Origin of the sequence: Venatorbacter sp. C2-1, assembly GCF_022832715.1 — a bacterium.
GTDB lineage: Bacteria > Pseudomonadota > Gammaproteobacteria > Pseudomonadales > Oceanobacteraceae > Venatoribacter > Venatoribacter alkanivorans.
Map to the genome: position 1 here is coordinate 1,954,389 of NZ_CP094879.1, position 115,343 is coordinate 2,069,731.

The window sequence follows — 115,343 nt, forward strand, 5'->3', positions numbered from 1 at the left end:
TGGTAATGAAATCGCCGCGTTCAAACATGCCGCGGGTCGCCTCGCTGAAGGCGCCCTCGTCATGATCAAACAGCAGATACCCATTGAGGTTGGCAAAGAAAAACCCCACCAGAACCAGCAGCAGCCACAGTGGCATCTGCAGGACTGGCAGGTGGTAATGCAACTTAGCTGGCATGCTGATCGTCACCACCTGAGGGGTTGGCCTCTGTTGGGGTAGTGGTTGCAGCGGTTGCTGTGTTTCGTTCCTGATTCCAGCCAGGTTCGCCTTTGTCGGCATCGGCCGCAGGATGGTAGATCACATACTGCTGGCGCTGGGATGATTCAAAGTAAGTACGTGAAATCAGCTCAGACAATACGCCGGTGGTGAGAAATTGCAGGGCGGCAATCACACAGACTACAGCAATTAAAAACAGCGGGCGGTTGCCGATGTCTTCTCCCAGAATAAATTTCACAAAGGCCAGGTAGGTCATCATCAGACCACCCATCGAGCCCAGCGCCAGACCGATTGAGCCAAAAAAGTGGCCCGGACGGGCGCGGTAACGCATAAAGAAGTACACCGACAGCAGGTCGAGGATCACGCGGAAAGTGCGCGAAATACCGTACTTGGACTCACCGGCAACCCGTGCATTGTGGGTTACCACAATTTCGCCGATACGGCTCGGCGGCACAACCGCAGCCACCCATGCCGGAATAAAGCGGTGCATTTCACCATACAGACGAACCTGTTTGATGACCGAAGACTTGTAAATTTTCAGCGAGCAGCCGTAATCGTTGATGCGCACACCAGTGATTTTACCAATCAGACGATTGGCGATACGCGATGGAATCTTACGCAGCACCAGATCGTCCTTGCGGTTTTTACGCCAGCCGGTGAGCAGATCCAGATCATTCTCCAGCAGATGGTCGACCATGCGCGGAATATCGGCCGGGTCGTTCTGCAGATCGCCATCGAGGGTTGCGATCAGATAGCCACGGGCTTCATCAATACCGGCCTGCATTGCGGCGGTCTGGCCGAAGTTACGGCGCAGCTCAACCACGCGCACGTGGCTGCCGTATTTTTCGGATTCTTTTTTCAGAGCCTGAGGCGTGCCGTCGGTACTGCCATCATCAACGACCAGAAGCTCCCAGTCGCCGTTATAGCTGGCAAGTCCTTCATGCACGCGCGCGACCATAGGGCCAACGTTTTCGATCTCGTTGTACATGGGGATCACTACAGACAGTGAAGGCTTCTTGTTTGCCGCGGATGTATTTGCCTCAGTCAAGGTCATTACCACTCTGTAAAAAGGAATTGCGGGCGCCATGAGCCGGTTTGATAACGCCAAAACCGGTACAGCCACAGCGCGCGATGTAAAAAGAACCGCGATCATACCCAAAAGGGGATGACAGGAAAATAACGAGCACTGCTGCTGGCAAAAACTCAGTGTGCCATCCCACAGTGCTATAGCTGCCGAACTTTATGTCGGCTGGAGCTTTATCCGTTGTTGTTATCCGTTGCCGGCCTCTTCAGACGCTGGGTCAGAAGCGTAATCAGAGCGGTTAGCAGCAGCGTGCTGCCGAGTACAAACAGGTGCAGGTTCACCGCGGCGGCCAGTGCTTTGGCGTGATCAATACCCCAGGGTAAGAGGCCCGCGAGTACACCGGCTTCGTAGGTGCCGGCGCCGGCCACACCATGAATCGGTAAAACACTGCTCAGCTCGCCGGTGGTCGCGCCCATCCAGCTCTGGCTGTAAGGCAGATCCAGAAACTGCGCCAAAAGCCAGGCATAGACCGCCAGCTTCAGCGCCCAGTTGATCAGGGTCCAGAACAGCGCGCGGGCGAAGCTCCAGGGCGATTTGGGCAGGGCGTGCATCAGCTCGGCGCCACGGTTGGCCAGTTTGCTGGGGTGCGCCAGCAGAAAATGGTTGAGAGCATTCTGCAGTGGCAGTATCAGCAGCGGTGCGGTCAGCAGGGCAGCAGCCAGCAGCAGTTTGACGCTGTTGCCGACGTCCAGCTGGGTGTGCAGTGACAGCGCAGCGAGCACCAGCAGGGCGTACAGATCGAGCAGACGCAGCCACAATAATGCCGGGCCGCTGTGACGATAGGGCACATCGAAGTGCTGTTTCATCAGCAGAGGGAAGGCCGTTTCGCCGCTGCGCATTGGCAGCATATTATTGAAGAAGTTATGCAGCACGGTGATGCGTGTCAGGCGGATAAACTGGCCGCGGCATTGCTGCCAGAAAAAATCGTAGAAGCGCAGTGCGCGCAGCAGATAACTCAGCAGCATCAGCAGCATGGCGATGGCAACCTGTTGCGGGGCGATGCTCTGCCAGCTCTGCACAACGGCGCTCCAGCCATAGCTGCGCTCAACCAGCCAGATCAGGGCCAGTAATAAGGTCAGCCCCAGCCAGAATTTCCACGATTTGAACACAGTGCAGCCTCGCGCTTGGTAAAGGCCGGCATGGTTGCCGTCGCCCGGTGTATTGTCAAGCAAGGAGGGCGGGGTTTTGCTGTGCGGTCGTTTGAATCACCGCTGGCTTGGTATAAAGTGCGCTCCCGAAAAAGAATAAGCCCGGGGCCCTGGCCGGGCAGTCGTTTCTGTGATGGAGAATTGCCGTGAAAGTCCTGCTGATTAAAACCTCATCGCTGGGGGATGTGTTCCATACCCTGCCGGCGCTGGAAGATGCCTGGCAGGCGATTCCCGGACTGGAAGTCGACTGGGTGGTGGAAGAAGCTTTTGCTGCAATTCCGACCTGGCATCCGGCGGTCAAAAAAGTCATCCCGGTGGCCTGGCGGCGCTGGCGCAAGAATCTGCGCGATAAAGCCAATCGCGCCGAAATGAAAGCCTTCTGGCGTGATCTGCGTGCAACCGAATACGACGTGGTGCTGGATGCTCAGGGCCTGATTAAAAGTGCGGTATTTACCCGTATGGCCCGTGGCCCGCGCTTTGGTCTGGATAAGCACAGTTGCCGTGAGCCGCTGGCGGCGCTGGCCTATCAGCATCCGCAGGCGGTGGCGAAAGGGCAGCATGCGATTCCTCGGGTGCGCCAGCTGTTTGCCCAGGTGCTGGGTTATGAAGTGCCGGATGGGCTGAGTTACGGCGTTGACCGCACACGCTGGCAGCGGCCGGCGGTTGACGGTGATTACTGGTTGTTTCTGCATGGCACGACCTGGATCACCAAACTCTGGCCGGAAGCTTACTGGCGTGAGCTGGCAGCCATGGTAGCGGCCAGTGGGCGTAAAGTCGTTCTGCCCTGGGGGAATGATGAAGAGCAGCAGCGCGCAGAACGTATTGCCACCGGACTGGATGGTGTTGAGGTGCTGCCGAAAATGGGCCTCAATGCGCTCAATGCTTATCTGGCCCATGCGCAGGCCGTGGTTGGCGTGGATACCGGTTTATCCCATGTGGTTGCCGCGCTGGAAGTGCCTTCCGTGGCGATTTATGGCGCCACCGATTCAACCCTGACCGGCGTATTAGGCCCACAGGTTGAAGTCATGCGCAGCGGTTACAGCGATTGTGCTCCCTGTCTGTCGAAAACCTGCCTGAAAAATGAGCCCGGCGATATTCAGCCGCCTTGTTATCGTGAAATCAGCCCGCAACGGGTGTTTGATTATTTGCTTGGGCATATTTCCGGCAAGTAATTTTCTATGAGGAGGGCTGCCGGTGCGGCCTCTTCTTATACGGTCCTGACCAGTTTCCTTTTATCCGTATCTGAATATTTTATTCTGCGCTGAAAGTGTCTTGCAGAAGTTTCGCGCGCAGGTGACTTTGAGTTGTTTGCTAACAGGCGATACTGAGGGCGGGTATGGTTCGGGGAATATTATTTGCACGCTGGTATTAATACTGATCGACTGGTCAGCTTTTGTTTTTTATAATATTTCGCTCACATTTTCACTGTTAAAAATATTAATAGGTAATAATAAGCGGATGATTAAGCCTCTCCTTGCGTTGGTGATAAGTTTATTTTTAGTTTCTTGTGGTGGTTCCGGCGGTAGTGGTAGTGCTGGTTCTGGTAAGACTGATGAGCAAGAATCCTCCATAAAAACCAACCGACCAGCACTGATTATTAATGATGTTAATGTTAATTATGTGTCCGGTGCCGAAGTTGATGTTGTTGTTAATAATCGGTTTGGAGATGTTGGCTTTTCGTTGACTAATGAGTCAGTAGTTGATGTTGTTGCTATCACTAACAATAAAATTCTGATCCTGAATCCTGGCCGTGCCGAGATTATCGCGACGGATGTCAGTGATGAATATCAGACCTCCGAAGCCCGTTTTTATATTGATGTTGCCGCCGCGACGAATAATGAGTTGAACGCTGATCCGGTTAAATTTGCTCTGGGCCAGGCAGATATTCCACGGATTTCTGTACGGGGACAGCGTGGGAATCTGAGTTATGAGGTTGAAGAGGGCAGCCGGCATTTGCTGGATGTAAGTGCCACTGGAGAATTAACCCCGCAGGGTCAGCCCGGGCGGGCTTATGTGCTGGTACGTGATGCCGGGACCCGCCGTTATCTTCCTGCGTCTGTGCGGGTTTCCGTGGATATAGAACCGATTCCGGTCGCCGGGTTAAGTTATGACGATCTGTCACTGGCCTTTGTTGAGGGGAAGACATTGCTTCCGCAGCGTCTCAGTGGTGACCGTCAGGCAAATTATCATTTTGCTGTTAATCCATCAGCTGAGCAGGGTGTGATTGAGCTGAATCCACAGACAGGTGAGATTACTCTGCTTAATGTGGGTTATGCCGCGGTGGATGTTACCGCTGATTATGGTCCGGCCTTCAGTCAGTCCCGGCAGACTGCCAGCTTTAGCGTCAATGTTGCTCAGGGGGTGCGTAAGGCGCCGCTGGCCGTTGCTGACCTGCAGGCAGTATATGCAGATGGGCGTTTGTTGCAGCCGGATGTTGAGCATGCATTGGCTGCGATTACCTATCAGGTGGCGCAGGGAAATTCGATAACCATTGATAGGGTCAGCGGTTTGCCTGCTGTGCAGGGAGTCGGTAGCAGTGTTGTTGAGGCGCTAGATTTTAGGGATGAGCGCTTTCCCGCGGCGACTGCCCGTTTTACGGTAGATGTCAGTCGGGCCCCTCATCCGGGGCTGGCAGCTGAAGATATAACCCTTGATTACCGCCCCGGTTTATCTTTGTTGCCATCGTTCAGTGGAGTGCAGGGAGGGCTTGTATTCAGTTCGGATGATGACGCTGTCGCTAAGGTAACCAGTGGTCGTGTTTATATTCAGGGAACTGGCGTTGCACATATCAGTGCTGCCGATGATGGAGGCGAATTGTATGGCGCTGCTCAGCAACAGCTACTGCTGACCGTCAGGCCGGGTGAGCATCCGCTGATGCAGGTAACCCCTCTTGTTATGGAATATGCGGATTCCTGCATCAGTCTTGCCGGTCAGATTCAGGGGAATCGCGGAGCGCTGCAGTTGTTGGGCAGCAGTAATGAAGCGATAGCCCGGGTGGATAGCGCGCGTCAGTGTCTGCAGATTCTTGCTGTGGGCAGTACGCAAGTGAGTGTGAAGGCGTCAGCCAGTGCTCTGTATCGGGAATCGTCGCCGATCACCGTTCCTGTGCGTATTGAGAATGCCGGTTCCCGTCTTAAGGTTGCCGGAACTGTAGAGGCAACTTATGGGGGAGCTGTTTTACAGCCTCCTGCTGTGAGCGGTACTGTTGGTGTGGTGCGTTACCGGATTGCGGATGGTGCTGCCCGGCAGGTTGTCAGTATTGATGAACAAAGCGGTGCGATGACTATTCTGGGGGCCGGATTTACCCGGATTCTGGTGACTGACAGTGGTTCGGACAGTGTCAGTCCGGGAGAAGCAGAATTTGATGTGCAAATAGCCCCGGCGGCCAATACCTCGGCGGTAAGCTACGCGTCGGCGGTTTATCAGGAAAATCTGTCTTTATACCCGCTTATTTCCGGTGTGGATGAAATGAATTACCACTTTGAACTGCGCTCGGGGAGCCAGGTGGTTCAGCTTCTGGATAACAGTACTGGCGAACTTAAAGTGCTGGCGGCGGGTGCGTTCCAGTTGGATATTACGGCGTCATCGGCTAACTATCAGTCTCGTGTGTTGGAGGTTAGTGGCAATGTTGAGCGGGCTCCGCATCCTGGGCTGCCAGAGTCGTTGATTGAATTTAATTATGTGCCTGGACAGATTGTTGCATTGCCGCTGCCAGCGGCAATTGGTGAGCGTAATATCAGTCTGTTGGGCGGGCAGAGCGGTGGTGTGCTTCGGGTGACAGAGCAGGGCGATCTTGAATTGCTGGGTTACGCCACTACTTCTGTATCGCTGGTGGTGCAGGAAAGTGGAAATGCTAACTATTTGCCGCTTGATCCGACAACGGTTCGGGTGCGCATCAATGCCCCGCTGGCGGGGCATTCCGATTTGGATATGACACTGGATAAAGCAACAACGTTAATCAGCAGTAGCCTGAACAGTGCGGATAATCTCTACCTGAAGGATTCGCGGATGGTGATTGCCGGTTATGATCGTGAATTGATTCCTTCCAGCGAAGATATTACGGCTTACGGTGAAGGACGTAAGCTGGTTGTCTGGATGCTGCGTGAAGGCGACGGTCTGCGCCGCCCGGTGATTGTGTACGTTTCCCGCCTCGATGGTTGCTCTGCGGAATACAATTTGTCCGGTTTGGCTGATGCGACTCCTGTAGCGGCAGATGCTGCGGGTTATTGTATTGGTGGTGAAACGGGTCGTTATACCATTATCCGGATTATTGATGAGCACAACCTAAGTACCGGTGTCTGGAATGCAGAGCAGCCTCTGACGATTGATCGCCGTGCTGAGCGGTATTTTGTGCCGAGTACTTCTGGTGGTGTATATGTCAGCGATCCGGCAACCACCTATGTATCCGACGCCACCGGTCCGGCGCGTAAAATATACGAATGGAACCGGATCGGAATACAAAGAACGGTTGAATAAATAAAAAAGCCCGGATCATTCCGGGCTTTTTTATTTACGATTGATTAGCCAGTATATTCCGGACATCCTGCTCCAGCGAAATGGCCTTAATGTTGTCCGGTGCCTGTGGCTGGCCAACGGTTAAGCCCACCCGTGACCAGAAGCGGCGTGGCGTTTTGGTGAGTGCCAGCCCATCTTTATGGCTGAAAAAACTGCCCCATAAACCGTCCAGTGCCATCGGAATAACCGGTACGGGCGTTTCTGCAATAATACGTTCGATGCCAGCGCGGAAGGTGTCGATTTCTCCGGTTTGCGTCAGTTTTCCTTCCGGAAAAATGCACACCACCTGGCCATCGGCTAATTCTTCTTTAATGCGGCGGAACGCGGTTTCATAGACCTCGTTGTTGGCTTTGGGCGAACAGATGGGAATGGTTTTGGCGAGACGGAAAAACCATTTCAGACCAGGCATTTCTGAAATGCTGCGATCCATCACAAAGCGGATAGGGCGCGGACAGGCGCCGGCAATCAGTAATGCATCGACATAGCTGACGTGATTGCAGACTAATACGACCGGGCCTTCTTCTGGAATATTCTGAATGCCTTTATGGCTTACGCGGTACATAGTGTGCGACAGCATCCAGATAACAAAGCGCAGGGCAAATTCGGGTACCTGTGAGTAGACGTAGCCGACTACAACAATATTCATGATGGCAATCACGCAGAAATATTCGGCGATGGATAACTTCATAACCACCAGGCTGATGATGCCGAAAGCGGCACTGCCAACCATAAAAAGTGCGTTCATCACGTTGTTGGCTGCAATGGTCTGGGCGCGCATTTTTTCGTCACTGCGCTGCTGAATTAAAGCCTGCAGTGGTACAACATATAAACCGCCAAACAAACTGATCAGTGCGATATCCGCCATCATGCGCCAGTGGTCAGCATTCTGTACGAACGCCAGAGCGCTGAGGTCGGAACTGATATTCAGACTGCTGATGGCAAAGTACAGGTCAACACCAAAAATACTCATGCCCAGTGAGCCGATCGGTACTATACCAAGCTCGATTTTATGGCCGGATAGTTTTTCGCACAGCAGCGAGCCTGCGGCCACGCCGACGGAGAACAGAGTTAACAGCAGGGTAACGATTTGCGGGTTGCCGCCTAAGTGGTCACGGGCCAGATTCGGAAACTGGGTCAGGTAACTGGCGCCTAAAAACCAGAACCAGCTGATGGCCATAATGGATAAATATACGGCGCGTTGCTGGCGGGCATTACGTAACGTATTTACCAGCTCGGTAAGCGGATTCCAGTTGATGGTCAGCTGTGGATCACCGGCTTCAGCGGTTGGAATAAAGCGACTGCTGAAATAACCCAGCACGGCAAAAAAGATAACACCCGCAGCAATCCAGTATTTGGCAGCGCTTAAATCGAATAATAAACCGGCGGTGATGGTGCCGCCTAAAATGGCCAGAAAAGTGCCCATTTCGACCAGTGCATTACCTCCCACCAGTTCGTCTTTGTGCAGCTGTTGCGGCAGTAAGGCGAATTTTACCGGGCCAAACAATGCCGATTGCAGACCCATCAAAAACAGCAGGGTCATCATCAGCAGCATATTGTTGGTAATAATGCCGGCAGCAGCAATCAGCATGATGGCGACTTCGAGTAATTTAACGCTGCGGATTAAACGCGATTTTTCCATTTTATCGGCGATCTGGCCGGCGATGGGCGAGAACAGAAAAAACGGCAGGATAAACAGCCCGGCGGCAAGGTTGGTGTACAGTGCGGAATCTTCTTCGGCAATAATGCCGCTGAAAGCGATCAGCAATAACAGCGCATTTTTGTATAAGTTATCGTTAAACGCGCCCAGTGCCTGGGTAATAAAATACGGCAGAAAGCGGCGTTTGCCGAGCAGGGTAAACTGACTGTGCTGACTCATGGCTGATTTCCTTGTATGGCCTGTTGGTTATGCATGACGGTCTTCCTTATCGTTAATCCAGCCGGGTAAATAATGGTGCAGCAGAGAGAGAATCATGCTGTGGCCATTGATATTGCCCGGAGTAAATAATTTATCATCCAGTGCCAGCACGCAGATGCCGTGAACGCTTGCCCAGATCGTCCGTGCGCTTTGAGCGCAGTCGGCTGCCGTGGTGCCGGGTTTGAGTATGGCGAGCTGCTGTTGCAGCAGGGTGAATACGTTATCGATGCGTTGTTGCTGCCAGTCGGGCAGGTTTTCCTGTTCCGGTAGTTGATGCTCAAACAGCAGTCGCCACTGATGCGGGTGTTGGCTGGCGAAGTTGAAATAACTCATGGCACAGGCTTCCAGCGCTTGTTGTGGTGAGTCTGCCTGCTCTATAGCGGCGCATAATTCACGGTATATCTGATCCAGAGTGCGGGCGTTAGCGGCCAGCAGCAACAAACCATAACTGCCGAATTGGTTAATCAGCGTGCCGGGGGAATAGCCGACCTCGCGTGCAATCTGGCGCAGGCTGAGGCTGCTGGCCGGCTGCTGCTGCAGCAGATTGAGCACCGTTTCCATGGTCAGTTGTTGCAGCTGTACGGGGGTGTGATCCTGGCGGCGGGCCATGATGAGTCACCTGAATGATTTTGAACGGCGTTCAATATAAGACTGTTCTGAACGCTGTTCAATAGATTTTTTACGTCAGGAATGGGAAGGGTGGCCGGGGGTTATTTGCCCCGGTACTCGCCTGGGGTCATGCCTGTCCAGGCCTTGAAGCGGCGGTGGAACGAGCGGGCCTCGCTGAAGCCCAGACGGGCGGCGATATCGTTCACCGGAATATTGGTGGTACGCAGCCAGTTGGTTGCCACTTCGCGACGTAAGTCATCGAGCAGTTGCTGGTAGCCGGTACCGGCCTCCTGTAAGCGGCGCTGCAGTGTGCGCTCGGTCATGCCGAGTTCGGCGGCGACTTTGTCGCGCCGCGGCAGGTCTTCCTCCATCAGGCTGCGCAGCAGTGAACGGGTCTGCATCACAATCGGGTGCTTTTCCTGCAGTTCGGCCATAACGGCGGCAGCCTGCTGCTCCAGCGTAGCCAGTAATGTCGGGTCGGGCTGGCGCAGAGGTGTATCAAGAATGGGTTCCGGGAAAATCAGCGCACTGCGGTCGCTGCCAAATTCCAGTGGAGCCTGAAAAATGTCTTCATAAACAGCCAGCAGGGCGGGGGCTGGCTTGTTACGCTCGAACAGGACGCATTCGGGTTTGCCGTCCTGCATATCGGCCAGCCAGCGGGCAAACACCAGCCAGCTGCCAAGCACGTTGTCGATCATGTGTGGGCGTACAATGGGGTCGTCGTATTGGCAGACCCAGCGCATCGCCAGGTGCGGGCCGTATTTTTCGATTTTGGTAACACCCATGTCGCCAACGATGGCTTCGTATTCCGGTGTGATGTGCAGCGCCTCGCGCGCGGTGCGGCAGTTCATCGCCATGTAGCCAACCAGGCTGTAAGAGCCGGGCTGCACATAACGTGAGCTTTTTAAGCCGAACAACGGGTCGCGGGTCTGCTCGATCAGCCAGCGGATCAGGCTCTGGAAGGCACGGCCGTGGGTGCGGCTGATGCTGTTATCCATTATGCCATGGGGCATATTGACGGCATCCAGAGCCTGTACGGGTTCTATACCGTAGTCCTGCGCTGCGCGCAGATACTGGCGGATGGCTGCAGATGAAGCGGTACCTAATAAATCTTGAGAGTTCATCCGATGTGCATCATGTTGTTGTTATAACCGCGTGGAGTCTGGCATTGGGTTTGTCGTTGCGCTGGCTGAATATACTACGTCTCTGTCTCAAACTGTCAGTGCCAGCGTTCAGCCTTCGCTGTATCTTAGCGCTCTCTGCGAATTGGGTCTAACGGACATTTGAGGATTACAACATGGGTCGTCGCTGGAATGGTTGGGGTGATGAGAGTTATATCAAAGAGGTGCCGGCACACGGCGAGCGCCTGATTCATTCCGTCATCGGAGAAACCAAGGCTCTGACCGATGCCACACTGGAGTCGGTGATGGCGCAGGTTCCTGCTTCCCGTCTGGCGCCCCATCCTCTGGTGGTAACGGCGGCTGAAGACCGTGTACGCCATGCCCGTGGACAAAGTTTTCCGGATTGGCTGGCCATGCGCAGTGGGGACTTCGGGGTTTTTCCTGACGGGGTTGCCTATCCGGAAACCAGCTCTCAGGTACGTGAACTGCTGGATTATGCCGTTGAGCACGATGTGGAAGTTATTCCCTATGGTGGCGGTACCTCAGTGGCCGGGCATATTACGCCGCTGGCCAGCCAGCGCGCGATCCTGACCATCGATCTGGGGCGTATGAACCAGTTGATGGAGCTGAACGAAGAAAGCCAGATCGCCACTTTTGGTGCCGGTACGCCGGGGCCACTGGTTGAAAGCCAGCTGCGTGCCCGTGGTTACACGCTGGGGCACTTTCCTCAATCCTGGGAGCTTTCAACCATTGGTGGCTGGATTGCTTCCCGCTCCAGTGGTCAGCAGTCGCTGCGTTACGGTCGTATCGAGCAAATGTTCGCTGGTGGACGCATGGAAACTCTGCTGGGAACTATGGATATTCCGACCATTCCGGCATCGTCCGCCGGTCCGGATATGCGTGAAATTACCATGGGCATGGAAGGGCGCATGGGCATCTTTACCGAAGTGAAGGTGCGTGTGACGCGGATGGCGGAAGAGGAAAAATTCTTCGTGGTCTTTATGCCTAACTGGCAGGCTGCGAAAACGGCAGTGCGTGAACTGGTGCAGAATAAAGTACCGATGTCGATGATGCGCGTGAGTAATGCCAAAGAAGCCAAAGCGCATCTGCATCTGGGCACTCAGGAAAAACAGTTTAAATTGCTGGACCGTTTCCTGCGTTTTATGGGAATGGGAGATGAGCGCTGCATGCTGACCTATGGTGTCACCGGCACTAAATATCAGAACAAAACGTCGCTGAAACAGATCCGTAAAGTATTAAAAGCTCACGGTGGTGTTGGTGGACCTCTGGCTAATATTATGGGCAGCATCTGGTCTCATGGCCGTTTTAAATTTCCGTATCTGCGTGAAACGACCTGGACGCGCGGTATTGCTGTAGACACGCTGGAAACTTCGACCGACTGGGATAATATCGATCAGTTAATGGCCGATGTGGAAAGCGCACTGGAAACTGCGCTGCGCAGCGATGGTGAAGAAGTGATGGTGTTTACCCACCTGTCGCACATGTACACTCAGGGCTCCAGTATTTACACCACGTACTTCTTCCGCTGCGCTGACAGCTACGAAGAAACCCTGGAGCGCTGGCGCAAGCTGAAGCACAAAGCATCTTCGGTGATTGCCCGTGGCCGTGCGACGATTTCGCATCAGCATGGTGTCGGTAAAGATCATGCGCCGTATCTGCCAGCGGAAAAAGGTGCGCTGGGTATGCGCGTGCTGAATACGCTGGTACAGGATTTTGACCCGCAACAGCGACTTAATCCGGGCACTTTACTGGAAAAAAATAATAGCGGAAATGCGGCAGGAAGTGCCGTAAAAAAGACACAACAGGAGCAGGCTGAACCGCTACTGGAACAGCAGTCTTCCTGATCAGTGTAAAAACTTAATAACTACATTCTCATCAAAACGATAATCAGCAACCGCCGGACAGGATAAAAGAGCAGTATGTGGCAGACAGCATGGGTACCAGGGCAGCGTGAGCATCAGCTGGAGCAGTTAAAGAGTGCTCCGCAGCACTGGGATGTGATCGTTGCCGGTGGCGGCATCACGGGTGCGGGAATAGCCCGCGAAGCGGCGCGCCGTGGTCTGAAAGTACTGCTGCTTGAACGTCAGGATTTTGCCTGGGGTACGTCCAGCCGGTCATCCAAAATGGTGCATGGCGGTCTGCGCTATATCGCCGCCGGTGATGTGAAAACCACCATGCATTCGGTGCAGGAACGCGAGCGTCTAATGACGGAAGCACCGGGACTGGTCGATCAGATGGGCTACCTTATGGCGCATTATAAGGGCGGTTTTCCCGGACCTTTTGTATTTAATACGCTGCTGCGCATCTATGATTTTTTTGCTGGCAAACGCTACCGTCATTATTTCAAACGCGACGACTTCGAATACCTGAGTCCACTGCTGAATGAGCACGAATTAATTGGCGGTACTCAGTTTGCGGATGCGGTCACCGATGATGCCCGTCTGGTGGTCCGCGTGTTGCGCGAAGCGCAGAAAGACGGTGCTGTGGTGCTTAACTACGTTGGCGTTAAACAACTGCTGAAAGACGGTGAGCAGGTTGTGGGTGCCCGTGTGGAAGATGTGCTCACAGGCGAAGCTTATGACGTTAAGGCCGATGTCGTGATTAATGCCACCGGTGCCTGGGCGGATGAATTGCGTGGCCAGATGACTGACGAGAAAAAAATCCGTCCGGCGCGTGGCAGTCATATTGTTGTACCGGCCTGGCGTTTGCCGGTTGCGCAGTCATTTACGGCGATGCACCCGGATGATAAACGCCCGATTTTTATTTTCCCGTGGGAAGGCCGTACCGTGATTGGTACCACTGATCTGGACAATAACGGCATCGATAACAGCGAAGCCAGTATGACCCGGGCTGAGTTGGATTATTTATTAAAAGTCGCCCGTCATCAGTTTCCGAAAGCCGATCTTGCCGAAAAAGATATTATTTCCAGCTGGGCCGGCGTGCGCCCACTGGTGTCTTCCGGTGCTTTAAATCCATCGAAAGAAAAGCGTGATCACAGCGTCTGGGATGATAAAGGTCTGGTCAGTGTCAGTGGTGGTAAATTAACCACTTTCCGTCTGATTGCTCTGGATGCACTCGAAGCGGCACGTAAATACATTAAGCGTTTTCCCTCCGGTGAATTCGGTGCTCAGATTTTTACGCCGGCAGTTTCTGAGCATAAAAAATATCAGGCTCTGCCAGGATATCTGCAGAAACGTCTGAGTGGCCATTTTGGTATGGATCTGGATGCGCTGTTAAATCTGGCCAAAGAAGGTGAACTGGATGTGATTCCCGGCAGCCGTACTCTTTGGGCTGAGCTGCGCTGGTCGGCGGCGAACGAGTCGGTTAAACATCTGGATGATTTACTGCTGCGCCGTACCCGTCTCGGTTTGCTGCTGGAGCAGGGAGGACTTGGATTTACCGATAAAATCCGTGCGGTGTGTGCCGAAGAGCTGGGTTGGGATAATGCTCACTTTCAGGAAGAGCTTGAGCGTTATAAAGCAATCTGGAATAAGCATTACAGCGTTCCTAAATAATATAAGCGCCATAACCGACTGCCTTTGCGGGCAGGCTGTTATGGCGTTTTATCACAACGATAAAAAGAATCAGGCAGCTCAGCAGTATGGCAAATGCGGAATATTTACTGGCAATTGATAATGGCACCCAAAGTGTACGCGTGCTGGTATTTGATCAGCAGGGTAATGAGGTTGCCAAAAGCAAAGTTACCATTGAACCGTACTTTTCCCGTCATCCGGGCTGGGCTGAACAGGATGCTGGTTACTATTGGGAAAACCTTCAGGAAGCCTTCCGGCGCTTATGGGCGCAGGGTAAGGTAACTCCGGATCAGATTCGCGGCGTGTCACTGACAACGCAGCGCTACACCATGATCAATCTTGATGAGAATTACCAGCCTTTACGTCCGGCCATTGTCTGGATGGACCAGCGCCAGGCTGCGGTAGAAACACCGGTTGGTGGTATCTGGGGTGTGCTGATTAAAACTCTCGGTCTGAGTCATTTAATCCGTGAGATGCGTGCAAAAGCACGGGATAACTGGATTGCCCAGCACGAACCGGATGTTTGGGCAAAAACCCGTTATTACGTGAATTTATCCGCCTGGCTGACGTATTGCCTGAGTGGTGAATTAAAAGATTCGACCGGTTCCATCGTTGGTTATCTACCCTACGACTATAAGCGGCAGCAATGGGCAAAGCCTTCCGACCTGAAATGGAAACTGCTGTCTGCTACCCGCGGGATGATGCCGGATCTGGTGTCTCCGGGGGAGCAATTGGGACAGGTTTCTGCGGCCGCAGCGGCGCTGACCGGGTTGCCGGCCGGGTTGCCGATGATTGCGGCAGCCTCGGATAAAGCCTGTGAAGTAATGGGTGCTGGTGGGCTTGATGCGCATATCGGTTGTCTGAGTTATGGCACGACCGCCACCATTAATACGACAACGGCAAAGTACATCGAAACCATTCCGTTTATTCCGCCTTATACCGCTGCCGTTCCGGGTCATTACAATACCGAAATGATGATTTACCGCGGTTTCTGGATGGTGAGCTGGTTCAAGGAAGAGCTGGCACATAACGAGCAGCGACTGGCGGCCGAACGTGGTGTAGAGCCTGAGCAGTTATTTGATGAGCTGGTTAATCAGGTACCTGCGGGTTCTATGGGGCTGATGATGCAGCCTTATTGGTCGCCGGGGGTGCGTCAGCCAGGGCCGGAAGGCAAGGGCGCCTTAATTGGCTTTGGCGATGTGCATAAGCGCGCCCATATTTACCGCGCCATTCTCGAAGGTCTGGCGTATGAATTGCGTCAGGGTAAAGAGCAGATTGAAAAACGCAGCCGGGTACCGATTACCCGTTTGCGGGTATCTGGGGGAGGCTCGCAGAGTGATGCGGCGATGCAGCTGACGGCGGATATTTTTGGTATGACTGCCGAGCGTCCGCATACCAGTGAAACCTCAGGGCTGGGCGCTGCCATTAACTGTGCCGTGGGCTTGGGGATCTATCCTGATTACCGTACGGCCATCATGAAAATGACCCGTGTCGGGCAGGTATTTGAGCCCGAATTCAAAACGGTAAGACTGTATGATCGTTTATACAAAGAGGTTTACCGTAAAATGTATAAACGTATGAAGCCTTTGTATCAGAGTATTCGTGAAATAACAGGCTATCCGCAGTAAGCAGTCAGACAGACTGCATGAGCGTATTCGCTGTTTGCAGGGCATTCAGATAATGCAACTCCGTTTGTGCAGGGCTGATCCCCAGTCCCTGCAACACGTTCCAGTCGATAGATTCCCAGCGCCCCTGTTCCATGCATATTGTCGTTGAAAGAATAAAACCATAATCGCCGGAGTGGTCTGTCAGGGCTGATGTCAGGTCTGCAGGCAGGCGGAGGCGCTGGCAGATTTCTGCCAGTGGCCGGTCAAGGAATGCATCCAGCAGGGAAAACAGACCCAGGGTAAACGCGGTTTCATCATCCAGATTGGGCCAGGCAAAGACCAGGGCTTTGCACAGCAGAGCCCTTACGACTGCCTGCTCCCGTAATACCGCAGGCTTTTCCTGCAGACGGCCAAGGGCAATCAGATTAGACCAGGCCCGCAGGCGATCGAGGCCAACGATGACAATAGCGCGGGAAATTGAAGTGATTTCACGGGCAAAACCAACGGCAGCGGAGTTAACCATCTGCAGCAGTTTATAACTGAGTTGCGGGTCGGTCTGAAGGATGGTGGAGACGTCTTCAATTTTGCTGTCAGGGTCGTTAAGGATCTGCAGAAGTTGCAATACGGCCATCTGACTGTCCGGCAGCCGTTTGCCATAGACATTATCGGGATGACTGAAAAAGTATCCCTGAAACAGGGTGCAGCCTGCATCCCGGCACAGCCGGTACTCTTCTCTGGTTTCTACTTTTTCAGCCAGCCATTGCAGGTTGTGGTGCTTATATTTGTCAATCAGCGCTGGCAGTTGCCTGATATCCGGCAGGCGGCGTATGTCAACTTTCACAATGTCAATCAACGGAAAAAGGGCTGCCTGGGCTTCGTCTCCCTGATAGTCGTCCAGTGCAATCCGGTAGCGCAGTTTTTTCAGCTTACGCAGGGCTGTCAGGTTCTCTTCGCTTGCCGGAATGTACTCCAGCAGCTCAGCCACAAGGCTGTTGGCCGGCATAATGGGAGGGTTATGCAGCCAGTGACTGGTGAAGTTGATAAACGCAGGCAGCCCGCCTGTGACCAGATCGATACCGATATCATTGAATGCACTGATCAGGACTTCACTGGTTGCCCGGTCACCATGCTCATTCTGCCAGGCCAGAGTGTCTTCCGGCAGAGGCCGGCACAGAAGCTCATAACCAACCACATTCAGGCTGGTGTCCAGAATCGGCTGTCGCGCCAGCAGTGGTGGGTCTGTTTTGTCCATATATTTTCCCTGATTCATCCCCTCCAGTGTAGACAGTATTTTCATGCGTTTTTGCGGCTCTTGGCTACACTTTGGTAAAGAACGGTTATTGGAGTGTTATATGAGCGGGGTTCTGAGCAGTGTTGATGCCCGTACCAAGTTGGTGGGCCAAAACCGCCTGGAGTTGTTGTTGTTTAATCTGGGTGGCAGCCAACAGTTTGCTATCAACGTGTTCAAGGTACAGGAAGTCATGCGGATGCCGCACCTGACCCGTATTCCTGACCGTCACCCGGTGGTGCGCGGCGTAACGCATTTGCGTGGTCAGACGGTACCTGTTGTCGATCTGCGTCATGCCATTCAGATGGGGCCGCTGAAGCTGAACGAAGAAGATGCCACCATTATTGTGACTGAGTACAACATGACGGTGCAGGCATTTCTGGTCGGAGGGGTTGACCGGATCGTCAATATGAACTGGAGCGAAATTTTGCCACCTCCGGGCGGAGCCGGGAGGCAGCATTATCTGACGGCCATTACCCGCATCGATGACCGTATTGTCGAAATTATCGATGTGGAAAAGGTTCTCGCCGAAATTGCACCTTACAACTCTGTGTTGTCGGCCGATGCTTACGATGATGAGCTGCTGGAAAAAGTGCGGGGCAAAGACATTCTGATCGTTGATGATTCACATGTGGCTATTCAGCAGATGCGTCAGGTTCTGGAACCTATGGGGCTGAACATTATTGAGGCGAATAATGGCCTTGAAGCTTATCAGTTATTGATGCACTGGAAAGAAGAAGGGCGGGACGTCAGTAATAATCTGGTGATGATTATTACTGACGCAGAAATGCCGGAAATGGACGGTTATATGCTGACCACCGAAATTCGCCGTGATACTGAATTGAAAGATACCTTTATTATTCTGCATACGTCGTTATCGGGGAATTTCAATAAGGCCATGGTTGAAAAAGTCGGGTGTAATGGTTTTCTGTCAAAATTTGCACCGGAAGCAATGGCAAAAGAGGTTCAGCGTCTGATGCGGGAAAAAATGAAAATGCCGCCCAGAGCTGATTGATATTTACTCTGCTAACAGGAAGCGCCTTACGGCGCTTTTTTATTTTTGGTTGTCTGTCTGACCGGTCTGTATGTTGTATTGAGTATGTTGTTTGTTGTCGGGCTATCTATTAGAGTGCCCTGAACAAGGAGGGCGTATGCCGCACATTTCCCGTTTATTTATTTACCCGATTAAATCCTGTGCACCGGTAGAGGTTGAACGGCTTGTATTTGATCGTCATGGCCCGGTTGGTGATCGCCGTTTTTTATTGGTGGATGAGCAGGGTGGTTTTATCACGCAGCGTCAGCAGCCGAAGATGGCCCGCATTCGTCCTGTGCTGGAAGAAACCGTATTGCGGGTGGATGTGGACGGCCAGGCGACATTACGGGTACCGCTGGCCGAGCAGGGTGCTTTGCGCAAAACAGTGACCGTCTGGAATGATTCTCTGTCGGCAGAGGATTGTGGTGATGATGCTGCGGCCTGGTTTTCTTCTGCTTTGGGTATCGACTGCCGTCTGGTTCGTTTGCCGGCTGACAGTCAGCGTCAGGTGGATCTGCGTTATGCTGAGCCCGGACAGTGGGTCAGCTTTGCGGATGGATTTCCTGTATTGGTTACCACGGAAAGCAGTCTCGGAGCACTGTCTGAGCGGGTCGGGCGTGACATTCAGATGGAGCGTTTCCGGCCAAATGTGGTGGTGAATGGCAGTGCTGTTTTTGCTGAGCGTCGCTGGCAGATGCTGAAACATAAAGACGGTCAGCTGGCTATTTGTAAGCCTTGTCAGCGCTGCGTTATACCAACCCGGAGTATGGATACTCTGGAGCGTGAAGCTGATGTGCTGGATGCATTAAAAGAGCTGTGTCGTATCGATGGGAAAATACTCTTTGGTCAGAATGCCCTGGTGTCTGACATTCATCAGCTTTGTGTCGGAGATGAGTTAACCGAGCACTTTGTTGAATAAGTGCCGGGTGTTACTGGATCTGTTACCGGATCAGAAAAATTCGATATCGTCGTTAGTGCCGAAAGTATCCTGAGCCTGTTTGTCAAAATGGTGACGATAGATTTCAAGTGCTTCGGCAACGGAATGGCCAGCCATGATGTGTTCAAACATAATGCGCTCGGCTTCCATCGTGTAATTGCTTTTTATGTGCTGCTGTAAGCTGTTCCAGGCACCGGCTTTATAGCGTTGTTCGGCATTGCCGATTAAATGTCCCATCCGTTCAAGACTGTCGCCTACATGCTCAAGACGTTGGGTCAGGCGGTCATAAAACTGGAAGGCAATGATGGCCTGCTGAATTTCCTGTTGCAGCTCACTGGCAATTTCACCGGTCTTTTGTGGCAGGTCATCTCTATGAGCAGCGGCCAGTTGTACCAGTTTCTGTGAGTTATCCGCCATGGCGGTAAAGCTGCTGGTCAGCTTATTGATAGACTGATTTCCCTCATGCAGTGAGGTGTCTATCTGAGCGATAGCAAGAGCCAGCATGGTCAGGGTTTCACCTACCTGGCTCCAGTCAACTTCATGGTCAGCGGTTTTTCCGTACCCGCCCAGAGTGTGGCGTTGTTGTTGGCTCATTCAGATTCTCATTGCAGCGACTGCTTCAAGCATAGATGAGAATCTGAAGGTTGCCTGCGGATCAGTTTTCGTCTTTATTCTGCAGTCGCAGCAGCAGGGCCGAGGTATCGAGCCTGCCGGCTCCCATTGACTGCAGTTCCCGGTAATAGTCATTTACCAGTCTGGTTACAGGAAGGTCGGTGTTGTTGCGCAGGGCTTCTTCGAGGCAGATATCCAGATCTTTACGCATCCAGTCGATGGCAAAGCCATGCTGGTACTCGCCTGCAATCATTGTTTGATGACGGTTGCTCATCTGCCAGCTGCCGGCAGCGCCCTGAGAAATCACACCCATTACTTTGTCACGATCTAAACCCGCTTTTTCGGCGAAATGCAGTCCTTCGGCAAGCGCTTGTATCAGTCCGGCAACGCAGATCTGATTGACCATTTTGGTTTTCTGGCCGCTGCCAATCTCTCCCATGCGCTCAATGGCACGGGTATATGGTGTGGTAATGGTCCGAATGTCGCTGAAATCACTGACCTCGCAGCCGACCATCAGACTCAGCTGACCATTGATGGCACCTTGCTGACCGCCGGATACCGGCGCATCGCAGAAGCGCAGTCCTGCGTTTTTGGTGGCTGATGCCATCTCTTCCGCCAGAAGGGCTGAGGTGGTGGTGTGATCAATGATTAATGTGCCGGGATTCATCGCCGCGATGGCGTTGTGCTGGCCGGTCAGAATGTCGCGTACATCATCATCGCGGCCGACGCAGAGAATGACGGCGTCGCAATGGCGGACGGCATTGCTGATGTTATCAAAGCCCTCGCCGTTGTATTTGCTCAGCCATTGCGCTGTGCGGGCAGAGGTGCGGTTGTACACCCTGACGGAGTGGCCATTGTTGGCAAGATGGCCAGCCATTGGATAACCCATGTTGCCAAGTCCGATAAATGCCAGTGTTGCCATTGAAGTCTCCTGTAACAGAAATAAAAAAGCCGCTCAGTGAGCGGCTTTTTATACAACTAACCGGTTAGCCCGGGTAGTCGCGTTTTGGGTGGCCAGTGTACAGCTGACGTGGACGACCAATGCGGTAATCGCTGCTGATCATCTCGTTCCAGTGTGCAATCCAGCCTGGGGTGCGGCCGGTGGCGAAGATTACGGTGAACATCTCGGTTGGGATGCCAATCGCTTTCAGGATGATACCAGAGTAGAAATCTACGTTCGGGTACAGGCCACGCTTCACGAAGTATTCGTCTTCGGTTGCGATTTTCTCCAGCTTCATGGCGATTTTCAGCAGAGGATCATCTTCCATACCCAGTTCAGCCAGAACTTCATCACAGGTCTGTTTCATAACCTTGGCGCGTGGATCGAAGTTCTTGTAAACGCGGTGACCGAAGCCCATCAGACGGAATGGATCTTCTTTATCTTTCGCTTTGGCGATGAACTTATCGATGTTGGACTCGTCACCGATTTCAGTCAGCATGTTCAGTACAGCTTCGTTGGCGCCACCGTGAGCAGGGCCCCACAGTGCCGCGATGCCGGATGCGATACAGGCGAATGGGTTGGCACCGGTAGAACCGGCCAGACGTACAGTAGAAGTCGAGGCATTCTGTTCATGGTCGGCGTGCAGCAGGAAGATGCGGTCCATAGCCTTGGCAAGAACAGGGCTGATTTTCTTCTCGTCACACGGAGTGTTGAACATCATGTGCAGGAAGTTTTCGGAGTAGCTCAGTTCATTACGTGGGTACATGAATGGCTGACCGATGGAATATTTGTAAACCATAGCTGCCAAAGTTGGCATTTTCGCAATCAGACGGTGCGCAGAAACTTCGCGGTGGTGCTGATCATGGATGTCCAGTGAGTCATGGTAGAAGGCTGACAGGGCGCCAACAACACCACACATTACCGCCATCGGGTGAGCGTCGCGGCGGAAACCATTAAAGAAGTGGCTCAGCTGCTCGTGCACCATGGTGTGGTTCTTAATGGTGTTAACGAAGGTTTCTTTTTCCTGCGCGTTTGGCAGTTCGCCGTGCAGCAACAGGTAGCAGGTTTCTAAATAATCAGATTTTTCCGCCAGTTGATCGATCGGGTAGCCACGGTGCAGCAGAACACCGGCAGCGCCGTCGATATAGGTAATTTTTGACTCAGTTGCGGCGGTCGACATGAAACCCGGATCGTAGGTAAACAGGCCTTTGCCAGAGAGGCTGCGAACGTCGACAACATCAGGTCCCATAGAGCCTTCGTAAACCGGAAGTTCCAGAGTTTCTTCTATGCCGTCAACTTTCAGTGTTGCTTTTTTGTCAGCCATGGATAGGCCTCCTGCTGTTCAAAATTTAGCCTTAAATATAAGGCGGACCTAAAAAGAAAGGGCACAACTATAGGTTCTGAACTCCGTTTGTCAATTACCCAGCGGTCGAGCAGCCATAAGCAGCCGCGTCTAGTATAGTCCTGCTGCGGTAATGTCACCTGATCTGCTGCATTTGTGTACTGCCTGTGCGATAGCGGCGCAGACTGTTTGTAAATCAACGGGTGGGTGACTATAATTTGTCGCGACCTGAAACTTGTGCAAATCTTGTACAAGGAATCAGGTATCTTCTTGAGCCTGCGCTTAACGCCCGCTTCGTGCGGAGTTGTTAAGCCCATATGAGAGTGTAAGAGCCGTGAATAGCAATAGACCTACAAATTTAGATCTGACTACTATTGAGCTCCCACTTCCCGGCAAAGCCTCCATCATTCATCGTATCTCCGGTTTTATTCTGTTCTTCGCTGTGGCTTTTATGCTGTGCGCGCTGGCGGCATCCCTGGAGTCAGCAGAAAGCTTTGCTGAACTGAAATCGGTGTTTGATAACGGTTTGGTTAAATTCATCACCTGGGGCATTTTGTCTGCATTGGGTTACCACTTGGTGGCGGGTGTTAAGCACCTGTTGATGGATATGGGAATTGGTGAAACCAAAGAAGGCGGTCGTACCGGTGCCATCATTACCTTGGTATGTGGCGTGATCGTAATCATTCTGGCGGGAGTTTGGGTATGGTAACAAGTGTCACCAATTTGGGCCGCAGTGGTCTGTACGACTGGGTTGTTCAGCGCGTTACCGCTGTTATCCTGGCGCTCTACACTCTGTTCCTGCTGGGCTTTGTGGTTGCCTCTCCGGATATGCAATACGGACAATGGCAGGGCCTGTTTGCCTGCATCTGGATGAAAGTATTCAGTCTGGCCGCCCTGATCTCAATCTGTGCACATGCCTGGGTAGGTATGTGGACCATTTCAACTGACTATCTCAAAGCCGCCGCAATCCGTTTTGCGTTCCAGCTGGTATGCGCAGGATTCCTGTTCGTTTACCTGGTTTGGGGTATCGACATTCTCTGGAGTGTGTAAGTCATGTCTAAAATCAGAACCATGTCCTTCGATGCTATCGTAATCGGTGGTGGTGGCGCGGGTATGCGTGCTGCGCTGCAGTTGACCGAAGCCGGCATCAAGACCGCATGTGTGACCAAGGTTTTCCCAACCCGTTCGCACACCGTTTCAGCGCAGGGTGGTATCACCTGTGCGATTGCGTCAGCGGATCCTAATGATGATTGGCGCTGGCACATGTATGACACCGTTAAAGGTTCAGACTATATCGGTGACCAGGATGCTATTGAATATATGTGTTCAGTAGGTCCGCAGGCTGTTTTCGAACTGGAGCATATGGGTCTGCCATTCTCCCGTACTGAAGAAGGCCGTATTTATCAGCGCCCGTTCGGTGGCCAGTCCAAAGGTCCGGATAATCCGACTCAGGCAGCCCGTACCTGTGCGGCGGCTGACCGTACTGGTCATGCTCTGTTGCATGCTCTGTATCAGGGTAACCTCAAGGGCGGTACTACCTTCCTTAATGAATGGTATGCCGTTGACCTGGTGAAAAATGCCAAAGGTCAGGTTGCTGGTGTTATCGCGATTGATATCGAAAGCGGTGAAACCCTGTACCTGAAAGCCAAGGCAACTGTTCTTGCTACCGGCGGTGCCGGTCGTATTTATCAGTCCACAACCAATGCTCTGATCAATACCGGTGACGGTGTTGGTATGGCAATCCGTGCCGGTGTGCCGATGCAGGATATGGAAATGTGGCAGTTCCACCCAACCGGTATTGCCGGCGCGGGCGTTCTGGTAACAGAAGGCTGTCGTGGTGAGGGTGGCTACCTGGTAAACAAAGACGGCGAGCGCTTCATGGAACGTTATGCCCCTAACGCCAAAGACCTTGCAGGTCGTGACGTTGTTGCCCGTTCTATGGTTCTGGAAATTCTGGAAGGCCGTGGTTGTGGTGAAGATGGTGATCACGTATTCCTGAAGCTGGATCATCTGGGTGAAGAAACCCTGAATGCCAAGCTGCCAGGTATTCTTGAACTGTCCCGTACCTTTGCACATGCTGACCCGGTAAAAGAGCCGATTCCGGTTGTTCCAACCTGTCACTATATGATGGGCGGTATTCCAACCAATATCGGTGGTCAGGCATTGACCCAGGACGAAAACGGCAACGATGTTGTTGTTGAAGGTCTGTATGCTGCCGGCGAAATCGCTTGTGTATCCGTGCATGGTGCCAACCGTCTGGGTGGTAACTCACTGCTTGACCTGGTGGTATTCGGTCGTGCTGTGGGTCTGCAGGTTGAGAAGAGCTTTAAGGATGGCTTTGAGGCAGTTGATGCTTCTGAAGAAGATATCGAACGTGCCATGGCCCGTCTGAATCGTCTGAATAACTCGACTACCGGTGAGTCTGTGGCTGCTGTTCGTGCAGATCTGCAGAAAACCATGCAGCTGTACTTCGGTGTATTCCGTGAAGGCCCAAGCATGGAAAAAGGTCTGGCGATGCTCGACGAAATTGGTGAGCGCGTTAAGAACACCATGCTCGAAGATAAGAGCGGTCCATTCAACACTGCCCGTATCGAAGCTCTGGAACTAGATAACCTGTTCGAGACCGCTTATGCCACAGCAGTTGCTGCAATTGAGCGTAAAGAGTCACGTGGTGCTCATGCCCGTAACGACTTTACTGAGCGTGACGATGAGAACTGGCTGTGCCACTCATTGTACTTCCCGCAAACCAAGACCATCGGCAAGCGTGCTGTGAACTTTGCTCCTAAAACTGTGGCAGCGTTCCCTCCGAAAGTCCGTACTTATTAATAGGGGAGTATTGAAATGTTAGTGAGTGTATATCGCTACAATCCGGAGAAAGATCAGGCTCCTTACATGCAGGATTACGAAATTAACGTACCTGGCAATAAGGACGTGATGATTCTGGATGTGCTGGCTCTGGTTAAAGAGCAGGACCCGACTCTGGCTTACCGCCGCTCATGCCGTGAAGGCGTGTGTGGTTCTGATGGTATGAACATCAACGGTAAAAACGGTCTGGCCTGTATCACACCGATTTCTGAAGCAACCAAAGGCAAAATGGATAAGCTGGTGCTGCGTCCTCTGCCAGGTATGCCTGTGATCCGTGACCTGGTCATCGACATGGCGCTGTTCTACAAGCAGTACGAAAAGATCAAGCCTTACCTGGTGAACAACACACCAGCTCCGGCTATCGAACGTCTGCAGAGCCCTGAAGAGCGTGAAAAACTGGATGGTCTGTACGAGTGTATTCTCTGTGCATGCTGTTCTACTTCCTGCCCGTCTTTCTGGTGGAATCCGGACAAATTCGTTGGTCCGGCAGGTCTGTTGCAGGCTTACCGCTTCCTGGCGGATAGTCGCGATACCATGACACAGGAACGATTGGCGGAATTGAGTGATCCATTCAGCGTATTCCGTTGCCGTGGCATCATGAATTGTGTCAATGTGTGCCCGAAAGGATTGAATCCAACGCGCGCCATTGGGCACATCCGTAATATGCTGTTATCCCAGCAATTATAGGAAAAGCACCACTGACGACCGGTGGTATTAGACGTAAGTGGGCTGGACACACAGCCCGCTTACGTTGACAATTTTTCAAAAATAGACCTCACAAAGTTCTATTTTTAACTAAGCTGAATTTTTAGTTGAGGGAGCGGGGAATCCCCGGTTCACCTCAGAGGCCTTGCGATCTATCCGGTCGGCCCTCTATCCTGCCTAGCGCTAGAGTCGGTGCGTACACTCTGTGGGTGATTTCCCTCGTTTATTCAAAAACAGGGTGGTCGTACATGCACGAGCAGACAATGGAGCAACTTTGGAGCACCTCTCAATTAGCGGGAGGTAATGTTGCTTATATGGAGGAGCTCTTCGAAACCTACCTCAGAGACCCCAATGAGGTTCCCGAAGAGTGGCGCAATTATTTTGATCAGTTACCACGCGTCGACGAAAACACTTCCGTAGATACTCCCCATAAGCCCATTCGGGAACAGTTTCTTCTTCTTTCCAAAAATCAGCGCCGTTCCCGTCCTGTATCCCAGGGAGCTGTCAGCTCTGATCATGAACGTAAGCAGGTTCAGGTATTGCAGTTAATCAATGCCTACCGCGGTCGTGGTCATCAGCATGCCAAGCTGGATCCGCTTGATCTGATGGAACGTCAGAAAGTCCCGGATCTTGATCTTGCATTTCATGGTTTATCCCGGGCCGATCTGGATACTGTTTTCCAGACCGGCTCTTTGTTTATTGGTCAGGATGAAGCCTCGCTGAACGATATTCTTGCGGCGCTGGATATGACCTATTGCGGTACCGTCGGTGCCGAATATATGCACATCGTAAACACCGCAGAACAGCGCTGGTTTCAGCAGCGACTGGAAAGTGTTCGCGCCCATCCTAAATTCGGCAGTGAAGTTAAACTCCATCTGCTCGAGCGTTTAACGGCTGCCGAAGGTCTGGAAAAATATCTGGGTTCCCGTTATCCGGGGGTTAAGCGTTTTGGTCTGGAAGGTGGTGAAAGTCTTATTCCGCTGATGGACGAACTGATCCAGCGCAGTGGTACCTACGGCGCCAAAGAAATTGTTATCGGTATGGCACACCGTGGCCGACTGAATACGCTGATTAATACCCTGGGTAAAAAGACGTCCGATCTGTTTGATGAATTCGACGGTAAAGTGCATTACGAATCCCACGGTGACGTGAAGTATCACCAGGGTTTCTCATCCAACGTAATGACATCTGGTGGTGAAGTTCACCTCGCGCTTGCTTTCAACCCATCTCACCTTGAGATTGTTTCTCCGGTGGTTGAAGGTTCGGTACGTGCCCGTCAGGATCGCCGCAACGACGAGACCGGTGAAAAAGTTGTCCCTGTGATTATGCACGGTGACTCAGCGTTCGCTGGTCAGGGTGTTGTAATGGAAACGTTCCAGATGTCACAGACCCGCGCTTACAAAACCGGCGGCACCATTCATATTGTGATTAACAACCAGGTTGGTTTCACCACGTCCAAGCGTGAAGACGTGCGCTCGACCGAATACTGCACCGATGTTGCCAAGATTGTTGAAGCGCCGATTCTGCATGTTAATGGTGATGATCCGGAAGCCGTATTGTTCGTTACTCAGCTGGCCGTTGATTACCGCAATGAATTCAAGAAAGACGTGGTGATCGACCTCGTGTGTTACCGCCGTCGTGGTCATAACGAAGCGGATGAGCCATCCGGCACTCAGCCTTTGATGTATGCAAAAATCAAAGCGCAGAAAACCACCCGTGAACTCTATTCCGATAAGCTGATTGCCGCAGGCGTTCTGACCGCAGAAAGCAGTAAAGAGCTGGAAGAAGACTACCGTAAGGCGCTGGATAACGGTCATCACGTTGCCAAGAGTCTGGTAAAAGAGCCGAATACCGAATTGTTCGTTGACTGGACTCCGTACCTCGGACATGAGTGGACCGCGCGTGCGGATACCCGCTTTGATCTGAAACAGCTGCAGGAACTGGCGAACAAACTGCTGGAAGTACCGGAAGGTTTCTCGGTGCAGCGTCAGGTCGGCAAAATTCTTGAAGACCGTGGTCGTATGGCTGCGGGCGCTATGCCAATTAATTGGGGCTTTGCGGAAACCATGGCTTATGCAACCTTGTTGCATGAAGGTCATCAGATCCGTATCACTGGTCAGGACGTAGGGCGCGGAACCTTCTCTCACCGTCATGCGGTTCTGCATAACCAGAAAGACGGCTCCAGCTACATTCCACTTAAGCATGTTAAAGAAGGGCAGCCAGCCTTTGATCTGTACGACTCTCTGTTGTCAGAAGAGGCGGTACTGGCGTTTGAATATGGCTACGCCACGACCACTCCGGGAGCACTGGTTATCTGGGAAGCCCAGTTCGGTGATTTCGCCAACGGTGCGCAGGTGGTATTCGATCAGTTTATTTCTTCCGGCGAACATAAGTGGGGTCGTCTGTGCGGTCTGACTATGCTGCTGCCGCATGGCTATGAAGGTCAGGGACCAGAGCACTCTTCAGCCCGTCTGGAGCGTTATCTGCAGCTCTGTGCTGAACACAACGTACAGATCTGTGTGCCGTCCACCCCGGCTCAGGTTTACCACATGTTGCGTCGTCAGGTGATTCGTCCGCTGCGTAAGCCGCTGGTGGTTATGTCACCGAAGAGTCTGCTGCGTCATAAACTGGCTATCAGTACTCTGGAAGAGCTGGCAGGCGGTCGCTTCTATACAGTGATTGATGAGGTTGATGAGCTGGAAGCAGCGGCAGTACGCCGGGTGCTTCTGTGTTCAGGTAAGGTTTATTACGACCTGCTGGAACGTCGCCGTGCGGAAGAAATCAAGGATGTTGCCATTGTTCGTATAGAACAGTTGTATCCGTTCCCGGCCAAACAGCTTGCCAAAGTGCTGTCTAAATACAGCAATGTTGAAGAAGTTGTCTGGACTCAGGAGGAGCCAATGAACATGGGCGCCTGGTACAGCAGTCAGCACCATATGCGCCGTGCGTTGTCGCAGCTGAATCCGGATCTGCATCTGCAGTATGCCGGCCGTGCCGCTTCCGCTTCTCCGGCTGCAGGCTATATGGCACTGCACCTTGAACAGCAAGAAAAATTAATTCGTGACGCTCTGGGACTCCAGGGCTAGGTAACCGCAGGAATATTAAGGAAAACATAATGAGCATTGAAATTAAGGCACCCACTTTTCCTGAGTCTGTCGCTGACGGCACGGTTGCTACCTGGCATAAAAAGCCTGGTGAACCTGTGCAGCGTGATGAGCTGTTGGTGGATATTGAAACCGATAAAGTCGTGCTGGAGGTTGTTGCTCCGGCAGATGGCACACTGAAAAATGTGCTCAAAGAAGAGGGTGATGTTGTACTGAGTGACGAAGTTCTTGCGGTCTTCGTTGCTGGTGAAGTTGCGGCTGCTCCTGCGGCAGAAGCTTCAGCACCTGCGGCAGCTGAGCCTGCTGCTGCCGGCGACGTAATTATGAGCCCTGCGGCCCGTAAAATTGCGGAAGAAAACGGCGTAGCTGCTTCGGCGATTGCTGCGACCGGTAAAGATGGTCGTGTGACCAAAGAAGATGTGGTTAACCATCTGAAATCTGCTCCGAAATCAGCACCAGCCGCGGCTCCGGCCAAAGCGGCTGCACCAGCGGCCAAAGCGCCGGTGATTCCGGAAGGCGACCGTATTGAGAAGCGCGTGCCTATGACCCGTCTGCGTGCCACTATTGCCCGCCGCCTGGTTGAAGCACAACAGAATGCTGCAATGCTGACGACCTATAACGAAGTCAACATGAAGCCGGTCATGGATCTGCGTGCCAAGTACAAAGATCAGTTTGAGAAAGTACACGGCGTTAAACTGGGCTTTATGTCGTTCTTTGTGAAGGCGGCAACAGAAGCACTGAAACGCTTCCCGGCAGTGAATGCCTCTATTGATGGCAATGACATGGTTTACCATGGCTATCAGGATATCGGTGTTGCGGTTTCTACCGAGCGTGGTCTGGTTGTACCTATTCTGCGTGATACCGATGGTATGGGTCTGGCTGAAATTGAAAGCACCATCGGCGATTACGCCGGCCGTGCCCGTGACGGCAAGCTGGGCATTGATGAAATGCAGGGTGGTACTTTCACTATTACCAATGGCGGTACTTTCGGTTCTCTGATGTCCACACCAATTCTGAATCCACCGCAAACGGCCATTATGGGCATGCACAAGATTCAGGAACGCCCGATGGCTGTGAACGGTCAGGTTGTGATTCTGCCAATGATGTACCTCGCACTGTCATACGATCATCGTATGATCGATGGTAAAGAGGCCGTGCAGTTCCTGGTGGCGATCAAAGATCTTCTGGAAGATCCTGCCCGTCTGCTGTTAGACATTTAATCGGATAGTTAAGGAAATAAAGATGAGTAAGAAGTTTGATGTCGTCGTTATCGGTGGTGGTCCTGCCGGTTATGTCGCAGCTATCCGTTGTGCACAACTGGGCCTGAACACTGCCTGTATCGATAAATGGCTGAGCAAAGATGGTAAGGCGGTGTTTGGCGGAACCTGCCTGAATGTGGGCTGTATTCCTTCCAAAGCCTTGCTGGATACTTCGCACAAGTACGAAGAAGCTAAAGAGAAACTGTCTCTGCATGGCATCAGTGTTGGCGAAGTCAATATCGATATCGCCGCGATGCTGAAGCGTAAAGATCAGATCGTTAAAAACCTGACAATGGGTGTTGCGACACTGTTCAAAGCCAACGGTGTAACGCCATTTGAAGGTACCGGTAAATTGCTGGCTGGTAAAAAGGTCGAATTTACCAGTCACGCCGGAACTGCTGAAATCCTCGAAGCTGAGCATGTGATCATTGCCACAGGTTCTGTGCCGGTGATTATTCCGCCAGCACCACTGACCGAAGGCGTTATTGTCGATTCCACCGGCGCGCTGGAATTCAGCGAAGTGCCAAAACGTCTGGGCGTTATTGGCGCAGGTGTCATTGGTCTGGAGCTGGGTAGTGTCTGGGGCCGTCTGGGTGCGGAAGTGGTTGTACTGGAAGCGCAGGACAAATTCCTGCATCTGGTTGACCAGACCGTTGCCAAAGAAGCGCAGAAACTGTTCACCAAGCAGGGTATGACCATCCGTCTGGGTGCCCGTGTAACCGGTACTGAGGTAAAAGGTAAGCAGGTAACTGTGACCTATCAGGATGCCGAAGGTGAGAAGAAAGAAGTCTTCGACAAACTGATCGTTGCGGTTGGCCGTCGTCCTTACACCGAAGGCCTGATGAGTGGCGACTGCGGTGTGAATATGGACGAGCGTGGTTTCATTCACGTCGACGAAACCTGCAGCACTGATGCTCCTGGCGTTTGGGCTGTTGGTGATGTGGTGCGTGGTCCTATGCTGGCACACAAAGCATCTGAGGAAGGTGTGATGGTTGCCGAGCGTATCGCCGGTCATAAAGCACAGCTGAATTACGATGTGATTCCTTCTGTCATTTACACCCACCCGGAAATTGCCTGGGTTGGTAAAACAGAAGAGCAGATTAAAGCAGATGGTGAACCATACAACGTTGGTATGTTCCCGTTTGCAGCTAATGGCCGTGCAATGGCCGCTGCTGATACCGATGGTTTTGTGAAAATCATCGCCCATGCAGAAACTGACCGTATTCTTGGTGCCAGTGTGATTGGCCCGAATGCCGGTGATCTGTGTCAGCAGATTGTTGTGGCAATGGAGTTTGGTTCAAGCGCTGAAGATGTGGGCATGATGGTGTTTGCACACCCAACCGTTTCTGAAGCGGTGCATGAAGCAGCTTTGGCCGTTAACAATAATGCGATTCACAAAGCGAATCGTAAGACCAAAGCGAAAAAGTAATACGTTGGCCCGGAGTTCCGGGCCTCGCTTTATGGCCGGGCGAGAGTGCTGAATAAGTACTGCCGACACGATTGGCTGCCCGGTTAACACAGGCTGTTGGGTAACCCCCGACTCAATAAGAGAAACAGGACGAAAGCGATGAACCTTCACGAATATCAGGGTAAACAGCTTTTTGCTCAGTATGGTCTGCCAGTATCGAACGGTGTGGCAGCCAAAACTGCAGAAGAAGCTGCAGCAGCGGCCGACACCATTGGCGGTGACCGCTGGGTTGTTAAAGCTCAGGTACATGCCGGTGGCCGTGGTAAGGCCGGTGGTGTGAAGCTGGTTTCTTCCAAAGAAGAAATCTCTGAGTTTGCCAACAAGTGGCTGGGTAAAAACCTGGTAACTTACCAGACTGATGAAAAGGGTCAGCCGGTCAGCCGTATTCTGGTTGAGAGCTGCACCGATATCGCTCAGGAACTGTATCTGGGTGCGGTCGTCGACCGTTCTTCACGCCGTGTGGTATTTATGGCCTCAACTGAGGGCGGTGTGGAAATTGAAAAAGTAGCGGAAGAAACTCCGGAAAAAATTCTGAAAGCCACGATTGATCCACTGGTAGGCGCGCAGCCATATCAGGGTCGTGAACTGGCATTCCAGCTGGGTCTGAAAGGTGATCAGGTGAAGCAGTTCACCAATATTTTCCTGGGCCTGGCCAAACTGTTTGTTGATAAAGATCTGGCGCTGCTGGAAATCAACCCGCTGGTTATCACCACCGAAGGCAATCTGCACTGCCTGGATGCCAAGATCAACATCGACAGCAACGCGGTTTACCGTCATAAAGATCTGCAGGAAATGCATGATCCTTCCCAGGAAGATGCACGTGAAGCTCACGCTGCTGAGTGGGAACTGAACTACGTAGCACTGGATGGCAACATCGGCTGCATGGTGAACGGTGCCGGTCTGGCGATGGGTACTATGGATATCGTGAAACTGCACGGTGGTCAGCCAGCTAACTTCCTCGACGTAGGTGGCGGTGCAACCAAAGAACGTGTGGTTGAAGCATTCAAAATTATTCTGTCTGACGAAAAAGTAAAAGCCGTATTCATCAATATTTTTGGTGGTATCGTGCGTTGTGACATGATTGCTGAAGGCGTGATCGGCGCTGTAAAAGAAGTCGGTGTTAAGGTTCCTGTGGTTGTTCGCCTGCAAGGTAACAACGCTGAAGTGGGCGCCAAGGTTCTGACTGAAAGCGGCCTGAACATTATCGCGGATACCGACCTGACTGGCGCAGCCCAGAAAGTGGTCGCAGCTGCAGCTGGCAATTAAGGGGTAATCATGAGCATTTTAATCAATAAAGACACCAAAGTGATCTGCCAGGGCTTTACCGGTGCTCAGGGTACTTTCCACTCTGAACAGGCGATTGCATACGGCACCAAAATGGTTGGTGGTGTAACTCCGGGTAAAGGTGGTACTGAACACCTGGGTCTGCCGGTATTCAATACCGTTAAAGACGCGGTTGCTGCAACCGGTGCTGAAGCTTCTGTTATTTACGTACCAGCTCCTTTCTGTAAAGACTCTATCCTTGAAGCCGCTAATGCCGGCATCAAGCTGATCGTTTGTATTACTGAAGGTATTCCTACACTGGATATGCTGGATGCGAAAGTTAAGTGTGACGAGCTGGGCGTTCGCCTGATCGGACCTAACTGTCCGGGTGTTATCACTCCGGGAGAATGTAAGATCGGTATTATGCCGGGTCACATTCACCTGCCAGGTAAAGTCGGTATTGTTTCCCGTTCCGGTACTCTGACCTATGAGGCGGTTAAGCAGACCACTGATTACGGCTTTGGCCAGTCTACCTGTGTTGGTATTGGTGGCGACCCGATTCCGGGCTCCAACTTTATCGACATCCTGAAAATGTTCCAGGAAGATCCGTCAACTGAAGCCATCGTCATGATCGGTGAAATCGGCGGTACTGCAGAAGAGGAAGCAGCGGCTTTCATTAAAGCTAATGTGACCAAGCCTGTTGTTTCTTACATCGCTGGTGTTACTGCACCTCCGGGTAAGCGTATGGGTCATGCCGGCGCGATCATCTCCGGTGGTAAAGGTACTGCGGCCGATAAATTTGCGGCACTGCAGGACGCTGGTGTTGCTACCTGCCAGAGTCTGGCCGATATCGGTAAGACGCTGAAAGAAGTAACCGGCTGGTAAGTGTTACCGCTATAAAAAAGAACCCGCTGCGGCGGGTTTTTTTGTGCCTGACTACCAGTGCGCATGAAGGTTCGGGCCGGCGCCGGCTAGACCTTGGTGTTATGACCCTTGGTCGAATAGTCGCGGTAACCACACATCCCCTAAGGTGTATTCATTCACACAGGAGGAATTTTTTATGGGTTACCAACAGGAATATCAGGCTTCGATCGAACAGCCTGAAGCCTTCTGGCAAAAACAGTCACAACGGATTCAATGGTTTAAAGAACCCAAGGCCATTCTCAGCAAAGATGAACATGGTATTGATCGCTGGTTTGCTGACGGACAGCTCAATACCGCTTATCTGGCGCTGGATTATCACGTTCTGCAGGGACGTGGAGACCAGCTTGCTCTTATCTATGATTCCCCGGTGACCGGAAATAAACGTACCTATACCTACAGCCAGCTGACCGAAGCCGTCGCGCGCTGTGCCGGTATGCTGGTCAGTCAGGGCGTTGGTAAAGGCGATTGCGTGATCGTGTATATGCCGATGATTCCGGAGGCTGCGATCGCCATGCTGGCCTGTGCCCGCATTGGTGCTGTGCATTCGGTGGTGTTTGGTGGCTTTGCTCCGAATGAGCTGGCGGTGCGTATTGATGATGCCGTACCTAAGGTCATTATGTCAGCGTCCTGTGGTATCGAAGTTGACCGTATTATTGAATACAAACCGATTCTGGATGCTGCCATTGATATGGCGGCGCATAAGCCTGAGCGCTGTGTCATTTTTCAGCGTGAACAACAGCGCTGTGAGCTGACTGCAGGGCGTGATATTGACTGGCAACAGGCCGTGGCTGCCGCTCAGCCTGCTGATTGTATGCCAGTGTCGGCGCTTGATCCTCTGTACATTCTTTATACCTCCGGTACCACCGGAAAGCCTAAGGGGGTTGTGCGCGACAATGGCGGTCATGCGGTGGCTATGAGCTACAGCATGAGTGTTGTTTACGATATGCATCCGGGGGATGTGTTCTGGGCCGCTTCCGATGTCGGCTGGGTGGTTGGCCATTCTTATATTGTTTATGCGCCGTTAATTGCAGGCTGCACCACGGTCTTTTATGAAGGCAAGCCGGTACGTACACCGGATGCCGGTGCTTTCTGGCGGGTCTGTGCCGAGTACGGTGTCAAAGGATTGTTTGCTGCACCGACAGCGTTCCGCGCGATCCGCAAAGAAGATCCGCAATGCCTGCAGGCGGAAAAATACGACCTCAGTAAGCTTACAACCATTTTTATGGCCGGTGAGCGTTTAGATCCTCCGACTTATGAGTGGGTGGATCAGCATATTAAACGTCCGATTGTGGATCACTGGTGGCAGACCGAAACCGGCTGGGCGATTGCCGGCAATCATATGGGGCTTGAGCCAGCCAAAGTGAAGGCGGGTTCTGTTACACGCCCGTCACCCGGATTTAATGTGCAGATTTTAGATCCGAAGGGGCGTCCGGTTGCTGCCAATGAGCAGGGCAGTATTGCGATCAAATTGCCATTGCCGCCCGGATGCCTGCCGACTATCTGGGGCAATCACGAGCGTTTTGTCGCCGGTTATCTGGGTACTTACAAAGGGTATTACATTACCGGTGATGGCGGTTATCTGGATGATGATAACTATCTGTTTGTGCTTGGGCGTACTGACGACATCATCAATGTTGCCGGTCATCGTCTGTCGACCGGTGAGATGGAAGAAGTGGTTGCCGGGCATGCGGCGGTTGCTGAATGTGCGGTCATCGGCCGTCACAGTGATCTTAAAGGTGAAGAGCCTCTGGGGCTGGTGCTGCTGAAAGACGGTGTTGATATTGATGAAGAAACGCTGAAGCTTGAGCTGGTGCAGCGCGTCCGTGACCGGATTGGTGCGGTGGCCAGTTTCCGTGATGCGGTTGTGGTGCAGCGTTTGCCTAAAACCCGTTCCGGCAAAATTTTGCGTAAAGTACTGCGCAATATCGCTAATAACGAGGAATACCAGACACCGTCAACCATCGATGATCCGGCCTGTCTGGGAGAGATTGAGCAGATTCTTCTGAAAAAAGGACTGCGGCCGGAGAACTAATGTCAGGTCGCTCAGTCATAGAATGAGCAGGCGAAAGCCAGTTTGCTCTCTCTGATTATTATGGTGTTTACCGGGCCGATTCCAGCCCGGTTTTTTTTGCCCGCTGTTTGTGCCCGTTTCCTTCGTTCTGTCCTTGTGCCGTTATTACGTGCGGCTTCCTCTCGGCGATATCCGTTCCTGGTTTTTATCTGCCGGCTACAGAGGAATCTATAACTGTTGCCAATTGTTACCATTTGCATGTGTCGAGTTGTAACTTCACCTGCTAACCTTTGTGGTTATCTGGGAATCGTCTGTTTAATAAATCATTGTTCTTGAGGGGTGGGGTTAGCTTTTGCTGAATATCTTAAATTTCCGCGCCTCTGGCTGGGTTTTACCCCTGGCAATTTTTGTTCTGACGTTGTTGTTGCTGACTTTTGCCGTGCAGAGCTGGTTTGTCAGCCGCAGTGTGTTTGACAACGAAATTGCGCACATTAATCGTGTTGCTCTGCAGAATGCACGCTCCGTTATGATCGCCCGACGTGAATCCTTTAATCTTCTGGGGCAGGAGTTGCTGGCTCTGAATGCGCTGCAGCAACCTGATGCCGGGCGCGATACGCTGGAAAAAGTCGCTTTTTTTATGCCTGGTGTCGTCAGTCTTGGTTTGGCCCGCAGTGATGGTCAAATGGTTCTGTACACAACGCCGCGCGAATCTCACGCCAATCCTGTAACTCTGCCCAATCTGCAACAGCAGTCTTCCCGTTTATTCCGTAAAGCGCTGGATTCCGAAGATGTTGTTACCGGCCCGCCAGTCTGGCAAAACAGCAGTCGCGAATGGATGTTGCCGCTGTTTTATGCTGTTCGCGACAGTTATCACGGCGAGGTTTTAGCCGTACTGACAGGGCTTGTTCGCCTGCAAGACCGGTTGGCTCGTTGGGATGGAGTCGATCTGGGAACGGATACATCGGTTGTTATCGTCAGTTCTGATGGTGTGCCGCGTTATGCGGTGCCGGTCTTTAATGCTTATGACAGTCATGCCGGGCGTGCATTCATGCAGGAGCTTATGCAACAGATCACAGACTCGAAGTCTGATGAAGGCTGGCTGGTTCATGACTGGAAGCAGGATCGCAGTCGTCTGACCTATCGTGTCCATTATTCCCGTATCGGGGATGACCTTTTTAATCTTGTGGTGCGGCCGCAGTCTTCGCTCTGGCAAGCCTGGCGTGACCGTATTGAGCCTGCGCTGCTCGCTTTTCTTGCTTTGCTGTTAGGCAGTATTGGCGTGCACCGCATTGTGCTTCGTCAGCAGCAACTTTATCAGCATAATCTTCTGTTTCAGGCTCATCATGATCCGTTGACCGGGTTATTGAACCGTGCGCGTCTGCTTTATCTGATGAAAGAAAGCATGCTCGACGATCCGGAAGTCGCGTTTTCTCTGTTAATTATCGATCTCGATTATTTTAATCGCATTAATGATCAGCATGGTCATGCCATCGGCGATGCATTGTTAAAACTGGTTCCTCAGCGTTTGCAGAGTATTTTGTCTCCGGGAGACTGGTTGGCACGGCAGGGGGGCGATGAATTTTTGGTTGTATTCCGTAATGAACTGAGCTTCCGTGGCCGGGATGTTCTGACGCAGGCGATCAAGGCCGCGCTGGAAGAGGAATTCGAAATTCATAACCGGGTTATTTCGGTTTCTGCCAGTATCGGCGTGGCCAATTTCCCCCGGGATGCTATCGATCCTAATGATCTGCTGGGTAAAGCCAATGCCGCTTTATATCAGGCGAAAGGTGATGGGCGTAACTGTATTGTTCATTATTCTGACGATATTGCTGCGTTAAGCCGGCGCAGCAAAGAACTGGAACGTCAGCTGGATGGTTGCTGGCAGCGCAACGAAATGCAGGTGCACTACCAGCCTCAGGTTGATTGTCGTACCGGGGCATTAATCGGTGCTGAGGCTCTGGTACGCTGGAAGAATAAATCTCTGGGCAATGTCAGTCCGGCTGAATTTATCCCTGTCGCGGAAGCTATCGGGGCGGTACGCCAGATAGATCGCTTTGTAATGGCAGAAGCCTGTGCGTTTATTCATCAGATTTCCCAGCAGTTTTCCCGGCCATTGCGCATATCCATTAATTTATCTCCGGAGCACCTGCTTGATCCTGCGATGATTACTGAGGTGACTGAATTAATCCGGCGCTATGATCTGGCGCCACAGCAATTAGTGCTGGAAATAACCGAAACCGCCGTCCTTAATGATTTTGAGCGGGCAGCTCAGCAGGTTTCACAGTTGCGTGCGCTGGGTGTCGGTGTGTCGGTTGATGATTTCGGTACCGGTTATTCGTCGCTGTCCTATATCCATAAATTACCGGTCACGGAAATTAAAATAGACCGCTCTTTTGTCGATCAGATTGCCACCGATCTGCATGACCGTGCGCTGACCAGTGCGGTTATCGCAATGGGGAAACGATTACATCTGGAGGTCGTTGCGGAAGGGGTGGAGACGGCCAGTCAGTGGCAGATTCTGCTGGAACAGCATTGCGATACCTTGCAGGGTTTTTATATTTCCAAGCCGATGGCTGCCAGTGACTTTATTGCTTTTATGGATAACTACAGCGAAGAACCTCAGGCTTTTGCTTTGCGCTAATAACTCCTCAGATTATTCCGCTGTCGAGCCCGGCGGCTATGGCGGCGCATAACTCCTCACACTGTTGTAAAAAGTCTTCCTGCCAGTCACCGCGTAAAATCAGTGGCTCCTGGACCCAGCGCCAGCGCAGGCCGGTAGTGATACTTTCCAGTGCGCGTTTTGTTCCTGTGCCATCATGCCCCGCGCGGATAATGGCTGCGCAGGGTGTCCCCTGTGTTTTTTCCAGACAAGGATAATAAATACGATCAAAATAATCCTTTAATGCGCCGCTCATATAGCCGAGATTTTCCGGCGTTATCAGAAGAACAGCGTCGGCCTGCAGAGTGTCGGGCGCGTTGGCTTTAAAAGCTGTTCTTATGATTAACTGGCTGTTCTCAGTTTCTGCTGATTTAAAGCCGGTCTTGCAGGCCTGCAATAATCGCTCAGTATTGGGGGATGGTGTGTGGGCAACAATCAAAAGTGTTTTCATCGTATAAAACCTGTTGAGTTGCCCGGCAGTATAGCGATAGCGCTATACCAATGGCAGGGCGGCTGCCTGTGCCAGCGCACAGGATAAAAGGCGGCCGGCCATTTTCTCTGCACGGCTGGTCAGCATAATAGGCACACGTGCTCCCATTAATATTCCGGCTGCCTGAGCATTGCCTAAATAAATTAATTGCTTGGCCAGAATGTTGCCGGACTCCAGGTCTGGTGCAATTAAAATATCGGCATCGCCAGCAACGGGTGAGTCAATGCCCTTGCTGTTGGCAGCCTCAAGGTTGATGGCATTATCGAAGGCCAGGGGGCCGTCTAATAACCCGCCGACAATTTGTTTGCGGTCAGCCATTTTACACAGTGCCGCAGCATCCAGTGTGCTGGGGATATCCGGATTGATTTTTTCGACGGCACTTAAAATCGCAACCTTAGGCAGGCTGATGCCCATTGCCTGAGCCATCTGAATGGCATTGCAGACAATGTCTTTTTTGGCTCGTAAATCAGGGTGAATATTAATAGCCGCATCGCTGATAAACAGTGCTTTGGGGTAAGACGGCACATCCAGATAATACACATGACTGATACGGCGCTCACTGCGAATTCCCGTGGTTTTGTGTAATACCGCACCCAGTAATTCGTCGGTCGACAGGCTGCCCTTCATTAATGCGCGGACTTCTCCGCTGCGCACCAGGCTGACGGCTACTTCTGCAGCTTCATGGCTGTGTTCGGTGTCGCGGATATCAATATCAGACAGGTCGATATCATTCTGGGCTGCGCACTCACGGATTTTATGCTCCGGGCCGACGAGAATGGCCTGCATCATGCCCAGGCGGTGAGCCGCGAGGGCGCCTTTTAATGAGTCCTCTGTGACCGGGTGTACTACCGCTGTTGGCAGTGCCGGGCGCAGCAGCGACCGCTCAAATAAGCGGCGCATGTGCGGATGGTTGGCGGTCGCCGTTAATATTTCTTCCCTGATCAGATCAGCGGTCATAGTCACGTCCTTAGTCTGCGTCTGGCTTAACACCATCGGATGGTTTTATGACAATTACATCACAGGCTACTTTATCGACCAGTAATTCAGCGGTGTTGCCGATTAATACACCGGCAATGCCTTCGCGCCCCACGGTGCCAACGACCACGACGTCGGCATCGATGTCTTTGGCAATGCCAGCGATAACGCTGTCAGCATCACCTTCACCAATATGCACATGGTCGGGCTGAATATTGTATTTGCGCGCCAGCGCGGCACAGGCTTCTTCGTGTTGTTCAGTAATGTACTTCTGGATGTCATCCGGCGCGGTAACTTCGGGCACCATGGCAAAGGCTACTGCAACCAGCGGGTATGAGTTGGCGAGGTGCAGGTCGGTGTCAAAATGATCGGACAGGTGCTCGGCAAAAGACAGAATATTATCGTTGATGATCTGGTGTCCGGTATCGCCGGAGGTCGCATCAACGGACGCCAGAACGCGGTTCTGTGCCCAGGGTTTGGCAGATTTTACCAGCATCACCGGTGCAGGGCAGTGGCGTAGCAGATTCCAGTCGGTGTGGGTGAATATCCGGTCAAGCAGGTTGTGCGGCTGTGTACCTTTAATCACCAGATCGAAATCTTTATGGCGCATGGACTCGATGACGGCATCGTGCAGATGCTTTTGCCAGTGCACCTCGGTACTGATTGAAATGCTGTTTTCAGCTTCAGGCAGGAAGCTGTTGATCCACTTTTCCGATTTGTCCAGCAGGGCCTGCTTCACCCGGGTACGGGTTTCCTGATCAAGGGATGAATGATCTTCACAGTAAGCTTCGTAAGTACTGGTCAGCAGGGTCAGGTCCGCTTCCAGAGACCGTGCCAGCCACAGCGCACGATCAAGCGCAATTTGCTCCGGGTGCTCGCTGTCCAATACGACCAGGATGTGATTGATATCCAGCATGACTTTCTCCTTAAAATAATGTGTCCGGCACAGGAATACCCTAACACTAGCGCTTTGCGCTTACACCGGCCTTGTTTTGGGTCATATTGTGTTGTGTTTGCAGCTCGTCATTTGCCGGAGGTGACAATATGTCGATGAAAGCCCGGGCAGCGTTACTGAGGGTGCGGTGACGCAGATGGATCAGTCCAAGCTGGCGCTGGATCGGTGCAGAAGGCCAGGGCAGCCGTACCAGTTGTTCGTCGAGCATGCTGTGCGGCAGCAGACTCCAGCCCATGCCGACAGAAACCATCATTTTAATGGTCTCCAGATAGTTGGTTGGCATGGGTGCATGCAGATTAAGCCCGGCCTGACGGAACACCCGCTCAAGCAGCTGGAAGGTAATGGTATCCGGCTCCGGTAAAATTGCTGATGCCTGTGCCAGATCCTGCAGGCTGAGCTGTGCAATGGCTGCCAGCGGGTGGCCGGGAGCACACACACATACCATGTCATCCTGCCACAGCGGCAGGGCTTCAATACCCTCCGGAACCTGATCATTGTTGGCTTCCAGTGTGGTCAGGGCCAGCTCGACCTGACGCAGGTTGACCGCCTGGTAGGCCCGTTCCGAGCCCATAAAACTCAGGTTTAACTGGGCGGCCGGGTAGCGGCTGACAAACTCCCTGAGTACCGGTGGTAAGCGGTGCAGGCCGATATGATGGCTGGTCGCCAGGGATAATACGCCACTGACTTCACCGCCCAGATTCATCAGCCGCAGCTCGGTGTCGGCCACCAGATCGAGAATCTGCCGGGCTTTGGGCTGCAGCGCATGACCGGCTTCGGTCAGGCTGATGGTGCGGTTATGGCGATCAAACAGGGCATTACCCAGTTGCTGCTCCAGTAGCTGGATACGTTTACTGACCGCTGACTGGGTCAGGTGCAGCTGTTCGGCGGCTAGCGAGAACGAACGTTGTTCTGCAACGGCAAGAAAGGCTTTGAGTGCCTGGGTATCCATAAACTTTGTCCGCAGTAGGCTTTGTTCGAATTCCTGATTGGAATTCAAACTAGAAATAATATGAATTTGAGTTGTTTAACAGAAGGCGTATCCTTAGGCAATACCAAAAACATCCCTGATGAGAGAGGACATCCCGATGGCTGGGAAAACCCTGTATGACAAATTGTGGGAGCAGCACGTTGTTAAAGAACGTGATGACGGCACCGCGTTAATCTATATCGACCGTCAGTTGCTGCATGAAGTAACCTCGCCACAGGCGTTTGAGGGCCTGCGTATTGCCGGGCGTAAGCCATGGCGCCTGGACGCCAACCTGGCGACTCCTGATCATAACGTACCGACTACCTCGGCTGAGCGTGAATCCGGCATTGCCGGTATTCAGGACCCGGTTTCCCGTATTCAGGTGAAAACACTGGACGAAAACTGCGATGAGTTCGGCATCACCGAATTCAAAATGGCCGACAAGCGTCAGGGCATCGTGCACGTGGTCGGGCCAGAGCAGGGTGCGACGCTGCCGGGCATGACCGTTGTCTGTGGTGATTCCCATACCGCGACTCACGGTGCCTTTGCCGCACTGGCGCACGGTATTGGTACCTCTGAAGTTGAGCATGTGCTGGCGACCCAGTGTCTGATTCAGCGCAAAATGAAAAACCTGCTGATCCGCGTCGACGGTGAACTGGGTGCCGGTATCACCGGTAAAGACGTTGTACTGCACATCATTGGTGTGATCGGTACTGCTGGTGGTAATGGCACGGCGATGGAGTTCGGTGGTTCTGCGATCCGCTCACTGAGTATGGAAGCCCGTATGACCATGTGTAACATGGCCATTGAAGCCGGTGCCCGTGTGGGCATGGTTGGCTTCGATGACATTACTGCTGAATACGTCAAGGGTCGTCCTTACGCGCCGAAAGGTGAGCAGTGGGAGATGGCGCTGGCCGCCTGGAAAGATCTGGTATCCGATGAGGATGCGGTATTCGACAAGGTGGTCGAAATCCGTGCGGAAGATATCAAGCCACAGGTTACCTGGGGGACATCGCCGGAAATGGTCACCACCATCGACGGTACTGTGCCGACTCTGGACGATGCTGCAGATGAGGTTCAGCGCTCCGGTTTTGAGCGTGCGTATCAGTATATGGGTCTGACACCGGGTCAGAAAATCACCGATATTAAACTCGACCGGGTCTTTATCGGTTCCTGCACCAACTCCCGTATCGAAGATCTGCGTGCCGCCGCCGATGTGGCCAAAGGCCGTAAAGTGGCTGGCAGTGTGAAGCAGGCGCTGGTGGTTCCGGGGTCTGGTCTGGTGAAGGCGCAGGCTGAAGCCGAAGGTCTGGATAAAGTCTTTATCGAAGCCGGTTTTGAATGGCGTGAGCCGGGTTGCTCCATGTGTCTGGCAATGAACGCCGACAAGCTGGGCAGCGGTGAGCATTGTGCGTCTACTTCGAACCGTAACTTCGAAGGTCGTCAGGGCTATGGTGGCCGTACTCATCTGGTGAGTCCGGCGATGGCCGCGGCGGCCGCGATTGCCGGTCACTTTGTTGATGTGCGTGAGTTATAAGGGGAGCAAAGATGAAACCATTTACCGTACACAAGGGTATTGCTGCCCCGATGGATCGTGCCAATATCGATACCGATATGATCATTCCCAAGCAGTTTCTGAAGTCGATCAAACGCAGTGGCTTTGGTCCTAATCTGTTTGATGAGCTGCGCTATCTGGACGAAGGTCAGCCGGATGCGGATAACTCCGGTCGCCCGCTGAATCCGGACTTCGTGCTTAACCAACCGCGTTATCAGGGCGCGTCTGTGCTGCTGGCACGGGAAAACTTTGGTTGTGGCTCCAGTCGTGAACACGCTCCCTGGGCGCTGGAAGACTTCGGTTTTCGTGCGATTATTGCACCGAGCTATGCCGATATTTTCTTCAATAACAGCTTTAAAAATGGCCTGTTGCCGATCGTACTTGACGACGCAACGGTCGACCGTTTATTCAAAGCTGTCGCGGCGAGTGAAGGTTACGAGCTGACCATCGATCTGGCGCAGCAGAAAGTGATTACCCCGGATGGCGAAGAGATTCCGTTCGAGGTGGATGCCTTCCGTAAACACTGTCTGCTCAATGGTCTGGATGATATTGGCCTGACGCTGCAGGATGCGGATGATATCCGTGCCTATGAGCAGAACCGTCGTCAGCAGGCCCCCTGGTTGTTTGGCGCCTGAAACTGAAATTGATTATCTGCCGGGTGCGCAAGTGCCCGGCTTCTGATTCTGGAAAATGACATGTCTAAAAATATTCTGATTTTGCCGGGCGACGGCATTGGTCCTGAAATTGTTGCTGAAGCGGTTAAGGTGCTGGACGTTGTTAATCAACGCTTCGATCTGGGCCTGAATATGGAGCACGCGCTGGTGGGCGGTGCCGCTTATGATGAGTTCGGCACGCCGCTGCCGGATGTGACCATGGATAAAGCCCGCGCCGCAGATGCGATTCTGTTGGGGGCGGTGGGTGGTCCTAAGTGGGATAATCTTGAAGACCGTGAGCTGCGTCCGGAAAAAGGTTTGCTGGGCCTGCGTTCGGGTCTGGAACTGTTCGGTAACCTGCGTCCGGCGATTCTGTATCCGCAGCTGGCGGATGCCTCTTCGCTGAAGCCTGAAGTGGTTTCCGGTCTGGATATTCTGATCGTACGTGAACTGACCGGTGGTATTTACTTCGGTAAACCACGCGGTATCCGCACGCTGGAAAACGGTGAGCGCGAAGGTTACAACACCTACGTGTACAACGAATCGGAAATCCGCCGTATCGCTAAGGTCGCGTTTGAATCGGCGCAGAAACGCGGTAAAAAACTGTGCTCTGTCGATAAAGCCAACGTGCTGGAAGTAACCGTGCTGTGGCGCGAAGTTATGAACGAAGTGGCAAAAGACTATCCGGATGTCGAGCTGTCACATATGTACGTTGATAACGCAGCCATGCAGCTGGTGCGTGCACCAAAACAGTTCGATGTGATGGTCACCGGCAACATGTTTGGTGATATTCTGTCGGATGCGGCAGCGATGCTGACGGGTTCGATCGGCATGTTGCCGTCGGCGTCTCTGGATAAGAACAACAAGGGTATGTATGAGCCTTGTCATGGTTCTGCTCCGGATATCGCTGGTCAGGGAATCGCTAACCCGCTGGCGACGATTCTGTCCGCGGCGATGATGCTGCGTTATTCTCTGAATCAGGCTGAAGCGGCCGATGCTATTGAACTGGCAGTGAGTAAAGTACTCGATAAAGGTCTGCGTACCGGTGATATTTTCTCCGCAGGCATGACCAAAGTAAGTACCAAAGAAATGGGTGAGGCAGTGGTAGCTGCCCTGCAAGAGGTTTAAAAATGGCTTTGCAAAAAGTAGGTTTGGTAGGCTGGCGCGGCATGGTGGGTTCCGTGCTGATGCAACGTATGCAGGAGGAAGGTGACTTTGACCTGATTCAGCCGGTGTTTTTTACCACCTCGCAAAAAGGGCAGGCCGCGCCGCAATTTGGCGGAAAAGATTGCGGTCTGCTGGAAGACGCATTCGATATTGATACGTTAAAAACTCTTGATGTGATCATTACCTGTCAGGGTGGTGATTACACCAAGGAAGTTTATCCGAAACTGCGTGCTGCGGGTTGGGATGGTTACTGGATTGATGCAGCCTCTTCGCTGCGTATGGCGGATGACGCCATTATCGTACTCGATCCGGTCAACCTGAATGTGATTGAAAATGGTATCAAAACCGGCATCAAGACCTATGTTGGCGGTAACTGTACCGTCAGTCTGATGCTGCTGGCGTTGGGCGGTCTGTTTGAGAAAGGGCTGGTGGAGTGGGTTGCTCCGCAGACCTATCAGGCAGCTTCTGGTGCCGGTGCGCAGAATATGCGCGAGCTGATCAGTCAGATGGGCGCCATTCACGCTAATGTGAAAGATAAGCTGGATAACCCGGCTTCGGCCATTCTGGAAATCGATCAGCAGGTTGCTGAATTCATTCGCAGTGATGAATATCCGAAAGCTCAGTTTGGTGCGCCGCTGGCGGGCAGTCTGATCCCGTACATCGACTCACAGCTGGAATCCGGTCAGAGCCGTGAAGAATGGAAGGCGCAGGTTGAAGCCAACAAAATTATGGGCACAACCGCTGCGCCTGTTCCGGTTGATGGTTTATGCGTTCGTGTGGGTGCGATGCGTTGCCACAGCCAGGCAATTACCATCAAGCTCAAGCAGGATTTGCCGGTTGCTGAAATCGAACAGATTCTGGCGGCTCATAATGAGTGGGTGAAGGTTATTCCGAACGAGCGTGAAGCCAGTATGCAGGAACTCACGCCAGCTAAAGTGACCGGTACGCTGAGTATTCCGGTTGGTCGTATCCGCAAGCTGACCATGGGGCCTGAATATATTTCAGCCTTTACTGTGGGTGATCAGTTGCTGTGGGGCGCGGCTGAGCCACTTCGCAGAATGTTGCGCATTCTGTTGAAGAGTGCCTGATTTGGCTGATTAAAAACGGGGCTCTGGCCCCGTTTTTTCATTTATTTTCTCTAAAGTGTGACCTAACTCGTTCTTTCCTATCGTATTTGTTTTGGTGCCAGAGGCCAAAAGATTGCGTAATCCCGTTTTATATTTGATACTTATGCCGCTTATGAACGGAATCTATAAGTAAGCTGGGTCAGGAATATCTCGACGAAATTGTTTTTCGATACTATACGGGGCGAATAATCGCCGTATGACAACAAGGAAGCACCAATGAAGCGCCTACTTGCGAACACCTTAATGCTGGTCGGAGGATTGACGGCCTCATCTCAGCTACTGGCGTTGGGTTTGGGAGAACTGACTCTCAAGTCGGCACTGAATCAGCCTCTGCAGGCAGAAATCGAGCTGGTTGAAACCGATGGCTTATCGCAATGGGAAATTAAACCGGCTCTGGCATCAGCCAGTGACTTTGAACGCGCAGGCGTTGACCGTTTATATTTCCTGACCAAAATCACATTCAAAGTTGAAGGTGATCGTGTGGTATTGACCTCACGTGAGCCGGTTAACGAACCTTTTCTTAACTTTCTGGTTGAGCTGAACTGGCCATCGGGTCGTGTACTGCGCGAGTACACCCTGTTGCTGGATCCACCAACCTTCCAGGAAGAATCTATTCAGCCGCTGGTAACAACTCCAGCAGGTCAGAGTTCTGTTGTCAGTGCTCCTGCTGAAACCACAACGATTGCTGCTCCGGCACAGCCAGTCGCAGTGAATCGCTGGGAAAGTGAACCTGCCGCTCCTGGCACGTATAAAGTTCAGCCAAACGACACCTTATGGCAGATTGCTCTTGAAACCCGTCCTGCCAGTGGCGTAACGCCGCAGCAGATGATGGTGGCGATTCAGAATGAAAATCCGAATGCTTTTATCGCTGGTAATATTAACCGCCTGAAAACGCATCAGGTGTTGCGTATTCCGGATGCAGAATCTATCAAACGTGTGTCTTTCGGTCAGGCCGTTGCTGAAGTCGATCGTCAGAATCGTGCACTGAATACCGGTGCTGCGCAGATTGATGCGACAGGTCGCGCGGGTACTGCACTGGCAGCAGCAACAGCAAAAGACGGTGGCGAAGTCCGTCTGTTGTCGGCTCAGAGTGACAATGCTGAATCGGCTGGAGCCAGTGGTGACGCTGGTCAGGGCGCGGGCAGTGGCCGTCAGCAGGCACTGGAAAATGATCTCGCCATTGCGCTGGAAAATGTTGATAAAAGCCGCCGTGAGAATCAGGAATTGCGTGAGCGCCTGGAGTCTCTGGAAGAGCAGATCAATACCCTGCAGCGTCTGATTTCACTGAAAGACGATCAACTGGCAACCATGCAGGTCGGCGGAGCAGAGCAGGCGGCAGAAGCTGTTGCTGAGCAGGCGGAAACCGTTGTAGCTGAGCCGGTTGCTGAAGTGGCGGAAACGGCTCCGGCTGCAGAGCCGGAAGCGGCGCCTGCCGGTGAGTCTGTTGATTTCAACTATTCCCAGCCTGCCGACAGTGCTGCTGTGGCTGACGGAGCTGAGGCTGTATCTGAAGCCGATGTGGCTGCGAAAGCTGCAGAAGAGAAAGCTCGCCGTGAACGTATTGCGGCCATGCTGGCACAGCAGGAAGAACAGCAGCGTCCGCAGCCAACCTTACTGGATCAGATGCTCAGTAATCCGCAGTATCCGCTGGCCGGTTTTGGTGTGCTGGTTCTGCTTGGTCTGCTGATTGCCCGTACTCTGAAACAGCGTAAGGCTGCGAAGCAGGAAGAAGAATTTACTGATGAAGAGCTGGCGTTTGCCGATGTGGATGCTGATCCATCAAGCCTCGACGATTTCGATTTCGATGATGATGAACTGGCTGCCGGGGATGTTGATCTGGATGCAGACCACGCAGATATCGATCTGGGTGATGATCTGGATGATGCCCAGCACCACGACGATCATTTTGAAACGGTTGCTCAGACTGAAGATGTCATCAGCGAATCCGATATCTATATTGCCTACGGCAAGTTTGAGCAGGCGGTTGATCTGCTGTCTGATGCTATCGAAAAAGAACCGAGCCGTTCTGACCTGCGTCTGAAATTGCTGGAAGTCTATGTCGAAATGGATGAGGCGGAAGCTTTTGCTGTTGCTGAAGCTGGCCTGAACCAGTTGGGCGACCGTGCGGCATCTCAGCAGGCTGAACAGTTGCGCAATCGTCTGTCTTCGCCAATTGCACCGGCTGCTGCTGTCAGCGCGCTGGCTGCAGGTGCAGCTGCTGATTCAGGTTTGTCTCTGGATGATGATATTCCGGCCCTGGATGATTCTATGGGTGATGACTTCGCTGATGCCCTTGATTTTGGTGATGCACTGGATCTTTCCGAGAATATGCCGGAAGACAATGCCGATGCGGTCCTGGATCTTGGCGAAGCTGAATCAGGTCTGGAAGAAGTTCCTACGCTGGATCTGGATGATGGGCTCGAATTTGACCTGGACGAATCCGTGTCTGAACTGGAAGCGGAGTCAGCTGAAGGCGAGGACGATTTCGATATCGCTGCTGAGCCTGCTGCCGCAGACGATAGTCTTGAGTTTGATCTTGGTGATTTCGATGCAGAAACACCTGCTGCAGATGAACCTGAAGTGGCTTCTGTTGCTGCAGATAATGAGAGTGACTCGTTAGAGTTCGATCTTGGCTCGTTGTCGGCGGATGATGCTGCAGAACCTGCGGCGGTTGCGCAAGACAGTACTGAAGACGATTTTGCTCTTGATTTTGATAGTGATGATTCTGTTCCGGTGGCTGCTGATTCAGACCTTTCCGATCTGGAAAGCCTGCTGGATGGTGATGCTGCAGGTTCTGGTGAGTTGTCCGATCTTTCCTTCGATATGGAAGAGAATACCGGCTTTGCCCAGGCTGATGGTGATGATGATCTGAAAGCTCTGGAGCAGGAGCTGGGTGAGATGACAGCTGCTCCTGTCGCGGAAGCTGATGAGGATGATTTCTCATTCGATACCAGTGACTCCGATGACGAGCTGAATGCTCTGGCGGCCGAAACCGCAGAGCCTGAAGAAGCGATGGATTTCTCTGCTGATCTGGCTGAGCTGGATTCGGAGCTGGACGGATTTGATGCTGATGATGTCCCGGTTGTGGATGATCAGCTGGATGCGCAGGACGAGCGTGTTGATCCAAGTATCCCGGATAATCTCGATATCAGTGTCGATGGTGACATCGATCTGGATGAGCTGGCGGCTGCGGATGATGAATTCGACTTCCTGGCCGGCACCGATGAGTGTGCAACCAAGCTGGATCTGGCCCGCGCTTATATTGACATGGAAGACTTTGATGGTGCCCGTGAACTGCTGCAGGAAGTGGTTCAGGAAGGCTCGGATCAGCAGAAGGCGGATGCCCGCAGTCTGATGGATAATCTGGCCTGATAGAGTCTTTTAATGTCTGGTTTTACCTCCGGTGTGCAGCGTTACGCTGCCATCGTGGAATATAACGGTGCCCGTTTCCACGGTTGGCAGAAGCAAAAACACCACAACGAACCCACCATTCAGGCCGCTCTCGAAGCGGCCATTTCGAAAGTTGCTAACCACCCGGTTGAGATTGTCTGTGCGGGGCGTACCGATGCCGGTGTGCATGCAACCCGTCAGGTAATTCATTTCGACAGTCATGCAGTGCGTACGGAATACAGCTGGCTGATGGGGGTTAATACCAATCTGCCGGACGGTGTTGCATTGCAGTGGGTGTCTCCAGTTGATGGAGAATTTCACGCACGTTTTAAAGCCCGCGCCCGCCGTTATCGCTACCTGATCAATAATTCTCCGACCAAGCAGGCGCTGCAGCACGATCAGCTGACCTGGTGGCGTTACCCGCTGGATGCGGGACGTATGCACGAAGCGGCGCAGGCATTGATTGGTGAGCACGACTTCTCGGCCTTCCGTGCCAAAGATTGTCAGGCGAAATCACCGGTCAAAACCATGCATCATATTCAGGTGAAACGCTGGGGCAATATCATCATGCTGGAGCTTGAGTCCAGTGCGTTCCTTTATCATATGGTGCGTAATATTGTCGGTGTCCTGCTGCCAATCGGGGAGGGGCACAAGCCGGTGGAGTGGATGGCTGAAGTGCTGGTTACCCGCGACCGTAAGCAGGCCGGGGTGACCGCGCCCGGAGAAGGGTTGTACTTTGTCGGTGTGGATTATCCGGAACAGTTTGATATTCCCTGTAAGCCTTATGGTCCGGCGCTGCTTGAGCCGGTTCTGAACCTGGTCTGAATCGCACCTGATCCTCTTGCTGGGCAGTGCTGGCGTGGTGAATGTCAGCGCCTGCCTTGCTATCATGCCGGCTTTATCGTCCGGAAGTTGTTATGTCTGCCTTCTATCGCCGCACCCGAATTAAAATCTGTGGTCTGACCCGTGCCGAAGATGCCGCTGCCGCTGTTGCAGCAGGGGCTGACGCCGTTGGTCTGGTTTTTTATGCGCCCAGCCCGCGCGCGGTCGATATCGCCATGGCGCAGGCGGTGGTGGCAGCGGTTCCGGCTTTTGTTACTGTGACGGCGTTATTTGTCAATCCGGATGCTGTTGAGGTGCAAAAGATTCTGGATAGCGTTAGAATCGACCTACTTCAATTCCACGGTGATGAAGAACATGACTTCTGCAGTCAATTCAATCGTCCCTACATCAAAGCCCTCCGTGTCCGGCAAGCGTCGGATGTGGTGGAGGCGTGCCTGCGCTTCCCAGGCGCACTGGCAATTCTGCTAGACAGCTATAAGCCGGGTGTTCCCGGCGGTACCGGCGAAACCTTCGATTGGGCGCTGGTACCTGATCAGCAAACCAAACCAATTATTCTTGCCGGTGGTCTGACCCCCGAAAACGTAGGCCTTGCGATCCGCCAGGTGGCTCCCTTTGCTGTGGATGTCAGTGGCGGGGTTGAAGCGGCCAAGGGTGTGAAAGATCACGGCAAAATGACAGCATTTGTTAATGAGGTGTACTGTGTCGACCAACAATCCTTTTGATCTCGACCTGCCTGATGCGCGTGGCCATTTTGGTATTCATGGCGGCCGCTTTGTTTCTGAAACCCTGAGCGCTGCGCTTGATGAGTTGGAAACAACCTACAAAAAACTGCGTGACGATGCCGATTTTCAGGCCGCTTTCGATAAAGACCTGGCCCATTATGTCGGCCGTCCGTCGCCGCTGTATCTGGCCGAGCGACTGACCGCCCATTGTGGTGGTGCGCAGATTTATCTGAAGCGTGAAGACCTGAACCACACCGGTGCGCACAAGATCAACAACACCATTGGTCAGGCATTGCTGGCCAAGTTTATGGGCAAAAAGAAAATCATTGCCGAGACCGGTGCCGGTCAGCACGGTGTGGCGTCCGCGACGGTTGCCGCGCGTTTTGGTCTTGAGTGCAAAGTCTTTATGGGCTCGACTGACGTTGAGCGACAAAAGCTGAATGTATACCGGATGAAGCTTTTAGGCGCCGAAGTGGAAGCGGTTGAATCCGGCACCAAAACCCTGAAAGACGCCATGAACGAAGCCATGCGCCACTGGGTAACCAACGTCGATGATACTTTCTACATCATCGGTACCGCGGCGGGGCCGCACCCGTACCCGATGCTGGTGCGTGATTTCCAGAGTGTGATCGGCCGCGAAGTACAGCGTCAGAGTGTTGAGCAGTTCGGCCGCCAGCCGGATGCGCTGGTTGCCTGCGTTGGCGGTGGTTCCAATGCGATCGGTCTGTTCCACCCTTACATCAAACATCCCGAAGTGGCTATGTACGGTGTTGAAGCCGGCGGTCTGGGGCTGGACGGCGACGATCACGCTGCGCCGCTGAGTAAAGGCCGTCCGGGTGTGCTGCATGGTAACCGTACTTATCTGATGGAAGATGAGAATGGCCAGATTATGGGTACGCATTCCATTTCCGCAGGTCTGGATTATCCGGGCGTGGGTCCTGAGCACAGCTGGTTGAAAGATGTTGGTCGCGCCCAGTATGTAGCGGCAACCGATGATGAAGCGCTGGATGCCTTCCATAAGCTGACCCAGCTGGAAGGTATTATGCCGGCGCTGGAGTCTTCCCATGCGGTGGCTTATGCGATGAAGCTGGCGGCAACTATGAAGCCGGATCAGGTGATTGTTGTGAACCTCTCCGGTCGTGGTGACAAGGATATTCATACCATTGCCACGCTGGATGGAGTCACCGCTTAAGCCGTTCGGTGCTATTGCGCCCGAAGCTACGGCGTTAAGAAACAGCTCAAGATGCTCATGTAGGAGATCTACACTCCGCTCTTTCGCTGTTTCTTGCCTTGTATCTTCATCGCTCATAACGCCCCATGCCTCTGGGGTGTAGCCGGAAGACCAAGCAAAAACAATTTTATCGCTCAGCGGAGATGTCCGTTGAGGTTAAACAGAATTCAGGAGACTGAGATGTCCCGTATTAAAAATGCATTTGCCAGCCTGGAAGCTCAGGGTAAAAAAGCGCTGATTCCCTACATTACCGCTGGCGACCCACAGAAAGACGCGACCGTACCTATGATGCACGCACTGGTTAACGCCGGTGCCGATATCATTGAGCTGGGCGTGCCGTTTTCCGATCCGATGGCGGATGGCCCGACCATTCAGCTGGCCTGTGAGCGTGCGCTGGCGCACAACACCTCACTGCACGATGTGCTGGCGATGGTGGCGGAATTCCGTACAACCAACAGCAACACGCCCATCGTGCTGATGGGCTACCTGAATCCGGTTGAGCGCATGGGCTACGAAACCTTTGCCGCCGCTGCGGTTGAAGCCGGTGTTGATGGCGTGTTGATGGTTGATCTGCCGCCGGAAGAAGCGGTGGATGTTGAAGGGTTCTTCAAATCCCGCGATCTCGACATGATCTACCTGATCGCGCCGACCACCAAAGACGAGCGTATTGAGCGTATCGGCCATGCCGGCAGCGGCTATGTCTATTACGTATCGCTGAAAGGCGTAACCGGTTCCAAAGCGCTGGATGTTGATGATGTTGCGCGCAATCTGGAGCGTATCCGCAAGCATGTTTCTATTCCGGTTGGTGTGGGTTTCGGTATCAATACCGGCGAAACCGCAGCGGCCGTCAGTAAGGTTTGTGATGGGGTGATTGTGGGCTCTGCCATCGTTAACCTGATTGCGGCTAACGCTGATAACGCCAAAGCGGCGCAGGATGCGGTATCTGCTCTGGTTGGCAGCATGCGCACAGCGCTGGATGCCTGAACGCATGAGCTTTGATGTTCAGACCGCCGGCCTTGAGCAGTGGTTGCAGCGACTGGAATCCATGCACCCGAGCGAGATCGATCTGGGTCTTGCGCGGGTGAAGGCGGTGGGCGAGCGGCTTGGCTGTCTGCGCCCGGCGCCGCTGGTGATTCTGGTTGGCGGCACCAATGGTAAGGGCACGACCTCGGCATTGCTGGCCGCTTTACTGCGCGAGCAGGGACTGAATGTCGGGGTTTATTCATCGCCGCATATCCGCCGTTATAACGAGCGGGTTGTGCTGAATGGTGTGGAAGCCTCTGATCATGAACTCTGTGCCAGTTTCCGTGCGGTTGAGGCGGAGCGTGGTGATAGCAGTCTGACGTATTTTGAGTTTGGTACCCTGGCTGCGCTCAACTGGTTTCAGCAACAGCATGTGGATGCCTGTGTGCTGGAAATCGGTCTGGGCGGGCGTCTGGATGCGGTCAATATTGTTGACCCTGATATTTCCGTGGTCACCAGTGTTGGCCTCGATCATCAGGCGTGGCTGGGCGATACGCTGGAGCAGATCGCTTACGAAAAAGTCTCCATTGCCCGGCCCGGGCGAACACTGGTATGTGGTCAGCCACAGCCGCCGGCAACGGCGAAAGAAACCGCTGATGCTATTGGTGCACAGTGGCTGTGCCGTGATGAAGATTTCTTTATCGGGCGCTCTGAGCAAGGATTAGAGCTGCGTTTTGTGCAGAATGGTGAGTTGCATTCCTGGCAGCTGCCGGGGGCGCATATTCCTTATCATAATGTAGCGACTGCGGTGCAGGCTCTGGCGGTGCTGGGGCGACTTCCGGAGCAAACTGTCGTGGCCCGTGTGGTTGGCTCGTTACAGGTTGCCGGTCGTTTGCAGCATTATGTGCGCGAGAAGGCGGAGCAGCGTCTGCAGCTGACACTGGATGTCGCGCATAATGAGCAGGCCGCGGCCTATATCGGTGCTCAGTTGCAACAGGTGGATGGCATTGTGCTGGGGATGCTAGCTGACAAGCCAGTTAATGAGGTAATCCAAGCATTGCCGCTCAGTGAACACTGGTATCTGGCCGGACTCGAAGGGCCTCGGGCGCTGAGTTCGGAACAGTTGCTGGAACGTGCGCAGGCATTAACGGCTAAGGCAGCTTACTGTTTTGAATCGGTCGCTGCGGCTCTGGATGCGCTGCCGGCCAGTGGTCACTGGCTGGTGTGTGGCTCTTTTTATACGGTAGAGGCCGCGCTGGAGTGGATGCAGCAACAGGAGGCAGAAGGGAAGGGGCAATGGAACAACATCTGAAAAAACGCATTCTCGGTGCCTTTGTTACGGTGATCGCGGTGGCCATTGCTTTGCCAATTGTACTGGATGGTTCGCGCAGTCAGCTGGCCTTGCAGAGCGATATTCCGCCGATGCCGGATATGCCGGAATGGTCCCGTGTTGAAGATGAACGCCGGGTCCGTATTGAGCTGGAGCAGCTGGCTTCTGGCGAAGCCGCCGCACAGATTGCAGTGCCGGACACGGACGTGGTTGAACAGAACGACCCGGCCCCTCCGCGTGGGCAAAGTGATCGTACCGAGCTTGACAGCAACCAGTTGCCCTATGCCTGGACGCTGCAGCTGGGGGCTTTCTCGGAACAGAAAAATGCCTTTGCTCTGCGTGATCAGCTGCGTGCCAAAGGTTACAAGGCGTACACCCAGGAATTTACCAGCGATAAGCTGACCCGCGTTTACGTTGGGCCGGAGCTGCAGCGCAGCCAGATTGAGGCTTTGCAGAAACAGCTGCGCAAAGAGCTGAAGCAGCAGGATATTCATATCAAACGTTACCGTGCCGAATCCTGAGCCGGCCATTCTTCCGGCCGGTTTTATCTCTGACCGGCGAATCCGGAAAGCATGTAACTTCGCTGCCTCAGGCCAAGTACTGCTTTCCTAAGCGGGCCGCTTTGGTATACTGCGCGCTTTCCAATTTCCAGCTCCGGGGCGATCAATGGCGGTAATTGATTGGGTGATACTGGCCGTACTGGCGGTATCGAGTCTGATCAGTCTGAAACGTGGCTTCGTCAAAGAAGCTCTGTCTCTGGCCAGCTGGATAGCAGCGTTTATCATTGCCCGTCTGTTCAGCGGCAACCTCGCGACTCTGTTGGACGGAGTGGTGGAAACCAATTCGGTACGCTGGATCCTTGCCTTTGTTATTTTATTTGCCGGTACGGTCACCATCGGCGCCATGGTAAATCACCTGCTGGTCGAAATGGTGCGTATGACCGGCCTGGGCGGTACCGACCGGGTGTTCGGTATGGTGTTCGGCCTGATCCGTGGCCTTGTGGTGCTGGTTGCCATCGTCTACGGCCTGCAGTTTACGTTAGTGCCCCAGGATGCCTGGTGGCAGGACTCAACCTTTATCCCTCATCTGACCACGCTGGCTGACTGGGCACGTAAAACGCTGCCGGGCGCTGCCGATCAGGTGATGTCTCTTACCAATTAGTTTTTAGTTTCTGCTGAGGTTATACGCGCATGTGCGGAATTGTGGGGATCGTTGCCAAAACCCATGTTAATCAGGCCATCTATGATGCCCTGACGGTGTTGCAGCATCGCGGCCAGGACGCTGCCGGTATTGTTACCAGCTTTGAAAATAAGCTGTTTCTGCGTAAGGATAACGGTCTGGTCAGCGACGTGTTCCGTACCCGTCACATGCAGCGTCTGACCGGTAATATGGGGATCGGCCATGTGCGTTACCCGACCGCCGGCAGCTCAAGCTCAGCGGAAGCTCAGCCGTTTTATGTGAACTCACCGTACGGTATCACCCTGGCGCATAACGGCAACCTGACCAATACCGAACAGCTGGCGGATGATATTTATCGCGAAGATCTGCGACATATCAACACCACCTCCGACTCGGAAGTATTGCTTAATATTTTTGCCCATGAACTGCAGGAGCAGAAACAGCTGCAGCCATCGCCGGAAGTGATTTTCAAAGCAGTGAAAAATGTTCATCGCCGTATCCGTGGTGGCTATGCTGTCGTCGCCATGATCAGCGGTTACGGCATTGTGGCTTTCCGTGATCCGAATGGTATCCGCCCTGCGATCTTTGGTCGCCGCGATACCGCTCAGGGGCCGGAATACATGGTGGCTTCTGAATCGGTAGCACTGGATGCGCTGGGCTTTAAACTTGAGCGCGATATTGCTCCGGGTGAAGCCATTGTTATTACCGAAGAAGGCGAACTGTTTACCCAGCAATGTGCAGAAAATACCTCGCTGACGCCCTGTATTTTTGAACACGTTTATTTTGCCCGTCCGGACTCCATCATCGATGGTATTGCCGTGTATAAAGCGCGTTTGCGTATGGGTGAAAAACTGGCGGAAAAAATCATGCGCGAGTATCCGGAGCATGATATCGATGTGGTTATTCCGATTCCGGATACCAGCCGTTCTTCGGCACTGGAGCTGGCGAATAAACTGGGCGTGAAATATCGCGAAGGTTTTATGAAAAACCGTTACATCGGCCGCACCTTTATTATGCCGGGTCAGCAGCAGCGTAAAAAATCGGTTAAGCAAAAACTGAACGCGCTGGATCTGGAATTCCGCGGTAAAAACGTTCTGCTGGTTGACGATTCTATTGTGCGCGGTACCACCTGCGAACAGATTATTGAAATGGCACGTGAAGCGGGTGCCAATAAAGTGTACTTCGCCTCGGCGGCACCTGCTGTGCGTTACCCGAACGTTTACGGTATCGACATGCCGGCGAAAGAAGAATTTATTGCCCATGGCCGCAGCACCGATGAAATTGCCAAAGAAATCGGCGCCGACTGGCTGGTGTATCAGGATCTTGATGATCTGATCAGCGCCTGTCTGGAAGGCAGTAAAACCGAAGCCCGTTCATTCGATTGTTCGGTCTTTACCGGCGAATATGTGACCGGCGATATCAACGAAGCCTACTTTGATCGTCTGTCACAGTTGCGTAACGATGCCAGCAAAGGCAAGCGTGCAGCGGTAGAAAATGTTGCCATTGATCTGCACAACGAAGCAGAGTCCTGAAGCTGAATTCCGGGAAACAGGTGTGCTATGAACGATTTTTCGCAATTTAATGATCGTTATCAGTCTGATCTCGAAGGCTGTGCCTTTGAGACGCTGGCTGTTCGTGCCGGTCAGGTACGCAGTGCAGAATGCGAACATTCTGAAGCGATTTTTCCGACCAGCAGTTACGTGTTTAATTCTGCTGCTGAAGCCGCAGCGCGTTTTGGTGGCGAGTCAGCGGGTAATGTTTATTCGCGTTACACCAATCCGACGGTACGCACATTTGAAGATCGTCTGGCGGCGCTGGAAGGTGGTGAGGCCTGTGCGGCAACGTCGTCTGGTATGGCGGCAATTTATGCGGTGGCGATTGCTCATCTGAAAGCCGGTGATCACGTATTGTGTTCAGCCAGTGTGTTTGGCAGCACTATTATGCTGTTCGAAAAATTCCTGCGTAAATTTAATGTATCAATCGATTATGTCGATCTGCTGGATCTGAACGACTGGAAAAATAAAACCCGGGAAAATACCCGTTTATTTTTTCTGGAATCACCATCCAACCCATTAAATGACGTGGCTGACCTGGAAGGTATTGCTGCGATCGCCAAAGCGGCTAACGCTTTATTTGTGGTTGATAACTGCTTCTGTACACCGGCGCTGCAAAAACCCTTACTGTGGGGTGCCGATTTGGTGGTGCATTCTGCAACGAAGTACATCGATGGGCAGGGACGTTGTATCGGTGGTGCGGTTGTTGGTTCGTCAGAGTTGATTGAACCTGTTATTGGTGTACTGCGTTCAGCAGGTCCGACCATGAGCCCGTTTAATGCTTGGGTGTTCACCAAAGGTCTGGAAACATTGTCGCTGCGCATGAAAGCGCACAGCGAGAATGCACTGCAGCTGGCGCAATGGCTGCAGCAGCATCCGAAAGTAAAAGCCGTGAACTACTGTGGTCTGGAAAATCATCCGGGCTATGCTCTGGCGAAAAAGCAGCAGAGTGGTTTTGGCGGTGTTTTATCCTTTGAAGTGATTGGTGGCCGTGAAGAAGCCTGGAAGGTGGTGGATGCCACCCGCATGATTTCTATTACCGCTAATCTCGGTGATGTTAAAACCACCATTACTCACCCGGGTACCACCACGCATGGTCGCCTGAGTGAAGACGAGCGGCAGAAAGCCGGTATTTCTCAGGCGTTGCTGCGTGTTGCTGTGGGTCTGGAGAATATCGATGATATTCAGCGCGATCTGGCCCGCGGTCTGGACGCACTGTGAATATCCGCGAGTAAAAAAGAACGGGAATAACGCAGGTTATTCCCGTTTTTTTTGTCTCATTTTTCCCCGTACGGATATCAGTCTGACCATTCTTTACGCGCAATTCTGTGCTTCTTTCCTCAGCCTGAGTGTCTGCCCATTTCCCTGCAACCCTGAGTCACTTATGCTTGAATTTTACGATGGGCAGTAACAGGAAACACTATGACCACTCCTATTCAACGTGCGCTTGAGCAACTCAGTGCTGTCATTCTCGGTAAAGAAGAGCAGCTCAAGCTGGCGCTCAGTTGTTTGCTGGCCCGTGGTCACCTGCTGATTGAAGATTTGCCCGGCATGGGTAAAACCACTTTGTCCCATGCGCTGGCCGGAGTGCTGGGTCTGCAATATAACCGCATTCAGTTCACCTCTGATTTATTACCGGCGGATATTCTCGGTGTCAGTATTTTTGAGCGTGAAAGCGGTTCGGATGTTGGCCGCTTCCGCTTTCATCCGGGGCCGGTGTTTACCCAGTTATTGCTGGCCGATGAAATTAACCGCGCAACGCCTAAAGCACAGAGTGCGTTGCTTGAGGCGATGGAAGAAGGGCAGGTGACCGTGGAAGGGGAAACCCGGCCACTGCCTATGCCGTTTTTCGTGATTGCTACACAAAACCCGGTGTCGCAATCGGGAACTTTTCCGTTGCCGGAATCTCAGCTTGATCGTTTTTTAATGCGTATTCAGCTGGGCTATCCCAATGAGAAGGCTGAACGAGAACTGCTCGAAGGACGTGACCGCCGCACCATGGCCAGCAACCTCAAGCCGCTTTTAACCACGCAGGAATTAGCGCAGCTGCAGCAGCAGGTAAACAGCGTGCAGGCCTCGGCCAGTGTGCTGGACTATGTGCAGCGCATTATTGCTTTTACCCGTTATGAGGGGGGCTTTCAGTACGGTTTATCACCGCGCGGTGCGCTGGCTTTGCTGCGCAGTGCCAAGGCCTGGGCTCTGGTGGATGGTAACCGTCAGCACTTGCTGCCGGAGGATATTCAGGCGGTGCTGCCGGCGGTGGTTGATCATCGTCTGGCAGAAGCGGCCGATGGCGGCGCGCACAGCGTATCGCAACGTATCCTCAATACGGTGCCGGTTCTGGTATGACGACACTCGCCAGTCGCTGGCGCGCGCGCTGGAAACGCTGGCTTGACCGGCGTATTCCGCCGGCGCCTCAGGTAACGCTTAATCATAAGTCTATTTTTATTCTGCCAACCCGTACCGGGCTGCTGTTCACGCTGTTGCTGATTGTGTTGTTGCTGACCGCGATAAACTACCAGAACAGCCTGATTTATGGCCTGACCTTCTGGCTGTTCAGTGTGTCGCTGGCGGCGATGATGTTCACTTTCCGTAACCTGTCCGGACTGACGCTGGCGGCCGGGCGGGCGTATCCCTGTTTTGCCGGTGATGTGATTGAGTTACCGCTGCACCTGATCGCGGCTCCCAAGCGCTTTCATGAAGCCTTATTACTGGGTTTTCCCGACAATCCGGCACAACTGACCGATGTCGATACTGCCCAGACCCGTACCCTGGCGCTGAGTTTCCGCACTCATAAGCGTGGGCCGCTGCAGGCTGAGCGTTTGCGGCTGGATTCACGCTTCCCGCTGGGGCTGTTCAACACCTGGACCTGGATCAAACTCGACTTTAACGCGCTGGTTTATCCGAAACCGGAAACCGTACCCTTTGTGTTTGCCGCCGGAGAGCAGGGCGATAAGCTGGCCGGAGCGCCATCCAGTGTGTCCGGTCAGCAGGATTTTCAGGGGCTGCGTAATTATCAGCCGGGTGATTCCATGCGCCAGATTGCCTGGAAACAGCTGGCCCGCGGCAAAGGTCTGGTGAGTAAAGATTTTGACCATGACGAAGGTGCCACCTGCTGGCTCGACTGGGATGTACTGGCGCCGCAAAGCACGGAAGTGCGTTTGTCGCGTCTTTGTGGCTGGGTTTTGCAGGCGCACCAGCTGGGCTGGCGTTACGGCCTGCGTCTTCCGGGTAAGGACATCGCTCCGGATCACAGTGAAGGTCATCGTGACCGCTGTCTTGAAGCGCTGGCCCTGTATGGTTTTGACCGGGGGGCGCTATGAGTCGAAGCGGGGGCTTAATGAGCAGCACCGGTCATCCGAATACCGATCTGCAGATTCCGCGCAGCGCCTTGTTGTGGTTGCTGGGCAGTAATCTGGCCGCTTTACTGCCGCACGGACAGCACCTGCCACTGTGGATGTGGGGGCTGGCGCTGTTTGTTCTGGTGTGGCGTGGGCTGACGCATCTGGGGCGATTATCCTACCCGAACCGCTGGGCCAAAGCGGTGGCGGTATTCGCTGCGTCGGCCGCGGTCGTAGTGGCCTTTGAGAAAACCTTTACTCTGGAAAGTGCGGCCGCCTTCCTGATTGCCGCCAGCTTGCTGAAGTTGCTGGAAATGCGAAACCGCCGCGATGGCTATGTGGTGGTTTTTTTAAGCTACTTCCTGCTCGGCACCGGCTTTCTCTTTGATCAGGGCATTCTGGCGGGTTTATACGGCATTCTGACAGTGTGGTTGCTGACCAGTGCGCTGGTTGCCCTGCATCAGAACGGCTTCTCCCATGATGCGCAGAGTGTGCGCCGCAGCCGTCGCGCAGCAAAGCTGGCCGCCGCCATTCTGCTGATGTCGCTGCCGCTGATGCTGGTGTTGTATCTGCTGTTTCCGCGCCTGGCGCCGCTGTGGAGCATGGCGCTGCAGTCAGGTAAGGCAAAAACCGGTTTGTCGGCAGAAATGGCGCCGGGTGATATTGCCGATCTCAGTCAGTCCGATGAGCTGGCTTTCCGTGTGTCGTTCAGTGATGGCCAGGTGCCGCCTCGCGAGCAGCTTTACTGGCGTGCATTGGTTCTGGATGACTACGATGGCCGGCGCTGGCAGCCCAGTGGCGTTACTTCCGATGTGCAGTGGTATCCGCAAAGCTGGCAGCCGCCGGCGGGCGCTGAAGGGCTGATTCGCTATGAAATTATTCAGGAGGCAACCAGCCAGAAGTGGCTGTTTGCCCTGCGGGGTGTTGCTGCGCAGGAAGAGCGCATTGGCATGACGATGGATGACCGCCTGGTTGTGCGGCGGCCATTACATGAGCGCAAGCGTTATCAGGCCCTGTCCTGGCCTTCGGTCAGCATCAGTGAAGATGGCCTGGCAGGGCTTGAGCAACGCCAGAATCTGCAATTGCCGCGTGATCGTAATCCGCAGGCGCTGGCCTGGGCGCAGCAGCAGCGTGCAGGGGCGGTCGATGATGCCGCGTACATTAATGGGTTGTTACGCCATTTCCGCGAGCAGGATTTTTACTACACCCTGAAACCACCGCTGATGGGCAGCGAAGAAATTGATGACTTTCTGTTTAATCAGCGTCGCGGCTTCTGTGCCCATTATGCCGGTGCGCTGGTGTTTCTTGCCCGGGCGGCAGGGATTCCGGCGCGGGTGGTGTCCGGCTATCAGGGCGGCGAATGGAACGCTGCTGACGGTTATTTAACTGTGCGTCAGTACGATGCCCACGCCTGGACGGAGGTGTGGCTTAGCGGACGCGGCTGGGTGCGGGTTGATCCGACGGCGGCGGTTGCGCCGCAGCGTATTGAGTTCGGTCTGGAGCATGCGGTCGCTGAAGAGGGGACCTTCCTGCAGGATAATCTGCTGTCACCGCATCGTTTCAAAGGCGTCAGCTGGTTAAACAAGCTGCGTATGGAAATGGACAGCCTGAACTATTACTGGCAGCTGTGGGTGCTGTCGTATGACGGCAAGCGGCAAAAGAGTTTTCTTAATGGCTGGCTGGGGCTGGAAGACTACCAGCAGGGACTTTATGTGCTGGGTGGCAGCTTTGGCGGTTTCTTCCTGCTGGCTTCGTTGGTTGTCTGGTGGCGCCAGCGCCCGGTGCCCTTGTCACCTTTTATGCGCAGCTGGCAGCGGTTGCAGGAAAAAGGGCAAAAACTGGGGGTAGAGCCGCAGGCTGGAGAAACAGCAGGCAGTTATCTGCAGCGTCTTGAGCAGCATTGCCCGCAGCAGCAGAGCTTGCTGCGCTGGCTGGCCGGAGAGATTAACCGCAGCCTGTATCAGCCGCAGGTGGATAAACACCAGATACAAAAACAACAGCGTCAGTTACTGCATGCCATGGCTAAGGTTCGCCGCCAACTGCGCGCGGGCAGGGACTGAACCAGCGGGGTTCAGCCGGGCATTGCAGTGATTACTGCTTCTGTGCCGGCCAGGCGCAGAAGCAGCCATCACCCGCTACGTTAGCAAAAGGGCCGTAACCCTTTGTGCCCAGTTCGCGCACAATATTCGGGAAAAAGTCATCATTGGCGACGGTGCACAGAGCGCCGAAGCCGTAGGCGCCAAAATAACCCAGTTCACCTTGCGGGCTTAACAAAGCCAGTGCCGGACTGCTGGGCAGGGGCAAATCAAGGCCCAGGGGCTGGCGAATCACCTCCATTCGCGCACCGTTCAGCTGGCGGAAATTCTGTAGCTGTTCATCACTGGTGCCCGGAGCGGCAATCACCACGATACGTAACTGCCCGGGGTTAAACTGACTGATCAGGCCATCAAAATGGCGCTGACTGAGTTGGTTGCACAGACAATCGGGGTTCCAGAAATGCAGTAAAAGCACGGGCTTGTCTGTGCCTTCCGGGACCGCAGACGGTGGTAATAGTTGCAGTAATGGCTGCAGCATCTGGCCGACCTGGCTGGCCTGCCAGAAACGGGTATCGTCGTTGTTGCTCACAAAGGGGCGGACATTCTGCTGCTGAAACCACCATAAGCCGGCCAGGGTTGCCAGCAGCCAGACACTGACCAGCAGGGCCAGCCAGATATTCTTTGCTGAACTGGCCGGTAGCGGCGTGCCAGCCGGATGTTTGTTGCTGGAAAGTGCAGGTTTGGTCATGGGGCTTTTCGCTGCTGGTTGGGTTTGGCCGGGTAGGGGCGAGTATACCTCAGGATTGCCGCATATTGTGCCTATGGCTTATTAATTTATACCGTTATATTTTTGGCGTGTGCTGGTTATTGATCCGCGGAATTGTGCCGGCTGTATTTGTCGCTCACTGGGTTATCTGCTGTGGCATTTAATCTCCAGAGCGTTAGGATACGCAGCTTTGCAGACACTTATGCGTTCACTATGACGGAACCCTCAGCGCCAGCTCTGGCAGAACCTCCCTGGATTGTATCGCTGACCGAAGAGCAGTTGACCGCGCAGCTGGCCGCTGCCCGGGTTCCTGTGTTGCTCGATTTCTGGGCCAGCTGGTGTGCGCCTTGTCGGGCAATTCTGCCATTACTGGAAAAGCTGGTGCTGGAGCTTAACGGGCAGATACTGTTGTTCAAGGTCGATGCAGAACAGTCACCCGAGCTGCTGCAGCGCTTTGCGGTTAAAGGTTTGCCGGCGGTCTTGTTGCTGCAGAACGGCATGGAGGTTGATCGCTTTCAGCAGACACTTACCGAATCACAGATCCGCGCCTTTATTCAGCCCTGGCTCAGGCAGCCAGCGCAGGAGAGTGTTCTGATATCCGGCTGTCTGCAGCAGGCAGAGCGTGCCTTTGCTGCCGCTGATGCAGATCAGGCGGCATTCAGTCTGAATCAGGCCTGCCAGCTTGCCTGTGGTGCACAGGGCAGTACAGCACTGATGCTGGCCGATATTCTGAATGTCTTGCTGGAAGGGCTTGGTTGCTTGCCGCGTTCAGAACGTGGTGCTTTGATTCAGCTGGCTGAAGGCTGGCTGGCCGCCGCCGATTTCAGTGTGTTGCGCGAACCGAAACTGCAACAGGCACAGGCCCGGCTGGCGTTACAACGCCAGCAGTGGCAACAGCCGGCGGATGATATCAGCGTGTTGCGTCAGCAATTAGCGCACCCGGACGCGCAGCAGGGGCAGTTGGTACTGGCGCTTTCGGCGGCACTGGCCGCGGAGGGGGATTATCCGGCAGCCCTGGAGTCCTTGCTGGAGTTTTTACAGTCCCGTTGCCACGACAACCCGCAGGCGTCTACCTCGCTTGCAAAAGACGCTGACTATCAGCAGGTGCAGGCACGGCTGGTTGAACTGATTGATATTCTGCCGGATCGTGTGCTGGCTAACCGCTATCGCCGCCGGTTGTTTGAATTGCCAGCATTGCCGTTATAACCGACCCTGAATTACCCGGATGAAGAATAATGATGTCTTTTAAAGTACTCGCCAGTGCTCTGGCGATGATCATTACTTTCAGTGCTTTTTTACCTTATATCCGCGGAATTCTGACCGGTGCGATTAAGGCCCATGTGTTTTCCTGGGTGATCTGGGGAATTACCACTCTGGTGGTTTTTTTCGCGCAACTGAGTGATAACGGCGGGGCGGGTGCCTGGGCGGTAGGCTTGTCGGCCAGTATCACATTGTTTATCGCCTGTCTGGCGTTTTTAAAACGGGGTGATCTGGCTATCACAAAACTGGATTGGTTATTTTTTATTGCGGCTTTATCGTCGCTGCCATTCTGGTATTTCAGTGATTCTGCATTAATGGCGGTTATTATTTTAACCACCGTGGATTTATTGGGCTTTGGCCCGACACTGCGTAAAGCCTGGGCGTATCCGCAGTCGGAGTCGCTCGGTTTTTTTGCCTTATTTTTATTACGTAATCTGTTGGTGGTTGCAGCTCTGGAACATTATTCCTGGGTTACGCTGCTGTTTCCACTGGCGGTGGCGCTGGCCTGTATGGCGCTGATGCTGATTATTGTTTTGCGTCGCCGGCAATTAAGCCGGACGACGCCTGAAGGTTTCTGAAAGGCCGGTGCTTTAAAGACCGAGCTGACGGGCGGCCAGATCGCGCATAATTTCTTCCGAGCCGCCACCAATGGCATTAACCCGTACTTCACGGTAAATACGCTCGCTTTTACAACCGCGCATATACCCGGCACCACCTAATATCTGCAATGCCTCCCGGGCACAGAATTCCATCACCATGGTTGCCTGCACCTTTAATAAGGCAATATCGGCGGGTTTGGCTTTACCGTTCTGAATCTGCCAGGCGCAGCTGTCCATATAAGCCTGGGTTGCATTCACCTGGCGCACCATTTCGGCAAATTTATGGCGGATAACCTGATGTTTGCTGAGTGGTTTACCAAAGGTTTTACGCTCTTTTGCCCAGGCGGCAGCTTCTTCGATACAGACTTTGGCACTGGCTAAAGCACCGGCGGTTAACGCCAGCCGTTCATTATTAAAATTATGTACGATGGGCATAAACCCCTGATTTTCAGCGCCAATTAAATAACTGGCCGGTACCCGTACATTATCGAAATACAAGGTCGCTGTGTCCGAACACCACCAACCCTGTTTTTTATTTAATGGCGTACGGCTGAAACCTGCGGCGTCGGCCGGCACTAAAATCATGGAAATACCGCCCACACCTTCGCCGCCGGTACGCACGGCAACGGTGTACCAGTCGGCACGTATACCACCGGTAATAAAGGTTTTGCTGCCGTTAATAATATAGTGGTCGTCATCACGCACGGCGCTGGTGCTGAGGTTGGCGACATCTGAGCCGCCGCCGGGTTCGGTAATGGCTAATGAAATATGTTTTTCGCCACTTAATACCGCTGGAATCACCATGTCTTTTAAATAATCACTGCCAAAATGCACGACCGGCGGCAGGCCAATACCATGCACCATTAACGTGGCATAAATACCACCGGCGCCGGTACGGCTGAGTTCTTCCACAGCAATAATGGTATGAAAAATATCGGTGCCTTCAGTCAGACCACCGTATTGTTCCGGATAGCCCAGTTGCAGCAGGCCGACCTCGGCCGCTTTATGCCACAGTGCTTGCGGTAAATCACAGGCTTCTTCCCAGTCGTCGACATGGGGCATGATTTCGCGTTCGACAAATTTACGCAGCTGGCTGCGCCATTCGGCATGGTTGTCGTTGTAATAGGGGCTGGCTAATCGCAGCGAGTCAAACGTCAGCATATGAGATTCCTTCCGTTAGTCGTTATTTTTCAGCACATCGGGTAATTCATAGCGATGAAAACCGTTGAATGATTCGCTGTTGGTGGCAGGTTTATCCGGCAGCGGAATAATGGCCGGTGCCGAACCCATCGATGAACCGCCATCGACACGCAGACAGACACCGCTGATAAAATTGGCGCCTTCGCTTAATAAAAAACAGACAGCAGAACTGATTTCGGCTTCGGTCGCGATGCGTTTAAGCGGTACGTGATGGCGCAGGTTGCGGATGGTTTTCTGCATTGCCGGGCTGTAGGTATCAAAGCCACTGGAGGCAACCCAGCCTGGTGCGACGGCATTAACCCGTACGCCGCTTTTCCCCCATTCCCAGGCCGCGGTTTTTGTGATGTTTTCCACCCCGGCACGGGCAGCCCCGGAATGCCCCATACCCGGCATGCCGTTCAGGTTGTCGGCGGTCATATTGACGATGGCGCCACCGTGTTTCTGCATCGACTGACGATAGACTTCGCGCATCATCAGAAAGGTACCGGTAAGGTTGGTATTCAGCACCGCTTCAAAGCCTTTTTTATTAATAAACTCGAGCGGGGAGGGGAACTGGCCGCCGGCGTTATTAAACAGACCGGCTATCGGGCCGTGCTCAGCCACAATGGTGGCAATGGTGGCGGTCACGGCTTCTTCGTCGCGGATATCCAGGCTGTAGCAGCAGGCCTGACCGCCATCTTCCAGAATTTCGCCCAATACCCTGTGCAGTTTGTCTTCGTTGCGCCCGATCAGCACAACGTTGGCGCCCAGAGAAGCCAGTTCGTGGGCAGTGCAGCGGCCAATGCCACTGCCGCCTCCGGAAACAATTAAGGTTTTGCCGGCAAAGATGCCGGCGCGCAGCGTGGATTGATACGGCATAAAGCGTCCCCATGGTGTGCGTGGTACCGGCCTGCGTGGCCGGTTGCTGTTATTTAAATATCGTTATTAAAATCAACTTACCAAGCAAGTGCTTGGTAGGCAACGGTCGTTTATCGCCACTCGGCTTATTTTTTATACCGTTATATTTTGAGCATCTGTAACCCGGGATAGGTTTCGTCAGGGCTTGAGGGGGTGTGTATGTCGGCCGTTGTGGCTTGATAATTTTTATACCGTTATCTTTGTTTTTAAGTTTCAGTAAAAGTCTACTGTTCATATTTCCTGCATAGGGTGTTCAGGCGTTCAGGGTTATCAGTTGCTGCTCAGTTCTTCATAATGCGGCCATTAAACTGGCAGCGGAGAATAACGGATGCAAAAGCGACCATTGGGTAGCAGCGATTTACAGGTAACCAAACTCTGTCTGGGGACCATGACCTGGGGTGAGCAGAACACGGAAGTGGAAGCACATGAGCAAATGGATTATGCGCTGGAGCGTGGTATTAATTTCTTCGATACCGCTGAGATGTATCCGGTACCGCCGAAGGGCGAAACCCAGGGGCGTACTGAGCAGTACATCGGCAGCTGGTTTGCTAAAAGCGGAAACCGCGACAAGGTTATTCTGGCCAGTAAAGTAGCGGGCCCGGGTGACTGGATGACTCATCTGCGCAATGGTCCACAATTAACCCGTGCACATATCCGTGAAGCCGTAGAAAACAGTCTGCGACGTTTACAGACCGATTATATCGATCTGTATCAGCTGCACTGGCCGGCACGGCCAACCAATTTTTTTGGCAAGCTGGGCTACGAACATCAGGAGCTGGAAAGCACACCGCTGGAAGAAACACTGAGCGCGCTGCAGGAACTGATTAACGAAGGTAAAATCCGCCATTACGGTCTGTCGAACGAAACCGCCTGGGGCACGATGAAGGTGCTGCAGATTGCTGATCAGAATCAGTGGGCGCGACCTCTGAGCGTTCAGAATCCTTATAATTTGCTGAACCGCAGCTATGAAGTTGGCCTGGCGGAAGTCTCTCACCGCGAACAGGTTGGTTTGCTGGCATATTCGCCGCTGGCCTTTGGTGTGCTCAGTGGTAAATACCTGAACGGCCAGCTTCCGCCTAAAGGGCGCATCACCTTGTTCGAACGTTTCAGCCGCTATAAGGGTGAGCATGCGGAACAGGCGGTACAGAAATACGTCGACCTGGCAGCGGATCTGGGAATCAGTCCGGTGACTCTGGCGCTGGCCTTTGTTACTCAGCAGGGTTTTGTGACTTCGAATATTATTGGCGCAACCACTATGGAACAGTTGCAGGAAAATATTGATTCGGCGGATGTGGTATTAACGGCGGAGATACTTGAACGTATTAACGCCATTCATAAAGTGCATTCCAATCCTTGCCCTTAATGCGTCGTACGAAAACGCCCGCTGAATAATCAGTGGGTACTTTTCTTTTTTTGTGTCTTTTTATTTTCCTGATTTCTGTTTCCGTTCTGCGCAATTGCGCAGAATCATCTGCTTTTCTTCCGCACTGGCCGATTGCCAAAAAAGAATTTCACGCAGTGAACGGTAGCAGCCCAGACAAATATCCTGATCATTAAGGCAACAGTTACGGGTGCAGGGTGAAGCACTGTCTTGCATAAATCCTCCCTGTGCCTGTTGGGGCCTGTTTAATTAGTGTTATCAGATCCTGGCTTAACTCCTGTCATTACTCATCGCCGGAGGCCAGCCGGACACCGTTTTTGCCCGCATGCTTTACCCGGTACATGGCTTTGTCGGCCTTGTTGATCAGTGTTTTCAGATCTTGTCCGTGTTGCGGATAAAGGGCGATACCCACGCTGGCGCCGATTGTGATATTGCCTTGTTGGGTCGCTATGGGCTCAGCCAGAACTTTAATAATTTTCTTGGCAAAGAGGATGGCATCATCGGCGCTTTTTACATCAAGTTGCAGGGCGACAAATTCATCGCCGCCAAAACGCGCAAGCAGATCGGAAGCACGCAGATTATCTTTCAGGCGCTGTGCCACATTTTTCAGCACCTGATCGCCGGTTTCGTGGCCATAGCTGTCGTTGACGTTTTTAAAACCGTCGAGGTCGATAAACATAACGGCCAGTTTTTCTTTCATCCGCTGCGCATGAGTCAGCTGCGCGCGGGCCATATCCTGAAATAAATGTAAGGTCGGCAGTCCGGTCAGAGCTTCGTAGTAGGCCATCTGCTGCAGTTTTTCCTGTGCGTCACGGGCATCCTGCAGGGCTTTGTGCAGTGAGGTAACATCGTATTCCGACATCAGGATCAGAAAATCACCACTCAGCGGGTGGCGGGTAATGCGGATATCCAGCGTATGGTCGCGCAGTCCGGCAGAGGTTTGCATGCGGTGTGTCCAGCGGCCGCCCCGCTCGGCGATGGCTTTTTCCAGACAACGGGCGCCTTCTGCCGGGTCGGCAAAACGTGCAGAAAATTCCGTAATACCATCCGTCAGTGCCGCTGTATTAATCTGTTTATAGGCCTCCGTTGCTGCCGGGTTTTCGATTACCATGGCGCCGTCAAAGGTAAAGCTTGTGACCAGTACATTGGTGTAACGCATGGCTTCGACCAGCAGCAGATTTTCCGGTGTTTCGCCCAGATTCACTTCTTCGTTGATATAGGCAATGATGCCCCGATGTTTTTGCGGGCCGAGCAACACGGCGCGGTGCATCATATGCAGGGTTTTTGGCTTGCCGTTAGGGTAGGTGGTCCAGGGATCGATGGTCAGCCCCTGACGGGCCGCCAGTTCGAAGGTCTGTGCGGTGCGGTCTTTGGCACCCTGGGTGTCACCGGACAGATCTTTATTAATCAGTTCGTCGACGGTCTTCAGCCCCCAGAAATCAATGGCCGCCTGATTGCCCCACCACCAGCCGTGACGGTCGAGATCAAAAATCCAGACAACATTGGGGATCAGCTCATACAGGCGCAGTTCGTCGTGACTCTGAATATGCACCAGATGGCTGTAGCTGTTTTCCATTCAACGGGTCCTGTGTTGTGGTATGTGGTGTCGTGCTGTATTGGTTGCGCTCTTTTATCTTCAAACTTTAGCATTGGTTGCTGTGGAGAGAAGCCCCGGCGTTATCTTTCCGCATTATTCGCTGTGGCTGGCAAGCCAGTTGCAGACACCATCACCGGCACGCTTACCGCTGGCAAAACAGGCCGTTAATAAATATCCACCGGTCGGCGCTTCCCAGTCGAGCATTTCCCCGGCAACAAAAACACCGGGCAGGGCGCTCAGCATAAGACCTTCATTGACGGCGTTTTGTGTAACACCTCCGGCACTGCTGATGGCTTCGGCGATCGGGCGCGTGGCGGTCGGGCAGGGCAATGGCATGGATTTTAACGCGCTGGCGACAGCCTGATGATCGTGCAGATCAAGCTCCGGGCAGCACTCTTTCAGTAATGCATTGGTGATTGCCGGCAGGTTCAGTTTTTTTCGCAGTATATTGGCGAAGCTCATGCCTTTACGTGGTTGCTGCAGCTTACTGAGGACCTGTTCATGGCTGTTCTGTGGCAGCCAGTCGAGCGAGAGTCGCGCCGGCTTGTCTGATTGATTGCTCAGCATCAGATCGCGCAGCGGGGCACTCAGGGCATAGACCAGACTGCCTTCGATACCGTACTGACTGACGATAAATTCGCCTTTACGGCACCATGGCTGGCCATGGATGTCGGTCAGCGATAAGGCAATGTTTTTCAGTGGCGTGCCGCCAAAACGCTCGCGGATAAAGTTGCTCCAGGGCAACTCGAAACCACAGTTGCTGGGTAGCAGCGGTGCAATGCTGACGCCCTGTTGTGTCAGCAGATCGCACCACTGACCGTCGGAGCCAAGACGAGGCCAGCTGGCGCCGCCTAAGGCCAGTACCACCGCATCGAACTGCTGGTGCTTTTCGCCCTCTGGCGTGCTGAAACACCAGATTTGTTTGCCGTTTTCCATCTGCCAGCCCTGCCAGTGATGACGCGGATGAATACTGACGCCCTGGCTGCGCAGACGGTGCAGCCAGGCGCGTAACAGCGGGGCGGCTTTCATATCTTTGGGGAACACGCGGTTGGAGGTGCCGACAAAGGTTTCGATGCCCAACTCATGAATCCAGCTGCGCAGATTATCCGGGGTAAAATCATCCAGCATCGGCCGCAGCCAGTGGCTGGCGTTGCCGTAACGGCTGACAAAATCTGCGTAATCTTCGGCGTGGGTAATGTTCATACCGCCGACACCGGCGAGCAGGAATTTGCGCGCCACACTGGGCATGGCATCAAACACCTCAACGGCCAGACCCTGTCGGGCTATGCGTTCGGCGGCCATCAGACCGGCAGGGCCGGCACCGATCACGGCAATGCGCGGTGAGGCAGAAGATGAAATGCTGATGCTCATGGTAATCCGGACTGTGTGGGCGGGCAGAAAAACCGGCAGTTTATCATGTTGGCTATGGATTACTGCAGTCAGGCTCAGTCGTCTGGCAGCCCCGCATAACGCCAGCTGCGGAAGTCGTCGTACTGCTCGCTGCTGATGTAATCCTTAAAGCGCATATCGCGCAGAATGCGCTGCATTTTTTTACGCAGGCTCGGAGACCAGTTGCCGTTCTGCACCAGTGTGTAGTGATAGCGCCGTGGCGATGGCAGCAGCAGGGCCAGAAAAGCGCCTTCGGCAGCGTTCAGCCCGGCGGCGGGTTTGCGGAAATAGTAATGGCTGGCAGCGGCGATGCCATACAGGTTGGGGCCGAATTCGGCCATATTCAGGTACAACTCCAGAATCTGATTTTTGCTCAGCGCCTGTTCCAGATGGCGGGTAGCAACCAGCTCCTGAAATTTGCGCGTCAGGGTTTTCTGGTTGTCGAAAAACAGGTTTTTAGTGGTCTGCTGGCTGATGGTGCTGGCGCCGTATTTCCATTCGCGCTGTTTGATATTTTCGCCCAGTGCGGCGAGCAGGGCGTCATAATCGATGCCCTGATGGCTGAAAAAATCGGCATCCTCGCTTAGTACCACGGCATACACCAGATTGCGGCTGATAGCATCCAGTGGCAGCCATTGAGGGGTAATCACGTCAATGCCGCTGGCCTGTTCAAGGCGTTGCTCTGTACGGTTGATGGCCTGTTGCTGCAAATTCTTCATATTAAGCTGCGCAGCGTCCGGCACATCCTGTAACAGCCAGTTCAGCCAGGCGACAGAAGATAACAGCAGCAGCCAGAACAGCGCCCCGGTCAGCAATAATAAACGTCTCAGCCAGCGGCGCGGATAGTTAAACCAATAGCTAAGTCTGTACTTCAGTGAATAAGACAACCTGCGGCTCCTGTGTAGTGGATTTCAGGTCGTCATGTCGTAACCGCGAGCCCTCGGACCGCCGGACCGGATATCTGGCCCGGTGTCTGGCTGGGAGTCTGTTTAGCTGGCTGGCTGAGTATCGGTTTGCGTATCCGGACGATGACTGACCCTGTACAAACGATAGCCCAATGCGACGGCGGCAGCGCTTAATCCGACCACCAGGCCGGTCCAGAAACCTTCGGCTCCCATGCTCATCCGCTCACCGAAGGCGAGCCAGTAACCAAGGCCCAGGCCGATCAGCCAGTAAGCAACAAAGGTAATCAGCATCACGGCGACGGTATCTTTATACCCGCGCAGAGCACCGGCTGCTGCGACCTGGATCGCATCCGATAACTGGAACACTGCGGCAAATAAAAGCAGACCAGCGGCGGTGGAGACTACGGCCGGGTCTGGCGAGTAGAGACGGGCGATACTGGCAGCAAACAGCACCATCACGCTGGCGTTAAACATCGAAATTCCAAAATTCAGACCGATGCCAATCCAGGCGGTGCGCCGCGCCAGAACATACTGGCCGGAACCCAGCCAGTGGCCCACGCGTACGGTTAAGGCCATGCCCAGACTGAGCGGAATCATAAAGGTCAGCGACGACAGGTTCAGCGCCACCTGATGGCCGGCAACAATGGTCGGGCCCAGCTCGGTCAGGAACAGGGCAATCACGGAGAACAGACTGACTTCAAAGAAGATCGCCACGCCAATGGGTACGCCAATCTGCAGCATTTCTTTTACCTGAGCCTTCACCGGGCGCAACACATGGCGCCACAGAGGGTATTCTGCCGGTAAGCGCTTCTTACGGGTGTTGCGTGCCATGGCGATGGCCATGCCAGCAAAGATCAGGCTGGAACCGATACCACAGCCCACGCCACCGAGTTCCGGCATGCCAAACAGGCCGTAAACAAAGATGGCATTAACCGGTACGTTCATCAGCAAGCCGGTCAGCATGATGCGGGTGACCTGACCCGGCTCGTTCAGTGCTTCGGCGTAAAAACGGTAGGCCAGAAACACGCCGGCGCCGGGCATGCCAAAGGCAATCGCCAGAGTGTATTCCGCGGCAATACGCGCAGTAACCGGATCATCCACCAGCAGCGGCAGGGCGGAAGAGCCAGCCCCAAGCAACAGCCCCGCCAGACTGCCCAGTACGATCCCCACCCACAGTGCCGCGGCCAGCAGATTGGGCAGTTCGTCGTTACGGCGCGCGGCGTTCAGGCCGGAAGCGAGCGGCGATAAGGCCACCAGAACGCCGGCGAGAAACAGCCAGGTGGGCAGCCACAGGCTGGTACCAATGGCGACGGCGGCCAGATCGCGGGTGCTGACATAGCCGGACATCAGGGTGTCAACGGTGCCCATGCCGATCTGCGCAAGCTGGGTGGCCAGAATAGGAAAAGTCAGTTTAAGCAGGGCTCTTATTTCTTGAGCTTTGAACGTCATGCCGGTAGTGTCCGTGCGCAGCTCAGGGTTCTGAGCAGGCAATAGGGTCGCAGGGGACAACAGCGCTGGCTGCGAATACAAAAATGCACTGTTGAGAAGCTGCGCATTTTGCCCTGAAAGTGCGGTACAGACCAGTGCTGTTCTGTGAATTCATTGTTATTGGTTTATGACGATTCCACTCGATATCAACGACCTGATGCGGCTGTTTAACGGTCTGTTTCAGGAGACAGAAAATACCCTGCTGATGGCTGGTGGCGACGAGCCCATTTATCTGCCGGCTGATGACCAGCATGCGCAGCACCGGCTGATCTTTGCCCATGGTTTTTATGAGTCGGCGCTGCATGAAATCAGCCACTGGTGCATTGCCGGGCCGGAGCGGCGCAAACAGGTCGATTTTGGCTACTGGTATGAACCGGATGGCCGCAGCGCAGAGCAGCAGCGCGCCTTTGAGCAGGTGGAGGTAAAACCTCAGGCGGTAGAGTGGATTCTGTCGGAGGCCTGTGGCCGGCGCTTTTATGTCAGCACTGACAACCTGAATGGTGATCCCGCCGCAGTAGAAACCGGGCTTGCGCGTTTTCGCCAGGAGGTTTGGGTTCAGGCCTGCTATTACCTCGAACACGGCCTGCCACCACGGGCAGAAGTATTAAAAAAGGCGCTGTTAGATTATTATCAGCGCCAGTCACTATTTGGTGTGCACTTGTTTGCACCGGAACGAATTTAGAAGCGGAGTAGCTTTTGTTAAAGAAATTTTTGCAGGCCGTAACCGGTAAGAAACAACCGGCCGGAAAACAGGGATCGGGCAGTAAGCCCGCAACGCAGGGCCGAGGGGCGAAAAAGCCCGCGGATCTCAGCGCAAAAGACAATAAAAACGCCAAACGTGGCGGTAAAAAAAGCAATCAGCCAGCCAAAGACACCCACAAAGCGGCCCATCTGCCTCACCATGGCGGTCAGGCGGACAACAAAAAGTCCCAGACGCGCGGCAAGCACGACCAGCAGCGCCCGGCCATTGACGATACACCATGGTCCATCGATGACTTCAAAGTAGACGTTGACCCGGCTAAAACCCGTTTCCACGATCTGGATCTGCCGGATTCCGTGATGCGCGGTATTCATGCACTGGGCTTCCAGTACTGCACCCCGATTCAGGCGGAAAGTCTGCCAGCCGCACTGCGTGGCCGCGATACCATCGGACAGGCGCAGACCGGTACCGGAAAATCGGCGGCGTTTCTGCTCACCATTCTCAACCGTTTGCTTACTGTTAAGCCGGAAGAGCGTTTTGCCAGCGAGCCCCGTGCCCTGGTAATCGCGCCGACCCGTGAACTGGTAATGCAGATCGGTAAAGACGCGGAAGGTCTGGCGAAATACACCGGCCTGAACGTTGTAACCATCGTTGGTGGTATGGACTACGAGAAGCAACGTGCACAGCTGCGTAACCATGTGGTCGATGTTCTGGTGGCAACGCCGGGCCGTCTGATTGACTTTATGCGCAGTCAGGATGTGTTCCTCGATCAGGTTGAAGTGCTGGTGCTGGACGAAGCCGACCGTATGCTCGATATGGGCTTTATTCCGGATGTGCGCCGTATTGTCCGCGCCACGCCCACCAAAGATCAGCGTCAGACGCTGCTGTACTCCGCCACCTTCAACTACGATGTGCGCATCCTGATTGATCAGTGGACCACGGACCCGCTGGAAGTGGTTATTGAGCCTGAACAGGTCGCGACCGATCGGGTGGAACAACGCTGCTATCTGGTTGCTGAGAGCGACAAATACAAACAACTGGAACGGGTTCTGGCCGACGAAAAACCGGAGCGTTGTATTATCTTCGCCAACCGTCGTGACCTGACCCGTAACCTGTGTGACAAACTCAACAAAAACGGCCATGTGGCGGTGCTGTTGTCGGGTGAAGTGGCGCAGGAAAAACGTATCCGAACACTGGAACGTTTCCGTTCCGGCCACGTTCGCATTTTGGTGGCAACGGATGTTGCCGGTCGCGGTATCCACGTTGACGGCGTCAGCCATGTGATCAACTACACCCTGCCTGAAGACCCGGAAGATTACGTGCACCGTATCGGCCGTACCGGGCGTGCCGGGGCAAAAGGGGTGTCGGTCAGCTTTATTTCCGAAGATGATGCGTTCGTACTGCCGGATCTGGAGAAATATCTGGGCACCAAGCTGGAACTGACGCAGCCCTGAACCGTTGCACTGTGGCATCGGACGGATGCTGCAGGATGGCTGTCAAAGGGTAGATTGAACCGTTATTGAACAGGAGTTGCTGGCGGATGCTGTTGCCGTTCACTCTGTTGTCCCGGTCAGGCCGGGGTAACTTCTCCCCCCGGCGGGGCGCAGAAAGCGGGATGGCCTTTCTGCCACGTTTTGCCACGCTGTTTGCACTTCTGTTTTGGCAGTTGCTGGTTACTCCGGCGACTGTTGCTGAAGCGGTCGCGTCTGAAATGGTCAGCGCTGAAACCGCGAATCAGGCCGCTCAGGTAACGCCTGAGTGGGTCGAGCGTTATCTCTATACCCGCAACTCGGCCTTGCTCGATGACAGCCCGAACGATCACGTTATGTCGTTTTATTACTTTGGCCGGCTGGATCAGCGCACGCTGATTGGTCTTGAGCGGGTGCGCGGTGATGATTACGAGCAGTTTTTCAGCCTGCTGGTGTTCGAAGGTGCGGAGCTTCTGGGGTACTACCGCAACGTGCTGAGTTTTCCATCAGGCGTTGCCGATAACGGCGAGGTGCAGTTCCCGCGTGGGGTCGATGTTCATTTACAGGGCAGTGATGCTTTGCTGAACATCACTGCGCCCGTGTTCAGTGGCTTATGTCAGCGACAGCGGGGCGCGGAAGCTGAGACGGATCTTTGTGTGCCATGGATGTCTGCTCGTTCGCAATAATCTGCTGAATTAACCAATCCGGATCATCCATCGGCAGGTCGTGCCCCGCCCTGGGGTGGCTGAGCAGATTTTTCTGCCAGCGTTCGGCAATGCGGCGTGTACAGGCTGCATCTACCAGACGGTCGGCCAGACTGTTATAGAAAAAAGCATCCTGCAGTGGCGCCTGAGCCGGGCCGTGGAAGTGGCTGGCGGCCAGTAACTGGGCAAGGCCGTTGCGTAATGACAGCGGATGAGCGGCAGCATAATCACACCACAGCGGCAGCAGGCATTCGCTGTCTTTCATATTCAGCGTCCACTTCAGAATGGCGGCTTCAAGCTTGTCTGAACTGCGTAAACTGCGCAGAAATCCTAATAATGGCCGGATTTTCATCCGCTGCCAGGGCGTCGAAAAATTACTGAAACTGGTATTAATCAGGTGCAGGCGGGCGACTTCCTGCGGATAGCAGCGTGCCCATTCGCTGGCGATCATCGCGCCCATCGAAATGGCGACAAGAACCCGCGGACGGGTATTGTCCGGACTGAGTTTCTGCACCTGATGGCGGATATCGAGCATCATATTATGAATGCTGAAGGGGGTTTTATCGCGGAAGCGCTCGCCATTACCAGCCAGCTCCGGCAACAGTAATGCCGATGGTGCCAGTTGCTGCTGTTGTAATTGGCTGAGCAACTGGTCGGGAAAGGCACCCCAGTGAAAGCGGCTGCGGATCAGGCCGCGGATCAGTACCCATTCGGGCTGGGATTGTTGAGTGTCCTGCTGAGCATCCATGCGCATATCAGGTTATTCCGTTACCAGAAGTTGAAATAGCGGTGCACACTGAACTGCAGTGTGGTGCCGGCATCGTAATCTGAACTGAGATTGGTGCGGTCGATGCTCAGACGGTAGTCGTACGGACCGTAGCTGCGTTCAACGCCGACGCGGAATTGCCAGTAATCATCACTGTGTCCGCCGCCAAAATTAAAGTCGTCGTTGATTTCCAGATAGCGGTGCTGGGCGGTAAAAAACTCAATCGAAAAGCTATCGGTCTGGATGGTGTAACCCAGTTCCAGACTGCGTTTGGCAAATCCTGAATCCAGATAGGAATCGCTGTGGCGCCAGCCCAGTGTCAGGGCATCGTCGACCAGCAGGCGCAGCGTTCCTTCACTGTAGGCCTGATCCTGAATGCTGGCGTCGCCGGCAAAGGTGTAGCGGGTCGCGGAAATATCCATCGCAATGCCATCACTCAGCGGCAGATACAGGCCAGCAAAGGCATCGTGCTCGTAGGTGGCATGATCACCTTTGCGGTCCAGACCAGAAGACCACAGGCCGGTGTAAAAACCGCTGTCATGGCGGAAGGTCAGGCCGCCCTGCAGGGCTGCATTGCCACCGGTCTGACTGACACCATCGCGAACGTATTCTGAAGTCAGACCCAGATTGGCGTTCAGTTCGGCATGGACGGTGGTGGCTGCCAGCATCGTCAGAGCGGCAGAGGCAGTAAGCAGAGGGCGGAATACAGACATGTGACTAGCGCTTTCCGTTAGTGATCAGATAAAGGCCGCTATCATACGATGTTTCTGCGGCGCTGTGATGTGTTTGTGGTGTATTTGCTGGCGTGACACTGGCCGGGCGCTATTTCGGGCAAGCGCCGGGGCTGAAAGTTCCGCTTCAGAGGTTGGGGCCGCTACGGTTGTATGGATACCAGCGGTCGCAGGCACGCTGGTACAGCTGCTGTTTATCGGCAGCGTTGTCAGGTGCCCAGGTGGGCATGCTTCGCACTGCTGACATTAAAAACTCAATCAGAGTGAAATGGCGGCGCAGAATGCGCTGATGCCGGTGCGGCAGAATCGGATTAAACAGGCTGTGGTAACGGAACAGGTGGCGCGGATTTTTTTTCACCCACAGCCAGGAACCCATTTCCAGTGTCAGCGGCAGATAAAGGCCATCAGGTTGCTGTGCCATGTAGTCGTCATACAGGTAATCCCACAGATCGCCATGGGTGGTGTAACTGTGCGCCTGAGGCTCAAACAGGTACATGTTATGGCTGGGGTAGCTGTGTTCAAACAATTGTGTCAGGGCGCAGGCTTCCGGCAGTCCGGGCCAGGGTTCGGTGCTTTTGGCGTAGGGAAACCAGATGCGGTCTTTGTAGCCAAACCCTGAATGGCAATCGAGGGTGATGCAGTGTTTCTGATATTTCAGACTGGCGCGGATGCTGTCGATCAGGGCCTGACTCTCTGTCTCCATAGGTTCGCCTTTGCGTCCGCGATACCAGGGCAGGTGACGGCTGATGCGCTGTCCGCCGACCAGAAAGGGTGTGCTGCCAATTGCATCGACCGGCGCATTACGCATTAAATCAACGCCGTTAGGGTTGGCGCGGCTGTTATTCCACATGCCGCCGGGATTCACGATCGGAATAACCACCAGCCGGATCTGGGCCAGCATTTCCATGGCGGTAGGGTCCCAGTCGAGGCGGCGCAGCAGGGTACGTAGGAACGATAAAATCACCTGACTGCCAATACGTTCGATACCATGTACGCCGCCGATCAGTGCCAGTGTCGGAGCCAATGGTGTGGTGGCGCCCATTTCCAGCACATAAAACGGCAACCTGAATGAACCCTGTTGGATATGAGCAGGAACGGATACCCGCAGATGATGGCGGCCTTGCTCAATGAGTTGTTCCAGTTCGGTCAGTTCGGGCAGGGCTTTATTAATTTGGTAAATCCGTTGAATCACGTTGGCTGCATCCTTATTCTGCTCAGCCGTCCTCTTTACCAGAATAGAGTAACAATTCGATGAAATCTTCCCAGTCGCTGCCCGATACTCCTCCGGACCGTTACCGCGGCTGGCACTGGGTGAAAACCCTATGGCCGTATCTGATGGAGCATCGCTGGCGCGTTCTTGCGGCTTTGTTGTGTCTGGTGGGGGCGAAGCTGGCCAGTGTGTCGATGCCGTTTCTGCTGAAATATCAGGTCGATCACCTGAGTGCAGTCGACAAACAGGCCATTAATCCGGCGGACTGGTGGTTATGGTTTCCGCTGGCTTTATTGCTGGCTTATGGCGCCGTGCGTTTTTTAAACGTTTTTATGGGCGAGGTGCGTGATTTATTGTTTGGCCGGGTAACCGAGCGGGCCATGCGGCGCATGGCGCTGAAGGTGTTTGAGCATTTGCATACCCTGAGCCTGGAATTTCATTTAAACCGCCAGACCGGCGCATTACAGCGTGATATTGAGCGTGGCACCAACGGTATCAGTTTTCTGCTGCGCTTTATGATCTTCAATATTATTCCGACCTTCCTCGAGTTGTTTCTGGTAATCGGCTTGTTGCTGGCCAACTACCCGCCGGTGTTCGGCATAATTACCGCTGTGGCGGTCGTGGCTTATGTGGCCTATTCGGTAAAAGTCACAGAATGGCGTACCCATTATGTGCGTGAAGCCAACCGTATGGATTCCACCACCCATGCCCGCGCCCTAGACAGCCTGCTGAATTATGAAACGGTCAAATATTTTACCGCCGAGCAGCGCGAAGCTGAGGCTTATGACAGCTCGCTTGCGCAGTGGGAGCAGGCGCGGCGTATGAACCGCTTTTCGCTGTTCAGTCTGAACAGCGGGCAGGCACTGATTGTCAGTGTCGCGATGGGCTCAATGCTGTTATTCGCAGCCTACTATGTACTGATTGGCCGCATGACTCTGGGTGACTTTACCCTGGTGAATGCCTTTATGTTCCAGCTGTTTGTACCGCTGAATTTTCTGGGTTTTGTTTATCGCGAAATTAAAGCGTCGATGGCCAATATCGAGCGTATGTTTGAGCTGCTGGATGAGCAGTCAGCGGTCAAAGATAACGGCACGGAAACCCTGCAGGTCGGCCAGGGTGAAGTGGTATTCCGTAATCTTCAGTTTGCTTACCAGCCGGAGCGGCCTATTTTACGCGGCCTGAATTTAACCCTGGATGCCGGAAAAACACTGGCGGTGGTTGGTTCCAGCGGTGCCGGTAAATCGACCCTGACCAAATTATTATTCCGTTTTTACGATGCACAGCAGGGCGAGATTCTGATTGATGGTCAGCCCATACAGTCGGTGCCGCAGCAACAATTAAGGCAGGCACTGGGCATCGTGCCACAGGATACGGTGCTGTTTAACGATACGCTGAAAAATAACCTGCTGTACGCCCGCCCCGAGGCAACAGATACTGAACTTGCCGAGGTGATCCGTATGGCGCATTTACAGAAACTGGTGAATGAATGCCCGGATGGTATGGATACCCTAGTTGGTGAGCGTGGGCTGAAATTGTCCGGCGGTGAAAAACAGCGCATCGCCATTGCCCGTATGCTGCTTAAACGCCCGGCAATTATGGTGTTTGATGAAGCGACTTCGTCACTCGACTCCCATACCGAGCGTGGCATTATGGCCGAAATCCGTGAAGTGGCGCGTGGTCATACGGCGCTGATTATTGCTCACCGTTTATCGACCGTCGTTGATGCTGATTGTATTGCGGTGCTGGAGAATGGTCAGGTGGTCGAGCAGGGCACCCACCAGCAATTGCTGGCTGCCGGCGGTGCCTATGCCGCATTGTGGCAGGCGCAACAGCAATCGGATGCTGCTGAGCATGTGGACGCTGAGGAAAAGTAATGCACCTGTTAATTGTTGATGCAATGAACCTGATCCGCCGTATTTATGCGGCGGCAGCCGACACCGAATTACCGCTGGAGGCAACCCGCAGCCGTTGTTTAAGTGCCATTGCGCGTAATGCGGAATACGCCAAGGCTACCCATGTGGCGATGGTATTTGAGCAGAAATGCCAGACCTGGCGCCATGAATTATGGCCGGATTACAAGCTGGGCCGACCACCGATGCCAGAAGCCTTGCAGCACGATCTGGCCGATATGCAGCGTTATTTTCAGCAGTCAGGCGTGTTTTGCCTCGATCTGGCCGGTTGGGAAGGCGATGACGTGATGGCCACACTGGCGAGTAAAGCTGCTTTTGCCGGTCTGCAGGTGACGATTCTGTCGACCGATAAAGGCTTCTGCCAGCTGGTGAATCCACGCCTGAGTGTACGTAATCATTTTGACCGTTTTACCTGGGATGAGCTGATGGTTGAGCAGAAATTTGGCCTCAAACCCCAGCAACTGGCCGATTTCTGGGCGCTGACCGGCGACAGCACCAATCATTTGCCCGGCGTGGCGGGCATCGGACCGAAAACTGCAGGGCATCTGCTGGATCAGTTCGGATCGCTGGATGTGTTGCTGGTGCAGCGTGAGCAGTGTGATACCAAAGTACGTAACGCGCTGAATGAGCATTGGCCGACGGCATTGCTGACGCGGGTTCTGGCAAGGCTGCGAACCGATGTGCCTTTGGGGTTTAACCTGCACGATTTACGCTGGCAAAGCGGCCGCTGAGACCTCAGATAGCGGGCTTGGGCCAAAAAGCGTTGGAGCAAGAGCGGCTGGCACTCGGCGGCCCGATTGATTAAAATCGCCGCCTTTTCTGTGAGGACGTTGTATGTCCGTCGATATCAAAGTCCGGGGTTATCACCTCGACATCTACCACCATGTAAACAACGGCCGCTATCTGGAGTTTCTGGAAGAGGGGCGTTGGGATTACTTCGACCGTCATCAGTTTATTCAGCTATTTGAAGCGCAGAATCTGGCTTTTGTCGTGGCCAATATCAACATCAGTTACCGTCGTCCGGCGTATGCGGGTGAAGTTATCCGTATCAGCACACGGATGGAAAAAATCGGTAATAAAAGTGCGCAGATGGTGCAGGAAGTCCGTTTGCTGGAAAACGGTGAGGCAACCACGCTGATTGCCGATGCGGTGGTCACTTTCTGCCTGATGGATTCGGAAACTCAGAAAGCCGTGCCGATTGAAGGCAATGCCCGGGCGGTGCTGGAAACCATGATTGAGGATGGTTTATGAGCGTGAAAGATGTATTGGCTGAGATTAATGGCTTTCTCGGGTGTGCAACACCGGATGCCTGGATCGATGAGGCTCTGAATAATCAGGAGACCTTGCTGATTGATCATGCCAACTGTGAAAAAAAAGCCGCCACCACGGCGATGAATCTGCTTTATAAGCACATTGATCGCGAAGATCTGCTGAAAAAAATGAGCCAGCTGGCGCGTGAAGAGCTGCTGCATTTTGAGCAGGTGGTTAACATCATGAAAGACCGGGGCATTGCTTACCGCCATGTATCCTCGTCGCGCTATGCGGCGGGCTTGCGTGAGCAGGTGCGCAAGGGTGGGATCAATGAACTGGTGGATGTGCTGATTGTCGGCGCCTTTATCGAAGCCCGTTCCTGTGAGCGTTTTGCCAAGCTGGCGCCGTTTCTGGATGACGTGCTGGCAAAATTTTACCGCTCACTGTTGCGCTCTGAAGGCCGTCATTATCAGGATTATCTGGCGCTGGCTGCACAGTATGCGGATGCGCCCATTGCTGAGCGGGTGGCGGAATTCCGTGAGTTCGAGCGTGAACTGATCGAATCCCCCGATGCTGAATTCCGCTTTCACAGCGGTGTGCCTGTGGCGGCTTAATCAGCCGTCACTGCTGGCACGGATGATTTTGCGGCAAACGTCGGCAATATTGCTGTACTCCTCTGCGTTAATAGCGCCGGCGTCCAGGTCACGGCGCGCCTGATCCAGGCGGGCTTCGGCATCTTTCAGGTCGGTATAGCGGCGGTTTGCTTCCAGTGCGTTAAGAACAGTACGTGCGGTCATGATCTTCTCCCTGTTTGTTCTGCTTTTCCAAGCCTAGGAAATAATCAGCAGGAGTGGAATCTGTCGGAAGTATTATTCTGTTCCTGCCGCTTCAATGCGGACAAATACCGGTCGATATGGCGTTTTTTGCATTATTGCTGGCAGTTATGCCCAATGCTGGCTTTTGTGTCGTGCTGATATAAAGGTTTTTTATCACCGGGCGCAGCCGTTACTATAGGCGCCGCTATTTTTCTCTCAGAGTTGTTACCAGTTTATGTCTGTTGAATCGAACATGTTCAGTACATTGACCTCATGGTGGGATGGGCAGAGCCGTGATCTGCATGGTCTTCAGCGTGAGGGGGCAGATGGGGCGCCGTTGCTGCATTTTCTGCATGGTAATGGTTTCAGTGCTCACACGCTGGTGCCTATGGCGGATGCACTACCATCAGACTGGAATCTGTTGCTGACCGATGTGCCGGGGCATGGAGGGTCACAACAGCCAGCGCATCATATGCCGGACTGGCTGCGTATGGCACGCCGGGTTGGTGATGCTCTTGAAGTGCGTAATGGTGGCCGTAAGGCCATTGGTATCGGCCACTCAATGGGTGGGGTTATGACGCTGATGCTGGCGGCTGAACGCCCGCATCTGTTTGAGCGCATTATTCTGCTTGATCCGGTATTGTTCTCCGCTGAAATTCTGCTGTTTCAGCGTCTGGCCCGTAAAACCGGCTTATGGAAACGCGGTGCTCTGGTGAAAGCCGTGCAGGGGCGCCGTTCGGTCTGGCCGGATGCGGCCAGTCTGCGTCAGGATCTGCAGCGTAAGTCTTTGTACCGTAACTGGGATGCTGCAGCACTCGAAGGTTTTATTCTGGGAGCAACGAAACCGACCTCAGAAGGGCTTGAACTGGCCTGTAATCCCGCCTGGGAAGCAGCCATCTTTGGTTCTTATCCGCGAGGGTTGTGGCAGGCAGTGCACCGGGTGAGGGTGCCGGTGGATATTCTGGTGGCTGCTGACAGCTATCCGTTTATTCTTAAGTCGGCGCGCAAAGCTGCTAAAGCCAATCAGCATATCCGCTTTGAAATGGCGCCGGGCAGCCACTGTTTCCCAATGGAGCAGCCTGAACAGACGGCTCAGCGGATTAAAGAATTGTTGGCCATAAACCCCTGAAAGTGGTTGTCTCTTAAAACCTTTGTCAAATAAATAAGGGTAAGCTATTGTGGCTTAACCATTTGACCTAATAAAAGAGAACTACGAGTAGGATTTATGAACATGGAGATTCAGGCAGCGCTTGATGTTGCCGATGAAACTGATTCATTTCTTCAGATTACCGACGTCATTTACGACAAGGAAGCTGAGTCAGGATTTGAAGCGCTGACGGATGCAGAGAAAACCGTTTTTTGTATCGATAACCTGTTAAAGGAAATGGAAAACGGTGGCTTCGTTCAGTTTATCCACCACGACGTAGGAGCGTATGCAGAGGAAACTCTCGAAGCGCTGGAGAAAATCAAAGCAAAGGGAACATACACCCTGCTGGAACGTTTGATCGCTTTATTTGATGGGAAAAAAATCCCGAAAGATGAAGACGAGCGTATTCAGATGTTCGATCATATTGAAAGCGAATACGCTGATGATATCGCCGAGCTTGATGACCGCTTTTATGATGTGGGCGAGAATCTGGTTGGGCTGACGCTGCTGTTTGTCAGTAAAAATCTCAAAGAGTTTCGCTGAACTCAAAGCCGGTGATCTTTTACCGGCTTTTTTATTTCCCTGATCAGTGGATGTGGGCTGCTATGATCCGATGGCTTGTCCGGCGCCGGCAGAGCTTTGGTTATGCTTTTTCCGGTCTGGTCTATATGCTGCGTACTCAGCCTCATGCGCAGGTTCATCTGCTGGCCGTAGTTGTGGTTGTGTCAGCGGGCTGCCTGACTGGCCTGGCGCCGACAGAGTGGGTTGTGCTTATTTTGTCGATGGCTCTGGTGTTGTCACTTGAAGCCATGAATACGGCGCTGGAAGCACTGGCTGATGCGCTCCATCCTTCCCATCATCCTCTGGTTGGTAAAGCCAAAGATCTGGCCGCAGCTGCGGTACTGGTATCAGCATTGGCATCTGTTATTATCGGCACGCTGATTTTTATTCCGCACTGGCTGTCGTGATATCAGAAATGCGGGTATTTGCATCTGAAGTACGGCCAATAAAAAACGTCAGTTAACTATTAATAAAAACAAGTACTAAGGAATTCTCCCATGATGCGTATCTTACTGGGCCTCACGCTGGCTCTCGGCCTGATATTCAATGCGAACGCCAGACAGTTAGAAGGTGCTGAAATAGCTGAGCAGCTGACCCTTAACGGTCAGGAGCTGACTCTCAATGGTGCTGGTGTCCGTTCAAAATTCTTTCTTGATGTATACGTTGCGGCACTGTACCTCGGCAATAAAAGCAATGATGCCGCGGCAATTATCGCTGCTGATGAGCCAATGGCCATTCGTCTGCATATTGTGTCCGGTATGATCAACAGCAAGCGTATGTCGGAATCCACCCGTGACGGCTTTGTACGTTCAACCGGCGGCAACCTTGCACCTATTGAAAGTGATGTGGAAGAGCTGATCAAGGCGTTCCGTGATGAGGTAAAAGAAGGCGATGTATATGAGCTGGCTTATACCCCGGAAACCGGTGTAACCGTTTATCGTAACGGTGAAGAGAAATCGAATGTTAAGGGGCTTAAGTTCAAACAGGCTCTGTTTGGTATCTGGCTGTCTGAAGATCCGATCCAGAAATCTCTGAAAAAGGGCATGATTAACGGCTGATACGCCGGGCATAAAAAAACGGGCTGCGGCCCGTTTTTTTATGCCTGTGTATTCTGACCAGGTCAGCGGCTTTTGTGTTCGTGGTGTGGTTTGGTGGTGTTTGGTCAAATAAGGACAGTTTGTTCTTTTTATGCGGAAAATCCGGATAATTTGTCTGCTCTGTATTGGGCAGCATGAAAGGCGAATGTAAATTTGTCCGCAAATGTTGCAGTGATATCAATATTCGGGAATATAGCCCCGGTTTTTTTGTCTGACTGGCAGCATCTGGCTCTGCTGCTTGTCTTGCTGCGGTCTTGGCTTATCGGCCGGATGTTGCTTAACTCTGTTATATACCTCAAGGACGTAAACGGTTGCTGAACTTAATTATCATTCCCGGTGGGGCTGGCTGTGAGTAATAACGAAGCAGCTTCTTCACCTGTGTCGGTCGACAGCTTCCTGCCTGAGCGGATTGTTCTGCTTGTGGTTGACGATGATGAAGCCGTGTTGCAGGTTACCCGCCTCGTACTTTCCCGTTTTCGCTATAAAGATCGCCCGCTGGAAATACTGGAAGCCTGTAGCGCAGCTCAGGCCGCGGAGCTTCTGGCTCTGCGTCCTGATGTCGCAGTGATTTTACTGGACGTGGTGATGGAGAGTGATGATGCCGGTCTGCGTCTGGTCGGGCATATCCGTAATCAGTTGAATAATCATCGTATCCGAATTCTCTTGCGTACAGGTCAGGCTGGGTATGCGCCTGAGCGACAGGTGGTGCAGGACTATGACATTAACGATTATCTGGTTAAATCCGATGCTACTCAGGGGCGGATGTTTTTATCGCTGACGGCGGCTATCCGCAGTTACAGCGATATTCTGCGCGCAGAAGAATTGGCGCGGCGTGTTGCTGATGCCGAACATCAGCGTCGGCTTGCTGATCAGGCTTCGCTGGCAAAGACGGATTTTCTTGCGCATATGAGCCATGAAATCCGCACTCCGCTGAATGGTGTTGCCGGTATTGTTGAATTGTTGTCTGCAACAGACTTGTCGGCAGAGCAGGCAGAGCTGTTGCAGGATCTGCGTTATGTCAGTTCAGCACTGCTGGATATTGTGAACGATGTACTGGATGTTGCCAAAATAGAGGCCGGTAAGCTGGAACTGAATGTTCACGACTTTAATCTGCCGAAATTACTGGAAAAGGTCAGTGCTATTTTTGCGGCCGGCATGCAGCAGAAATCTATCCGCTTTCAGGTTGAATGCACTGCAGATCTGGTGACCTGGGTGCGCGGTGATGCTCAGCGCATTCAGCAGGTGCTTATTAATTATCTCAGCAATGCTTTTAAATTTACCCCCGAGGGCGGCCGGATTACTCTGCGTATCACCTGTGTGAGCGTTGCCGGTGGGTATGAGCTGATAGCCGAGGTTGAAGATAATGGCAAAGGTATCCGTGCAGAGCGTCTGGCCGATATTTTTAACGCCTATGAGCAGGAAAGTGTACAGACGGCAAGTCATTACGGCGGCACGGGGCTGGGGCTGAGTTTATCGCGCAGTCTGGCCACGTTAATGGGAGGCAGTGTTGGTGCCGACAGTGAGTTTGGGCATGGCAGCCGTTTCTGGCTGCGTGTGCCGTTGCAGCCCGGACATGCTATTGATGATGCGGCGGCAGATAACGCTGATCAGGATGGAGCGCTTGCTGGCTGGACGATTCTGGTGGGTGAAGATGATCCGACCAGTCAAAAAATCATCCGCAGGATTCTGGAGCGGGCAGGGGCGCAGGTCGAATTGTTTGCTGATGGTCAGTCGTTATTGGAATCGGGGTCGTATACCTGCGCGGATGTAATTTTGCTTGATTACCATATGCCGCAACTGAATGGTCCGGCCACGGCCAGACGCTTGCGTGAATCCGGTTACAGTAAGCCTTTGCTGGCACTCACTGCAGGTATTGTCGATGCCGAGCGGGAGCAATGTCTGCAGGCGGGTATGGATGATGTGCAGGGTAAGCCACTGGATCGGCAGCGCCTGATCCGGTGGTTATTACAGGCCCGCTAGCGGGCCGGTCTGGTTCAGTCACTCTGACGCTTTTCGCCCATACGGGCAATGGCTTCCAGGCGGGCAATAATGTCACCATTAACGCTGCCGGCCGGAAATTCCCCTTTGCTGTTCATTTTCCCGGCCTTGCGTTTCATCAGGATTTCAATCGCCTGATCGACATGGGTAACGCAGTGAATATGGAAGTTTCCTGCGGCAACGGCTCTGACCACATTGTCATTGAGAATTAAATTCAGGCGGTTGGAGGCGGGAATGATAACCCCCTGATCGCCGTTCAGGCCCCGCGCGGCACAGAGGCGGAAAAAGCCTTCGATCTTTTCATTTACGCCGCCGATGGCCTGGACTTCGCCATATTGGTTGACCGAACCGGTAATGGCGTAACTCTGTTCAATCGGAGAGTGAATCAGTGCTGAAATAAGACAGCACAGTTCGCCCAGTGAGGCGCTGTCGCCGTCGATGTACCCGTAAGACTGCTCCATGGCTATATGCGCCGAAATGGCAAGTGGGAAGCGCTGGGCGTAACGGTTGCCGAGAAATCCGCTGAGAATCATCACCCCTTTGGAATGAATGGCCTGGCCGAGAGAGACCTCGCGCTCGATGTCGACTACGCCTTTGCTGCCCGGATAAACGGTTGCGGTAATACGTGCCGGCGAGCCGAAACTGGTATCGCCCAATGACATTACGGTTAAGCCATTAATTTTACCGATGGCTTTGCCGCTGGTTTCCAGCAGTACAGTTCCATCAAGCATCTGTTCGAACAGCTTGTCATAAACCCGTCCGGTGCGTTCAAACTTAGCCGCCAGAGCACGATCAATATGGTCGGCGCAAATCAGTTCGTCCTGAGCCAGTTGGCGAATAAAGTCGGCTTCAGCAAGCAGGTCGAATTGCTCACCAATGCGGGCGCTGAGAACATCCTGCTGCTCTGCCAGGCGTGCGCTGTAACGGACCATACGTACCACGGCGCTCTGATCCAGATCGGCATAACCCTGTTCTTCGATGCGGCTTTTCAGCAGGCGGGCATAAGCCAGCAGATGGTCATCGTTAAGCGGCAGATCGCTGTCAAAGTCGACAACGGCACGGAACAGACGCTTAAAGTCTTCATCGTATTCCTGCAGCAGGTAATACACCTGGCGGGAGCCGATCAGAACCAGTTTGAAATCCAGCGGAATAACCGCTGGCAGCAGGGTGGTAGTGTTGATCAGACCCATTTCGGAGTAGGGCGACTCCATCTTCAGCTGGCGGGATTGCAGTGCGCGTTTCAGTGCGTCCCAGACCAGAGGTTCAGACAATACCTTTTCCGCATCCAGAATCAGGTAGCCGCCATTGGCTTTGTGCAGTGCGCCGGGGCAGATGCGCTGGTAGTTGGTGACCAGTGCGCCCTGTTCATTGGCGTATTCGATACGGCCAAACAGGTTGGCATAGCTTGGGTGTGGTTCGTAAATGACGGGGGCGCCGCTGTTTTCCACGTGATGTGTGGCGATATTGGGCATCAGCGATTCTTCGAGACTGCTGCGTTTAACGTATTCTTCACGTAATTCCAGCAGGCGCTCTTCCACCAGTTCTTCCAGGACCAGTCTGGGCAGGTGTTCTTCCATGTCCTGCAGGTAAGCCAGCAGCTTTTCATGGCCTTCAAAGCGATTGCGGATCGGTTCGATCAGCGGTGTGATCGCATTTTTGATGGTTTCCTGATTCAGCTGGCGCAGGTCATTACTACTTTCGCGTTTCCATTGGGGCAGTTCGGCCAACTGATCGCTGAGCATCTGTTCCAGCTCGGCGATGTTGTTATGGAAGCCTTCACGTTCTTCTTCGCTCAGCTGGGCGAATTCAGTTTCGTCGAGCGCCTTGCCTTCACGCATGGGGGTAAAGCTGATGGCACTGGAGTCTCGGTAAACCGCAACGCCACGCTTGTGCGCCTCACGCTCCACATGCTCGATGGCTTTGTCATAACGGCGGTTGAAAACGTAATCAATGGCCGATTTTTTCTGCTGATAGGTCGGGTGTTCAAGAGCGGCCGGAAAGGTGGCCAGCAGCTGATCAATCAGTTCGCTGATCTGCTGGCGGAAAATACCGGCCTCCTGAGGCAGCATTTCTACGGCCTGAGGCTCCCGCGGGTTGCGGAAATTATTAACGTAGCTCCAGACACTGGGTGTCGCCTGACGTTTTGCTTCGCTCTTCAGGTAATCGCGTACATAGGATGAGCGGCCGGTGCCGGTCTCACCCATCACAAAAATATTGTAGCCCGGGCGCTGCATCGCAACGCCAAACTGAATCGCATTGACCGCTCTGTCTTGTCCAAGAACCCCCTGAAAAGTTTCCAGTTCGCGGGTGTCGGCAAAGGTCAGGGCAGATGGGTTGATGCTTTGTGTCAGGGCGGAAGCGTTAACAGCAGTTTGGGATTTGGCCATTCGGAGTCGTCAATATCGGCGGATAAAGGCGGTACAGTATTGAGAACAGCGGTGCTTGGCAAGTCGGCCGGCGTTGCAATTCTGCCGTCGCTGGTGATAATTGCGCCGCTTTGACTATCGCGGGGGATGCATGTCCGTTCAGCCAGAAGACAGAACTACTATTGATATGTTTGCCCCCGGTCGTCCGGGCCGGCCACGCAGTAGCCCGTATGAACGTTCGCAGCAGTGTCGGTTTAACAAAAGGACCCAGCGCCAGCGTGACAAGGAGCGCGGTCTGCACCGGCTGGAGGTGAAGCTCGATGCGCAGGTGGTTGGGCGGCTGGATGAGGTTTGCGCAGAGCTGAATCTGGCAAGGGCGGATGTCCTGGAGCTGGCGCTGAAGCATTGGCTGCATTTGTGATTTTTCAGTCTTAAGCGGTATTTGCTGTTGTGGCGCAGCTGGTCAATTGCATTACTGTTCCTTTGTTCACTAAACTGAACTCATACCAACGGATACGTATTAACGAAAGGATATCGTTGTGCATGGAATGCGAACGGGCATTATCGGCCTGACCCTTCTTTTATCACTGACTGCCTGTGTAAGTGGTGGTCAGGCAAAGACGTCTGCTGCCATGACTGATGCGCCAGCATCTGGCGATCTGAATCAATCGGCTGGCATGCTGAGTCTCAATCCCGTGCCGCTCTATGGCATGCCGGAGTTGTCATTGGGTGCGGAGTGGCAGAGTGGCAATGATCCGCTGCTGCAATTATGTGATCTCCGCAAGCGTCAGCTCGACGCAGACAAACCATTGGTGCTTTATCTTGATGGTGAGCATGAAATATTAACGCTGCAGCGTTCAGATGCGGTTGCCGGCGCTTCTTGCGGCTATTTTGTGACTACGCCGGATCAGCTGGACCGCATTGCCAGTCGTCAGACGGTTATGCTGCGGGTTTACTTTGCCGGTCAAACCGTTGAGCAGCGTATTTCGGGAACTATGTCGGATTATTTCTCACGCCCGAAAATGCTGGGGCCACAGCAGCGGCTGAAGCGTTTTGTTGATGCATTGCAGGATTTAAATCTCAGCAGTGCGCTGGTCGATGGCTGAAAATCAGATAACTGCTTGATATCTCAATGAGTTTTCGCTAATGTGCCGCCACCTGATGTTCATCGGGTCGTTATGGTGGCCTCTGCTGGTCCCCTCGCAACGATACGCCGCGAACCCCGCCAGGCCCGGAAGGGAGCAACGGTAGTGGCTGACTCGTGTGCCGGGGTGTGGCTGGTAGAGGTCATCTCCAAATTCTCCTGACTTTCCCCTCCTTACAAGGTATTATGCGCCTCATTGCGTAATCTCTGGTGCTGGAAAATTCATGAGTTATCAAGTACTTGCTCGAAAGTGGCGACCACGTTTCTTTGATGAAATGGTGGGGCAGGAGCATGTGCTGAAAGCGCTCATTAATGCCCTCAATGAGCAGCGCCTGCATCATGCTTATCTGTTTACCGGTACCCGCGGAGTCGGTAAAACGACCATCGCCCGGATTCTTGCCAAATGCCTTAATTGCGAGCAGGGCATCAGTGCACGTCCCTGTGGTGAGTGCAGTGCCTGCCGTGAAATTGCCGAAGGTCGCTTTGTTGACCTGATTGAAGTCGATGCCGCATCGCGCACCAAAGTCGAAGACACCCGTGAACTTCTTGATAACGTTCAGTATGCGCCAAGCCGGGGCCGCTTTAAGGTTTATCTGATCGACGAAGTGCACATGCTGTCGACCCACAGTTTTAATGCCTTGCTGAAAACGCTGGAAGAGCCTCCCGCGCATGTGAAGTTTCTGCTGGCCACCACTGATCCGCAAAAACTGCCGGTGACCGTGCTGTCACGCTGTCTGCAGTTCAGTCTGAAAAATATGACCCCTGAGCGCATTGTCTCTTATCTGGGTAAGGTGCTTGAGGCTGAAAAAATCGGCTATGAAGAACCTGCTCTGTGGCAGCTTGGCCGTGCAGCACAGGGCAGTATGCGTGATGCGCTCAGTCTGACTGATCAGGCAATTGCCTATGGTGAAGGTCTGGTGGGTGAGGCTCAGGTTAATGCCATGCTCGGCACCATGGACCGTGGCCGTCTGTTTAAAATGGCTGAGGTTATGGCCAGAGCCGATGCTGCGGAGGTCATGAACGAAGTCGCGGCCATGGCTGAGCATGGTCCGGATTACGATGAAGTTCTGCAGGGGTTGCTGACCATATGGCATCGCGCAGCTCTGGGGCAGGTCGTTCCTGATGCTATCGAGAATTCTCAGGGTGATCGTGAGGCGATTCTGCAGCTGGCAATGGCCATGCAACCGGAAGATTTACAGCTGTATTATCAGATTGCCCTGAATGGCCGTGCTGATCTTGCACTGGCACCGGATCCGCGTCAGGGTTTTGAAATGATTCTGCTGCGCATGCTGGCTTTCCGCCCGGCGCCTGCGGCTCCGCTGGAGCTGGATCTGGAATCGGCACTGCAAAAAAAAAAGCGTCTCAGCTCTGACTCCCTGAGCAATCTCTCTTCAGATGTGGCTGAAGCTCCCACAGTTGTCTCAGCGACACCGGCCGAACCTGTCGAGCCTACTCCTGCAGACGTTCCTGATATCTCAACCGTTTCCGCTTTGGCTGATGAGCTGTCGTCTGATGACGGAGTTTCGGCGGATATCGAAGCACCAGATCATGCAGTAAATGTATTAGCGGACAGCATCGCAGGCGAAGCGCTTGTTGATGCGTCTGCTGATGTGCCTGAAGCCGGAATAACGGAGCAGGCTGCCGGATTTGCAACGAACGACCAATTGCTGGTTTCCGAACAGGAGGTTTCCGGGAGCGACAACAATGCTGCTATCGCTGATCTGCCTGCTGACCGTCAGCAGTACACTCAGACAGCAGCTTTAGCAGAAGAACATCTCCCACCGGCTGTGGCGGTTGTTGAGCCCACGCCGGAACCTGAATCCTTACCTGCAGATGAGCCGGTTGCCCCGGTTTCTCAGGATGATACTGCACCAACGCCTTACACCTGGTGGCAATGGGTGAATAAACTGAAACTGGCCGGTCTGCCGATGGCAATTGCCCGTAACAGTGCTTTGGTGCGGGTGGATGGTGATCGTTATATTTTTGATGTTGACCCTGTTCAGGGCGCATTATTCAACGATGGGCAGCGTTTACGGATTCAGGACGCGATGCGCGAATGGCTGCCTCAGGCAGTGGTTGAAATGACGCTGCAGCTGCCGCGCGGAGAAACCCCGGAGCAGCGCCGGCAGCGTGAAGCGGCTGAAGCCCATTACGGGGCCAAGCAGGCAATTGAAGCCGATCCGCTGGTGCAGCGGGTCCTGGCAGAATTTGGTGGGTTTGTCGTAGACGACAGTATCCGCCCGGTAAGTTAAATACAGATATTGGAGAATCATTATGATCAAAGGCGGAATGGGCAATCTGATGAAGCAGGCCCAGAAAATGCAGGAACAACTGCAACAGGCTCAGGCTAAGCTGGCTGATGCAGAAGTAACCGGTGAGTCTGGTGCCGGTCTGGTTAAAGTGACCATGAATGGCCGTCATGATGTTAAGCGTGTTGAGCTGGATGACTCCATCATGGAAGAAGACAAAGAAATGCTGGAAGACCTGCTGGCGGCGGCGGTGAATGATGCCGTGCGCAAAATTGAACAGCAGAATCAGGAACAGATGGGCAAGCTGACAGCAGGAATGGGTCTGCCTGCAGGTATGAAATTGCCATTCTGATATGCAATTGCCAGCGCAGTACCGTCAGCTGATTGAATGCTTTGATGCTTTGCCGGGTATTGGCCCGCGTGCGGCTGCCCGTATGGCACAGCATGTTTTGGAGCATGACTCAGGTGAACGTCTGCAACAGGCGATTCTGACTGCCCGGAGGACATTGCAACATTGCTGTTGCTGCCGGACATACAGTGATCTCAGCATTTGCCCGCTGTGTACGGATGATGAACGCAGCGCCTTGCATTTACTGGTGGTGTCCGGTGTTGAGGATCAGTTTCGCTGGGAAGAGGCCGGCTACCGCGGCGGTTATTTTGTCCTTCATGGACTGTTGTCACCGGTGGCCGGTATTGGTCCGCGGCAGTTGCATTTACCGGATCTTAAGCAGCGTGTTGAAACATTAGTTTCTGCCGCCGAATCGTCTTCTGCAGAGAATCTTCTGGTAAAGGTGGTGCTGGAATCATCCGTTGAAGCGGATGCTACCGGGCAGTTTATCGAGGATATGCTGGCCGGTTTTGCCTGTCGGGTTCAGCTGCTGACTCCAGGTCAGCTGGCAGTGGATTTACAACATGCGCGGAGCTTCTCTGCTGCAGACCATGTCCCGGCGGGAGCCGATAAATGACGCGTCTTAAAATACCTGAACCGCAGTGGATTACGACCGCGGAACAGTTGCAGGAGGCCTGCAGGCTCTGGTGTCAGGAAGCCTACATTGCTGTTGATACTGAATTTGTCCGCACCACCACGTTTTATCCGGAAGCCGGGCTTTTGCAGGTTGCTGACAGCCAAGGAAGTTACCTGATCGATCCATTAACCATTACGGATTGGCAACCACTGATCGAAGTGTTGCAGCATCCTCTGGTGGTTAAAGTCTTCCATGCCTGTGCTGAAGACCTGGAAGTATGCCGTCGTCTGACCGGGGTTGTGCCATCGCCGCTGGCGGATACTCAGATTGGTGGGGCTATGGCCGGGCTTGGGGCTTCGATGGGGTTTCAGCGCCTGGTTAAAGAGGTGCTGAATATTAATCTTCCGAAAGAAGAGACCCGCTCAAACTGGTTAATGCGTCCTCTGCGTGAGGAGCAAATCAGCTATGCCGTTGCCGATGTTCATTATTTATACCGTCTGTATCCGAAGCTGATTTCACTGCTGAAAAAACTGGGCCGGCAATCCTGGCTTGCAGAAGATTGCGAACGTTTGCTGAATACATCGGAAAAATCCGAAAAAGCGAACCTGTATTTTCGCCGGGTTAAGTTGGCCTGGAAGTTACGCCCGCAGGAATTATTGCTGCTGCAGCATCTGGTGTTGTGGCGCGAACAGCAGGCGCGTGAGCGTAATGTTCCGCGCAGCAAAGTCGTTGATGACAACAGCTTGTGGAATATTGCGCGCTTTAAACCCCGTAACCGGGATCAGCTGGTTAAAGCCGGAATGCGCCCTCAGGCGGTAAGGGAAGATGGCAAGACGCTGCTGGATATTGTCAGTCAGGTACAGACTATGGATAAAAGCCTGTGGCCAAAACAGTTGGATAAACCACTGTCGCCCCAGGCCGGACAGTGGCTGAAATTACTTAAAGAAGCCGTGGTCAGTAAGGCGGAATTACTCGATGTTCCACCAGATTTACTGGCGCGCAAAAAAGCACTGGAGGCGTTAATCCGCTCCGGATACCCGAATGGTCCCTTTAAATTGCCGGAAAGCCTAAGTGGTTGGCGCAAAGCGGAAATAGGGGATTATTTAATGATGATTTTGCAGGATCAGACGAGAGTGATCTCGCTGAGAAAACCGACTCATGACGAAAGTACTGTGTGACGTCTACAAGACGAAAAAGAAAGATGAAACCTACCTCTACGTATCCCGTAAGGATGCGTTGACGCGTGTTCCGGATGCTCTGATTGAACAATTTGGTAAGCCAGAACTGGCGATGACCATGATTCTTACGCCGGAGAAAAAACTCGCCCGGGCCGATATCGATAAGGTTCTGAAGGCGCTGGATGAGCAGGGTTTCTATTTGCAGATGCCGCCAGCCAAAGAAACTTACATGCTTGATCTGTTCTGCAAACTGGACAAAGAATGAGCGCACAACCTTTCTGGAAAGAAAAAACTCTGCGCGAGATGAGTCGTACAGAGTGGGAATCGCTGTGTGACGGTTGTGGTTTGTGTTGTCTGCATAAACTTGAAGACGAAGACAGTGGTGAGGTGTATTACACCGATGTGCACTGTCGTTATATGGATACCAGTAATTGCAGTTGCACGGTTTACCAGGAACGTAATATCAAAGTGCCGAACTGTGTCTGGCTAAGTCCGGAGCAGGCCGAAAGCTTTTTCTGGTTGCCTGAAACCTGTGCCTATCGTCTGCTGGCGGAAAAAAAGCCTTTGTTTGATTGGCATCCATTGGTATCTGGTGACCCTGCATCGGTGCATAAAGCGGGTATTTCAATTCAGAATAAAGGGATTTCTGATGATCAGATTCCCGAAGATGAATGGCAGGATCGTATTATATGGAAGGCATAATTCAGTTCTTACCCTTTTGGGCGGTCTATCTGGTATGTGCTCTGGTGGGTTATTGGTGCTGGAACCGGATGTTTTTCTGGCTGGCCGCTGACAGTGATGTGCGGCGTTTTTTGCGCATGATTGGTGCCGTGTTGTTGTTTACGCCAGCGCCTGTTGCCCAGGACTCCAATTACTTCGCTCCCGTACTGGTGGTATTGCCCTTTACGGCGATCAGTGAAGGCGTTAATGCTGCCTTGTATGCACTTAACTGGTTGCTGGCGGCTTTGTGTCTCGGTGTACTGGTGTTGGGTATGCGCCAGTTGTTGCTCTGGATCAGAGCCCGATTACAAGCAGAATGAAATAAAAAGGCGCACAGTGTGCGCCTTTTTTGTGTCCGGTACGCTCTATGTGCAGGGCTACGAATTGATTAATAAATAATCAGCTGTTCAGTGTATTTACCCTCGCTCTTTTTCTCTCCCCTGGCTGTTCAGGAATTTTACTACCCGGCATTTTGCCCAGTCAGGGATTTTTTTTATTCCTTTTCTGGCTAACCCATAAAACTTTGCTAGTTTTAATGCAGGAGTGTTCTGTATTTCTGACGGTCGTCCTCAGGTGGCCGGCGTAATCCGGAGCGGTACTTAAACTTGGGGTTTTTCCGTCAGTGGAGTAATCGGATTAGGGGCAGCAGAGTCTGCGCTCTAACGGATGAGAGGTTGGAAACATGGCTAATCATATCTTCATTCTGGCAACTGTAATGCTGTTGGCTGGCATTTTTGGGGGGCTGGTAAATTATTATCTGTATGGGGATAAAGACCCTGATGCAGCAAGTCTGCCACGTTTTCTTGTGGTTGGTGTGGGTGCTTCTTTTCTGGTGCCGGTAGTACTGGACATGGTGAACAGTGAGCTTGTTCTGGAAAGTCAGGGTGATCCGTCACGCTTGCTGATTTTTACCGGTTTTTGTCTGATTTCAGCGTTGCTGAGCCGCTTCTTTATCGACAATCTTTCCGACCGTATTCTCAATGAAGCTCAGGTAGCGAAGCAGCGTTCAGAAGAAGTGCAGCAAAACCTGCGCATTATTCAGAGTGAGCTGTTGCCATTAATCGATACTGAAACAGAACAGGACTCCGGACAGGAAGATCCGCAGGTGGTTCAGGTAAATGATGAGCTGGATGTTACCTCGACCCATGTGCTGAAAATTCTTTCCAGCGGACGTTTTATCTTCCGTTCCCTGGCCGGGGTTTGCCGTGAAGCGAATGAAGAAGAGTCGACCATTCTTAAAACATTGCATGTGCTGGTAACCCGTAGTCTGGCCGGTAAAGTCAGCGGTAAAAACGGTGTTCGCTGGCACATTACTGAGAAAGGCCGCCGCGTACTCGAATCTAACCTGTAATAGCCTGACCCCCGGGAGCATTTATGATGATTAATCGTTGGCTGTCGGGGGTGATGTTTGTATCACTCCTGTCGTTTTGTGCCGTATCTTCTGCGGCCGAATCTCCTGCCAAGCCTTCCGATGTCCGGATCATTATCGATATTTCCGGCAGCATGAAGGAAACAGACCCTGAAAATCTGCGTATTCCGGCGCTGAATCTGCTGGTCGAGTTATTACCCGATCAGTCTCAGGCTGGTGTCTGGACCTTTGGCCGTTACGTCAATATGTTGGTGCCGCTGGCGGCGGTAAACCAATCCTGGCGTGATGCGGCAAAAGAACAGGGGAAGTCTGTTAATTCTGTTGGGTTGCACACCAATCTCACTGAGGCTCTTGCTAAAGCCAGCTGGAAAGTAGCTGCAGACAGCGGTTTTAATCACAGCGTTATCCTGCTGACCGATGGCAAAATAGATATGGCCGAGGCTGGCCAGAATGCTGAGCAGGTTAATTCAGCAGAAAGAACCCGTCTGTTTAATGAAGTCCTTCCTGTTTATGCTGCTGCCGGTGCCCGTATTCATACGCTGGCTTTGTCGGATGGTGCGGATAAGAGTCTGTTGCAGCAAATTTCGCTCGAAACGGGTGGCTTGTTCCTGCAGGCATCCAGTGCCGATGAGTTACTTAAGGCTTTCCTTAAAGCCTTTGATCGCGCGGTGCCGGTTGAACAGGTTCCAATGGACGACAACCGCTTTGATATTGATGCCAGTGTTAAAGAATTTACGGCACTGATATTCCGCAAAGGCGGTGGCAAAGAAACCCGTCTTATCCAGCCGGATGGCAGTGTTATTACCTACGCAGATGCGCAACCGGAGGGAGCTGTACGCTGGCATCAGGATGTTAATTTTGACCTGATTACTGTGCAGTCGCCACAGACCGGCAGCTGGGTTGCGGATGCGGATCTTGATCCGGATAACCGGGTGCAGATTCTGTCTGACCTGACTCTGAATGTTGAAGGGCTGCCGGTCAGTCTGTTTTCCGGTAATCCGCTGGAATTGGAGATCGCTCTGAAAAATGCCGGAAGCATTGTTGCCGAAGATGCTTTGCTGCGGCTGACCGACATCAGTCTGAAAGTAACGGCACCGGATGGCCGCTCAGGCAGTAAGTTATTGTCAGATCCCGAAAACCTGCCAACCGATGGTATTTTCCGTGAGGCATTAACCCGCCTGTCGCAGGTAGGGGAATACCGCTTTGAGATCAATGCGATTGGCCGTACGTTTCAGCGCCGTCAGGTATTAAGTTCAACGTTGATGGAACCTTTGCGGGTTGAGATCCTGCCACAGCCTGCGGAGCAGAAAGTAGAAATCCGTGTTATTCCTGAAGGCGCTAATGTTGATTCGGGGCTGAGTCGGGTTATCGCCAAAATCAGCAGTCCGGATGAAAGCTCCATCATTCAGTCAATGGAATTTGATGCAGCCCAGCAGGCCTGGATTCTGGAACTGCGCGCCGATAAAGGACCGGGGGCGTATGATATTGTGCTGAATATTCGTGGCGTATCGAAGGGCGGAGCCACGTTCAAGAGCAAGCCGGATGATATCCGCGTTGAGTTTCCACTGATTGATCCTGATGCGCCGGCGGTTGCTGCTCCGGCAGCTGAGTCTGATGCAGAATCTGCTGCTGTGGATGTGTCGCCGCAGAATATACCCGAGTCAGAGCAAATGCCGGAAACCGGGCCTGATGCCAGTATTCAGACACAGGTTGTCGATGAGGAAAAACCTGCACCTGCTGAGGAGCCTGCTGCGGAAGTCATTAAACCAGATCTGGCAAAACGCTTTGCTGAACAGGAGGATGTTGTTGAGCCTCCGGTGAAGGAAGAAGAGGGCATTGCCTGGTGGGTTTACCTGCTGTTGGCATTGGGTAACCTCGCGGTCTTTGGTGGTGCCGGCTACTGGTGGTTTATGAAACGCCGTCAGAGCAGTGCTGCTTCGGCAGCGGCGCCTGCCTCCCATGATAGATTACCTGACGATCTGCCCCATGATGATCTGACGGATGACGACTTTGCCGGCGATTTCGATGCCTTTGATGGGGAATCAGAAGAAGAAATCCCGCTGCCGTCCTCGGCTCCGTCATCGATGGGAGGGGATACGGATATTAATGTTTCGCTGGACGATGATTTTGATATCGACCCGGATGAAAACCCGGTCGCCGATGACGACTGGGGAGAGTTTGACGCTGATAATGAATCCTCTTCGGGATCTCCGGATGATGATGAGAACAAACCTGCCTGATTGCGCAATACACCCTCAGTGAATAACCGAGGGTGATCTCCGGCCGGCAGTATCATTTTGCTGGCCGCTAATGCCTTGCTGATAAGCACCCCCCTACTTATACTGCTGACCTATTTTGTCGAATGAATGACTTAGAGGTTTGTATGAAGTTTCAGGGCACCCAGGAATACGTCGCAACGCCGGAACTGCAGTTAGCGGTTAATGCGGCCATCGCATTACAGCGCCCGCTGTTGCTGAAAGGGGAGCCTGGTACCGGAAAAACCATGTTGGCTGAGCAATTGGCCGAATCATTGGGTACTGAACTCATCCAATGGCACATCAAAAGTACAACCAAAGCTCATCAGGGCCTGTACGAGTACGATGCGGTATCACGCCTGCGGGACTCCCAGCTGGGCGTCGACAAGGTTCACGACATTGCCAACTACATCGTTAAAGGTAAGCTTTGGCAGGCCTTTACCGCCGATAAGCCAGTGGTGCTGCTGATCGATGAGATCGATAAAGCAGACATCGAATTCCCGAACGATCTGCTGCTGGAACTCGATAAGATGGAGTTCTTTGTGTATGAAACACAGGAGCGCATTGTCGCCAAGCACCGTCCGATCATCCTGATTACCAGTAACAATGAGAAAGAACTGCCGGATGCGTTCCTGCGCCGCTGTTTCTTCCATTACATCGACTTCCCGGATCGTGACACCATGAAATCCATTGTTGATGTGCATTTTCCGCGCATTCAGGCTGAGCTGGTGCGTGATGCACTGGATGTTTTCTTCGATGTGCGCAAGGTACCGGGCCTGAAGAAAAAGCCTTCCACCTCAGAGCTTATTGACTGGCTGAAACTGCTGATGGCCGATGAAATCGGCCCCGACGTACTGCGCAATGCGGATACCAGCAAAGCTATTCCGCCATTGTACGGCGCTCTGCTGAAAAACGAGCAGGATGTACAGTTGCTGGAAAAACTGGCTTTTATGAGTCGTCGCAAAGGCTGATCCGATGCTGATTGATTTCTTCCAGACCGTCCGTAACGCCCGCGTACCCTGTTCGGTACGCGAGTATCTGGATCTTGTGCAGGCGGTTAAAGCCCATGTGGTGTTTGCCGATCTGGACGAGTTTTATGCGCTGGCCCGGCTCTGCCTGGTAAAAGACGAAAAGCACTACGATAAGTTCGATAAGGCTTTCGCCGCTTATTTTCAGGGGCTGGATACACTGCCTTCCTTTATGGAAGAGGCCAATATTCCGGCTGACTGGATGCGTAAGGAATTCGAACGCATGTTGTCAGAAGAGGAAATGGCCAAAATCGAAGCGCTTGGCGGGCTGGATAAGGTCCTCGAAGAGTTTAAAAAGCGCCTTGAGGAGCAACATAAGCGCCATCAGGGCGGCAATAAAATGATCGGTACCGGCGGTACTTCGGCCTTTGGTGGTAACGGCTATAACCCGGAAGGTATCCGCATTGAGCAGGGTAAGTCGCGTCATAAAAAGGCTATTAAGGTCTGGGAACAGCGCAACTACAAAGACCTCGATGACAGCATTGAGCTGGGTATCCGCAATATCAAAGTTGCGCTGCGCCGTTTGCGTAAATTTGCCCGTCAGGGCTCGGTAGAAGAGCTGGATCTGGGCGACACCATTGCTTCCACTGCGCGCAATGCCGGTTTTCTGGATATCAAGATGGTGCCGGAGCGGCACAACTCGGTCAAAGTGCTGCTGTTTTTCGATATCGGCGGTTCAATGGATCCGCACGTGCGCGTCTGCGAGGAGTTGTTCTCTGCCGCCCGCACCGAGTTCAAGCATATGGAGATCTTTTATTTCCATAACTGCCTGTATGAGTCGGTCTGGAAAAACAATATCCGTCGTAACAATCAGCGTACCGACACCTGGGATATCCTGCGCAAATTCGGACCTGACTACAAAGTGATCTTTGTTGGTGATGCCATGATGGCACCTTACGAAGTAACCCACGTCGGTGGCAGTGTTGAGCACTGGAATGAAGAGCCGGGGGCTGTCTGGATGCAGCGTATGGCGGACCACTACGGCAAGTTGGTATGGCTGAATCCTGCCCCTGAGTCTTACTGGGGTCAGGGTGGGTCGCTGGGGGCGATCCGTGAAATTGTAAATCAGCATATGTACCCGCTGACGCTTAAAGGGCTGGAAACAGCGATGCGCTACCTCAGTAAATAGGGGCGTGGCAATCATTAGTTTGTACGGAAGTACCGATTGATTGCGGGGCGCGCTTTATAGGACAATGGCGCGCTGATGGCATGGATGCCCACATAACTAGAAAAATGAAAAGGGCTTTAGACCAATGCTGGTCCAGGGGAATCTTTGGTGTCTGCTTACCCGCCGGGTAAGACAGATGCTCTACATCACCACGTTCTGTCTGATCTGTGCTCCGTCGTGGGCGCAACAGGAACAACTGTATCTGCGCAAAGGGCCGGGCAGTGCCTTTCCTGTTATCTTCGAAGTTTCTTCCACCGAACAATTACAACCACTGCGTTTGCAGGGGGAATGGCTGCTGCTCAGCAATGGCCGCCGTCAGGGCTGGCTGCCGGTCGCTCAGGTGCCTGAGTCATCCGGTTTGAGCCGCGCCCAGCGCTGGTATCTCAAGGATGCCCTGCGTCCGGGTAACTGGCAGGTACAGGGCGGCTGGAACAGTGAAACGGCTCTGCAGCTGGGCGTCAGCTATCCACTGGATGAGTATCGACTGGCGGCACGTTTTACCCGTGCCAATGCGGGTGAGCAGGCCTGGCAGAGTGCCGAGCTGGGGCTGGAACAGGTGTTTTCCCGTTATGCGGCCTGGTCTCTGCAAGGTTTTGCCGGCCTTGGGTTGGGGATCAATGAACAGGGTAGCCGCCACTGGGATGAAAACGGACGGGAAACCTCGACGGCGCTTTTTACGGTTTCCGGTGATGTTGTCTGGCCACTGGAAAAACGCCTGGATTTGCGTCTGCGTCTGCAGGCTTCACAGGCGCTGGGCGCTGATCAATCTGCACATACGGCCGTTGCGCTGATCTGGAATCTGAGTTTATGAAGTATCTGATCCTTTGTTTGTTGGCTGTACCTTTATTGGTCAACGCAGAAACCACCGATATATACCAGCCACGCATCAAAGTGGCTGGTCTGGAAAAATCTGAAAATATCAGCCGCCGCTACGGCAGCTGGGGTGTTGGCGTTGCCCAGCAGGCGCAGGATAATCTCAGCAGCCGCACCGCGCTGAATTTTACTGGCCGCTGGTTTGCAGGAGAGCGCTGGTATCTGCTCGGCAGTGCACAACTTGCTCCTTTTAATCAGAGCGAAATCCGTAACAGCAGTGGCCAGGTTTTACTGGAGTCCGGCGAACAGGCCAATGTATTGGCCGGCGGCGCCGGGTACGCTTTTCTGCAGGGTGCTGCCAGTCTCAGTGGCCGGACAAGCTACCCGTGGCAGGTTGCTGTGGAAGGGCTGATGGGCGAGCAATATACCGGTGACAGCAGCGGCCGCTACACTGGCCTGGCCTTTTCCTGGCAGTTGCTGGGTGATGACTACTGGCTGGCAACAGAATGGCGTGTCTATCAGAGTGATGACAGCCGTCTGGATAAACTGAACGTAAATAAGGGTATGCAATGGGGCATTTCATTCGGCTCTTATTTCTGAGTCTGTGCGTGATCAGTGCGCAGGCTGAAGAACTCAGTGCGGCAGGTACGCTGGCTCCGGGGCAGCTGGTAGACGATTTTTCTATGCCGTCCGCCATTGGTGGCTGGGGGCAGCGTCTGGCGGAACAACGTGGCAAGCCGGTGATGCTGATCTGGCTGGACCGCTGTAACCAGTGTCAGGAAGAGCTGGTGCGCTATCAGCTGCTGGCAGAAAGTTACGCACTGGATCAACTGGTTGCCTGGTTTATCTGGGCGCCGCACAAAAATGATGTGCCGCCGAAAATGCGCTTGCCGGTATTGCTGAATGACCAGTACTGGTCTCAGAGCTGGGGATTTAACCCCCGCCCGGCAATCATGCTGATTAATAAAGATGGCGTGCTGGATCACCTGATTCTGGGGGAGCTGTCCGGGCACTATGACGAAACTGAAAAGACACTGGCACAATGGATGACTGAGCAACAGTTGCAGGCCAGTGCGGAGAACGGACAATGAAAAAATTATCACTGCTGGCAGCCTGTGCGCTGCTGGGTATTCTGGCAATGCCAGTGCAGGCAGAGCAACAGAATGCTAATATTGCGGCCGATATTGTTCAGGTTAAACGCTCGGTGCTGGAGCTGAATAAAGACCTGTACGAGCTGGAAGAAGATCTGCTCAGTCCGGCAACCACCCGTGCGGCCTTTTATTTTTCGCTGACGTACGGTGAATTTTTTGAACCGCTTTCGATTGAAGTCAGTGGGGCGGGTTTTGAGGCGGTACGTCATATTTATACCGAACGACAGGTTGCGGCCTTGCGTATGGGGGCTGTTCAGCCACTGGCTAATATTAATCTGGGGCCGGGCAAACACAATTTGCGTGCAATTATCCGTGGTGTGGATCAGCTTGGACAAAACCGTGAACTGGTTGTCGAGCAGCAGGTAGAAAAAACCGATAAACCGTTATTGCTTGAATTTGTTGTCAGTGATGTTGCCGAGCAGCAAAGTGCCGCAGCGCAGTTGAAATTCTGGTAACCGGTGTACGGATGACAACTTTCTGATGCGACATTATTTACTGCTTCTTCCTATGCTGTGCCTGTTGTCGGTTGCCCATGCAGCTGACGCGGATATCACGGCAGAAGCCATTGCCGTGCACCCCTCAGCAGGCATTTCCAGTGAAAATCAGCCCGAAAGCGCAGAGCAGCGTCTGCTGCGCGGTGCATTTTATTATCACTACCTGACCAACAATTATCAGCAGGCACTGGTCAGTCTTGATCGCATGCAGAAAGCTTATGGTCAGGGCGGAACGGTCGCCGAAGTGACCGTTATGAAGGCCGCTATTCTGCTGGCCCTCGGACTTGAAGACGATGCCGATGCTTTGTTTGCTGATACCGAAGCCTATGGCACTGAAGCATCGGCAGACGCCTGGTTTCATCTGGCCCGGCGCTGGCAGGCAAAATCTGAATGGGAAAAATCCGAGCGCTGTATCCGCCGGGCTTTACAGCTGGATAGCGGAGCCGCAGGTTCTGCCAACGCATTAAATGCTGCCTATCGGGAAGAGGCAAAATTCATTCTGGTTGCCAGTCTGGCAGAACAGGACAGAATGCATGATGCCAACGATGTGCTGGTAACCATGAGCCAGGATGGTATCTGGAGCGGTTATGCCCGCTATAACCAGATGTTGTCATTAATGCGTCTGCATGCGGTCAGTCGTGATCTGGAAAAATTAATCGAAGAAGCCACGTATTATTTGCCGGATACCTACGAAGGCCATTCCTTAAAAGACAGAATTTTATTGGTTGCCGGTATTTATGCTCTGGATGCCGGTAAATACCGTCAGGCTGAAGCTTATTTACGTCAGATCAGTTTAGACAGCGCATTTACGGCGCCCGGATTATTGCAGTATGGCTGGTCGCTGGTTGATCAGTGGAAATACGAAGAGGCCATGCAACCGTGGCGGATTCTGCAACAGCGTTTCAGCGAATTTCACCCGGCGGTTATCGAATCCGTATTGGCGGTGCCCCACGCCCTTGAATTACTGAATGCGACCACACAATCGCTGAAAACCTACGAATTTGTCGAGCAGCGTTTGCTTGGCATGCTGGATACTCTGCGGGAGCAAAACGCCCGGCCACAGATTTCAGCCTGGCTGAATGAGTGGGAAAATCAGCAGCAAGGGCAATCCTGGGGTTGGCAACGGGTTAATCTTGGCGATATGCCCGACGGTGCGCTGTCCAGAACATTGCAGGATCTGCTGGATGACCGCGATTTTAATCAGATGACCTCGGCTCTGCATGATCTGAACAGCATGATGAATGATGTCCGCCGCCAGCAGCAGGATCTGAAGTTGTGGCAGGAGGTGCTGCAACACCGCCAACAAAAACTGACTGGGCTGAATGCAGATAAAAAACTGCAGCGTCTCGAACAGCGTCAGGCTGAACTGACACGCGATGTTCTCGCCTTGCAGCAGCGCTTACAGGCGGAAGATAAAAAAGTATTTGCCTTTGCTTCAGTTGCTGACCAGCAGAATGTCGATCACCTGGCAGCTGTTGTGCCACGCATTGAATTTCTGCAGCGCCTGAATACACCAACCCGTGATCTGGGTATTTATAAAGAACGCTGGCGCCGCAGCCGCGGCCTGCAGCTGTGGCGCATTTATGAAGAAAAGCCGGATCGTCAGTGGCAGGCACAAAAAAATTATTGGCAATTGCAGGGCGTTACCTCTGCCTTGCTGGAACAGCTGGAAAATACCCGTACAGCACTGACCTGGGCAGACAGCAGCTGGCAGGGCTTTCCGCAGCGTGTCGCTCAGCAACAGCGCCTGCTTGAACAACAGGAAAAGCGTCTGCAGCAACTGCATGAACAGCAACGGGAGCAGATTATTGCTCATGTTTCCCGCCATATGACAGAACTGGATGTGAGAATCACCGACTACCTGGCGCAGGCACGACTCTCCATTGCACGTCTGTACGATGATTCCTTACAACAGCAGGTTGCCGGTGGTGAAGCGGAGGGCAAAAATGAATAATTTTGCCTTGCACGTACTTTTTTTATTAATTATTACCTCGCTGACGGGCTGCAGCCTGTTTTCACAGCCGGACGATACGGAAAAAACGCTGGGAAATATTAACGGCCTTAAAGTCCGTTTATTATCCAATGATCCGCTGGAAACCAGCCATGACGATGTGATTGAGCGTTATCAGGGTTATCTTGATGTTGCTACCGAACCGGAAATGCGCATTCGTGTCGCCCACCGTATTGCCAGTCTTAAACTGCAGGCAGAAGAAATTGCGCTGGATAATATACCGGAAGAGACTGATTCCGGTCTGGATATCAGCGCAACGCGTGAAGAACGCGCTCAGGCCATTGCTTCAATCAGGGATTATGAATCGTTGCTGGAGGCATACCCGGACCGTTCCGATAACGATGCCATGCTGTACCAGCTGGCTAAAGCCTACAGCATGGCCGGGCGTATGCAGTCTGCCATTGCAACACTGGAACAATTGGTTGCCGATTTTCCGCGCTCGGTTTATTACCTTGAAAGTGAATTCCGTCTGGCGCAATTGCTGTACGCATCCGGTGATTATGAAGGGGCAGAGCAGGCTTATCAGCGCCTGATTGACCGCGGCCCGGAAGACAATCAGTACTACGTCAGTGCCGGTTATCTGCAGGGCTGGTCTATTTTTAAGCAGGATCGTCTGCAGGACAGTCTGCTGGCTTTTACCCGTTTATTGGATGAGCAATATCCAACTGTCGCGACCTTGTCCGATGCCAAAGGTGGTGAGCTGGATATGCTCAACGACATCCTGCGGATTATGGCCATCATGTTTGATGACCTTGGAGACTGGGAACAGATTGCTTTATTTTATGATCAGCATGGCAAGCGCCATTATGAATATCTGATTTATGACCGGCTGGCGACGCTGTACTACGACAAACAATATTATAAAAGCGGGGCATCTACCTTACGCGCCTTTGTTCTGCGTTACCCGGATGATGTGCTGGCGCCGGTATATTACGAACGTCTGATCGAAGGCTATAAAACCGCACGCTATCCAAACCTGATGCGCAAGCATAAAGAAATCTATATCGGTATGTTTGGCGTCGGCGGCAATTACTGGCTGAACCATACAGAAGCTGTGCAGCAGACGCTGGAAAAAACGCTGGCAACTTACATCTGGGATCTGGCGGGCTTCCATCATGCCTGGGGGCAGAACAGTAAAAAGCTGAAAGATAAGCGTGAACGGTTGGCGGAAGCTGAACGCTGGTATAAAGAATATATCCGCAGTTTTCCCGAAGCGGATGACACGGTTAAAGCCCATTTTCTGTTAGCTGAGGTGGCGTTCGAACTGCAGGATTACCCTCTGGCCAAAGATCATTATGAGATCGTGGCTTATCAGTATCCGGGTTATGAAAAAGCGGCCGAAGCGGGTTATGCCGCCATTCTTGCATTTAATAAATACCGCCCGGCGAAAACGGAAGCACTGGCTTGGCGTCAGGCAACGGTTGCCAGCGCAATGCGCTTTGTGCAGGAGTTTCCACAGGATGAGCGCAGTGGCACCGTGCTGGTTAATACCGCAGAAATGCTGCTGAAAGATAAATACTATCCGCAGGCACTGACCACGGCGCGTCTGGCGTCGCAGGTCGAAGCTGATCTGCCTGAACGTTACCGTTATGGGGCGGCGCTGGTACGCGGACATGCCAGTTTTGAACAGGGCCTGTTTGCTGAATCCGAGGAAGCGCTGGGCAAAGCCCTGACTTACAGCAAACTGGATAAGAAAACCCGGCGTGAGTTACGGGATAAAGTCGCTGCCACGGTTTATAAACAAGGCGAGCAGGCAAAAGAGCAGGGTGACCTGACCGCAGCGGTTGGCCACTGGCGCCGTCTGGCAACCGTTATTCCGGAAAGTAATACCCGCATTATTGCCGAATATGATGCGGCAACCTTATTAATGCAGATGAAAGATTATGATCAGGCCATTGAAGTACTGCTGCATTTCCGTGAGCAATATCCTGAGCATAAGTTAACCGCCGATATCCCAAGTAAACTGATCGTCGCTTACGAAGATAAAGGCGAGTGGCGTAAGGCCGCGTTTGAGCTGCAGCGTATCTGGAATGACGGCACAGATCCAGAACAACAGCGTATCGCCTGCTATCAGTCAGCGGAATATTTTGAAAAAGGTGGCGATCTGGATAATGCGCTGGTGATGTATAAGCGTTACGCCCACAGCTATAAAAAACCTTTTGATGCAGCTGTCGAAGCGCACTTTAAACTGAACGAAATTTATGCTGCACAGAACGACGAAGAAAAACGCCGTTTCTGGCTGGATAAGGTGATAACCCTGCACAATAAAGCAGGTAAAGATCAGACAGATCGTTCACGTTATCTGGCCGCCAGTGCGGCCTATGAGCTGGGTGAATTCGAACGGGTTAAATATGAAAAAATCGCCATTACGCTGCCCCTTGATAAAAGTGTGACGCGTAAGAATGCGGTGATGCAGGCCGCACTGAAGCGTTATACCCAGGCGGTGCAGATTGGCGTACTGGAATACACAACATCGGCGACTTATCGCATTGGTCAGTTGTACGCTCAGCTGAGCAAGGCGCTGATGGAATCGGAGCGGCCAGGCGGTATGGATGAACTGGAACTGGAGGAGTATCAGTTCCTGCTGGAAGAGCAGGCATTTCCTCTGGATGAGGCGGCTATTGAAATTCATCAGACCAATGCCAACCGTACTTACGATGGTCTGTATGATGAATGGATTAAAAAGAGTTACCGGTCTTTGGGTACGCTGATGCCTGGCCAGTACAATAAAAATGAAAAGGCGCTGAGTTATGTTGATCAGATTCGTTAGCCTGTTACTGCTGGTTTTATTACAGATTGGATTGCAGGGCTGCAGCCTCTTAGGTGCTAAGCCTGAAGTGGTCGATTCTGTGCCGCAGGAAAAACCGTTGCCGCCGGAACTGATCGAGGCCTATAACGCCGGTCTGGAATTGCTGCAGGACGAAGAGTTTGATGCGGCACTGGTTCACTGGCAGGCGCTGGCGGAAAAATACGCAGAATTTCCCGGCTGCTGGACCAATCTGGCGTTGGCGCAATACCGTCTCGAGCAGTTTGATGCCAGTCTGGAAAGCCTGAATAAAGCCGTTGCCCTTAAACAGGAATTCTGCCCGGCCTATAAAGTGCTGGGACTGGTGCAACGTGAATTAGGCCAGTTCGGTGCGGCAGAAAACAGCTATCAGACGGCTCTTCAGTGTGACCCGGCGGATGTGCAGGTGCATTATAATCTGGGCATTCTCTATGACCTGTATCTGCATGATCTGGTCAAAGCGCTGCAACAATATCAGCTGGCACAGGGAATGATGACCGAACCGGATGAAACGCTGGCGATCTGGATTGCTGACCTCGAACGACGCAGTACCGAGCAGGTCGCAGGGGAGGGTTCGTAGTGATTAAATTATTTTCCTGCGCACTGTTGTTACTGTTTTTAAATAACACTGCGCTTGCTGACAATGTGGTTCGCCTTGAAGGTATCTCCATTCAGGGTAACAGTGAAGAGCCGAATGTAATGTACGTAACACCGTGGCGTCCGCCACCGGGAACCGGGCGGTTATATCAGCCGATTAACAGCTATCGTGAACAGTGGCTGCAGAGCATTGACCGCGACAGTTTCCGCCGCGAAATGCGTTACGCAGAACGCTATGCACCAAAGGAGCCGGATCAAGAACGTCTGCGCCAGCTTAGCGGGGGCTCAGCAGTGCAGTAGTACTTTTTGGTTTATGCAATAAACAACGTTTTTTGCTGAGCGGTTTAATGGTTAAATCGTCAGTAATGGGAAAGACCCGGAAGGCTGCGGCATAAGACCGGCCAATAACAACTAAGAAGCTACAAAACTACAAACCAGGGGAAGTAACTATGGATACCATCGTACGTTTTTTTCAGGAAGGCGGTACTTTTATGTACCCGATTGCCATCATTATGGCGATTGGTCTGGCCATTGCTTTTGAGCGTCTGCTGGTGCTGATGAAAGAAAAATCCAGCAACCGCCGCGCCTTTGAAGAACTGCTGCCTATGCTGCAAAAACGTGACCTGCGCGCTGCGCTGAGTTATGCCACCAGTTCAGAAACCAAAATCGGTGATATTTTCTCTGCTGCTATTGCCCGCATTCCAGGCAGTCAGCGTCGTGAAGAAATTGAATATGCGCTGGAAGAAGGCCTGATGGAAGCCATTCCACAGCTGGAAAAACGCACCCAATACGTAGCCACCCTGGCCAATATTGCAACGCTGATGGGACTGCTGGGTACCATTATGGGTCTGATCGCAGCCTTTACCGCGGTTGCCAATGCAGCGCCTGCAGAAAAAGCCGCGCTGTTGTCGCAGAGTATTTCTGTCGCGATGAACACCACGGCATTCGGTCTGATGGCAGCGATTCCGTTAATTCTGCTGCACAGCTACCTGCAATCCAAAACCAACGAAATTGTCGACAGCATTGAGATGGCCGGGGTTAAGTTCCTCAACATCATCACCGAGCGTAAGCCAGGTCAAACTCCAGCAAACAGCAACTGAGATGTAATTTCTGATGAGACGCCAAAGACGAATACAAGAAGAGGCGGAGCTCAACGTTACATCCTTTATGAATCTGATGATCGTACTGGTACCAGTACTGTTGATGAACATGGTGTTCTCACAGCTGGCGGTACTCGATCTTAAGTTGCCATTGGGAGATCAGCCGGGGGCTGTGAATCCTGAGGATGTTTCGCTCGAAGTGATTGTCCGTAAGCAGGGGTTTGAAATTACCCGAACCTATCAGGAAAAATCTGAATCGCTTGCGACACTGCCGAAAAAAGACGGAGATTACGATTACAGTGGTCTGTCTTCTGCGCTCGTGGATATTAAAAAGAATCCCGGCTTTGAAGATAAAAAAGACATCAGCCTGCTGTCGGAAGCCGATGTCGATTACCAGACGCTGATTACCGTGATGGACAGCGTACGCATTTACCCGGCGGTTATTGCTGCTTCACTGGTTGATGCAACGTTATTTCCGGAGATTTCTCTGGGCGATGCGCCGGGCGCGGAGGTGACACCATGAAAATGTCACGTCGTGCGAAGCGTATGCAGCGCAATCATAAGCGTAATGCCAATAAGAGCGGCCTGAATCTGACCGCACTGATGGATATTTTCACCATTCTGGTTTTCTTCCTGATGGTGAACCAGTCGGAAGTGGAAGTGCAGAGCAGTGATGCCATTCAGTTACCGGCCTCGCTGGCGGATAACAAGCCGAATGAGAACATCACGGTTCTGGTGAGCAAAGACGATATTCTGGTTCAGGGGCGTGCGGTCATCAGTACTGCTGCGGCCAGTAAAATCAGCGGTGAAGAAATTGCCGAGCTGAAAAAAGAACTGGATTATCTGGCATCGCGTTCACCGCTGCCGGATGAGCTGAAAGCACAGGGTCGGCCGGTCACCATTATGGGTGACAAGGACATTCCCTATGCGCTGCTGAAAAAGGTGATGAATACCTGTGCGAAGGCGGAATTCAATAATATTTCGCTGGCTGTTAATCAGAAACCACCCGCTGCGGGAGGTGCCTGATGACCGTTTATTATCGCGCACCACAACTGCCCTGGACCGACAACGGTGACCGTCAGCGCTTTCTGCCTATTCTGATTGTTTTGCTGGCAGTGGTCATGGTGCTGGGTGTGGTTATTCCGTCTGTTGATTTGCCGGAAAAAGACCGTAAGGATCTGGAGAAATTACCGCCGCAGCTGGCCAAAGTGATCGAGCGTAAAAAGCTTGAAAAACCCAAGCCAAAACCGGTGCCACCCAAAGTGGAAGAAAAGAAGCCGGAGCCTAAGCCCGAACCAAAACCGGAGCCTAAGCCTGAGCCGAAACCAGAACCACCAAAACCGAAGCCTGAGCCGAAACCTAAGCCCAAGCCGAAGGTAGAAGCGACGAAGGAAAAGCGAGAGCAAGCCAAAGAAACGGCCAAAAAGAATTTTGGCAACGATGCCTTGTCAGCGCTTAACAGTATCCGCAATCAGGTGCCGATTGCTGCATTAAACACCTCCAGTAAGGGGCTGAGTAATGCCGGCAATAAAGCGACCAGTGTCGGGACTGTGGTTGATCGTAACGCCGCAACACGGACATCCGGTGGTGTTGATGTTGCATCCTTAACCAATGCGACGGTCGGTGAAAATCTGAGTGATCGTCAGGTGACGGCGGTGGAAATGACGGCTGAACAGGAAGAAGCGGCTGCGGCTGCTACGACCCGCAGCAGAGAAGAGCTACGCCTGGTGTTTGAACAGTACAATGTGCAGTTTGACCGCCTGTATCGTGGCGCCCTGCGTAAAAATCCGGCACTGGCAGGTTCTGTAACGCTGAAGCTGGATGTGCAGCCCAATGGCTCTGTATCGTCCTGCTCGGTATTTAAAAGCGAGCTGAACGATGCTGGTCTGCATAAACGTCTGGAAATGAAGTGTCGTCAGATGCAGTTTAAAAACCGTCCTGATGTCGAAGCAATGGAAGTGGAATATCCGATCCGCTTTATGCCTCAATGATTAGGTGAAGAATAGAAAAGGCCGCATTTGCGGCCTTTTTTATTCTTTCCGGTTCGTATCGTTCCGGATTGACGACAGTACACCCTCAACCGCCGATACGGATTTCCGGCAGTTTGGGAGCTTTGATGGTCATTTTTTCGGTCGGTGCCATCACGCTGGCTTCACCGCTGGCCACTACTTTGCCGTTCTGATTGCTGACTTTACAGTCAAGGGTTACAACCGGCTTGCTGTCGTGTTTGCTGCTGACGGTTAATTCCACCGTTAACTCATCGCCAATCATCACCGGTTTGCGGAAGGATAAATTCTGACCGAGATAAATGGTTCCCGGGCCAGGTAAATCCATCGCCAGTGCTGCTGAAATTAATGCTCCGGTAAACATACCGTGGGCAATCTGCCCTTTAAACATTGTGGTGGCAGCATATTCGGCATCCAGGTGCACAGGGTTGTGATCACCTGAGGCCGCGGCAAACAGAATAAGATCCTGCGCAGTAACGGTGTGCTTGCGCTGACAGCTGTCTCCGACAGCAATTTCATCAAACGGACGATTGGTAATTGTTTCCATACAGTTCCCGGGTTAATTAGGATAAAGGTGAGTTATTCTTGCCGCCAGTTACAGCGGCAACGCCTTGAGCCACTTCAGAATGTTCTGAAAAACCTCATCAGCATTGGTTTCGTTCAGCATTTCATGCCGGCCTTCAGGGTACATTTGCAGGCTGACATTGTCATGACCTGTCTTTTCCAGAAAGGCTTTTAATGCCGGAACACCTTTACCCATCTGACCCACAGGGTCGCGATCACCGCCAAAAAGATAGATAGGTAAATGAGCCGGGATTTTGCGCAGATTATCGGCTTTGCCGATTTCAATCAGACCGCCAAATAAGTCAGTCCATAATTGCAGACTGCACAGATGCCCGCAGGCGGCATCGGCCAGATAACGGTCAACCTGTTCGTTGTCGCGGCTCAGCCAGTCAAAATCGGTACGGTTAGGACGGAAAGCTTTATTGAATGCGCCAAAGGACAGGGCATCCATTACGCCAGACAGGTGTTGCTGTCCCTGACGCAGTTTCAGCAGACTGGCGACGCTGCGCCCCAGATGAAACAGAGCGGACGGCTGATGATTGGAGCCGGAGAGAATCAGGCCGGACAACAGGTCGCCATGACGGATGGCGAATCCCTGCGCAATAAACGATCCCATTGAGTGGCCAAACAGGATGCGTGGCTCTGAGCCGCAGACGGCTTGCTGCACCCGCAGGATATCGTCCATCAACAGTTCCCAGCCGCCCATGCCCGCAGCATCTGCGTCGGCATAGTGGCCGCGCGGACGACGTTCGCCATGGCCACGGTGGTTATGGGTAACAACCTGATAACCCGCCTGGTGCAGGTATTCGGCCAGAGGGATATAGCGGTCACAATGTTCGGCCATACCATGCATCAGGTGGATGGTGGCAATGGGGGAGGTCAGAG

Annotated in this window: 104 protein-coding genes and 1 other RNA gene (2 of these 105 cut by a window edge); 76 read left to right on the forward strand and 29 right to left on the reverse strand. The window is 53.1% G+C overall.

Going from position 1 to position 115,343, the window contains the following annotated elements:
- From MT343_RS08580 to MT343_RS08590, 3 genes are all read right to left on the reverse strand, one after another.
- On the reverse strand, positions 1 to 175 hold the 5' end (the start) of the coding sequence (locus tag MT343_RS08580; RefSeq protein ID WP_186435890.1) for an ArnT family glycosyltransferase. Its footprint begins 1,430 nt before the window's first position; only the first 175 of its 1,605 coding nucleotides appear in the window; the start codon lies at positions 173 to 175; its stop codon lies beyond the left edge, outside the window.
- Positions 165 to 1,202, reverse strand: a complete 1,038-nt coding sequence (locus MT343_RS08585; protein ID WP_230332003.1) for a glycosyltransferase family 2 protein — start codon at positions 1,200 to 1,202, stop codon at positions 165 to 167. The genes MT343_RS08580 and MT343_RS08585 overlap by 11 nt, the downstream gene beginning before the upstream one ends.
- Before the next feature lie 269 nt (positions 1,203 to 1,471).
- The gene (locus tag MT343_RS08590) at positions 1,472 to 2,407 is read right to left on the reverse strand and encodes a lysylphosphatidylglycerol synthase domain-containing protein (RefSeq protein WP_186435889.1); all 936 of its coding nucleotides are present in this window, start codon (positions 2,405 to 2,407) and stop codon (positions 1,472 to 1,474) included.
- Positions 2,408 to 2,592: 185 nt separating this feature from the next.
- On the opposite strand from MT343_RS08590, the gene waaC reads away from it, so the two are divergent.
- Both waaC and MT343_RS08600 read left to right on the forward strand, forming a co-directional pair.
- On the forward strand, positions 2,593 to 3,618 hold the full coding sequence (gene waaC / locus MT343_RS08595) for a lipopolysaccharide heptosyltransferase I (RefSeq protein WP_145468914.1): 1,026 nt from the start codon (positions 2,593 to 2,595) through the stop codon (positions 3,616 to 3,618).
- A gap of 286 nt (positions 3,619 to 3,904) precedes the next feature.
- Entirely contained in the window at positions 3,905 to 6,922 is a 3,018-nt protein-coding gene (locus MT343_RS08600) for a hypothetical protein (protein WP_145468913.1), read from the forward strand.
- A 34-nt stretch (positions 6,923 to 6,956) separates the two neighbouring features.
- Here MT343_RS08600 and MT343_RS08605 read toward each other — a convergent pair whose 3' ends face one another.
- The 3 genes from MT343_RS08605 to MT343_RS08615 form a co-directional block, all read right to left on the reverse strand.
- Positions 6,957 to 8,837, reverse strand: coding sequence for an MFS transporter (locus MT343_RS08605; protein WP_145468912.1), 1,881 nt, complete (start codon positions 8,835 to 8,837; stop codon positions 6,957 to 6,959).
- A gap of 27 nt (positions 8,838 to 8,864) precedes the next feature.
- Positions 8,865 to 9,485 carry a TetR/AcrR family transcriptional regulator gene (locus MT343_RS08610; protein WP_145468911.1) on the reverse strand — a complete coding sequence of 207 codons (621 nt, stop codon included), beginning with the start codon at positions 9,483 to 9,485 and terminating at the stop codon, positions 8,865 to 8,867.
- Between the two features lie 101 nt (positions 9,486 to 9,586).
- Entirely contained in the window at positions 9,587 to 10,609 is a 1,023-nt protein-coding gene (locus MT343_RS08615) for an AraC family transcriptional regulator (RefSeq protein WP_145468910.1), read from the reverse strand.
- A 173-nt stretch (positions 10,610 to 10,782) separates the two neighbouring features.
- Here MT343_RS08615 and MT343_RS08620 point away from each other — a divergent pair, with 173 nt between their 5' ends.
- The 3 genes from MT343_RS08620 to MT343_RS08630 all read left to right on the forward strand — a co-directional run bounded on the left by MT343_RS08620 (position 10,783) and on the right by MT343_RS08630 (position 15,788).
- Entirely contained in the window at positions 10,783 to 12,471 is a 1,689-nt protein-coding gene (locus MT343_RS08620; RefSeq protein ID WP_145468909.1) for an FAD-binding oxidoreductase, read from the forward strand.
- Positions 12,472 to 12,546: 75 nt separating this feature from the next.
- Entirely contained in the window at positions 12,547 to 14,142 is a 1,596-nt protein-coding gene (locus MT343_RS08625) for a glycerol-3-phosphate dehydrogenase/oxidase (RefSeq protein WP_145468908.1), read from the forward strand.
- Between the two features lie 86 nt (positions 14,143 to 14,228).
- Positions 14,229 to 15,788, forward strand: coding sequence for an FGGY-family carbohydrate kinase (locus tag MT343_RS08630; protein ID WP_145468907.1), 1,560 nt, complete (start codon positions 14,229 to 14,231; stop codon positions 15,786 to 15,788).
- A gap of 4 nt (positions 15,789 to 15,792) precedes the next feature.
- Here the strand turns inward: MT343_RS08630 and MT343_RS08635 are convergent, their stop codons facing one another.
- A complete protein-coding gene (locus MT343_RS08635) occupies positions 15,793 to 17,064 on the reverse strand; it encodes an EAL and HDOD domain-containing protein (RefSeq protein ID WP_230332010.1) in 1,272 nt (423 codons plus the stop codon).
- A gap of 55 nt (positions 17,065 to 17,119) precedes the next feature.
- Between MT343_RS08635 and MT343_RS08640 the strand changes: the two genes are divergently transcribed.
- Together MT343_RS08640 and MT343_RS08645 are read left to right on the forward strand one after the other, a co-directional pair.
- Positions 17,120 to 18,070: a chemotaxis protein CheV gene (locus MT343_RS08640; RefSeq protein WP_145468906.1), complete on the forward strand. Its 951-nt coding sequence runs from the start codon at positions 17,120 to 17,122 to the stop codon at positions 18,068 to 18,070.
- Positions 18,071 to 18,206: 136 nt separating this feature from the next.
- On the forward strand, positions 18,207 to 19,007 hold the full coding sequence (locus tag MT343_RS08645) for an MOSC domain-containing protein (RefSeq protein WP_145468905.1): 801 nt from the start codon (positions 18,207 to 18,209) through the stop codon (positions 19,005 to 19,007).
- 30 nt (positions 19,008 to 19,037) lie between these two features.
- Here the strand turns inward: MT343_RS08645 and MT343_RS08650 are convergent, their stop codons facing one another.
- The 3 genes from MT343_RS08650 to gltA form a co-directional block, all read right to left on the reverse strand.
- Entirely contained in the window at positions 19,038 to 19,619 is a 582-nt protein-coding gene (locus tag MT343_RS08650; RefSeq protein WP_145468904.1) for a hypothetical protein, read from the reverse strand.
- A 61-nt stretch (positions 19,620 to 19,680) separates the two neighbouring features.
- The gene (locus tag MT343_RS08655) at positions 19,681 to 20,577 is read right to left on the reverse strand and encodes an NAD(P)-dependent oxidoreductase (protein WP_255449031.1); all 897 of its coding nucleotides are present in this window, start codon (positions 20,575 to 20,577) and stop codon (positions 19,681 to 19,683) included.
- A gap of 46 nt (positions 20,578 to 20,623) precedes the next feature.
- Positions 20,624 to 21,901, reverse strand: a complete 1,278-nt coding sequence (gltA, locus tag MT343_RS08660) for a citrate synthase (protein WP_145468902.1) — start codon at positions 21,899 to 21,901, stop codon at positions 20,624 to 20,626.
- Positions 21,902 to 22,253: 352 nt separating this feature from the next.
- Here gltA and sdhC point away from each other — a divergent pair, with 352 nt between their 5' ends.
- From sdhC to MT343_RS08715, 11 genes are all read left to right on the forward strand, one after another.
- Complete coding sequence (sdhC, locus tag MT343_RS08665) at positions 22,254 to 22,628, forward strand: succinate dehydrogenase, cytochrome b556 subunit (RefSeq protein ID WP_145468901.1); 375 nt, start codon at positions 22,254 to 22,256, stop codon at positions 22,626 to 22,628.
- Entirely contained in the window at positions 22,622 to 22,969 is a 348-nt protein-coding gene (gene sdhD / locus MT343_RS08670; protein ID WP_145468900.1) for a succinate dehydrogenase, hydrophobic membrane anchor protein, read from the forward strand. Before sdhC ends, sdhD begins: the two co-directional genes overlap by 7 nt.
- A 3-nt stretch (positions 22,970 to 22,972) precedes the next feature.
- On the forward strand, positions 22,973 to 24,745 hold the full coding sequence (gene sdhA, locus MT343_RS08675; RefSeq protein WP_145468899.1) for a succinate dehydrogenase flavoprotein subunit: 1,773 nt from the start codon (positions 22,973 to 22,975) through the stop codon (positions 24,743 to 24,745).
- A gap of 15 nt (positions 24,746 to 24,760) precedes the next feature.
- Positions 24,761 to 25,471, forward strand: coding sequence for a succinate dehydrogenase iron-sulfur subunit (locus MT343_RS08680; RefSeq protein WP_145468898.1), 711 nt, complete (start codon positions 24,761 to 24,763; stop codon positions 25,469 to 25,471).
- Between the two features lie 266 nt (positions 25,472 to 25,737).
- On the forward strand, positions 25,738 to 28,575 hold the full coding sequence (locus tag MT343_RS08685; RefSeq protein ID WP_145468897.1) for a 2-oxoglutarate dehydrogenase E1 component: 2,838 nt from the start codon (positions 25,738 to 25,740) through the stop codon (positions 28,573 to 28,575).
- Positions 28,576 to 28,604: 29 nt separating this feature from the next.
- Positions 28,605 to 29,813, forward strand: a complete 1,209-nt coding sequence (gene odhB / locus MT343_RS08690) for a 2-oxoglutarate dehydrogenase complex dihydrolipoyllysine-residue succinyltransferase (RefSeq protein ID WP_145468896.1) — start codon at positions 28,605 to 28,607, stop codon at positions 29,811 to 29,813.
- A gap of 22 nt (positions 29,814 to 29,835) precedes the next feature.
- Entirely contained in the window at positions 29,836 to 31,281 is a 1,446-nt protein-coding gene (lpdA, locus tag MT343_RS08695) for a dihydrolipoyl dehydrogenase (RefSeq protein ID WP_145468895.1), read from the forward strand.
- Between the two features lie 138 nt (positions 31,282 to 31,419).
- Positions 31,420 to 32,586 carry an ADP-forming succinate--CoA ligase subunit beta gene (gene sucC, locus MT343_RS08700; protein WP_145468894.1) on the forward strand — a complete coding sequence of 389 codons (1,167 nt, stop codon included), beginning with the start codon at positions 31,420 to 31,422 and terminating at the stop codon, positions 32,584 to 32,586.
- A 9-nt stretch (positions 32,587 to 32,595) separates the two neighbouring features.
- Positions 32,596 to 33,468 (forward strand): succinate--CoA ligase subunit alpha, encoded by an 873-nt coding sequence (gene sucD, locus MT343_RS08705; protein ID WP_145468893.1) that lies wholly within the window; start codon positions 32,596 to 32,598, stop codon positions 33,466 to 33,468.
- A 175-nt stretch (positions 33,469 to 33,643) separates the two neighbouring features.
- Positions 33,644 to 35,539 carry a propionyl-CoA synthetase gene (locus MT343_RS08710; protein WP_145468892.1) on the forward strand — a complete coding sequence of 632 codons (1,896 nt, stop codon included), beginning with the start codon at positions 33,644 to 33,646 and terminating at the stop codon, positions 35,537 to 35,539.
- Between the two features lie 331 nt (positions 35,540 to 35,870).
- Positions 35,871 to 38,159: a bifunctional diguanylate cyclase/phosphodiesterase gene (locus tag MT343_RS08715; RefSeq protein ID WP_145468891.1), complete on the forward strand. Its 2,289-nt coding sequence runs from the start codon at positions 35,871 to 35,873 to the stop codon at positions 38,157 to 38,159.
- A 7-nt stretch (positions 38,160 to 38,166) separates the two neighbouring features.
- Here the strand turns inward: MT343_RS08715 and MT343_RS08720 are convergent, their stop codons facing one another.
- Genes MT343_RS08720 through MT343_RS08735 form a run of 4 tightly spaced genes read right to left on the reverse strand, consistent with a single transcriptional unit; the run spans position 38,167 to position 41,546 of the window.
- Positions 38,167 to 38,628: a flavodoxin family protein gene (locus MT343_RS08720; RefSeq protein ID WP_145468890.1), complete on the reverse strand. Its 462-nt coding sequence runs from the start codon at positions 38,626 to 38,628 to the stop codon at positions 38,167 to 38,169.
- A gap of 42 nt (positions 38,629 to 38,670) precedes the next feature.
- Positions 38,671 to 39,624: a bifunctional enoyl-CoA hydratase/phosphate acetyltransferase gene (locus MT343_RS08725; RefSeq protein WP_145468889.1), complete on the reverse strand. Its 954-nt coding sequence runs from the start codon at positions 39,622 to 39,624 to the stop codon at positions 38,671 to 38,673.
- Positions 39,625 to 39,634: 10 nt separating this feature from the next.
- Positions 39,635 to 40,558, reverse strand: coding sequence for a universal stress protein UspE (uspE, locus tag MT343_RS08730; RefSeq protein WP_145468888.1), 924 nt, complete (start codon positions 40,556 to 40,558; stop codon positions 39,635 to 39,637).
- 46 nt (positions 40,559 to 40,604) lie between these two features.
- Positions 40,605 to 41,546 carry a LysR family transcriptional regulator gene (locus tag MT343_RS08735; RefSeq protein ID WP_145468887.1) on the reverse strand — a complete coding sequence of 314 codons (942 nt, stop codon included), beginning with the start codon at positions 41,544 to 41,546 and terminating at the stop codon, positions 40,605 to 40,607.
- A 136-nt stretch (positions 41,547 to 41,682) separates the two neighbouring features.
- Between MT343_RS08735 and leuC the strand changes: the two genes are divergently transcribed.
- The 17 genes from leuC to MT343_RS08820 all read left to right on the forward strand — a co-directional run bounded on the left by leuC (position 41,683) and on the right by MT343_RS08820 (position 62,678).
- Positions 41,683 to 43,101 carry a 3-isopropylmalate dehydratase large subunit gene (leuC, locus tag MT343_RS08740; RefSeq protein WP_145468886.1) on the forward strand — a complete coding sequence of 473 codons (1,419 nt, stop codon included), beginning with the start codon at positions 41,683 to 41,685 and terminating at the stop codon, positions 43,099 to 43,101.
- A gap of 11 nt (positions 43,102 to 43,112) precedes the next feature.
- Positions 43,113 to 43,754 (forward strand): 3-isopropylmalate dehydratase small subunit, encoded by a 642-nt coding sequence (gene leuD, locus MT343_RS08745; RefSeq protein ID WP_145468885.1) that lies wholly within the window; start codon positions 43,113 to 43,115, stop codon positions 43,752 to 43,754.
- A gap of 60 nt (positions 43,755 to 43,814) precedes the next feature.
- Entirely contained in the window at positions 43,815 to 44,900 is a 1,086-nt protein-coding gene (gene leuB / locus MT343_RS08750) for a 3-isopropylmalate dehydrogenase (protein ID WP_145468884.1), read from the forward strand.
- 2 nt (positions 44,901 to 44,902) lie between these two features.
- The gene (gene asd / locus MT343_RS08755) at positions 44,903 to 46,027 is read left to right on the forward strand and encodes an aspartate-semialdehyde dehydrogenase (RefSeq protein WP_145468883.1); all 1,125 of its coding nucleotides are present in this window, start codon (positions 44,903 to 44,905) and stop codon (positions 46,025 to 46,027) included.
- 255 nt (positions 46,028 to 46,282) lie between these two features.
- Positions 46,283 to 49,438 carry a FimV/HubP family polar landmark protein gene (locus MT343_RS08760; protein ID WP_145468882.1) on the forward strand — a complete coding sequence of 1,052 codons (3,156 nt, stop codon included), beginning with the start codon at positions 46,283 to 46,285 and terminating at the stop codon, positions 49,436 to 49,438.
- Positions 49,439 to 49,450: 12 nt separating this feature from the next.
- Positions 49,451 to 50,281, forward strand: coding sequence for a tRNA pseudouridine(38-40) synthase TruA (gene truA, locus MT343_RS08765; RefSeq protein ID WP_145468881.1), 831 nt, complete (start codon positions 49,451 to 49,453; stop codon positions 50,279 to 50,281).
- Positions 50,282 to 50,373: 92 nt separating this feature from the next.
- Positions 50,374 to 51,021: a phosphoribosylanthranilate isomerase gene (locus MT343_RS08770; protein ID WP_145468880.1), complete on the forward strand. Its 648-nt coding sequence runs from the start codon at positions 50,374 to 50,376 to the stop codon at positions 51,019 to 51,021.
- On the forward strand, positions 50,987 to 52,213 hold the full coding sequence (gene trpB / locus MT343_RS08775) for a tryptophan synthase subunit beta (RefSeq protein ID WP_145468879.1): 1,227 nt from the start codon (positions 50,987 to 50,989) through the stop codon (positions 52,211 to 52,213). Before MT343_RS08770 ends, trpB begins: the two co-directional genes overlap by 35 nt.
- Positions 52,214 to 52,432: 219 nt before the next feature.
- Complete coding sequence (trpA, locus tag MT343_RS08780) at positions 52,433 to 53,236, forward strand: tryptophan synthase subunit alpha (protein ID WP_145468878.1); 804 nt, start codon at positions 52,433 to 52,435, stop codon at positions 53,234 to 53,236.
- A 4-nt stretch (positions 53,237 to 53,240) separates the two neighbouring features.
- Positions 53,241 to 54,527 (forward strand): bifunctional folylpolyglutamate synthase/dihydrofolate synthase, encoded by a 1,287-nt coding sequence (locus tag MT343_RS08785; protein ID WP_145468877.1) that lies wholly within the window; start codon positions 53,241 to 53,243, stop codon positions 54,525 to 54,527.
- Complete coding sequence (locus MT343_RS08790) at positions 54,512 to 55,066, forward strand: SPOR domain-containing protein (protein ID WP_145468876.1); 555 nt, start codon at positions 54,512 to 54,514, stop codon at positions 55,064 to 55,066. The genes MT343_RS08785 and MT343_RS08790 overlap by 16 nt, the downstream gene beginning before the upstream one ends.
- Before the next feature lie 145 nt (positions 55,067 to 55,211).
- Positions 55,212 to 55,706, forward strand: coding sequence for a CvpA family protein (locus MT343_RS08795; RefSeq protein WP_145468875.1), 495 nt, complete (start codon positions 55,212 to 55,214; stop codon positions 55,704 to 55,706).
- Positions 55,707 to 55,735: 29 nt separating this feature from the next.
- Positions 55,736 to 57,256 carry an amidophosphoribosyltransferase gene (purF, locus tag MT343_RS08800; RefSeq protein ID WP_145468874.1) on the forward strand — a complete coding sequence of 507 codons (1,521 nt, stop codon included), beginning with the start codon at positions 55,736 to 55,738 and terminating at the stop codon, positions 57,254 to 57,256.
- Positions 57,257 to 57,283: 27 nt separating this feature from the next.
- Positions 57,284 to 58,498 (forward strand): O-succinylhomoserine sulfhydrylase, encoded by a 1,215-nt coding sequence (locus tag MT343_RS08805; RefSeq protein WP_145468873.1) that lies wholly within the window; start codon positions 57,284 to 57,286, stop codon positions 58,496 to 58,498.
- Between the two features lie 201 nt (positions 58,499 to 58,699).
- Positions 58,700 to 59,626 (forward strand): AAA family ATPase, encoded by a 927-nt coding sequence (locus MT343_RS08810; protein ID WP_145468872.1) that lies wholly within the window; start codon positions 58,700 to 58,702, stop codon positions 59,624 to 59,626.
- Positions 59,623 to 60,600, forward strand: coding sequence for a DUF58 domain-containing protein (locus MT343_RS08815; RefSeq protein WP_145468871.1), 978 nt, complete (start codon positions 59,623 to 59,625; stop codon positions 60,598 to 60,600). Before MT343_RS08810 ends, MT343_RS08815 begins: the two co-directional genes overlap by 4 nt.
- A gap of 17 nt (positions 60,601 to 60,617) precedes the next feature.
- The gene (locus MT343_RS08820; protein WP_186435888.1) at positions 60,618 to 62,678 is read left to right on the forward strand and encodes a transglutaminase family protein; all 2,061 of its coding nucleotides are present in this window, start codon (positions 60,618 to 60,620) and stop codon (positions 62,676 to 62,678) included.
- A gap of 31 nt (positions 62,679 to 62,709) precedes the next feature.
- Here the strand turns inward: MT343_RS08820 and MT343_RS08825 are convergent, their stop codons facing one another.
- On the reverse strand, positions 62,710 to 63,402 hold the full coding sequence (locus tag MT343_RS08825) for a DUF6436 domain-containing protein (RefSeq protein ID WP_145468869.1): 693 nt from the start codon (positions 63,400 to 63,402) through the stop codon (positions 62,710 to 62,712).
- Positions 63,403 to 63,633: 231 nt separating this feature from the next.
- Here MT343_RS08825 and MT343_RS08830 point away from each other — a divergent pair, with 231 nt between their 5' ends.
- Entirely contained in the window at positions 63,634 to 64,626 is a 993-nt protein-coding gene (locus tag MT343_RS08830; RefSeq protein ID WP_145468868.1) for a tetratricopeptide repeat protein, read from the forward strand.
- Between the two features lie 29 nt (positions 64,627 to 64,655).
- Entirely contained in the window at positions 64,656 to 65,258 is a 603-nt protein-coding gene (locus MT343_RS08835) for a hypothetical protein (RefSeq protein WP_243989491.1), read from the forward strand.
- Positions 65,259 to 65,270: 12 nt separating this feature from the next.
- Here the strand turns inward: MT343_RS08835 and MT343_RS08840 are convergent, their stop codons facing one another.
- Positions 65,271 to 66,440, reverse strand: coding sequence for an acyl-CoA dehydrogenase family protein (locus MT343_RS08840; RefSeq protein ID WP_145468867.1), 1,170 nt, complete (start codon positions 66,438 to 66,440; stop codon positions 65,271 to 65,273).
- Positions 66,441 to 66,455: 15 nt separating this feature from the next.
- Positions 66,456 to 67,337: an SDR family oxidoreductase gene (locus MT343_RS08845; RefSeq protein WP_145468866.1), complete on the reverse strand. Its 882-nt coding sequence runs from the start codon at positions 67,335 to 67,337 to the stop codon at positions 66,456 to 66,458.
- A 367-nt stretch (positions 67,338 to 67,704) separates the two neighbouring features.
- On the opposite strand from MT343_RS08845, the gene MT343_RS08850 reads away from it, so the two are divergent.
- Positions 67,705 to 68,739: an NADP(H)-dependent aldo-keto reductase gene (locus MT343_RS08850; RefSeq protein WP_145468865.1), complete on the forward strand. Its 1,035-nt coding sequence runs from the start codon at positions 67,705 to 67,707 to the stop codon at positions 68,737 to 68,739.
- Between the two features lie 60 nt (positions 68,740 to 68,799).
- Here MT343_RS08850 and MT343_RS08855 read toward each other — a convergent pair whose 3' ends face one another.
- The 5 genes from MT343_RS08855 to MT343_RS08875 all read right to left on the reverse strand — a co-directional run bounded on the left by MT343_RS08855 (position 68,800) and on the right by MT343_RS08875 (position 74,097).
- Positions 68,800 to 68,973: a DUF1289 domain-containing protein gene (locus MT343_RS08855; protein ID WP_145468864.1), complete on the reverse strand. Its 174-nt coding sequence runs from the start codon at positions 68,971 to 68,973 to the stop codon at positions 68,800 to 68,802.
- Positions 68,974 to 69,040: 67 nt separating this feature from the next.
- Positions 69,041 to 70,333, reverse strand: a complete 1,293-nt coding sequence (locus tag MT343_RS08860; protein WP_145468863.1) for a GGDEF domain-containing protein — start codon at positions 70,331 to 70,333, stop codon at positions 69,041 to 69,043.
- Positions 70,334 to 70,447: 114 nt separating this feature from the next.
- Positions 70,448 to 71,725, reverse strand: coding sequence for a TIGR03862 family flavoprotein (locus MT343_RS08865; protein ID WP_145468862.1), 1,278 nt, complete (start codon positions 71,723 to 71,725; stop codon positions 70,448 to 70,450).
- A 74-nt stretch (positions 71,726 to 71,799) separates the two neighbouring features.
- A complete protein-coding gene (mtgA, locus tag MT343_RS08870; protein ID WP_145468861.1) occupies positions 71,800 to 72,630 on the reverse strand; it encodes a monofunctional biosynthetic peptidoglycan transglycosylase in 831 nt (276 codons plus the stop codon).
- A gap of 102 nt (positions 72,631 to 72,732) precedes the next feature.
- Positions 72,733 to 74,097 (reverse strand): MATE family efflux transporter, encoded by a 1,365-nt coding sequence (locus MT343_RS08875; protein WP_145468860.1) that lies wholly within the window; start codon positions 74,095 to 74,097, stop codon positions 72,733 to 72,735.
- A 166-nt stretch (positions 74,098 to 74,263) separates the two neighbouring features.
- Between MT343_RS08875 and MT343_RS08880 the strand changes: the two genes are divergently transcribed.
- The 3 genes from MT343_RS08880 to MT343_RS08890 all read left to right on the forward strand — a co-directional run bounded on the left by MT343_RS08880 (position 74,264) and on the right by MT343_RS08890 (position 76,991).
- Positions 74,264 to 74,818 (forward strand): elongation factor P hydroxylase, encoded by a 555-nt coding sequence (locus MT343_RS08880; protein ID WP_145468859.1) that lies wholly within the window; start codon positions 74,264 to 74,266, stop codon positions 74,816 to 74,818.
- Between the two features lie 284 nt (positions 74,819 to 75,102).
- Positions 75,103 to 76,290, forward strand: a complete 1,188-nt coding sequence (rhlB, locus tag MT343_RS08885) for an ATP-dependent RNA helicase RhlB (RefSeq protein ID WP_255449030.1) — start codon at positions 75,103 to 75,105, stop codon at positions 76,288 to 76,290.
- Positions 76,291 to 76,451: 161 nt separating this feature from the next.
- A complete protein-coding gene (locus tag MT343_RS08890) occupies positions 76,452 to 76,991 on the forward strand; it encodes a hypothetical protein (RefSeq protein ID WP_145468857.1) in 540 nt (179 codons plus the stop codon).
- Here MT343_RS08890 and MT343_RS08895 read toward each other — a convergent pair.
- From MT343_RS08895 to MT343_RS08905, 3 genes are all read right to left on the reverse strand, one after another.
- Positions 76,909 to 77,763 (reverse strand): alpha/beta fold hydrolase, encoded by an 855-nt coding sequence (locus MT343_RS08895; RefSeq protein WP_145468856.1) that lies wholly within the window; start codon positions 77,761 to 77,763, stop codon positions 76,909 to 76,911. The two genes, MT343_RS08890 and MT343_RS08895, sit on opposite strands and share 83 nt — an antisense overlap.
- Before the next feature lie 14 nt (positions 77,764 to 77,777).
- On the reverse strand, positions 77,778 to 78,488 hold the full coding sequence (locus tag MT343_RS08900; RefSeq protein WP_145468855.1) for a TorF family putative porin: 711 nt from the start codon (positions 78,486 to 78,488) through the stop codon (positions 77,778 to 77,780).
- A 145-nt stretch (positions 78,489 to 78,633) separates the two neighbouring features.
- Positions 78,634 to 79,698: a M14 family metallopeptidase gene (locus MT343_RS08905; protein ID WP_145468854.1), complete on the reverse strand. Its 1,065-nt coding sequence runs from the start codon at positions 79,696 to 79,698 to the stop codon at positions 78,634 to 78,636.
- A 59-nt stretch (positions 79,699 to 79,757) separates the two neighbouring features.
- Here MT343_RS08905 and MT343_RS08910 point away from each other — a divergent pair, with 59 nt between their 5' ends.
- The 4 genes from MT343_RS08910 to MT343_RS08925 all read left to right on the forward strand — a co-directional run bounded on the left by MT343_RS08910 (position 79,758) and on the right by MT343_RS08925 (position 83,491).
- Complete coding sequence (locus tag MT343_RS08910; protein WP_145468853.1) at positions 79,758 to 81,590, forward strand: ABCB family ABC transporter ATP-binding protein/permease; 1,833 nt, start codon at positions 79,758 to 79,760, stop codon at positions 81,588 to 81,590.
- Positions 81,590 to 82,357 carry a flap endonuclease Xni gene (gene xni / locus MT343_RS08915; RefSeq protein WP_145468852.1) on the forward strand — a complete coding sequence of 256 codons (768 nt, stop codon included), beginning with the start codon at positions 81,590 to 81,592 and terminating at the stop codon, positions 82,355 to 82,357. The genes MT343_RS08910 and xni overlap by 1 nt, the downstream gene beginning before the upstream one ends.
- A 103-nt stretch (positions 82,358 to 82,460) precedes the next feature.
- Entirely contained in the window at positions 82,461 to 82,877 is a 417-nt protein-coding gene (locus MT343_RS08920; protein ID WP_145468851.1) for an acyl-CoA thioesterase, read from the forward strand.
- Positions 82,874 to 83,491, forward strand: coding sequence for a tRNA-(ms[2]io[6]A)-hydroxylase (locus MT343_RS08925; RefSeq protein WP_186435887.1), 618 nt, complete (start codon positions 82,874 to 82,876; stop codon positions 83,489 to 83,491). The genes MT343_RS08920 and MT343_RS08925 overlap by 4 nt, the downstream gene beginning before the upstream one ends.
- Here the strand turns inward: MT343_RS08925 and MT343_RS08930 are convergent, their stop codons facing one another.
- Positions 83,492 to 83,674 (reverse strand): hypothetical protein, encoded by a 183-nt coding sequence (locus MT343_RS08930; RefSeq protein ID WP_145468850.1) that lies wholly within the window; start codon positions 83,672 to 83,674, stop codon positions 83,492 to 83,494.
- A gap of 271 nt (positions 83,675 to 83,945) precedes the next feature.
- Here MT343_RS08930 and MT343_RS08935 point away from each other — a divergent pair, with 271 nt between their 5' ends.
- The 5 genes from MT343_RS08935 (at position 83,946) to MT343_RS08955 (ending at position 88,477) form a co-directional block, all read left to right on the forward strand.
- Complete coding sequence (locus MT343_RS08935; RefSeq protein WP_186435886.1) at positions 83,946 to 84,821, forward strand: alpha/beta fold hydrolase; 876 nt, start codon at positions 83,946 to 83,948, stop codon at positions 84,819 to 84,821.
- Positions 84,822 to 84,917: 96 nt separating this feature from the next.
- On the forward strand, positions 84,918 to 85,382 hold the full coding sequence (locus MT343_RS08940; RefSeq protein ID WP_145468848.1) for a DMP19 family protein: 465 nt from the start codon (positions 84,918 to 84,920) through the stop codon (positions 85,380 to 85,382).
- A 62-nt stretch (positions 85,383 to 85,444) separates the two neighbouring features.
- A complete protein-coding gene (locus MT343_RS08945) occupies positions 85,445 to 85,807 on the forward strand; it encodes a diacylglycerol kinase family protein (protein ID WP_186435885.1) in 363 nt (120 codons plus the stop codon).
- 90 nt (positions 85,808 to 85,897) lie between these two features.
- Positions 85,898 to 86,458: a chalcone isomerase family protein gene (locus MT343_RS08950; RefSeq protein ID WP_145468846.1), complete on the forward strand. Its 561-nt coding sequence runs from the start codon at positions 85,898 to 85,900 to the stop codon at positions 86,456 to 86,458.
- 387 nt (positions 86,459 to 86,845) lie between these two features.
- Positions 86,846 to 88,477, forward strand: a complete 1,632-nt coding sequence (locus MT343_RS08955; RefSeq protein WP_186435884.1) for a hybrid sensor histidine kinase/response regulator — start codon at positions 86,846 to 86,848, stop codon at positions 88,475 to 88,477.
- Between the two features lie 14 nt (positions 88,478 to 88,491).
- On the opposite strand, the gene MT343_RS08960 is transcribed toward MT343_RS08955, so the two are convergent.
- Complete coding sequence (locus tag MT343_RS08960) at positions 88,492 to 90,882, reverse strand: Lon protease family protein (protein ID WP_145468844.1); 2,391 nt, start codon at positions 90,880 to 90,882, stop codon at positions 88,492 to 88,494.
- A 130-nt stretch (positions 90,883 to 91,012) separates the two neighbouring features.
- Between MT343_RS08960 and ybfE the strand changes: the two genes are divergently transcribed.
- The 26 genes from ybfE to MT343_RS09090 all read left to right on the forward strand — a co-directional run bounded on the left by ybfE (position 91,013) and on the right by MT343_RS09090 (position 113,879).
- On the forward strand, positions 91,013 to 91,282 hold the full coding sequence (ybfE, locus tag MT343_RS08965; RefSeq protein WP_145468843.1) for a LexA regulated protein: 270 nt from the start codon (positions 91,013 to 91,015) through the stop codon (positions 91,280 to 91,282).
- 118 nt (positions 91,283 to 91,400) lie between these two features.
- Positions 91,401 to 91,967, forward strand: coding sequence for a hypothetical protein (locus MT343_RS08970; RefSeq protein WP_145468842.1), 567 nt, complete (start codon positions 91,401 to 91,403; stop codon positions 91,965 to 91,967).
- An 83-nt stretch (positions 91,968 to 92,050) separates the two neighbouring features.
- An RNA gene (ffs, locus tag MT343_RS08975) (signal recognition particle sRNA small type) lies at positions 92,051 to 92,147 on the forward strand.
- 82 nt (positions 92,148 to 92,229) lie between these two features.
- Entirely contained in the window at positions 92,230 to 94,257 is a 2,028-nt protein-coding gene (gene dnaX / locus MT343_RS08980; protein ID WP_145468841.1) for a DNA polymerase III subunit gamma/tau, read from the forward strand.
- A gap of 22 nt (positions 94,258 to 94,279) precedes the next feature.
- Entirely contained in the window at positions 94,280 to 94,606 is a 327-nt protein-coding gene (locus MT343_RS08985; protein ID WP_145468840.1) for a YbaB/EbfC family nucleoid-associated protein, read from the forward strand.
- A gap of 1 nt (position 94,607) precedes the next feature.
- Positions 94,608 to 95,219 (forward strand): toprim domain-containing protein, encoded by a 612-nt coding sequence (locus tag MT343_RS08990; RefSeq protein ID WP_145468839.1) that lies wholly within the window; start codon positions 94,608 to 94,610, stop codon positions 95,217 to 95,219.
- A complete protein-coding gene (gene rnd / locus MT343_RS08995; RefSeq protein WP_145468838.1) occupies positions 95,216 to 96,397 on the forward strand; it encodes a ribonuclease D in 1,182 nt (393 codons plus the stop codon). Before MT343_RS08990 ends, rnd begins: the two co-directional genes overlap by 4 nt.
- Complete coding sequence (locus MT343_RS09000) at positions 96,378 to 96,662, forward strand: YcgL domain-containing protein (RefSeq protein WP_145468837.1); 285 nt, start codon at positions 96,378 to 96,380, stop codon at positions 96,660 to 96,662. Before rnd ends, MT343_RS09000 begins: the two co-directional genes overlap by 20 nt.
- Positions 96,659 to 97,099 carry a YcgN family cysteine cluster protein gene (locus tag MT343_RS09005; RefSeq protein WP_145468836.1) on the forward strand — a complete coding sequence of 147 codons (441 nt, stop codon included), beginning with the start codon at positions 96,659 to 96,661 and terminating at the stop codon, positions 97,097 to 97,099. The genes MT343_RS09000 and MT343_RS09005 overlap by 4 nt, the downstream gene beginning before the upstream one ends.
- Entirely contained in the window at positions 97,087 to 97,437 is a 351-nt protein-coding gene (locus tag MT343_RS09010; RefSeq protein ID WP_145468835.1) for a hypothetical protein, read from the forward strand. The genes MT343_RS09005 and MT343_RS09010 overlap by 13 nt, the downstream gene beginning before the upstream one ends.
- A 362-nt stretch (positions 97,438 to 97,799) precedes the next feature.
- On the forward strand, positions 97,800 to 98,468 hold the full coding sequence (locus MT343_RS09015) for a YEATS-associated helix-containing protein (RefSeq protein WP_145468834.1): 669 nt from the start codon (positions 97,800 to 97,802) through the stop codon (positions 98,466 to 98,468).
- 23 nt (positions 98,469 to 98,491) lie between these two features.
- Positions 98,492 to 100,726 (forward strand): VWA domain-containing protein, encoded by a 2,235-nt coding sequence (locus tag MT343_RS09020; RefSeq protein ID WP_145468833.1) that lies wholly within the window; start codon positions 98,492 to 98,494, stop codon positions 100,724 to 100,726.
- A gap of 143 nt (positions 100,727 to 100,869) precedes the next feature.
- Positions 100,870 to 101,712, forward strand: coding sequence for an AAA family ATPase (locus MT343_RS09025; RefSeq protein WP_145468832.1), 843 nt, complete (start codon positions 100,870 to 100,872; stop codon positions 101,710 to 101,712).
- A 4-nt stretch (positions 101,713 to 101,716) separates the two neighbouring features.
- On the forward strand, positions 101,717 to 102,898 hold the full coding sequence (locus tag MT343_RS09030; protein WP_145468831.1) for a vWA domain-containing protein: 1,182 nt from the start codon (positions 101,717 to 101,719) through the stop codon (positions 102,896 to 102,898).
- A gap of 175 nt (positions 102,899 to 103,073) precedes the next feature.
- On the forward strand, positions 103,074 to 103,748 hold the full coding sequence (locus MT343_RS09035; protein WP_145468830.1) for a hypothetical protein: 675 nt from the start codon (positions 103,074 to 103,076) through the stop codon (positions 103,746 to 103,748).
- Positions 103,745 to 104,350 (forward strand): hypothetical protein, encoded by a 606-nt coding sequence (locus tag MT343_RS09040; protein ID WP_145468829.1) that lies wholly within the window; start codon positions 103,745 to 103,747, stop codon positions 104,348 to 104,350. The genes MT343_RS09035 and MT343_RS09040 overlap by 4 nt, the downstream gene beginning before the upstream one ends.
- 8 nt (positions 104,351 to 104,358) lie before the next feature.
- The gene (locus tag MT343_RS09045) at positions 104,359 to 104,841 is read left to right on the forward strand and encodes a peroxiredoxin family protein (RefSeq protein ID WP_186435883.1); all 483 of its coding nucleotides are present in this window, start codon (positions 104,359 to 104,361) and stop codon (positions 104,839 to 104,841) included.
- Positions 104,838 to 105,356: a hypothetical protein gene (locus MT343_RS09050; RefSeq protein WP_145468827.1), complete on the forward strand. Its 519-nt coding sequence runs from the start codon at positions 104,838 to 104,840 to the stop codon at positions 105,354 to 105,356. Before MT343_RS09045 ends, MT343_RS09050 begins: the two co-directional genes overlap by 4 nt.
- Positions 105,357 to 105,381: 25 nt before the next feature.
- Positions 105,382 to 107,349, forward strand: coding sequence for a hypothetical protein (locus MT343_RS09055; RefSeq protein ID WP_145468826.1), 1,968 nt, complete (start codon positions 105,382 to 105,384; stop codon positions 107,347 to 107,349).
- Positions 107,342 to 110,176, forward strand: a complete 2,835-nt coding sequence (locus MT343_RS09060) for a tetratricopeptide repeat protein (protein ID WP_186435882.1) — start codon at positions 107,342 to 107,344, stop codon at positions 110,174 to 110,176. Before MT343_RS09055 ends, MT343_RS09060 begins: the two co-directional genes overlap by 8 nt.
- Entirely contained in the window at positions 110,157 to 110,771 is a 615-nt protein-coding gene (locus MT343_RS09065) for a tetratricopeptide repeat protein (RefSeq protein WP_145468824.1), read from the forward strand. Before MT343_RS09060 ends, MT343_RS09065 begins: the two co-directional genes overlap by 20 nt.
- The gene (locus MT343_RS09070; protein WP_145468823.1) at positions 110,771 to 111,088 is read left to right on the forward strand and encodes a hypothetical protein; all 318 of its coding nucleotides are present in this window, start codon (positions 110,771 to 110,773) and stop codon (positions 111,086 to 111,088) included. Before MT343_RS09065 ends, MT343_RS09070 begins: the two co-directional genes overlap by 1 nt.
- A 149-nt stretch (positions 111,089 to 111,237) precedes the next feature.
- Positions 111,238 to 111,888 carry a MotA/TolQ/ExbB proton channel family protein gene (locus MT343_RS09075; protein ID WP_145468822.1) on the forward strand — a complete coding sequence of 217 codons (651 nt, stop codon included), beginning with the start codon at positions 111,238 to 111,240 and terminating at the stop codon, positions 111,886 to 111,888.
- A gap of 13 nt (positions 111,889 to 111,901) precedes the next feature.
- Complete coding sequence (locus MT343_RS09080; protein WP_145468821.1) at positions 111,902 to 112,411, forward strand: biopolymer transporter ExbD; 510 nt, start codon at positions 111,902 to 111,904, stop codon at positions 112,409 to 112,411.
- Positions 112,408 to 112,914, forward strand: coding sequence for an ExbD/TolR family protein (locus MT343_RS09085; protein WP_186435881.1), 507 nt, complete (start codon positions 112,408 to 112,410; stop codon positions 112,912 to 112,914). The genes MT343_RS09080 and MT343_RS09085 overlap by 4 nt, the downstream gene beginning before the upstream one ends.
- Positions 112,914 to 113,879 (forward strand): AgmX/PglI C-terminal domain-containing protein, encoded by a 966-nt coding sequence (locus tag MT343_RS09090; RefSeq protein WP_186435880.1) that lies wholly within the window; start codon positions 112,914 to 112,916, stop codon positions 113,877 to 113,879. The genes MT343_RS09085 and MT343_RS09090 overlap by 1 nt, the downstream gene beginning before the upstream one ends.
- Before the next feature lie 85 nt (positions 113,880 to 113,964).
- Here the strand turns inward: MT343_RS09090 and MT343_RS09095 are convergent, their stop codons facing one another.
- Positions 113,965 to 114,441, reverse strand: coding sequence for a MaoC/PaaZ C-terminal domain-containing protein (locus tag MT343_RS09095; protein ID WP_145468818.1), 477 nt, complete (start codon positions 114,439 to 114,441; stop codon positions 113,965 to 113,967).
- Between the two features lie 48 nt (positions 114,442 to 114,489).
- Positions 114,490 to 115,343, reverse strand: partial view of an alpha/beta fold hydrolase gene (locus MT343_RS09100; RefSeq protein WP_145468817.1) — the 3' portion only. The gene runs 58 nt beyond the window's last position; 854 of the gene's 912 nt are visible here — the last part of the coding sequence; the start codon falls outside the window, past its right edge; the stop codon is at positions 114,490 to 114,492.

Bases quoted from the DNA above. Each gene is read 5' to 3' on its own strand.
- MT343_RS08585 (WP_230332003.1), bottom strand. From the start codon at position 1,202: ATGTACAACGAGATCGAAAACGTTGGCCCTATGGTCGCGCGCGTGCAT.
- MT343_RS08600 (WP_145468913.1), top strand. From the start codon at position 3,905: ATGATTAAGCCTCTCCTTGCGTTGGTGATAAGTTTATTTTTAGTTTCT.
- MT343_RS08605 (WP_145468912.1), bottom strand. From the start codon at position 8,837: ATGAGTCAGCACAGTCAGTTTACCCTGCTCGGCAAACGCCGCTTTCTG.
- MT343_RS08610 (WP_145468911.1), bottom strand. From the start codon at position 9,485: ATGGCCCGCCGCCAGGATCACACCCCCGTACAGCTGCAACAACTGACC.
- MT343_RS08615 (WP_145468910.1), bottom strand. From the start codon at position 10,609: ATGAACTCTCAAGATTTATTAGGTACCGCTTCATCTGCAGCCATCCGC.
- MT343_RS08620 (WP_145468909.1), top strand. From the start codon at position 10,783: ATGGGTCGTCGCTGGAATGGTTGGGGTGATGAGAGTTATATCAAAGAG.
- MT343_RS08625 (WP_145468908.1), top strand. From the start codon at position 12,547: ATGTGGCAGACAGCATGGGTACCAGGGCAGCGTGAGCATCAGCTGGAG.
- MT343_RS08630 (WP_145468907.1), top strand. From the start codon at position 14,229: ATGGCAAATGCGGAATATTTACTGGCAATTGATAATGGCACCCAAAGT.
- MT343_RS08635 (WP_230332010.1), bottom strand. From the start codon at position 17,064: ATGAAAATACTGTCTACACTGGAGGGGATGAATCAGGGAAAATATATG.
- MT343_RS08640 (WP_145468906.1), top strand. From the start codon at position 17,120: ATGAGCGGGGTTCTGAGCAGTGTTGATGCCCGTACCAAGTTGGTGGGC.
- MT343_RS08645 (WP_145468905.1), top strand. From the start codon at position 18,207: ATGCCGCACATTTCCCGTTTATTTATTTACCCGATTAAATCCTGTGCA.
- MT343_RS08650 (WP_145468904.1), bottom strand. From the start codon at position 19,619: ATGAGCCAACAACAACGCCACACTCTGGGCGGGTACGGAAAAACCGCT.
- gltA (WP_145468902.1), bottom strand. From the start codon at position 21,901: ATGGCTGACAAAAAAGCAACACTGAAAGTTGACGGCATAGAAGAAACT.
- sdhD (WP_145468900.1), top strand. From the start codon at position 22,622: ATGGTAACAAGTGTCACCAATTTGGGCCGCAGTGGTCTGTACGACTGG.
- sdhA (WP_145468899.1), top strand. From the start codon at position 22,973: ATGTCTAAAATCAGAACCATGTCCTTCGATGCTATCGTAATCGGTGGT.
- MT343_RS08680 (WP_145468898.1), top strand. From the start codon at position 24,761: ATGTTAGTGAGTGTATATCGCTACAATCCGGAGAAAGATCAGGCTCCT.
- MT343_RS08685 (WP_145468897.1), top strand. From the start codon at position 25,738: ATGCACGAGCAGACAATGGAGCAACTTTGGAGCACCTCTCAATTAGCG.
- odhB (WP_145468896.1), top strand. From the start codon at position 28,605: ATGAGCATTGAAATTAAGGCACCCACTTTTCCTGAGTCTGTCGCTGAC.
- lpdA (WP_145468895.1), top strand. From the start codon at position 29,836: ATGAGTAAGAAGTTTGATGTCGTCGTTATCGGTGGTGGTCCTGCCGGT.
- sucC (WP_145468894.1), top strand. From the start codon at position 31,420: ATGAACCTTCACGAATATCAGGGTAAACAGCTTTTTGCTCAGTATGGT.
- sucD (WP_145468893.1), top strand. From the start codon at position 32,596: ATGAGCATTTTAATCAATAAAGACACCAAAGTGATCTGCCAGGGCTTT.
- MT343_RS08710 (WP_145468892.1), top strand. From the start codon at position 33,644: ATGGGTTACCAACAGGAATATCAGGCTTCGATCGAACAGCCTGAAGCC.
- MT343_RS08720 (WP_145468890.1), bottom strand. From the start codon at position 38,628: ATGAAAACACTTTTGATTGTTGCCCACACACCATCCCCCAATACTGAG.
- MT343_RS08725 (WP_145468889.1), bottom strand. From the start codon at position 39,624: ATGACCGCTGATCTGATCAGGGAAGAAATATTAACGGCGACCGCCAAC.
- uspE (WP_145468888.1), bottom strand. From the start codon at position 40,558: ATGCTGGATATCAATCACATCCTGGTCGTATTGGACAGCGAGCACCCG.
- MT343_RS08735 (WP_145468887.1), bottom strand. From the start codon at position 41,546: ATGGATACCCAGGCACTCAAAGCCTTTCTTGCCGTTGCAGAACAACGT.
- leuC (WP_145468886.1), top strand. From the start codon at position 41,683: ATGGCTGGGAAAACCCTGTATGACAAATTGTGGGAGCAGCACGTTGTT.
- leuD (WP_145468885.1), top strand. From the start codon at position 43,113: ATGAAACCATTTACCGTACACAAGGGTATTGCTGCCCCGATGGATCGT.
- leuB (WP_145468884.1), top strand. From the start codon at position 43,815: ATGTCTAAAAATATTCTGATTTTGCCGGGCGACGGCATTGGTCCTGAA.
- asd (WP_145468883.1), top strand. From the start codon at position 44,903: ATGGCTTTGCAAAAAGTAGGTTTGGTAGGCTGGCGCGGCATGGTGGGT.
- MT343_RS08760 (WP_145468882.1), top strand. From the start codon at position 46,283: ATGAAGCGCCTACTTGCGAACACCTTAATGCTGGTCGGAGGATTGACG.
- truA (WP_145468881.1), top strand. From the start codon at position 49,451: ATGTCTGGTTTTACCTCCGGTGTGCAGCGTTACGCTGCCATCGTGGAA.
- MT343_RS08770 (WP_145468880.1), top strand. From the start codon at position 50,374: ATGTCTGCCTTCTATCGCCGCACCCGAATTAAAATCTGTGGTCTGACC.
- trpB (WP_145468879.1), top strand. From the start codon at position 50,987: ATGAGGTGTACTGTGTCGACCAACAATCCTTTTGATCTCGACCTGCCT.
- trpA (WP_145468878.1), top strand. From the start codon at position 52,433: ATGTCCCGTATTAAAAATGCATTTGCCAGCCTGGAAGCTCAGGGTAAA.
- MT343_RS08785 (WP_145468877.1), top strand. From the start codon at position 53,241: ATGAGCTTTGATGTTCAGACCGCCGGCCTTGAGCAGTGGTTGCAGCGA.
- MT343_RS08790 (WP_145468876.1), top strand. From the start codon at position 54,512: ATGGAACAACATCTGAAAAAACGCATTCTCGGTGCCTTTGTTACGGTG.
- MT343_RS08795 (WP_145468875.1), top strand. From the start codon at position 55,212: ATGGCGGTAATTGATTGGGTGATACTGGCCGTACTGGCGGTATCGAGT.
- purF (WP_145468874.1), top strand. From the start codon at position 55,736: ATGTGCGGAATTGTGGGGATCGTTGCCAAAACCCATGTTAATCAGGCC.
- MT343_RS08805 (WP_145468873.1), top strand. From the start codon at position 57,284: ATGAACGATTTTTCGCAATTTAATGATCGTTATCAGTCTGATCTCGAA.
- MT343_RS08810 (WP_145468872.1), top strand. From the start codon at position 58,700: ATGACCACTCCTATTCAACGTGCGCTTGAGCAACTCAGTGCTGTCATT.
- MT343_RS08815 (WP_145468871.1), top strand. From the start codon at position 59,623: ATGACGACACTCGCCAGTCGCTGGCGCGCGCGCTGGAAACGCTGGCTT.
- MT343_RS08820 (WP_186435888.1), top strand. From the start codon at position 60,618: ATGAGCAGCACCGGTCATCCGAATACCGATCTGCAGATTCCGCGCAGC.
- MT343_RS08825 (WP_145468869.1), bottom strand. From the start codon at position 63,402: ATGACCAAACCTGCACTTTCCAGCAACAAACATCCGGCTGGCACGCCG.
- MT343_RS08830 (WP_145468868.1), top strand. From the start codon at position 63,634: ATGACGGAACCCTCAGCGCCAGCTCTGGCAGAACCTCCCTGGATTGTA.
- MT343_RS08835 (WP_243989491.1), top strand. From the start codon at position 64,656: ATGATGTCTTTTAAAGTACTCGCCAGTGCTCTGGCGATGATCATTACT.
- MT343_RS08840 (WP_145468867.1), bottom strand. From the start codon at position 66,440: ATGCTGACGTTTGACTCGCTGCGATTAGCCAGCCCCTATTACAACGAC.
- MT343_RS08845 (WP_145468866.1), bottom strand. From the start codon at position 67,337: ATGCCGTATCAATCCACGCTGCGCGCCGGCATCTTTGCCGGCAAAACC.
- MT343_RS08850 (WP_145468865.1), top strand. From the start codon at position 67,705: ATGCAAAAGCGACCATTGGGTAGCAGCGATTTACAGGTAACCAAACTC.
- MT343_RS08855 (WP_145468864.1), bottom strand. From the start codon at position 68,973: ATGCAAGACAGTGCTTCACCCTGCACCCGTAACTGTTGCCTTAATGAT.
- MT343_RS08860 (WP_145468863.1), bottom strand. From the start codon at position 70,333: ATGGAAAACAGCTACAGCCATCTGGTGCATATTCAGAGTCACGACGAA.
- MT343_RS08865 (WP_145468862.1), bottom strand. From the start codon at position 71,725: ATGAGCATCAGCATTTCATCTTCTGCCTCACCGCGCATTGCCGTGATC.
- MT343_RS08875 (WP_145468860.1), bottom strand. From the start codon at position 74,097: ATGACGTTCAAAGCTCAAGAAATAAGAGCCCTGCTTAAACTGACTTTT.
- MT343_RS08880 (WP_145468859.1), top strand. From the start codon at position 74,264: ATGACGATTCCACTCGATATCAACGACCTGATGCGGCTGTTTAACGGT.
- MT343_RS08890 (WP_145468857.1), top strand. From the start codon at position 76,452: ATGGCCTTTCTGCCACGTTTTGCCACGCTGTTTGCACTTCTGTTTTGG.
- MT343_RS08895 (WP_145468856.1), bottom strand. From the start codon at position 77,763: ATGCGCATGGATGCTCAGCAGGACACTCAACAATCCCAGCCCGAATGG.
- MT343_RS08900 (WP_145468855.1), bottom strand. From the start codon at position 78,488: ATGTCTGTATTCCGCCCTCTGCTTACTGCCTCTGCCGCTCTGACGATG.
- MT343_RS08910 (WP_145468853.1), top strand. From the start codon at position 79,758: ATGAAATCTTCCCAGTCGCTGCCCGATACTCCTCCGGACCGTTACCGC.
- xni (WP_145468852.1), top strand. From the start codon at position 81,590: ATGCACCTGTTAATTGTTGATGCAATGAACCTGATCCGCCGTATTTAT.
- MT343_RS08920 (WP_145468851.1), top strand. From the start codon at position 82,461: ATGTCCGTCGATATCAAAGTCCGGGGTTATCACCTCGACATCTACCAC.
- MT343_RS08925 (WP_186435887.1), top strand. From the start codon at position 82,874: ATGAGCGTGAAAGATGTATTGGCTGAGATTAATGGCTTTCTCGGGTGT.
- MT343_RS08930 (WP_145468850.1), bottom strand. From the start codon at position 83,674: ATGACCGCACGTACTGTTCTTAACGCACTGGAAGCAAACCGCCGCTAT.
- MT343_RS08935 (WP_186435886.1), top strand. From the start codon at position 83,946: ATGTTCAGTACATTGACCTCATGGTGGGATGGGCAGAGCCGTGATCTG.
- MT343_RS08940 (WP_145468848.1), top strand. From the start codon at position 84,918: ATGAACATGGAGATTCAGGCAGCGCTTGATGTTGCCGATGAAACTGAT.
- MT343_RS08945 (WP_186435885.1), top strand. From the start codon at position 85,445: ATGATCCGATGGCTTGTCCGGCGCCGGCAGAGCTTTGGTTATGCTTTT.
- MT343_RS08950 (WP_145468846.1), top strand. From the start codon at position 85,898: ATGATGCGTATCTTACTGGGCCTCACGCTGGCTCTCGGCCTGATATTC.
- MT343_RS08960 (WP_145468844.1), bottom strand. From the start codon at position 90,882: ATGGCCAAATCCCAAACTGCTGTTAACGCTTCCGCCCTGACACAAAGC.
- ybfE (WP_145468843.1), top strand. From the start codon at position 91,013: ATGTCCGTTCAGCCAGAAGACAGAACTACTATTGATATGTTTGCCCCC.
- dnaX (WP_145468841.1), top strand. From the start codon at position 92,230: ATGAGTTATCAAGTACTTGCTCGAAAGTGGCGACCACGTTTCTTTGAT.
- MT343_RS08985 (WP_145468840.1), top strand. From the start codon at position 94,280: ATGATCAAAGGCGGAATGGGCAATCTGATGAAGCAGGCCCAGAAAATG.
- MT343_RS08990 (WP_145468839.1), top strand. From the start codon at position 94,608: ATGCAATTGCCAGCGCAGTACCGTCAGCTGATTGAATGCTTTGATGCT.
- rnd (WP_145468838.1), top strand. From the start codon at position 95,216: ATGACGCGTCTTAAAATACCTGAACCGCAGTGGATTACGACCGCGGAA.
- MT343_RS09000 (WP_145468837.1), top strand. From the start codon at position 96,378: ATGACGAAAGTACTGTGTGACGTCTACAAGACGAAAAAGAAAGATGAA.
- MT343_RS09005 (WP_145468836.1), top strand. From the start codon at position 96,659: ATGAGCGCACAACCTTTCTGGAAAGAAAAAACTCTGCGCGAGATGAGT.
- MT343_RS09010 (WP_145468835.1), top strand. From the start codon at position 97,087: ATGGAAGGCATAATTCAGTTCTTACCCTTTTGGGCGGTCTATCTGGTA.
- MT343_RS09015 (WP_145468834.1), top strand. From the start codon at position 97,800: ATGGCTAATCATATCTTCATTCTGGCAACTGTAATGCTGTTGGCTGGC.
- MT343_RS09020 (WP_145468833.1), top strand. From the start codon at position 98,492: ATGATGATTAATCGTTGGCTGTCGGGGGTGATGTTTGTATCACTCCTG.
- MT343_RS09025 (WP_145468832.1), top strand. From the start codon at position 100,870: ATGAAGTTTCAGGGCACCCAGGAATACGTCGCAACGCCGGAACTGCAG.
- MT343_RS09030 (WP_145468831.1), top strand. From the start codon at position 101,717: ATGCTGATTGATTTCTTCCAGACCGTCCGTAACGCCCGCGTACCCTGT.
- MT343_RS09035 (WP_145468830.1), top strand. From the start codon at position 103,074: ATGCTCTACATCACCACGTTCTGTCTGATCTGTGCTCCGTCGTGGGCG.
- MT343_RS09040 (WP_145468829.1), top strand. From the start codon at position 103,745: ATGAAGTATCTGATCCTTTGTTTGTTGGCTGTACCTTTATTGGTCAAC.
- MT343_RS09050 (WP_145468827.1), top strand. From the start codon at position 104,838: ATGAAAAAATTATCACTGCTGGCAGCCTGTGCGCTGCTGGGTATTCTG.
- MT343_RS09055 (WP_145468826.1), top strand. From the start codon at position 105,382: ATGCGACATTATTTACTGCTTCTTCCTATGCTGTGCCTGTTGTCGGTT.
- MT343_RS09060 (WP_186435882.1), top strand. From the start codon at position 107,342: ATGAATAATTTTGCCTTGCACGTACTTTTTTTATTAATTATTACCTCG.
- MT343_RS09065 (WP_145468824.1), top strand. From the start codon at position 110,157: ATGTTGATCAGATTCGTTAGCCTGTTACTGCTGGTTTTATTACAGATT.
- MT343_RS09075 (WP_145468822.1), top strand. From the start codon at position 111,238: ATGGATACCATCGTACGTTTTTTTCAGGAAGGCGGTACTTTTATGTAC.
- MT343_RS09080 (WP_145468821.1), top strand. From the start codon at position 111,902: ATGAGACGCCAAAGACGAATACAAGAAGAGGCGGAGCTCAACGTTACA.
- MT343_RS09085 (WP_186435881.1), top strand. From the start codon at position 112,408: ATGAAAATGTCACGTCGTGCGAAGCGTATGCAGCGCAATCATAAGCGT.
- MT343_RS09090 (WP_186435880.1), top strand. From the start codon at position 112,914: ATGACCGTTTATTATCGCGCACCACAACTGCCCTGGACCGACAACGGT.
- MT343_RS09095 (WP_145468818.1), bottom strand. From the start codon at position 114,441: ATGGAAACAATTACCAATCGTCCGTTTGATGAAATTGCTGTCGGAGAC.